Origin of the sequence: Pseudomonas sp. FP198 (genome assembly GCF_030687895.1) — a bacterium.
Classification (GTDB): Bacteria; Pseudomonadota; Gammaproteobacteria; order Pseudomonadales; family Pseudomonadaceae; genus Aquipseudomonas.
The window spans coordinates 2,928,649-3,043,991 of the sequence record NZ_CP117452.1 but is presented as its reverse complement, the minus strand read 5'-3'; the positions used below and the strand labels follow the sequence as shown (position 1 = coordinate 3,043,991).

The following is a 115,343-nucleotide window of genomic DNA, read 5'->3' as shown; positions in this document are numbered from 1 at the left end:
GATCTGCAGCGCGAAGTGGCGATGCCGGTGCGTGAGATCGAAGAGGCGGTGGCCAATCTGCGGCGCAAGGGGCTGGTCACCGATGAGGGCGATCGCGTGCGCCTTACCGTCAAGGGCATCGATGAAACCGAAGGCCTCTGGGCGATTGCCAAGGAGCAGCAGGACAAGGTGTTCGGCCAGTTCAGCGATGAACAACTCGAGAGTTTCAAGACGGTGCTCAAGGGCATCATCCAGGGCGCCTGAGCTGCGCCGGGCCAAAAGCCCGGCACAGTCGCGGCGGCGGTCAGTCTTTCAACGGGATCAGCACCGCTTCGTCCTTGCCCATCACCATGAACACCAGCAGCTTCGCCGGTTGGGTGGCGCTGGCGTTCTTCGACACCAGGTGCTCGGAGCCGGCGGCTTCGTACCAGAACTCACCGGCCTTGTAGGTGATCGCCGGTTCGCCCTTGACCTGGGAGGTGATGGCGCCCTCGAGCACATAGGCCATGGCCGTGCCGTCATGCTTGTGGGCGATGGAAGACTGGCCCGGCGCATAGTCGACGGTCAGCATCATGGCTTTTTTGTCGGGCAGGTTTTTCAGCAGTTTCTCTTGCAGCACCTGGATTTTTTCCGAAGGCGCGGTTTCATGAGCGTAGAGCGGGGCGACGGGAAGCAGGCCAAGGGCAGCGATCAAGTAGAGGGTTTTCATCAGGGAGGGACCTTCGTGGTGTGAGTGGGTTCGCGCTGTGGCGATGGCTCCACCCTAAGCCCCGAGACGTTGCGGACAAACGTCCAATCTTGCGGAAGACAGATAGACCAATGAGTGCCACACGTTGAAGGGCCCCCTGTGAAAGCTTTCAGTGCCACAGGGAGAAGGGATTCACACCAGCGGAAAACTGTTGAAGTCGACGCTGCGAGCCAGGCGGCTTTCGATCAGGCTGATGAAGCCCTGGACTTCGGGGCAATTGAAATGGGCCTGCATGGCCGCCTCCGATTGCCAGCGGGCGCTGACGTTCCAGCGGTCGTTGTGCTCCGGGCAACGATCGACCATGTAAGCATCGCAGCCCGGCAAGGCGCGCAGGGTTTCGACGATTTGCTGCAACTGCCGGCCGAGCTCTTCCGAGCGTCCGGCGGCGGCTTGCACCTGTACGGTGTTGATCACTTGGCGAGACATTGTCCTGGCTCCTGAATCAAGTCGAACGGGAGTGCTTCCGATACGTGATGACACCCAGGCAGAATAGGCCTGCCGGCACCCGGCTAAAACAGCCAATGGGCGGATAAATCCCCAGTCCAATCGATCAGGCGACCTGCTGGAGAATGTCGCGCAAACGGTCGAGGGCGACGTCGATGTCGAGCAGTTCGATGGCGCCAAAGCCTAGCATCAGGCCGGAGCGTACCGGTGCGGCATGAAAAAAACCGTCGAGGCTGTAGAGCCCGACCTCGGCTTTTTTCGCCAGCTCGATCACCAGCGGCAGGTCGATTGGCACCTTGCACAACACCGCCATGTGGAAACCTGCGGTGGTCGGCACGGCCTCGAACCAAGGCGCCAGATCGTCGCCCATGCGGGCCAGGATTCGCTCGCGCCGGCCTGCGTACAGGGAGTGGCAACGGCGGATGTGCTTGAGCAGGCAACCCTCGGCGATAAATTTGGCCAGCGCCCATTGGGGCAGGGTGGAGGTGTGCTGGTCGGTGAGGCGCTTGGCGAGGATCACCGCTTCGAGGATCGCCGGTGGCAGGATTGCATAACCGAGCCGCAGCTCCGGCAACAAGGTCTTGGAGAACGTCCCGACGTAGGCGACGATCCCGCGCTCATCCATGCTTTGCAGCGAGTCGGTGGGCCGGCCTTCATAGCGGAATTCACTGTCGTAGTCGTCTTCGATGATGATCGCCCCCAGTTCATAGGCCCGCGACAGCAAGGCCTCGCGCCGGGGCTGGCTCATGGGCATGCCCAGGGGGAACTGGTGGGAGGGTGTCACGTAGATCAGCCGCGTGCCGTCGGGAATCAAGTCCACGCGCATGCCTTGCTCATCCACCGGCACCCCGGCCACCGTCGCGCCATGGGAACCAAACAGCAGGCGTGCCGGCGGATACCCCGGATCTTCCATCGCCACCAGGCTGCCGGGGCGGGTCAGCACCCGTGAAATCAGGTCCAGCGCCTGCTGCGCGCCGTTGCACACCACCACGTCCTCGTCCTGGCAGTTGACCCCACGAGAGAACGCGATGTGCCGGGCGATGGCATTGCGCAGCGCCGCCAACCCTTCCGGCTGGCTGTAGAAACCCTTGGCGTTGGCGATCTGGCGCAGGGCATGGGCCGTACACCGGCGCCAGTCATCCAGGGGGAACTGGCCTTTGCCGGTAGCGCCGCCGATGAAGTCATAGCGCAACGCACTTTCGGCAAGCGGGTGACGCAGCAGGTCCGGCATGTTGCGCCAGGTCTCGACGACGTCCGCTCCGGCGAGCTCGCGGTGGCTTTGCTTGCGCACGATGTTGGCTGGGCGGGCGTTGACGTAGGTGCCCTTGCCAATGACGCCGGTGAGGAAGTTTTCGTAGGTCAGTTGGGCGTAGGTGTCGGAGACCGTCTTGCGCGAGATGCCCAGTTGCTCGGCCAGCAGCCGGCTGGGCGGCAGCTGCGTGCCGGCCGCCAGGCGACCGCTTTCGATGGCGCTGCGAAGTTGTCGGTACAACTGGCCCGTCAGGTCCTTGCGGCCGTTGATGACGACATGAAGTTCCATACCCGCGGGCTCCTGGGTGATCGTTTGCGGCAGGGGAAAACGCGAGATTACTCGCATTGCGCTGGGGCGGAGAAGTTGCGTGGGCGTTTTTCGGCGGATTGGACCTGTCACGCGCGGCCTCGACGACCTACCGTGGATTCATCGATCACTACGGAGCCCGTCATGAGCCCGCGTCTGGATTACTACAGTGCGTCCCCCGCGGCGATGCGGGCCATGATTGGCCTGGAGGCGCTGACCAGCCGGCTGAGTATAGAACCGGCGTTATTGCACCTGATCAGGATCCGCGCCTCGCAGCTCAACGGCTGCGCGTTCTGTACCGACATGCACTCGGTGGATGCCCGTCGCCAGGGCGAGACCGAGCGGCGCCTCTACGCGGTGGCGGTGTGGCGCGACAGCGGGTTCTTCAACCCGCGCGAACGAGCCGCCCTGGCCTGGACCGAAGCCGTCACGCTGCTGGCCGAAAGCCAAGTGCCAGACGACGTCTACGCCCTGGCCCGCGCCAGTTTCAGCGAAGAAGAACTGGTGGACCTGACCCTGGCGATCAGCACCATCAACAGCTGGAACCGCCTGGCGGTGAGCTTTCGCCAGAGCCCCGGGGGTTAAACGGCTATTGATGTGGCGGCCGTCAGGCCGCTTTCGCGAGCAGGCTCGCTCCCACAGGGGGCTTTGTTGCGTATGTAGATGTAATGAATACCGGAGATCGGGTGGGAGCGAGCTTGCTCGCGAAAGCAATGGTTCAGTTTGCATCGGTACTGAATGTGCCGCCGTCTTCGCGAGCAGGCTCGCTCCTACAGAGGGCTTTGTTGCGAATGTAGGTGCAATGAATACCGGAGACCAAGGTGGGAGCGAGCCTGCTCGCGAAAGCGGTGTGTCAGTTTGCATCAGCATTGAATGTGCCGCCGCCATCGCGAGCAAGCTCGCTCCCACAGGGGGCGCAGTGTTGCGAATGTAGATGCAATGAACACCGGAGACCAAGGTGGGAGCGAGCCTGCTCGCGAAAGCGCTGGGTCAGTTTGCATCGGTAGTGAATGTGCCGACGCCTTCGCGAGCAGGCTCGCTCCCCCCAAAGGCATTGCAGATGCTACAGCCAGCGAGGCGTGGTAAAGAACGAGGCCATTTCCGAGCGGGCCAGGGCTGCGCCGAAATACGGGCCTTGGACATGATCACAAGCCACGCTGCGCAATTGGCTGAACTGCACGGCGTTCTCGATACCTTCGGCTGTCACCATCAACCCGACGCTGCGACTCAACCGAATCATCGCCAGCACGCCTTCCTGATCATGTTCCAGGCCCAGTTGCGCCAGGATATTACGATCGAAGCGGATGCCGTCGAATGGCTGGTCGAGCACTTCCCGGAGGGACGCTATGTTGGTGCCGAACTTGTCGATATTGATCCGCACGCCCAGCGCCTTCAAGGCATGAAGGGTTCTGGCGAGCGTCTTATGGTCAGTCAGCAGGACGCCTTCGGCCACTTCCAGGGTCAGCCGTTGGGCGGGCAGGCCGCTTGTTTCCAGGGCTTTGTGCACTTGGTTGAACAGGAAACTGCTGCTGAACCAGCGAGGCGAAACGGCGATGGAGACATTGAGCGGGGTGGGCCAGCTCATTGCCTCGTCACAGGCGTTGATCAGCATCCAGCTGCCCAGGTCCTCCAGCTGACCGGATGCTTCGGCGACCGGGATGAAGTCGATCCCGCCCAGCTCACCGCGCTCGGGATGGTGCCAGAAGGCCTGGGCTTCAAAACCATACAGCTGCTCGGCGCCCACATCGAAACGGGGCAGGTAACGCAGCTCCAGCTGGTCCTGCTGCATTGCATCGCGCAATTGCTGCTCATAGCGTCGACGGTCGCGGGCCACATTGCCCATGGCCTCTTCGTATACGCGCCAGGTATTGCGCCCCGCGGCCTTGGCCGCGTACAGGGCAATGTCGGCCTGGCGCAACAGCTCTTCGGCACGCTGCTCACCGGGCTGCGACCAGGCAACCCCGATACTTACGCCCAGGTACAGCGTATTACCGTCCAGGTGCATGGGCCGCTGCATGCATTCGATCAGGCGCGAGCACAATTGGTCGAGATCGCTGGCGCCGCCCGGGTTCGGCAGGATGATGACGAATTCATCGCCACCCAGGCGCGCCACCAGGTCGCTGCCGCGCACGTTCTGTTGCAGGATATGGGCAACTTCCTTCAGCACCTTGTCGCCGACGGCATGGCCCAGGGAGTCGTTGACCGGTTTGAACCGGTCCATGTCCAGGTTCAGTATCGCCAGTGGCGTATCTCGCGCCTGGTCGAGGTGTTGGCTGAGGCAATCGAACAAACGGTTGCGGTTGGCCAGCCCGGTCAGCGGATCGTGCAGCGACAGGTGCTTGATCTGCGCCAGCGCACGCAACTCTTCGGTAATGTCGGTGGCGGTGCCACGAAAACCCAGGGCGCCGGCTTCAATGGCCCGTACTGAGAGTTTGCAGGTGCGTATGCGCTGGTTGCGCGCGGTGTATTCGCAAAGCAGCGGCGCAGAGGAGGCGCTGTTGGCACCGGCGAGCAGCCAATGGGAAATCGAGATCGATCCGCTGTGTGGATGCAACAGCCGGTGCAACGGCTTGCCCAGCCACTCGCTGGGGTTGAAACCCGTGACCTGTTCGAAGCGTTCCGACAGATAGGTCAATGTTCCGTTCGAGTCGACCTCCCACAGCCAGTCGGACGAGACCTCGGCGATGTCCCGGAAGCGCTCCTCGCTGCGCTCCAACGCCTTGCGGTGGGCGAGAAGGCTGGCGTATTGCTGCTCCTGGGCGCGGAGCATGATCAGCGCATGCCGCAACACGGCCAGGGCCATGATTGCAAGAAACAGCAATGCCAGTGCGAGCAAGGGCAGCAGCACTTTGCGCAGGTCCTTGCCAGGAGTCGCGGGGCGCCAGGCCAACGCTTCGCGGGTCAGGTCGTTGAGCAAGATCTGGGCGGTGTCCTTGGGCCCTGGCGTGCGGGCAATATGCGCGTCGGGCAGGGCAAAGTCGCGGGACAGGCTTTGCAGCGCGCCACGGTCCAGGACTTTGACAAATAACAGCAGGCTGGGCGGCCCCGGAATTTCGGCCACGCTGTTGTCGGTGCCGGTGGTAATCGCCGAGACGGCGACGAAGGCGGGCGCGTCCTCGTGATGCAGCAGTTCGACGATCACTTCGTCGCGATTTTCCGCCGTACTGGCCTTGCTGGCGAGTGCACGCAGGTCACCGGTCAACCACGTGTCGGCCGCCACTTGGCTCATCTCGCCATCGATGACCGAATACACCGTCTTGCCGGCTGGGGAAATGACGAACACGGCCTGGTAGCCATAGAGTGAAAACACGCTGCTGCCGACATTTTCCTGGTCGTAGGCCCAGTCTTTGTCGACCTCTACGTGCAGATGCCGATAAGCGTCGCTCCATTTGGAGTAGTCGCTCAGATCACGACCGATGCCCGTGCGCATGCCTTCGATGGCCCGCTGGGCAAAAAACACGCTTTGTTCCCGGGCCTGCTCGTCCTGGGTCTGGGTAACGTTGAGCAGCACCGCGATGGCCAAAGCGGACATGATGAACAGCAGCAGCATGATGGCCGGGAAAGTGCGGCGGGTGAAACTTCGGGTTGGCCGCTCGCCGGAAATCACGGAGGAGCCATTGCCAGCATCTTCAATCATAAAAACAAGCCATCAGCTGAACGCGAGAATACCCCGCACTAACTTTGTATCGGCTGACTGCCTGATTAACTTAATAAAAGTGAAAAAATGCTGACCAGTTGCATCATTTTTTCCGGGGGCCGGTCCCTTTCACGTGCTGGCTTTCTTGCGCAGTGCCCATTCCAGGGCAAAGTCCCGTTGCTGGAAATAGTTGACCGCGGCGGCGGCCACCAGCGTCAAGCACGCGGCCAAGCCCGCCAGCGCCATGTCCTTTTGCGAGTCCCACGGGTCCTGTTGCGCGCCGACGAAGGCCTTGGCGGTGTCGCCGCCCATATAGGCGCCGCCGATCCATTCGATCAGTTCATAGATGGCCGATGACGACAGGATCAGGTTCCACGCCAGGAAATAACCCGCGAAACCACGGGCCGGGATCACCCGCAGCAGCGCCTCGCGTACCGGATAGGCCAGCAGCAGGCCATAGCTGAAATGCACCAGGCGATCGAACTGGTTGCGCTGGAAACCCAGGAGCTGGTCCAGCGGCTGGCCACCGGTCAAGGCTTGCCACCACTGGTTGTAGGGAACTTTTGCGTAGGTGTAGTGGGCGCCGACCTCATGGATGCAGAGGAACACGAACACCAGCGTCGCCGACAGACGCGAGAAGCTGAACCGCCGACGGATCGCCACCAGGACGATCAGCAGCGCAAAGACCAGCAGATTCTCCGCCAGCCAGTCGCTACGCTTGACCGGCGCGATGGCCAGCCCCGTCCATAGGGCGATAAAACTTCCCAGCAGGATCAGCTCGTATCGGCTTGCTCGGATCTGCATGCTCACTCTTTGTCCTTGCGCTGGCCGGGCAGCAGGGCGCCCAGCACCTGTTTGGCGGTCTCGACCACGATGCCGCGTTCATTCGGGTCGCCCTGGAGCAGGGTCGAGGCAAATTTCTTCGCCTGTTCCAGCTTGATATGTGGCGGCAGCGGCGGCACGTCGGGATCAGTGCGGAACTCGATCAGGACCGGGCGTTCGGCGGCAAGTGCCTGTTCCCAGGCGCTGGCCACATCGCTTTCCTGATCGACGAGGATGCCCTTGAGGCCAATGGACTCGGCGAACAGGTGGTAGGGCACGTCGGGAATGTTCTGCGAGGCTTCGAATTTCGGATCGCCCTCCATGACCCGCTGTTCCCAGGTCACCTGGTTCAGATCCTGATTATTGAACACCGCGCAGATCCAGGTGGTGTCCGTCCAGCTGCGCCAATACTTGGCGACGGTAATCAGCTCGGCCATGTTGTTCATCTGCATCGCGCCATCGCCCACCAGGGCGATGACCGGTCGATCCGGATGGCAGAACTTGGCCGCGATGGCGTAGGGCACGGCGGCACCCATGGAGGCGAGGCCACCGGACAGCGAACACAGCATGCCCCGGCGGATCTGCAGGTCCCGGGCATACCAGTTGGCGCAGGAGCCGGAATCACAGGTGATGATGGCGCGGTCCGGCAAGCGTGGCGACAGTTCGAACGTGACCCGTTGCGGATTGATCGGCTTGGCCGAGACCAGCGCGCGTTTTTCCAGGGTCTTGTCCCAGTCCGCACGCCAGTGTTCGATTTTCCTGCGCCAGGCGCGGTCGGTCTTTTCTTCGATCAGCGGCAACAAGGCTCGCAGAGTGTCGGCGCTGTCACCCTGCAGATTGACTTCCATGGGGTAGCGCAGGCTGAGCATGTCGGGCTGCAGGTCGATCTGCACGCCACGCGCATGGCCCTCCCGGGGCAGAAACTCGGCATAGGGGAAGCCGGACCCGATCATCAGCAGCGTGTCGCAACCGGCCATGAGGTTGTCACTGGGTTCGGTGCCCAACAGGCCGATTGAGCCGGTGACCCATGGCAACTCGTCCGGCACCACGGCTTTGCCGAGCAAGGCCTTGGCGACGCCGGCACCGAGCTTGTCAGCGATGGCAATCACTTCATCCGTGGCGTGCAGCGCGCCGGCGCCCACCAGGATGGCGACCTTCTTGCCAGCGTTGAGGACTTCGGCGGCCCGCTGCAGGTCTTCCTCGTAAGGCACGACCTTGGGTTTGTTATAACCGACGCCAGAATGCAGTGTGCCGTGTTTGTGGGGAGGCGCGGTGTATTCCATGTCCTGCAAGTCGTTGGGCAGGATCAGCGCGGTGACCCGGCGCTCGCCCACCGCCGTGCGCACGGCGCGGTCGAGCAGATGGCGCACCTGCGCGGGTGCGCTGGCCTGCTGGACAAACGCGCCGGCCACATCCTTGAACAGGCTGACCAGGTCGAGTTCCTGCTGATAATGGCCGCCAAGCGCATTGCGCGCCTGTTGGCCGCAGATGGCCAGGACCGGCATGTGGTCCATGCGTGCGTCATACAGGCCGGTGATCAGGTGTGACGCCCCCGGCCCCGACGTGGCGATACAGACCCCCAGCTCACCAGTGAACTTGGCATGGGCGCAGGCCATGAACGCGGCCATTTCCTCGTGACGCGCCTGAATGAACTGGATCTTGCCCTTGGCCCGGTTCAAGGCGCCAAACACGCCGTTGATGCCATCGCCCGGGTAGCCGTAGATACGGCGAACCCCCCATTCGTAAAGGCGCTCAACCAGAAAATCGCCGACGGTCATGCTCATGTCTGTTCCTCGTCCTGATGGGCTGTCTTGTCGGGCTGCGACCCTAGGCAGCGGTACGCAGCGCCGTGGCTCATACAGGACTGGACCGACGCAAGCCGCTCAAGGTTTCGATTTTTTTATCGATGGCAGCGTCTTCAGCAAGGCATCCACACTCAATTTTCCGGCGCCCTGCAACAGCAACGGCAGCAGCGCCACCAAGTAAATCAATGGCAGCTTGAAGTTGCCAAAGCCTCTGTTGGTGATGGCGTATCCCTGGGCCAGTTCGCTCAGGCTCGACCAATCCGCCGGCCAGTGCACGGCCGCCGTGGCGACCACCGTGACGACCATCAACACCAGCGCCGAAACACGTGTGCCCAGGCCCACCAGCAGGGCGATGGCGCAGATCAGCTCCGCCCACATCGACAGTTCCCAGTTCCAACTGGCCGGCACATGATTGAAAGGGAACGGAAAGGCCGCCTGGATTTCGGCGAACCAGTTCTGGCCGTTCCATTTTTCCAGGCCCGATTCGAAGAACTCCCAGGCCAGGAACAGGCGCAGCCCCAGCGGTGCGAGCCATGAGCCGGCGTGGTCGAGGTTGAGGTGCAGGCCGTTCAAGGCTTTCGAAAAAGACGTGTACATGATTGATCTCCTTTACTCAGGCTGCACGTTGCAGGGCGTGGCGCTTGTTGGCCTGGGCCAGCTTGCCCACCAGGCGGACCGCCGTGGCGGCGCAGATCAGGCCGAAGGGCAGCACGTACCAGGCGCTCATCGGAATGCGCTTGAAGTTGGAGTAGGCAAAGATCGCCGCTAACACCCACATGCCGGTGGTGTGCAGGCGTTTCCAGGCGATGGCGCCGATCAGCCGCGTGGTGCTTTTGAACGAGGTCAGGGCCAGCAGCAGGATGAACACGTAGCCCACGCTGCCGGGCAGATTGCCGACGGCGGTGCGGCCCGGCCAGAACTCTGTGTTGAGCTGGCCGTAGCAATAGATCAACACCGCGTGGACCAGGTGGGAAAAGGCAAAGGCCAAGCCGATGAAGCGCCGTTCGCGCACCAGGGACTTGCTCAAGGGCGAGGGCACCAGCACGGCAAACGCCGAAGCGGTGAAGGCCAGCAGGAACAGGGCAAAGGATGACCGGGCGGTGGCGCGAATGGCGCTGCGCACGCCTTCGGTGAGGTCCGGGTTGACTGCCAGGGTCAGGGCGGTCATCAACAGCACCAGGGCGGCAATCAGGCTGAACAGCGACCAGCCCTGGAAACGGAAAGCAGGTGGCGTTGCGGTGGTGGCAGGCATGGGTAGGCTCCTTGGATTTCATGGCCCGGCCGTCAGGGTGGCCGGGGACACAAGGAGTCTTTCAAACGGGTGTAAGCGGGGTGTGTCTGGAAGGGTGGCGGTGTGCAAGTTTGTGTATGTCATGTGCCCGCTGACACACTGATATACAAACCCAACATCAGGCCGAATGCCGAACCCTGTTGGAGCGAGCCTGCTCGCGAAGACGTCAGGTCAGTCAACAGTGATGTCGACTGGCAAAGCGCTTTCGCGAGCAGGCTCGCTCCCACAGGGTAATACTTTTCACTTAAGGCAACCCCACAGGGGCTTGATCAACTTCCGGATGAGGTATTGCAAGCCAACCGCAACTCGGCACACAATCCGCCGCCATCGCGATTGCTCAAGGTCAGCGAGCCGCCCATGGCACTCGCCAGTTGTTGGGCGATGGCTAGTCCCAGGCCCGTGCCGCCGGTTTCCCGATTTCGCGAGCTCTCGACCCGGTAGAACGGCTTGAGCACTTCGGCCAGTTCCGCCTCGCTGATGCCGGGCCCGCGATCCAGCACCTGGATCGCCAGTTGCCCGTAGGCAGCAGGCTGAATCTGGATCTGCGCCGCGCCGCCGAATTTCAGCGCGTTGTCCACCAGATTGACCAACACCCGCCGCAGCGCATGGGGACGGGTGTCGATCACGGCGGCGTTCTTGCCCGACAACTGCACGTCCTGGCCGGTGTCCTGGTAGTCGAACACCAAACTGTCGAGAAACGCATCCAGGCTGATCCGGCAACTGGCCTCGGTGGCGCCATGGATGCTGCGAGCGTAGGCCACGCCCTCACGCACGAGGTGTTCCATTTCGCTCAGATCGCTGCACAGTTTGTCCTTTTCGATGCCGTCGTCCATAAATTCGGCGCGCAGTTTCATGCGGGTGATGGGCGTCTGCAAGTCATGGGAAATCGCCGCCAGCAGTTGCATGCGTTCCTTGAGGTAGGCGGCGATGCGGTCCTGCATGGCATTGAACGCCTTTGCCGCGTGTACCACTTCGGTCGGGCCTTTTTCATCCAGGCGCACGCCGTGGGCGTTGGGGTCGAGGGTTTCCACGGCCTGGGCCAGCCGGGTCAGCGGGCTGACGGCGATGCGCACGGCCAGCCAGGTGCAACCGATCAACAGCGCCAGTTGCCCGAGCAGCACCGCGGGCAGCCAGGGCGAAAGCGGTGCCATTGCCGGGCGCACATCGATGGTCAGCGGGTTGCCGTCCTTCAGGCGCAGGTGCGCCTGGTAGTGCATCTTCGGGCCTGGGATCTGGTTATACGTCAGCGCATAGGCTTCGCCCAGGGCTTGCTGGATCGAACTGACCGATATCGGGGCGTTGTCGGGCAACATCGGCATGCCAGGTTCGCCTTCGTCGAGCACGTAGCCGTAGTTGCGCCGGGCCAGTTTCGGCAGCCAGGCCTCGCGCTCGGCGGCTGGCAGGCGATCGAGGATGGCGACGGACGTCGAGACGTCGGTCTCGAGGTTGCCGAGCATGGTGTTCTTCGCGCTCTCGTAGCGTTCGTAATACTGGACGCCAAACGACAGGCCTTGGGCCAGGACCAGGCCGATCAGGAAGATCAACGACAAGCGCGAGGCGAGGGTACGTGGCCAGCGCAGCGACAGCTTCATACCGACGCCTCGAGGATCTCCACCGGCAGCGAGAACACGTAGCCTTCGCTGCGTACGGTCTTGATGTAGGCCGGCTCACGGGCATCGTCCAGCAGGCGCTGGCGCAGGCGGCTGACCAGCAGGTCGATGGAGCGATCGAACAGATCGGCGTCACGGCCCTGGGTCAGGTTCAGCAACTGGTCGCGGTTGAGGACGCGCTGCGGATGATCGAGGAACACCCGCAACAGACGGTACTCCGCGCCGCTCAGGGCGACCATGGTGCCGTCGCTGTCCAGCAGGTGGCGGGCGGTGGTGTCCAGCCGCCAACGACCGAACGCCAGCAGGCGCCCGCTTTCGGTGACCACCAGATTGGGCGGCAACATGCGGGTGCGGCGCAGCACGGCGTTGATCCGGGCGAGCAGCTCGCGAGCGGCGAAAGGCTTGACCAGATAGTCGTCGGCGCCCATTTCCAGGCCGATGATGCGATCGGTTTCGTCGTTGCGGGCGGTGAGCATCAGCACCGGCGTGGCCTTGTGCTTGCCGGCGCGCAGTTCCCGACACAACACCAGCCCGTCATCGCCGGGCATCATGATGTCCAGCACGATCAGGTCCACCGGGGTGGTTTCCAGGAAGGCCCGCATCTGCCGGCCATCGGCGACTACGGTGGTGCGCAGGCCGTTCTTTTTCAGGTAGTTGCCCACCAGCTCTCGAATCTCGCGATCGTCATCGACGATCAACACATGATCGACATGATCCATGCTGTTCTGCCCCTTGGCGTTTTGTTGTTGGTCAGTCTACAGGCACCAGCCGGCCTGGCCTGCGACGGTTTGTATTGGAGTGTATCTGGCGCGCGGCGGATACACAGCGATGCAAAAAGCCCCCTGGCCCGATACAGGCGCGATACCTGGGCGGCATTCAATGGCATCCATCGAGGCAACACAACGGGCCTCTGCGATAAACCATTGAATCGAGGACATCGTCATGAACACCAAAGCCATCTACGCCGCCTGCCTGTTTGCCGCGCTGAACATCTGCACCTTGTCGGCCCGGGCCGAAAGCAACGTTCAGCCGCACACCTATAGCTACGGCAGCCACCTGGACGTGGGCAAAGTGCTGTCCCTGACCGAAGACCCGCAACCGGCTTGTGGCGTGGTCAATGCCCGCATGACTTACCTGGATTCCGCGGGGCACGAGCAGGCGCTGGACTATCGCAAGTTTTCCGATCACTGCAGCAACCAGAACTGAAACACGGCAGCCATGCGAGCCAGCCTCTGTGGCGAGGGGATTTATCCCCGCTGGGTCGCGAAGCGGCCCCAAAGCCTTGAAACTCTGTGTATCCGATAGAGCCAGGGGGCTGCTTCGCAGCCCAGCGGGGATAAATCCCCTCGCCACAAAGGTATTGGCTCCTATTCATGCTTTACCCATTTTGAGGTGTGCCATGCTTCTGATCGCTTTTCTCGGCGGGGTCCTGACGATCCTCAGCCCCTGCATCCTGCCCGTGGTGCCGTTCCTGTTCGCCCGGGCCAATCAATCGCGCGGCTCGGTGCTGCTGACTCTGGCCGGCATGGTGCTGACCTTCGCCCTGGTGTCGAGCCTGGCAGTGGTCAGCAGCGAGTGGGTCATCCGCGCCAGCAGCGTCGGCCGGCAAGTCGCCCTGGTGGTGATGGTGCTGTTTGCCTTGTCGCTGATATTCAGCCGGGTCGCCACCTGGCTCGCGCGGCCGCTGGTCAGCCTGGGCAATCGCCTCGACGCCGGCGCCGGACGGATGGCCGCGCCGCTGGCGTCGCTGCTGATCGGCGTCGCCACGGGGCTGCTCTGGGCGCCGTGCGCCGGGCCGATCCTTGGGGTGATCCTGACCGGGGCGATGCTGCAAGGTGCCAGCGCGCAGACCAGCCTGCTGTTGCTTGCCTACGGCCTGGGCAGCGCCTTGTCGCTGGGTACGCTGATCCTGGCCGGGCGTGGCCTGATCGGTCGGCTGAAACCCTCGCTGCCGATCACCGCGTGGCTGCGTCGGGCGACGGGCGTGCTGGTGTTGCTGGCGGCCGTGGCGATCGGCAGCGGGGCAGATGACCGGTTGTTGGCGGCGACGTCCTCGCAACAGTCCGCCAGCCTGGAAAAAAGCCTGCTGGAGAACGTGCCCAAGGCCATCGACTACATGGTCAGCAAGGCTGAGGCCAGCAGCCTGCCGCCCCTGGATGCCCAAGGCGCGATGCCTTCGCTGGCAGGCGCGGTGCAATGGCTCAACTCGCCGCCGCTGAACAGCGAGTCACTGCGGGGCAAAGTGGTGCTGGTGGATTTCTGGACCTACGACTGCATCAACTGCCAGCACACGCTGCCGTACGTGAATGGTTGGGCGAAGAAATACGAGAAGGACGGGCTGGTGGTGATCGGCGTGCATACGCCGGAATACGGCTACGAGAAGATCATCGATAACGTACGCGAACAGGTGCGAAAGCTCGACATCCGTTACCCGGTGGCCATCGACAACCAATATTCGATCTGGCGCGCCTTCAGCAACCAGTACTGGCCGGCCCATTACTTCATCGATGCCAAGGGGCAGGTGCGCTACAGCCACTTTGGCGAAGGACGTTATGCAGAGCAGGAGCAAGTGATCCAACAACTGCTGCAAGAAGCGAAGGCCAGCGAGTGACCCGTGGTGAGGGGGCTTTCTGTGGCGAGGGGATTTATCCCCGCTGGGTCGCGAAGCGGCCCCTTTGTTCTACCTGATAAACCAGGTTGCCAGGTGTTGGGGCTGCTTTGCAGCCCAGCGGGGATAAATCCCCTCGCCACCGTAGAAGGTATTTAAAAATAATGGCTTGAGAAACAGTCCTATAAGTATTTCTAAGTTACGTCGCAACGGCCGTGAGCAAAATGAAAATGCTGGCCCCTTGCTCATTCGCACCAAGTCAAACTTCTTTCATTTCAGAATGTTGGACGACAAACCTATGCGCGTTTCTATATGGATCGCGGCGGCCATGTTGCTGACCGCTGTCTCGCTTGAAGCCCAGGCCAGGGCGCTTACCTCGAACCAGCAGTCGGTGTGTCGCTGGGGTTCGGACATTGCGGCGGGCGCCCAGGCGTCGAAGCTGTCCGGTGTCAGCCTGTATGGGGCGCGCAAGAAGCTGCAGGTGCGCAAGTTTGCGCGGCCATGGATGCGCATGACTGCCCTGGGCATTACCGAGCAGACCTACAACAGCGCATCGCGGCTCAAGCCTGCCGCCGTCAAGCAGACCTATTACGAACAATGCGTGCGTCACGAACTGGCCCGCCGATGAGGGTTCAGCCGGGGCTCCTGCCGGGCATTTCGATGCCATGCTGATGCACCCGGCGATACAGCGTCGCACGGGAAATACCCAGGGCCCGGGCCGCCGGGGTGGGTTTCCAGCGATGACGCACCAGGGCATCGAGCAGCGCCTGGCGTTCCGGGCTGGCGCTGGGTTCTGGCCCCCGGACAGCGGTTTCGCTGCCGTGCAGTGACTCCGGCAAATCACTGAGCTGGACCACGCTCCCTGCGCAGACCGCACAGGCATAACGCAGCACATGTCGCAACTGGCGCAGGTTGCCCGGCCAGTGGTAACCGAGCAGGCATTCCAGCACTGGGCCACTCAGCTGCACCGCGCCCCCGCACAGGGTCGATTCTTCCTCGAGGATGCGGTTGATCAACGCCAGCCGGTCGGTGCGCTCGCGTAACGGCGGCAATTGAAACCGGGCACCGCCGAGGCGGAAATACAGATCCTCGCGAAATTCGCCGGCTGCCACCAGGGTTTCCAAGTCACGGTGAGTGGCGCAGATCACCTGGATGTCCACGGCCTTGCGCCGCGCCGCCCCCAGCGGCGCCACTTCGCCTTCGGCCAACACCCGCAACAGACGGGTCTGCAGGGGCAGGGGCATATCGCCGATTTCGTCGAGAAACAATGTGCCGCCATCGGCTTGTTGCAGCAGGCCCTGCATGCCTTTGGCCGAAGCGCCGGTAAAGGCGCCGGCGACATAACCGAACAATTCGCTTTCGATCAGGCTTTCCGGAATCGCCGCGCAGTTCAGGGTCACGAACGGTCGCTCTCGACGCTGGCTGGCCTGATGCAACTGGCGGGCGAAGACTTCCTTGCCGGATCCGGTCTCGCCCTGGATCAGCACCGGCAGGTTGCGATCCTTGACCCGCACCGCCAGGTTCAGGCTGTCGGCCAGGCGTGGATCGAGCTCGGCCGGGGCCATCGTGGCGCGCTTGCGTGGGGTCGCCCGGCGTCGCGGCGCGCTCAGGCGGCCGTGCAGGGATGGGCCGAGCGGGTAAAGGCTTTCGTCACGGGCGCGGTGCAACAACTGCGGGTCGAAGACCTGGCTGATGTGCCGGGGCGTCTGGCCGTAGCGCTCCAGCAAGTAATGACGCGCCGCCGGGTTCAGGGCTTGCAGGCAACCCTCGTCATCCCAGGCGAACAGAAAATCCGGCTGGCTGTCGACGTAGCCGGCGTTGCGATGGGCGCGCAAGACCCAGTAGCCCTGGGCACTGCTCATGAAAAACGCCTGCTCGATCTCCCGTGCGCTTTGCACCACCATTTGCCGGATCAGGTGCTGGGAACGTCGATCGTCCGGCGAACGCACCGCCGAGACGTCCAGCACCCCGAGCAGTTCTCCCTGCGGATCGAAGACCGGCGCGGCGGAGCAGGTCAGGCCAATGAACGCGGCGCGAAAATGGTCGCGCTTGTGTACCGTCACCGCCGTCCTGGCAGTGAGCACCGCCGCCACGCCGCAAGTGCCTTCTTCACCCTCCGACCAGCAGGTGCCCAGGTACAACCCGGCCTTGCGGCAGTCGTTGCGCAGGGTGGTTTCCACCCGATAGTCGATGGTCTGGCATTGGGCATCGGTCAGCAGCACGCAATAGTCGGCATCGCGCACCCGGCCATGCAGGCGCGCCACTTCATCGCTGGCGATGTTGAGGAACAGTTCCGAGCGCTCGCGACATTGCTTGAGCACTTCGTGGGAAAGGATGCGCGGGCCCTGCAATGAGCCTGGGTCCAGGTGATGTTGCTCCATGGAGCGGCGCCAGGAGTCGAAGATCAGGTCCGGCACCGGCAGTTGCGGCAGCTGCGCGGCGTTCTTCAGCACGCGGCTGACGCAATCCACATGCGCCCGGGAGTGAGCGGAAAGCATAGGGGCCTCCGGTTCAGCTTCTTGTCGTTGTGCGCACATTAAGCGCTGATCACCCGGCGCCGGCAAGCCCGGCGCAGCGCAGGCGCCGGGGTGAGACGCGACGTCTCAGCGTCTCGCCGTCGTCCCGTGCAGGCTGACATGGGGCGTCTCACCAAGCTCCTTCCCGGCGCACCCGAATTTACGTTTAAAGCGCTCTATATCGAGGCTTTCCAGCATTCAACGGGTAATTGGCACCGGCCTTGCTCCAGGCCTTGGACCCACATCAGGTGGGCTTCCAAGAATAAGAAAGAGGTGCCTATGTCTATCTGCCCAGGTCATTTGCCTGTCTACCCCGTGGTGGCGACATGAGTCGCCGTCCGCTCACCGTCGGCATCATCGCCAACCCCGCCTCGGGCCGCGACGTACGCCGCCTGACCGCCAACGCCGGGCTGTTTTCCAGTACCGACAAAGTCTCGGTGATCCAGCGCCTGCTGGCCGCGTTCGGCGCCACCGGCATCGAACGGGTGCTGATGCCGACCGACATGATCGGCATGGCCGCCGCCGTGCTGAAGAACAGCCACAGCCGCCAGGCCCGTAGCAGCCGTTGGCCGGCCCTGGAGTTTCTCGACCTGACCCTGCGCCAGACCGTCGAAGACACCCGCCGGGCCGCGCGCCTGATGGCCGAGCGCGAAGTGTCGCTGATCGCGGTGCTCGGCGGCGACGGTACCCACAAGGCAGTGGCCGCTGAAGTCGGTGATATTCCATTGCTGACCCTTTCCACCGGCACCAACAACGCCTTCCCAGAGCTGCGCGAGGCCACCAGTGCCGGGCTGGCCGGCGGGTTGTACGCCAGCGGGCGGATTCCCGAGCACATCGGTTTGCGTCGCAACAAACGCCTGCTGGTCTGCGACGCCGGGCGTGGCTTGCGCGAAGTTGCCCTGGTGGATGTCGCCGTGTCGCCGCTGCGCTTTGTCGGCGCGCGGGCCATCAGCCGCGCGCAGGACCTGGCCGAAGTCTTCGTGACCTTTGCCGAACCGCAATCCATTGGCCTGTCGGCGCTGTGCGGCTTGTGGTTGCCGGTGTCCCGCCAGGCCCCGGGCGGCGCCTGGATGCGCCTGGACCCGCAATCGCCCGAAGCGCTGCTGGTGCCACTGGCCCCCGGTCTGCTGCAGGGCTGTGGCGTGCTTGCCGCCGGCCCTTTGGAGCCCGGCGTTGCCCACGGCTTGTCGCTGTCCAGCGGCACGCTGGCCCTGGACGGCGAGCGGGAAATCGAATTCAACGTCCATGACCGACCCACGATCACCCTCGATGCCGGCGGCCCGCTGAGCATCGACGTCAACGCGGTGCTCAGCTACGCCGCGCAACAACGCTTGTTGGCCATCGGTCGCGAGCACCCGCAACACCCCTTGAACCTTCAAGAAGACACCCCTGGAGAATAAAAATGTCGACACCGCTCACCCACGATCAATTGCTGCACGCCTATCAAGTGATGCGCACCATCCGCGCCTTCGAAGAGCGCTTGCACGTGGAGTTCGCCACCGGCGAGATCCCCGGTTTTGTTCACCTTTACGCAGGCGAAGAGGCTTCGGCCGCTGGCGTCATGGCCCATCTGGGCGATGACGATTGCATCGCCTCCAACCACCGCGGTCATGGCCATTGCATTGCCAAGGGCGTCGATGTCTACGGGATGATGGCCGAGATCTACGGCAAGAAAACCGGCGTCTGCCAAGGCAAGGGCGGCTCGATGCACATTGCCGATTTCGAGAAAGGCATGCTCGGTGCCAACGGCATCGTCGGCGCCGGTGCGCCGCTGGTCGTCGGCGCCGCCCTGGCGGCCAGGCTCAAGGGCACCGACAGCGTCGCCGTGGTGTTTTTCGGCGACGGCGGCTCCAACGAAGGCGCGGTGTTCGAAGCCATGAACATGGCCTCGGTGTGGAACCTGCCGTGTCTGTTCATCGCGGAAAACAATGGCTACGCCGAAGCCACCGCGTCGAACTGGTCGGTGGCCTGCGATCACATCGCCGACCGCGCCGCCGGCTTCGGCATGCCCGGGGTGACGGTCGACGGCTTTGACTTCTTCGCCGTACATGAAGCGGCCGGTGCAGCCGTCGAGCGCGCCCGTGCCGGGGAAGGGCCGTCGCTGATCGAGGTCAAGCTGACCCGCTACTACGGCCACTTCGAGGGTGACGCCCAGACCTATCGCGCGCCGGATGAGGTCAAGCATTTTCGCGAGAACCAGGACTGCCTGATGCAGTTTCGCGAGCGCACCACGCGGGCCGGCCTGCTCACCATCGAGCAGCTGGACCAGGTCGACAAGGAAGTCGAGCTGCTGATCGAAAACGCCGTGTACAAGGCCAAGTCCGATCCCAAGCCCGCAGCTGCCGACCTGCTGACCGACGTCTACGTCAGCTATCCCTGAATCCCCTTAAAACAAGAACAGAGAATCCCATCATGGCGAGAAAAATCAGCTATCAGCAGGCGATCAACGAAGCCCTGGCCCAGGAAATGCGCCGCGACTCCAGCGTGTTCATCATGGGCGAGGACGTCGCCGGCGGCGCCGGTGCACCCGGTGAAAACGACGCCTGGGGCGGCGTGCTCGGCGTCACCAAGGGGCTTTACGACCAGTTCCCCGGACGCGTGCTGGATACGCCGCTCTCCGAGATCGGCTACGTCGGCGCGGCGGTCGGCGCGGCCACCTGCGGTGTGCGCCCGGTGTGCGAGTTGATGTTCGTCGACTTCGCTGGGTGCTGCCTGGACCAGATCCTCAACCAGGCGGCGAAATTTCGCTACATGTTCGGCGGCAAGGCCTCCACGCCCCTGGTAATCCGCACCATGGTCGGGGCGGGCCTGCGCGCCGCCGCCCAGCACTCGCAGATGCTCACGTCCTTATGGACCCATATTCCCGGGCTGAAAGTGGTGTGCCCGTCATCGCCGTACGACGCCAAGGGCCTGCTGATCCAGGCGATTCGCGACAACGACCCGGTGATCTTCTGCGAGCACAAGTTGCTCTACAGCATGCAAGGCGAGGTGCCGGAGGAGCTCTACACCGTGCCGTTCGGCGAAGCCAACTTCCTGCGCGACGGCAAGGACATCACGCTGGTGTCCTATGGCCGGCTGGTCAACACCGCGCTGGACGCGGCGCGCAACCTCGCCGGGCGCGGCATCGATTGCGAGGTGATCGACCTGCGCACCACCAGCCCGATGGACGAGGACAGCATCCTCGAAAGTGTCGAGAAGACCGGCCGCTTGGTGGTGATCGACGAGGCCAACCCGCGCTGCTCGATGGCCACCGATATCTCGGCGCTGGTCGCGCAAAAAGCCTTCGGTGCGCTCAAGGCGCCGATTGAAATGGTCACCGCGCCGCATACCCCGGTGCCGTTCTCCGATTCCCTGGAAGACCTGTACATCCCCGACGCGGCGAAGATCGAACAAGCCGTGCTCAACGTGATCGAGTGGAGCAAGCGCTGATGAGCCAGATTTTTACCCTGACCATGCCCAAGTGGGGCCTGTCGATGACCGAGGGCCGGGTCGATGCCTGGCTCAAGGAAGAGGGGCAGGCCATCACCAAGGGCGATGAAGTGATGGACGTCGAGACCGACAAGATCTCCAGCAGCGTGGAGGCGCCGTTTTCCGGCATCCTGCGTCGGCAGGTCGCCCGTCAGGACGAAACCCTGCCGGTCGGCGCCTTGCTCGGTGTCGTCGTCGAAGGCGAGGCCAGCGACGCCGAGATCGATGCGGTTATCGAGCAGTTCCAATCCAATTTCGTGCCGGGCGACGCCGCCGATGAGGACAGCGGTCCGAAACCGCAGAAAATCGAGTTGGACGGGCGGGTGATCCGTTACTTCGAGCGCGGTGAAGGCGCTACGCCCCTGGTGCTGATACATGGTTTTGGCGGCGACCTGAACAACTGGCTGTTCAACCATGAAGCCTTGGCCGCCGGACGGCGGGTCATTGCCCTGGACCTGCCGGGCCATGGTGAATCGGCGAAAACCCTGCAACGCGGCGATCTCGATGAATTGAGTGGCGTGGTGCTGGCCTTGCTCGATCACCTGGATATCAACGCGGCTCACCTGGTGGGGCATTCGATGGGCGGGGCGGTGGCGTTGAACGTCGCACGACTGATGCCGCAACGCTTGCGCTCGCTGACCCTGATCGGCAGCGCCGGCCTGGGCGCGGAGATCAATGGCAGCTACCTGCAGGGCTTCGTCGACGCGGCCAACCGCAATGCCCTCAAGCCGCAGCTCGTGCAACTGTTCTCGAATGCCGAGCTGGTCAACCGCCAGATGCTCGACGACATGCTCAAGTACAAGCGCCTCGAAGGCGTGGACGCGGCCCTGCGCCAACTGGCCGGGAGTGTTTCCAAGGACGGCCGCCAACAGGTGGACCTGCGCGAAGTGGTCCAGGCCGGCCACGTGCCAACCCTGGTGATCTGGGGCAGTGACGACGCGATCATCCCGGCGGCTCATGCCGACGGCTTGGCAGCGCGAGTCGAGGTGCTGCCAGGCCAGGGGCATATGGTGCAGATGGAGGCAGCCGAGCAGGTCAATCGATTGATCCTGGATTTCATTCAGCAGCACTGATCGAGCGGGCGGCGACTGATTCGCCGCCCCGCCAGAATAGGAGACAAAGCTATGAACGTTTCAATCAAGCCGACCCGCAGCATGCGCGCCGCCGTCTGGCATGGCCGCAACGACATCCGCGTCGAAGACGTGCCACTACCTGTTCCACCGCCCGCCGGTTGGGTGCAGATTCGCGTGCAATGGTGCGGCATCTGCGGCTCGGACCTGCACGAATACGTGGCCGGGCCAGTGTTCATCCCGGTGGATGCGCCGCACCCGCTGACCGGCATCAAGGGCCAGTGCATCCTCGGTCATGAATTCTGCGGCGAAATCGTCGAATTGGGCGCCGGCGTCGAAGGCTTCAGCGTCGGCGAGCCGGTGGCGGCCGATGCCTGCCAGCATTGCGGCACCTGTTATTACTGCACTCACGGGCTGTACAACATCTGCGAGAACCTGGCGTTCACCGGATTGATGAACAACGGCGCGTTCGCCGAACTGGTCAACGTCCCGGCCAACCTGCTCTACAAGCTACCGGCGGACTTCCCCGCCGAGGCCGGCGCGTTGATCGAGCCGCTGGCGGTGGGCATGCACGCGGTGAAGAAGGCCGGCAGCCTGTTGGGTCAGAACGTGGTGGTGGTCGGCGCCGGCACCATCGGCCTGTGCACCATCATGTGCGCCAAGGCCGCCGGCGCGGCCCAGGTGATTGCCCTGGAAATGTCCGGCGCGCGCAAGGCCAAGGCCCTGGAAGTCGGCGCCAGCCACGTCATCGATCCCAACCAGTGCGATGCCCTGGCCGAAGTACGCCGCCTGACCGGCGGCCTGGGGGCTGACGTCAGTTTCGAATGCATCGGCAACAAGCACACCGCCAAGTTCGCCATCGACCTGATCCGCAAGGCCGGCAAATGCGTGTTGGTGGGCATATTCGAAGAACCGAGCGAGTTCAACTTCTTCGAACTGGTGTCCACCGAGAAGCAGGTGCTCGGCGCGCTGGCCTATAACGGCGAGTTCGCCGACGTGATCGCGTTTATCGCCGACGGGCGCCTGGACATTTCGCCGCTGGTAACCGGGCGCATCCAGCTGGAGCAGATCGTCGGGCAGGGTTTCGAGGAGTTGGTCAATAACAAGGAGCATAACGTCAAGATCATCGTGTCTCCGGCACGGATCTGAGGGCGCCTGAGATGGGCGATTGGCGATGGCCGGCAGCGGCCATCGTCTTGTTTTCAGGTATGGCTCAGGTGTAGGCCAGCAGTCGACCGCAGAGAATCACCGCGATCCATAGCGTGATCGATACCAATGCCTGGACACGTGCCAGCCCGGGGGCCTTGCGGCCGGTATTCCATTGTTCGACCGAACGGTAGGTTCCGGCATGGAACAGCAGGGCGTTGACGCCCGCCGCCGCAATCAGACCGAGCTTGAGGACAAAGACTTTGTTGCCGACGAAATCCTGCGGATGCGCGCTGAACATCATCAGCCCGGCCGGCACGATCAGTAGCAGGGCCGCAACGGCCCAGGTCAACAGGTGCCGGGCGAGGGCGGTCACGGCGATGTCCTTGGTCAGGCCGAGGACGCGCAAGTCGAACATTACCACCGCGCCCACCAGCACCGAAAAGCCGATGATGTGCAGCACCTCCACCAGCGGGTACAGCCACAGCTCGTCGCGCATGGCCACTGCCAGCGACGAATCGGCCAGCCGGTCCATCCAGCCTTGCGCGGCCGGACCTGTCGCCTGCATCAGCGCAACTCGGTGGTCTTGTCCCCAATGGTGATGCGCTCGGCGCGCAGTTCATCGGTTTTGTTGCGGTTGGCATAGCCGACCACGGTGGCTGAGTTACCCGCCTTGAGCATGTCCTTGGTCAGCCCGCGGCTTTCCATGCGTGAGGGCGGCGCGAGCACGACGGTCCACGTCTTGTCGGTGGTTTGCAGGCGCACGGTGCCGTGGGGATGGGAATAACCGGATCGCTTTATCGTGCCTTCCAGCGTCAACGGGTTGCTGGCGTCGTATTCGCTCCAGCCATGGTGGGCAAACGCCGCCGTGGCGACCAGCAGCGGCGATAAACCAATGCAGCGAAGGGTGAGGTTCATTGGCAAGCTCTCCGGTTCAAATGGGGTGGTATTCGCTCCAGACCCGCTGCTCGTCGAGTTGAAGCAGCTGTTCCTCGACCTCGCGGAACCGTCGGTCGCAATCGAGAAAAAACTCATCGAGTTGCGGCGGCTCGACGTGGGTGGCGCTGAGCATGGTGTGGACCTGGCCGCGGTGGTGGATCTGGTGTTCGAACAGGTGCAACAGCAACCGGTCGATCCGCTCGCGTACCCTGCCATCGGCGCGCACCAGGTCGATGGAGCGGGCCAGGTCTGTTTCCCGCAGGACTTCGCAGAAGGCCACCAGCCGGTGGTCGGTCTTGCCCTGGTTTTCCTTGAGATCAGCGAAAGCCAGGGTCTCGGAGAAATCCCGCTGCTGGCCGTCAACATCGCCTTCCAGGGCAGTCAGGTAATAACGGTCTACCTCAAGGATGTGGCACAGCGTGGCTTGGATGGAGGGGAAAAAACTGGTGCGGTAGGCTTCGTATTCGGCCGTGTTCAATTGCGCGCAGGCGCCCAGCAGCCGGTGGTTGGCCCATTGGTTGTTCAGGGCCTGGGCCAGGAAATAGTTCATGGAACGCCTCCCGTTCGCGTCGTTGCGCCGGGCGAAAGCGTAGCAAAGACTGGGGATGGCGACGTGTTGCTGGTCGGTTGGCCTACGAACACAGTGCAACCTTTGTGGGAGCGAGCCTGCTCGCGAAGACGGCGGCGCATCCGGCACCTGGAATCAGGCAGACCGCTTTCGCGAGCAGGCTCGCTCCCACAGGGTTTTCATCGGCTGCGGCTTACAGCCCCACATCCGGCAACGCCGGCCGATTGGCCAGGGCCTTGGCCATGATCTGCTCCACGTACACGCGGTCTTCTTCCGGCAAGGCCAGGCGCGGTGGGCGGGTGAGGGCGCTGCCGCGACCGGCGATGGCTTCGCACAGCTTGATGCATTGGACCAGGTCGGCGCGGGCGTCCAGGTGCAGGATCGGCATCAGCCATTCGTAGATCGGCATGGCTTCGGCGAACCGTCCGGCGCGGGCCAGGCGGAAGATGGTTTCGCCTTCTTTCGGGAACACGTTGGACATGCCCGAGACCCAGCCCTCGGCGCCGACGGCGAGGCTTTCCAGGACCACGTCGTCGAGACCGGCAAACAGCACGAAGCGGTCACCGACTTCGTTGCGCACGTCGATGAAGCGGCGGGTGTCGCCGGAGGAATCCTTGAAGCACACCACGTTGTCGCAGTCGGCGAGGGAAATCAGGATGTCCGGGGTGACATCGTTCTTATAGATCGGCGGATTGTTGTAGACCATCAGCGGCACGTCGGCATGCCGGGCCACGTAGCGGAAATGTTCGGCGGTCTCGAACGGCTTGGAGCCGTAGACCAGCGCCGGCATCAGCATGACTCCGTCGACACCGACCTTGCGCACGGCGTTGGCGACCTTGGCGGCCTGCACGCTGGTGAACTCGGCCACGCCGCAGATCACCGGCACCCGGCCACGGGAGGCGTCCACCGCGACTTCGGTCACGGCGATTTTTTCCTCGGCGCTCAGGGAGGTGTTTTCCCCCACGGAGCCGCAGACCACCAGGCCGGAAACGCCATCGCGGATGACGTTGGAAATGACTTGGTGGGTTTTTTCCAGGTTGATGGAAAAGTCGTCGTTGAATTGGGTGGTGACAGCGGGGAATACGCCGCTCCAGTTGATGCGTTTGCTCATGGGTGTCTCCTTTTGGTGTGTGGCGAGGGGATTTATCCCCGTTGGGGCGCGAAGCGGCCCTGGTACAGGCAATTCGGTGTGTCAGTCAGGGCCAGGGGGCTGCTGCGCAGCCCAGCGGGGATAAATCCCCTCACCACAGATGTTTTGGGTGAAGCTGGAAATCATGCCCCCGGCCAGGTATCCGAAAGCCGATAGCCCTGCGGCCACGGATCGGCCGGGTCGAGCAACAGCTGGTGCGTGCCGGTAATCCACGCCCGCCCGGCAATGCACGGGTAGATCGCCGGGCGTCCGGCCACGTCGGCCAGTGAATCGATCCGGCAATGAAATTCGGAGCCGATGATCGAGCGGCCGATAAACCGCTCGCCCACCTGCATCAGGCCCTTGGCGTGCAGCACCGCCATGCGCGCCGAGCAGCCGGTGCCAGTGGGGGAGCGGTCGATCTTGCCGGGCTGGATGACGACGGCGTTGGCGCCAGTGGCGATGCCGTTTTCCGTCACAAGGGGGGCGGCGATCTGGCAGAACGAAATGTGCGACCAGTCGGCGTTCAACGGGTGCACGAAACCCAATTGCTCGTTCGCCGCGCGGGTAATCTTCAGCCCCACGGCTACCAGCTCGGCGGCCTCGTCAGGCCGGATGGCAAAACCCAGGCGCTGCGCGTCGACGATGACGAAGCTGTCGCCACCGTAGGCCGTGTCCACTTGCAGCGAACCCAGGCCTTCGACTTCGATCCAGGCATCGAGGCGGTCGGCGAACGAGGGCACGTTCTTGATCTCGACCCGCTGCACCTTGCCGTCGCGGCAGTCGGCCACGGCTTCGATCAGGCCGCCCGGGGCTTCCAGCACCAAGTGCGTCTGGGGTTCGCTCATCGGCAGGATGCCGCTGTCCAGCAACACGGTGGCGACGCACAGCGAGTTGGAGCCGGACATCGGCGGCGTGTCGGCCGGCTCCATGATGATCCAGGCCATTTGCGCCCGCGGGTCCTTGGCCGGCACCAGCAGATTGACGTGGCGAAATACCCCGCCCCGGGGTTCGTTGAGGACGAAATTGCGCAGGGTCTGGTCCTGGGCGATCCAGCGTGACTGTTCCCACACGGTGGCGCCGGGTGGCGGCGCGACGCCGCCGACGATCACATCGCCGACTTCGCCTTCGGCGTGGCAGCTGACTACATGGATGATTTTTGATGAGCGCATGGATCAGATCCTTTTGTTGGCCTTTAGGGCCTCATCGCGAGCAAGCTCGCTCCCACACTGGTTTTGTATAGGCCACCCAATCCCTGGAAATGGGCTGCTGATCAGTGTCACCACCGAACCCTGTGGGAGCGAGCTTGCTCGCGATGGGGCCATTCGCTATTTCACCGATTTCAGAAACGCCGCCGTCTCCGGCTGCTGCGGATTGCCGATCACCTGGTCCGGCGGGCCGATCTCGTGGACCCGGCCATTGCAAAAGAACGCCACGCGGTCGGACACGTCGCGGGCGAAGCGGATCTCGTGCGTCACCAGCACCATGGTCATGCCGTCCTCGGCGAGCATGCGCATGGTGTCCAGCACCTCACCCACCAGTTGCGGGTCGAGCGCCGAGGTGGCTTCGTCGAACAGCATGTAGTCGGGTGACATCGCCAGCGCCCGGGCGATGGCCATGCGTTGTTGCTGGCCGCCGGACAGCTTGCCGGGGAAGGCCTTGAGCTTGTCGCCCAGGCCGACGTGCTCAAGCTGCCGCACCGCCAGCGCCTCGGCGTCCTGTTTGCTCTTGCCCAATACCTTGCGCGGCGCGAGCATGACGTTTTCCAGCACGGTGAGGTGGGGAAAGGCGTTCCATTGCTGGAAGACAATGCCGATCTTCTGCCGCAAGCGATTGAGGTCGGTGGCGCTGTCGTGGACCTCCACGCCGTCCACGCGGATGCTGCCTTTCTGGATCGGCTCGAGGCCGTTGATGCACATCAGCAGGGTCGATTTGCCGGAGCCGGAGCCGCCGATGATCGAGACGACTTCGCCCTTGTCCACCGTCAGGCTGACGCCCTTGACCACCTCCAGGTTGCCGAAGGATTTGTGCACGTTTTCGATCTCAATCATTTTCCTGCCACCTTTTTTCCAGGCGCGCGCCGAGGCGGGCGACCACCAGGCTCATGACGTAGTAGATGAGGCCTGCGATGCACAGCACCAGCAGGGGTTCTTGGATCCGCGTGACAATGGTCTGCGAGGCGCGGAGCAATTCGACGATGCCGATCCACATCACCAGGGCGGTGTCTTTCATCACCCCCAGCACCAGGTTCAACCAGCCGGGGAAGGCCACCCGCGTGGCGATCGGCAGGACGATGAAGCGCAAGTCCTGCACGTAGCTCAGGCCCAGGGAACGACTGGCCCGCCGGGTGCTCAGCGGCACCGCCAGCACGCCACCGCGGACGATTTCGGTGAAATACGCGGCGGCGTAGACGCCGAGCACGATACAACCGACGGCGAAGGCACTGAGGTCCAGGCCGACGATGCTCTTGAGGGAGTTGAACAACACGAACTGGATCAGCAACGGCACACTGCGAAACACGTCCAATACCCAGGCCAGCGGCAGGCTGGCGCGGGGCAGCAGCGCCCGCAACAGGCCGAACAGCAAGCCGGCGACGGTGCCCAGCAGGATCGACCAGGCGGTCAGTTGCACCGTGACCCAGGCACCCTCGAGCAGGTACAGCACGTCATTAACGGTAAGGCTTGTAGAAAACATGACCAGCCCTCAATAACGAAACAGCCGCCAGGACAACAGCCGGGCCAGCCCGACGATCAGCTTGGCGATCAGGTAGTACAGCAGCGCCGCGAGGGCGAAGTATTCGAAGGTGCGGAAGGTCTTGACGTTGTATTCCTGGGTCACGCCGGTGAGGTCGTTGTTCAAGCCGACCACCACGCCCAGGGAGGTCATCAGCACCGCCCAGACCATCTGGTTGGTCAGCGGGTAGAAGACGATGCGCAGCAACTGCGGGACGATGATCATCCGATAGGCCTGGAACGCGCTCATGCCCAGGGAACGGGCGGCGCGCATCTGCGTGCCCGGCACCGCCTTGAGGCCGCCGCGAAAATTCTCGGCCAGATAGCCGGCGTTGTTGAAGGTGATGCCGGCCAGCAAGGCGAACCATGAGCTGACGTGCAGGCCGAGGGAGCCAAGACCGAAGTAGAGGATGTAGATCTGGAACAGCGACGGCGTGTTGCGGGCGATCGATACCCAGCCATTGCCAACGCCGCGCAACAACGGATGCCGGGCCTTGCGCATCACGGTCAGGAGCAGGGCGATCAGCACGCCGAAAATCATCGACAACGCGGCCGTTTCGAAGGTCACCCAGGCGCCGGCGAGCATATCGGGCAGCGCGCGCAGGGCCGGGCGCCATTGGAAGCTGTAGTCAAACATGGCTCGGGTTTCCCTTGCGTGCGATAGGTTGCAACCACTGCGGCGGCTGGCCGCTGGCCGTGGCGGTACAGGCGGCCTCGACGCAATCCCCGAGGCTGGCGAAGTGCACGCCGCGCCCCACCAGGCCGGGCGCATAGTGGGCGTACTTGGCGGAATTGGTCATCAGGGTCGTGGCGGCCGGAGGGATCACCGGTTCACCCAACATGCACCAGCAGGTGTCGGTGACCAGCGTCGCGCCGAAAGCCTCGATGGCCTCCAGGTGGCCGGCCTGGCGAGCCTGTTCCAGCACGGCGCGACCGCAGGTGATCGCCACTACCACGTCGGGGTGTCTGGTTCGTCCCGCGCAAAGGTTCGCCAGGGTGGCGAATTCACTCAGGGAGAAGTGCGGATTACCCAGGGAAACCACATCCACATGGCGGTGCCGGGCGCTGTTGAGTTCGCGCCAACTGGCAAGCAGTCCCGTCGCGTCCACGGTTTTCCCCGGTAACACGGTGTCGTGATCCAGGACCTGGGCCGGGTCTATCGCCTCCGGCGTCACCCCGGCGATGTGGAACAACGGCGCCGCGCTGGTGGTGGCGAACGCGGCGCCGAAGGCTTTCAAGTCGTCCAGGGTCGGCGCGGCGTCTTCCAGGCCGCGAATCAGCGGGATGCGCCGCCCCGTGAGGCCGCCAACGTGATAGCCGAGCAGCGGGTAGAAGCTGTCGTCCGCTGATTCGAGCCTGTGCACCTCGACGATCAGGCCGGCCTTGCGCTGGTCGTCGAGATGACAACCTGCCAGCGGCGCGCGGCCACACAAGGCGATGCAGATATCGAGGAAGTCCGGGTATTTCTGCGTCCGCGCACCGAGCACGCTGTTGGCATAGACCACCGCGTTCGACTCGGCCCAGACGATCTGCTCGCCGGCCGCCGGCGCGGTATCGAGCAGGTAGGGCGCACAAGTGAAGCTCAATTGCGCGCCCATCGCCATGTAGGCGTCGCCCAAGGCACTGGCCGGCTCGCCCAGCGCCGGATCGACGCCGAGCTCACGCCAGCGGCGCTGGTCCACGGAAATCGAATTGAGGGTGGTGGGTACGCATACCTTCGCGCCCCACTGCACCAGTTGTTCGGCAAAACGCAGGCTGGCCGGGCCGGTATAGATGCAGCCGTCGATATGGGCCTGGGTAATGTCCAGCAGCTGTCCGGCGCCCTGGATGTCGGCCATGCGCAGGACGATTTTTATTGCCACTTGGGCAGCCTTGCCATGGACCCCGTCCAGCAGCGCCTGGTCCCGTTCGTTCAAGCAAATGCTGGAGGGCCTGAACGGCTGCGCGCAAGTATTTTCTCCACGCCATTGGTCGTTGGGCCGAAGCCCGGACAAAGTCAGGCGGTTGCCCTCGATACGCCCGAAGCCCTGGCCGCGCAGACCGCTGAACGCCTCGCTGCCGATGCACAGCACCGGCAGCGAGCGCTGGAAAACCACCTCGGCGACGAGCACGCCCAGAGTGAGGATTTCATCGGCTTCGGCCAGCACCAGTGCCGCCGGTGCATGACCGTTGCTGATGAGCTCCATCAACACGCTGCTGCCGGTGCAGGAGCCGCGCCCGCTGGGAATCGCCAGCACGCGCCCGGCCAGGCGCTCGCCACTGAGCGGGTGGTGTCGGTCGATGACTTCGCCCGTGGCCGGATCAACCCCGCCCCAGAAGCTCAGGCCGACATCGGCGAACAACAGGCTGCCCTCGGCGGCACCCTCGACCAGGCTGCGGCCCTGCAGGCGGATAGGCGTGCTCGGCATACCGCGATCCTCAGTAATAAACCTGCGGCACGGTCAGGTTGGCCGGCGGGATGTCGCTGCCGACCCACTTCACGAAGAGCTCCTTGTAGCGGCCGGTCCGCACCTGCTGGTTGACGAACAGGTTGAGGTAATTGAGCAGGCCGTATTCGTTGCGCTTGGCGCCGAGGGATACGTAGTCGATGACGTAAGGCGCGTCTCCGGCGATCTTCAGGCCCTTGTACTTGCCCGACTTGATGGTCGCGGCAGCGACGGTGTTGGTTACGACAGTGGCATCGATATGGCCCTGGGCGACGGCCAGCAGTGTGTCGTTCTGCGATTGATAGGCGCGGAAACTGCCGCTGCCCCAGCTCTTCTGGTCTTTCTCCAGGGCGATGGCTTCATAGGTGCTGCTGGTGTTGCCGAGCTTCTTGCCCTTGAGGTCGGCGTAGCCGTTGATGCCGGTGTCGTCGCGGGTCAGCACGACCATCTGGAAAGCGAAGTAGGGCACGGTCAGGCCGACGGTCTTGGCCCGCTCCAGGGTGTCGGAAGTGGAGGCGACGATGACATCGGCGCGGCCCGAGAGCAGCGCGGGGATTCGGTCGGAGAATGGCGTTTCGACGACCTCCGCGTCGACGCCGAGAACCTTCGCCAGGTCATGGCAATAGTCCACGTCGAATCCTGCCGGTTTGTTGCTTTCATCGCGAAAGCCCATCGGTGGGAAATCCAGTGTCACCGCGCAGCGCAGTTTTCCCGAGCCGATGATGTCGTCGAGTTTGTCGGCATGGGCGGGAAGGGCAAGCAGGGGAAACAGGACCACGCCGAGGGCTACGGCCAATGCAGGGTTTTTCATAAATGCCTCGCTGTCGAATAAATGCTGGGAAATATCGTATTGAGGATTTCGTATACGATATTAGATAAGCAATCGACGTGCCTGTTTTTGTTTTTTCGATAACGCATTGGTAAGCGCTTGATATACCGACAGTTGCTGATGCTGCTTGCTGGCGTCGGCGAGCAGGCGCGACAGGTGTGGTGTTACAGATGGGAGCAGTGGCACTCGGGGACGCCCGATAAAGGAACAGCCATCAGCGCTGGTTTTCCCGATATTGGCTGGGAGACAGGCTGGTCAGCGCGCGGAACTGGCGACTGAACGCGCTGTGATCGGTGTAGCCGCAGCGCAGGGCGATCTCGGTGATGGGCAAGGCCTGGTCCAGCAGCAAGCGCGAGGCTTCTTCGAGGCGTGCCTTGTGAATCATCTGCCGGGGCGTGAGCTGGAAGATGCGCTTGCAGTGTCGCTCCAGTTGCGCCACCGACAATCCGGCGATGGCGGTCAGCTCGGCGAGGCTGATGGTGCGGGCGAAGTGGCGCTTGATATGTGCATCCACCGCGGCCAGCTTCTGGAACGCCGGGTGGCTCGATTGTGGCAGTTGCAGGTCACGGGAGATTCCGGCCAGGCCGACGATCCGGCCAGTGGGGTCGTGCAGGGCCAGTTTGTGGGTCAGGCACCACACTGGCTGGTTGCCGTAGTACAGGTGCAGTTCGAGTTGGTCGGCCAGTTCTCTTCCGCTGGCAAGCACTCGGCGGTCCTGTTCGGTGTACAGCGGGCCGAAGCGTTCGGGGAATACCTGTTCGGCGGTGAGGCCGAGCAGGTCGTTGCGCTCCTTGAAACCGCAGCGCCGGGCCAGGGTCTGGTTGACGAAGGCATAGCGGGCCAGGTTGTCCTTGATGAAGAACACTGTGTCGGTGAGGGTGTCGAGCAGCGGCGCGATGGGTTGCAAGCTTTGGAGCAGGGTGTCGAGGTCGCAGGGGGGTAGGGAGGCGAGTGAGGGGTACATGGCGGTGTCGTTTTTTTGGTGAGGCAGGGAGTGTCGGTTGGAAGTGATGGGCTTGTCACGCGCTCCGTCGTCTGGCTTTATCTGTCTCTGGTGTGTATATCCGTTGCTGCGGTCATGGCGGCTTATGGTTCCGCCCTTACGGCGGCTCACTTTTGAGAAGCGCAAAAGTAAGCAAAACGCTCTTGCCCCACCACTCGGTGCCTCGCCTAGGCTCGGCATGCCCTCACTCCGGCATTGCTCCGTGGGCCGCCGCGAAGGGCCATCCATGGCCCAGCGCGGCTAACCCGGCATCCATGCCGGGTTGCCCACTGCGCAATGCCTGCGTTCGGCCAGCGTGGTTAATGGGGCGCTGAGATCAAAGTCAAAAGCAGAGCAAGAGCAAGAGCAAGAGCAAGAGCAAGAGCGGGGCGCTTGGATCCAGGCGCCTCCGGTCGATTGCTTTGAACTCGGCCACGGCGATCATTTCTACATGCACCCCGATCAAGCCGAGGCACTATCCGCGCGATGCCCAGAATCCTGACTCACCCTACGCCTGAAGAAGAACTGACCGAGCACAATGCCAAGCTGTTTGGCTCGCCCAAGGAGCGGCTGGATTTCTATCGGCGGGAAATCCAGTACGAAACTAGTATTCTCGCCAATCGAACCGACGCGTATCTGGCCGCACAGTCTTTCCTGGTGATTGCCTTCGCGTCGTGCATGGCCAACCTGAATCCGGAGTGGGGCAAGCTTTTCACGCTGATTGTGCCGCCATTTCTGGCGCTGCTCGGTTTCCTGAGTTCGCTCAACGCCTGGCCGGGCATTCGGGCGGCCTACGAGATCATTGACCACTGGCATTTCAAACAGAGTGAGTTGCTGCGCAGTGAGCCGTTGATGGGTCTGGCCTATGACGAGTCGCCGCTGTTCAGCGAGCGTGAATCGACCCACAAGGGTTATCGCAAGTCGCTGCTGTTTTCGGTGCGCACACCGTGGATCTTCGCGGTGTTCTGGGTGTTGCTCGGGGTGTATTCGGTGTTCATCCAAGTGACCGACCCGGGTGGCTGACTGTCACTTTTTTCGGCGCTCATACCACGCCAGTGCGGGTTGGGTGCTCAGGCCATGGACCAGGATGCTCAGCGCCACCACTGACAGCGTAAGGTCGATGCACAGTTGTGCCACTTCGGGTTGCAGGTGATGATTCAAGGCGTAGAACAGGTAAAACAGGCTGCCGATGCCGCGTATGCCGAACCAGCCGATCAATAACCGTTGCGGGCCATCCAGCAATCTCCCCCAAGGCATCGCCAGCACGCTCAACGGGCGAATCACCGCGAACAGCAAGGCGCCGATGGCCAGGGCCCGCCAATCCCAGTGATGGGCAAGGACCACGCCGAGCAGTGTGACCAGGAATACTTCCATGGAGCGCTCCACCAGGCTGCCGAACGCCAGCATGTCGCTCATCATCACCCCGGCCGCCACCTGGCCGTCGTCCAGGGCCTGGGTGTCGCCGTGCACGGCCTGCTCCGGTTCAACCGCTTCATGGCCCACCAGCGGTTGCACCAGATGCTCGGCCGGCGGCGCGTTTTCATCGGTGGACTCGACTTCGGCCTGACGCAATCCCAGGCCGGCGGCGAACACCGAAAGAAAGCCATAACCCTGCACCGACTCCGCCGCCACGTAGGCCAGGGCGATCAGGGCCAGGGCCAGGTAATCGTTTGGCGACAGGGTACTGTCGGCGTTCTTGATGCGCATCGACAAGGTCAGCCGGCCGATGCCACGCCCCAGCCAGTAACCGATCAACAGCCCCGCCGGTACAGCCCACAAGACGTTGCGCAAGGCCCACTCGCCGAGGAAGCCGCTGCCGTCTTCCTGCAGCATGAGCAAGCCAAGGATGACAAAGGGAAACGCGGTGCCGTCGTTCAGCCCGGCTTCCCCGGACAAGCCGAACCGCACGCGATCATCGTCGCGGGCATCATTGACCTGCACCAGCGCCGCCAGCACTGGGTCGGTGGGCGCGAGCATCGCGCCGATCAGCATGGACACGCCCCATCCGAGGCCAAACAGGTAATGCAAGATCAGGCACAGGCCGACGATGGTCAGGATCATTACCGGACCGGCCAGCCCGTAGGCCACGCGCCAGCTGCGGTTCTTCAGTGGCAGGCGCAGCTTGAGGCCGCTGACGAACAGCGAGAACACCACCGCGACTTCGGTCAGGTGCTCCATCCAGACGGACGAATCGTCGACCCCCAGCCGCAGCAGTCCCAGCCCCGCCGGGCCAATGGCGACGCCCAGCACCAGGCACACGGCCGAGGTGGTGACCGGCATCCAGCGCAGGTAGGACGACGTCAGGGCCAGGGTCAGCAACACGGCACCGAGCACCGCTACCCACACTGTGAAGATCATGGTTGCTCCTTGGATAATCAGCAGGCACAAAACTGTGGCGAGGGGATTTATCCCCGCTGGGCGCGAACCGCCCCTTGGTACCAATACCTCGCAATGCCTGGCCCAATCCCAAGGGCTGCTTCGCAGCCCAGCGGGGATAAATCCCCTCGCCACACTGCGGTCGCCTCAATGCGCTTGCTACGTTCGAGGGTGTTAGCGAAGCGAGGGTTCCCCGGCATATCGGCAGCCTCCCGTTTATCCGGGCGCTTTTCGATCCAGGGGAATTTTTTCCCGTGCGCGAGGCTCTGCAATGGAAGAGACGTGCTGATCGAGCGTCCCGTCGAGAAACCCAAGAGGCCTTTATGACTGCGCTGACACCCCTCCAATCCAGGCCTGCCACCGCGCAGCCATTCACCACTGCCGGCAACGTTCGTCAATGCTACGAGCGGCTGTTGCAGGGCCCCGACGACAGCGACAAGCAAGCCGATGCCCATGCCTTCCTCCAGCCTTGCCTGGAGCAGGCCGCGGCGTTGCCCCAGGAGATGCCCGACGATCCGGCGGCGCTGCTGGCCTGGGTAGAACAACACAGCGCCGGCGTGGCCCGGCAGTACGCCGACTACTTGGAGCGACGTAAGAGCGGCGGTCGTCGGGAGTTCTTCCACAGCAAGGCCCACGCCTTGTATTTCCTGCAGGCGGTGGGGCCGACCAAACTGGTGGATGGCGCCTGGTTGTACGGCGTGCTCAGTCACTGGCATGACCACCGCTTCGAAGGGCTGCTGTGTACCTATCTGGAGGAGCTCGGCGATGGAGTGCCGGCCCAGAACCATGTCGTGCTCTACCGCAAGCTGCTGGCCGAACACGGCCTGTCGGACATGCCCGACATTCACGATGACCGCTACCTGCAAGGTGCGGTGCAACTGGCCCTGGGCTACGCCGGCGACGAATATCTGCCCGAGGTCATCGGCTACAACCTGGGCTACGAACAATTGCCACTGCATTTGCTGATCAGCGCCTATGAGCTGAGCGAACTCGACATCGACCCGTATTACTTCACCCTCCATGTGACCATCGACAACGCCAGCACCGGCCATGCCCACAAGGCTGTGCAATCGCTGCTGCAACTGATGCCGATGGAGGCGGATCGCGAATCCTTCTGGCGTCGGGTCACCTTGGGCTATCGCCTCAACGACCTGGGGCAGGGCAGCCGGGCGGTCATCGAGTCGTTTGACCTGGAACGCGAAGTCCTCGACATGCTTGAGCGCAAGCGCCCGTTTGGCCAACACATGCATTCCGATTACTGCAAATTCGAAGGCAAGACCGTCAACCAATGGCTGGCGGAGCCGGGGCAGCTGGAAGGTTTCCTCAAGGCCATGCAAGGCAAAGGCTGGATCCGGCGCCACGAAGACCCGCAGAACAGCCGCTTCTGGACCCTCATCGAAGGCGCTGGCGCGGCGATGTTCGGGGTCTTCAGCCCTTACGAAAAGCAGCTGTTGCACGATTGGATCGCCGGTGACTGGTTGGAGGAACGCGGTCGCTCCGGCGCCCGCCGCAGCCTTGGCGCGGCGCAGGATACCCAGGCACCGACGCAGGATCCGGACGTGCAGAACCTGCAGCAATTACTGCGGGGCAAGGCGCCCGATGCGCAGATGCAGATCCTCATGCCCTGGCTTTCGCCGCGCGCCCATAGCCATCCGGCCGGCCTGCTGGCGACCCGCCGGTTCATCGAACTCAAATCCGCCCTTCGTTAGGAGCCCTGCATGAATCAGGAAGATCGCCTGTCCGAACCCGACCTGGCGCTGCTGCAACTGGGACGTCGCCTGCACGCCGACGGCTACCGTTTCATCACCCCGACGCCGTTGACCCATGAACGGGTCAATAAACGGCCCGGCAACGAGCGCTCGAAGACCCTGCGGGACGTTTTCGGCTGGTCGCGGCCGTTTGCGCCAGGGCTGATTTCCGCCGATGAGCAGCGTCAGTTGCAAGAGGCGCAGGTGCTGGAGGAACGTGCCGGCCTGTTGTACAGCCGCGTGCGTTGGTCGAGCCTGGACGGCATGCTGTTCGCCCATTCGCAGTTTCCCACCCAGGCCAATGACGCAGTGTTTTTCGGCCCGGACAGCTACCGGTTCGCCCATCTGATCCATACCCACCTGCAACAGAATTTCACCGCGGTGCATCGGGCCGTGGACATCGGCTGCGGTGCCGGTGTCGGGGCCATGGTGATCGCCCGCGCCCGGCGCGAGGCCGAGGTTCTTGCGGTGGACATCAATCCCCTGGCCCTGCGCCTGTGCGCGGTCAACGCCGCGCTGGCCGAGGTTGCCAACGTCGAAATCGCCCACAGTGATGTTCTCCGGGACGTCGAGGGCAGCTTTGACCTGATCGTTGCCAATCCACCGTACATGGCCGACCCGGCCGAGCGCGCCTATCGCCATGGCGGCGGCGCGCTGGGCGCCGGCCTGTCGTTGCGCATCGTCGAGCAGGCGTTGCCCCGGCTCACGCCCGGTGGCTCGCTGGTGCTCTACACCGGCGTGGCGATGGTCGACGGTCGTGATCCGTTCCTGGAGGCGCTTGGCCCTTGGCGCGACTCGGCGGAGTACGGCTGGACTTACCGGGAACTGGACCCGGATGTCTTCGGCGAGGAATTGCTGACCCCGGGTTATCAGGACGTGGAACGGATCGCCGTGGTGGCGTTGGTTGTCACCCGCACGGGTGCGGGTATCGGAGGGAACATCGATGAACAGGCGTCTGAAGTTCGGCATTGAAGAGGAATATTTCCTCACCGACCTGCAAACCCGGCACATGCCCGACCAGCCGCCCGCGGCGGCGATTGCGGCATGCCGGGAGGAGCTGGGGGAAAATTTCGCCCACGAGATGTTCCTGAGCCAGGTGGAGATGGCTTCGCCGATCTTCCAGAACCTGGCGGAGGCCGCCGATTACCTGGCCCAGGTGCGCAGCGGCCTGACGCGGCGCCTGGCACCCCACGGCCTGGGATTGTTGAGCGCCGGCTCACATCCGATGACCACCGTCGGCTTGCAGCCCACCGACGAGCTGCACTTCCAGCAATTGTTCGACGACTACCAGCGAGTGGCGCGCCGCAGCGTGTTATCGGGCCTGCATGTACATGTGGAAGTCCCGGGCGATCAGGACCGGGTCAAGGTCATGAACGAAGTGTTGCCGTGGCTGCCGATGTTGTTGGCGCTGAGTGCGTCTTCGCCGTTCTGGAACGGCGGCTACAGCGGCTTCAGCAGTTATCGCCAGGTGGCCTGTGATGAATGGCCGCGCATGGGCGTGCCGGAGTTCTTCGCCGACGAAGCCGCATTCAACGGCTACGTCGACATGCTCACGCGCACCGGCTCCATTCGCCAGCCCAGCGATTGCTGGTGGGTGCTCAGGCCCTCGTCGCGTTACCCGACGCTGGAGCTGCGCATCTGCGATGCCTGTCCACGGATCGACGACGTCCTGTGCCTGGTTTCGCTGTTTCGCCTGATGGTCGCCCATGCCTGCGCCCAGCCCAAGCCGGGGGCCGACTACAGCCTGATGTCGCAGTGGATCCTCAAGGAAAACCGCTACCGGGCCAAGCGCCACGGCATCCTGGCGGAGTTCATCATCGAGGGGCAGGAGCAGCCCATGCTCATTGGCGAATGGTTGAACCTGGCCGAGCAGACCTTCGCCGACGTCGCCACAGCGCTGGGTGTACAGGACGTGTTCAAGCAGGCCCGCCGGATCGTTCAGGAGGGCACCAGTGCTGATCGCCAGGTCGTGCTGTATGAACAAGGCTTGTTGCTGGGGGACTCCATCGAACAGGCCTTGAGTCGGGTCGTTGATCAGTTGCTGTCGGAAACCGCTGGCATGCCCGTGGCCGATCCGACCCTTGCGCAAGTTGCAGGTGGCCCATGACCAGCAAAACCCTTGAAGACTACAACCGCATGCGCGACTTCGCCGCCACCCCGGAACCGGCGGCGAAACGCTCGCGCAAAGCGGCGAAAACCGCCCACGCCTTGCAATACTGCATCCAGAAGCACGACGCCACGCGGCTGCATTACGATTTTCGCTTGGAGCTGGACGGCGCGCTCAAGAGCTGGGCAGTGCCCAAGGGACCGTCCCTGGACCCGAAGGTCAAGCGCCTGGCCGTGCATGTCGAAGACCATCCGCTCGATTACGCGACCTTCGAGGGCAGCATTCCCGAAGGGCACTACGGTGCCGGCGAGGTCATTGTCTGGGACCGGGGCGTGTGGATCCCCCAGGGCGATGTACACGAAGCCTACGAGAAGGGCCGGCTCAAGTTCGAGCTGCGCGGAGAGAAACTCGCCGGCCTGTGGAACCTGGTGCGCACCCATATGCCCGGCAAACAGGAGCAATGGTTCCTGATCAAGCACCAGGACGACGCGGCCCGTCCGGAGAGCGAGTACGACGTGGTCCAGGCCGAGCCGGACAGCGTGCTCAGCGACCGCACGATCGTGCCCAAGCGTAGAGGCAAGGCCGCTGCCGCCAAAGCGGTAAAACAACCGGAAAAAGCCGCGCCGCCGAAACCGTCGAAAAAAACTGCGAAGACCACCCTCAGCGGCGCCGTTGCCGGCCCGATTCCCGAAACCCTCAAGCCGGAACTGGCGACCTTGGTGGAGAGCGCGCCCGATGGCGACTGGCTCTACGAGATCAAGTTCGACGGCTATCGGGTCATGGCGCGTATCGACAATGGCGATGTGCGCTTGATCACCCGCAACGGCCATGACTGGACCCATAAACTGCCGAAACAGGCCGAGGCCCTGGCTGCGCTGGGGCTGGAGTCGGCCTGGCTCGACGGCGAGATGGTTGTCGCCAACGAGCAGGGCGTACCGGATTTTCAGGCCCTGCAAAACGCCTTTGATGCCGGCAGCAGCGGCAAGATCGCCTATTACCTGTTCGATTTGCCCTACCTCAACGGCATGGATCTGCGCAAAGTGCCGGTGGAGGAGCGCCGGGCCGCGTTGGCAGCGGTACTTGAATCGAATGAAGATCCGTTGCTGCGTTTTTCCGACGCCTTCGAGGAAACCCCCGAAGCACTGCTCAACAGCGCTTGCCAGATGCGCATGGAAGGATTGATCGGCAAACGCCAGGGCAGCGCCTATGTGTCGCGGCGCAGCAGCGACTGGATCAAGCTCAAATGCAAGAATCGCCAGGAGTTTGTCGTGGTCGGCTTCAGCGAGCCCAAGGGCTCGCGCAGTGCGTTTGGCGCCTTGTTGCTGGGCCTGCATGACGTCGACAGCGGTGAGCTGCGGTATGCCGGCAAGGTCGGCACCGGTTTCAACGAGACGACGCTCAAAAGCATCCACCAGCAACTGTTGCCACTGGAAACGAAAAAAGCCGCCGTGGTCAACCCGCCCACCGGTTACGAGGCCAAGGGCGTGCACTGGCTCAAGCCGGAATTATTGGCTGAGGTAGCGTTTGCTGAAATGACCAAGGAAGGCTCGGTGCGCCACGCAGTGTTCCATGGCTTGCGCAACGACAAGCCGGCCAAGGCGATTACCCAGGAACTGCCGAAACCGGTAGAGAAACCCGCCAGGAAAAAAACCGCCGCCAAGGAAGAGCCGGCGCCGGCCAAGACCAAGACCAAGACCAAAGCCAAGGCCAAGACCACCCAGGCACCGACCCTGGACGGCAAGGTGCGCATTACCCACCCGGACCGGATCATCGACGCCAGCAGTGGCACGACCAAGATGCAACTGGCCGAGTACTACGCCAGCGTTGCCGAGTTCATCCTGCCGGAACTGGCCGACCGCCCGGTGGCCCTGGTGCGCGCGCCGGATGGCATCGCCGGCGAGCTGTTCTTCCAGAAGAACCCCGAACGCCTGGCGATTCCCGGCATCACCAGCCTGGACAAGGACCTGACCGGGCAACCGGTGATGATCATCAACAATGCCGAAGCGCTCATCGGTGCGGTGCAGATGAGTACCGTGGAGCTGCACACCTGGAACGCCACCTCGGTCGATCTGGACAAGCCCGACCGTTTTGTCCTCGACCTTGACCCGGACCCGGCGCTGCCGTGGAAAAGCATGGTGGAAGCCACCCAACTGACCTTGTCGGTGCTGGATGAACTGGGCCTGAAGGCGTTTCTCAAGACCAGCGGCGGCAAGGGTATCCACGTGGTGGTGCCGCTGACCCGCAAGTTGGGCTGGGACGAGGTCAAGGGCTTCAGCCACGCCATTGTCAGCCACATGGCCAAGCTGTTGCCGGATCGCTTCTCGGCGGTATCGGGACCGAAAAACCGGGTAGGGCGGATCTTCATCGATTACCTGCGCAACGGCCTCGGCGCCACGACCATTTGTGCCTATGCCGCCCGCACCCGTGAAGGGCTGCCGGTGTCAGTGCCGATTTATCGCGAAGAAGTGGCCGAGCTCAAGGGCGCCAACCTGTGGAACGTGCACAACGTGCATGAGCGGCTGGCGGAGGTGGGGCATGAGCCGTGGGCGGACCTCAGGAAAACCCGCCAGAGCATCACGGCCGAGATGCGTCGGCGGATTGGGATGAAGGCAGCTACCAAGTAGCCCCTGGAAAGAAGGGGGCGCTCTGTGGCAAGTGTAATTATTGTGGCGAGGGGATTTATCCCCGCTGGGGCGCGAAGCGACCCAAAACTTACTTTCTCGGTATATCGGATGGACACAAGGGCTGCTTCGCAGCCCAGCGGGGATAAATCCCCTCGCCACAGATAACACCTGCCACGAATGAGCGTTTCTGCCAGATATTGCTGGTTCCTAGTAAACCCGCGCCCGCCGCAACTGCTCGATCGCTTCGATCAACTCGTCATAGGACACCGGTTTGCCGATGTGCTGGTCGAACCCCGACTGCTGCGACTTGTTCAGGTCGATAGCGGCACCGTATCCGGTCAGGGCGATGGCCGGGATGTTTTTGATGTGCGGCAACTCGCGCAGCGCCTGCATCAGTTCATGGCCATTCATCACCGGCATGCCGAGGTCCGAGATCACCACGTCGTAACGGCCGTCCCGGGCCGCTTCCAGCGCTTGCAACGGTTGATCGAAGGCAACGACGTTCGCGTCCTCCATTTCCAGCAGCAGCTTGAGGGTATCGAGCACGTCGGGGGAGTCGTCCACCAACAACACCGTCAAGCCGCTCAAACGTCCGGATTGCTCTTCGCAGGCTTGCGGCTTGGGCGCCAGTTCGGCGTTGCTCAAGGGCAGGCGAATGGTGAATGTGCAGCCTTTGCCCAGCCCTTCGGACTTGACCTCGACGCTGCCGCCGTGGGCTTCGGTCAACTGCCGTACCAGCGACAGGCCGATGCCCAGCCCTTCGCGCTGATGGGTCGCATGCTGGGTCTCGGCCTGGCCGAACAGGCCGAACACCTCGTTCAAGTGTTCCGCGGCAATACCGACGCCTGAATCCTTGACGTCCAGGCGAGCCATGCGCCCGTCCTGGCTGGCGATCAACTGCACGCGGCCGCCGTTCGGGGTAAATTTCAGCGCGTTGTTCACCAGGTTCCAGATGATCTGCTCCAGTCGGGTCGGATCGGCGTTGACAATCAGTTCGCTGCCGGGCCCTTCGGGGAGTTCCAGGGTGACCTTGTTCGGGTGGTTGTCGTTGATGACCACGGTGTAGATGTCTTGGAGCACGCGCCCGAGATCGACCGCCAAACGCTTGAGCTTGAGCTTGCCGGTGCGTACCCGGGCCACGTCCAGCAGGTCGTCGATGATGCGCGCCTGGCTGGTGACGGCGTCGCAGATGGTATTCACGGCCCTGGCCGCCGCGGTGACTGTCTTGGTCACCGGCAGGCGGCGCAGCAACTCGGCATTGAGCTGGATCAGGTTCAACGGGTGCTTGAGCTCGTGGGACATGACCGCGAAGAACTCGTCTTTCAGATGGTTGGTGTTCTGGGTTTCCATCAGCCGCTGGGTCTGTTCTTCATGCAGGCGCTTGTGGCCGGTGAGATCACGGGCAATCTTCACGTAGCCCTGCAAGTAGTCGCCACTGAGCAGCGTGACTTCGCCGCTGCAGAAGAAGCGGCTGCCGTCCTTGCGTTGATGCCAGCGCTCGTCTTCGCAGCGGCCTTTGGTGCGAGCGGTGCTCAGCTCGGTTTCCGGAGCACCGATGGCGCGGTCTTCGGGGGTAAACAGGAAATCGTAATAAGCGCCTTCGGCTTCGCCCTTGGTGTGGCCGAAAATCAGCTGCGCCCCGGTGTTCCAGCTGGTGATCACACCGTGTTCGTCGAGCAGGATGATTGCGTAGTCGCGGGTGCTTTCGGCGACCAGGCGCATGCGCTCCTCGCCCAGGCGCAGCTCCTCTTCAGCGGCCCGGCGCTTGGTGATGTCGATGAAGGTCAACACCGTGCCGTCGATGTGGTCTTCGCTGGAGCGGTAGGGCAATAGCCGGGCGATGTACCAGCGATCGTTGCTGCTGCTGACTTCTCGCTCGATCATGTTCAACGACTCGAACACCTGGGTGGCGTCCGCGGCCATGTCCGCATAATCGAGGCGGTGAGTGATATCCAGCAACGACCGGCCCGTGTCCACGGGCAGCATGCTGAAGATCTCCGTGGCCCTGGGGGTGAACCACTTGATGCGCATGCTGCGGTCGACGAACACCGTGGCAATGTCGGTGGAGGCGATCAGGTTGGTGAGGTAGTCGTTGATCTTGTCGGTTTCCTCGACCTTGGTCTTGAGCTCGTAGTTGACCGTCAGCAACTCTTCGTTGATCGATTGCAGCTCTTCCTTGCTGGTTTCCAACTCCTCGGTGGCCGAGCGCAACTCCTCGTTGATGGCCTGCATCTCTTCGTTGGAGGCCTTGAGTTCCTCACTGGAGACTTCAGCCTGCTCGATGGTGTCCTGCAGGTGCGACTTGGTCCGCTGCAGCTCCCGCTCCAGGTTGGCCAGCACCTGGTTTTCGGTCTGGCTGGTGATGGCGGCCACCTGATGGCTGGGATCGACTTCTTCCTCCTCGAATACAACGAGGGCAAATTCGCCGTCGGACAGCTCGTCGCGATAGGGCTGGACCAGCAGATCCACCAGGAAGCGCTGCCCATCACGCTCCAGATTGACCTGGCGAGACTTGACCGGTTGGCCGTTCTGGTTGACCTGGAACAACGCGGTGCGGATTTCCAGGCGCAACTGTGGATTGATCAGCGTCAGCAGGTTGCGGGTCATCTCGCCACCGACATGACGCAGGTAACGGCCGGCGCTTTCGGTCATGTGCAAGATCTCGGCATTGCTGTCGACAATGATGCTCGGTGGCGCGGCCCGCTCGATGGCCCGCAGATGAATATCGGCGAACGATACCTTGCGCGGCGTCATGATCTGCGGTGCGGCCAGGGATGAAGTGCTGCGCACGTAACCGCCGCGGGGCATGGTTGGCGTGCGCCGGCTGCTGGCGGTACCATATTTGGCCCGGAAGATCCGGTTGCGCTTGTCCACCGGACTGAACAGTTCATGGCAGGCGTCGGCTGATTCCGAGGAGCCGAGGAACAGATAGCCTCCCGGTCGCAAGGCAAAGTGGAACATCTGCAGGATTTCACGCTGCACATCGCGGTCGAGGTAGATCAGCAGGTTGCGGCAGACGATCAGGTCGATCTGCGAGAACGGCGGGTCCGACAGCAGGCTGTGCTTGGCAAACAGCACGCGCTCGCGGATTTCCTGGCGCACGCGGTAAGTCGCGCCTTCCTTCAGGAAATATTGGCGCAGGCGAGTGGGCGGTACGTCAGTAATGATCGCTTCCGGATAGGCGCCGCCACGCCCCACGGTAATGGCGCGCTCGTCGATGTCGGTGGCGAATATCTGCAGCATCGCGTTGCTCGAATCGTGCTGTAGCTGATCGCTGAGCAACATGGCCAGGGTATAGGCCTCTTCGCCGGTGGAGCAGCCGGCCGACCAGACCCTGATTTCCTCAGGCGGCGCGCTACCCGGCTCGACCGGCTTCAACAGGTTGGGCAGGACGTCGCGCTCCAGGGCTTCGAAGGCCTCGCGATCGCGAAAGAAATTGGTCACGCCGATCAGCAGGTCGCCCAGCAGCGCCTTGGTTTCCTCGGGATGATTTTGCAGATACGCGTAGTAGGCGCCCAAATCTGGTTGGGTGGTGACCTGCATGCGCCTCTCGATGCGTCGCAACACGGTGGCCCGCTTGTAATGCTTGAAGTCATGCCCGGTGCCGGCGCGCAGTTGCACCAGGATGTCATGCAGCGACTGCTCGGCGGCGGCCGCTTCGCGCTCGGAGGTTGGCGGTTGGGCATTGATCTCCGGATCGTTGGCCGTCGGCAGGCGAATTTCCCGAGAATTTCGCCACAGCTCCAGGAGCTTTTGCGGCATCTCCACCACGGGAAGCACCAAGTCGACCATCTGGGTGTCGATAGCGGCCTGGGGCATGCCGTCGAACTCGGCGTCCTGGGGTGATTGGGCGATGGTCACGCCGCCTTGTTCCTTGATGCGCGACAGGCCCACGGCGCCGTCGGAGCCGGTGCCCGATAGCACCAGGCAGAACGCTTGCTCCTTGTGTACGTCGGCCAGGTCACGGAAAAACAGGTCGATAGCCACATGCCCGCCTAGGCGCGGCTCGGCCGGCTTGACCTTCAGATATCCGTCGTTCATCGACAAGTGATGGGCAGGGGAAATGACATAGACATGGTTTTTCTGGATCGGGACCGTCTCGGACACCTGGAGCACAGGCATCTTGGTGGATTCCTGGATGATCCTGTCGGCGATGCTCTGATGGTCTGGGGCCAGATGCAGGACGATCACGAACGCCATGCCGTTGTCCTTGGGCATGTGCTCGAAGAACTGCTTGATGGCCTGCAAACCGCCCGCCGAGGCGCCAATTCCCACTACGGGAAAATCCAGGCTGCTGGGGCTCAGCTCTCGTCGCTGTGGCACATTGGGAGAGCGTTTGCTTGGTGAAGACATATGACATTGGCCTTAGGAAGGGCGGCGGAGCGGTCCAGCGCTTCCGCCTCGATGTTCAGGGTGCAAAAACTCGCAGGATAGTCGGGTTGGGCGAAGATTGCGAAGCTGATATTCGCCTGACCGCAGCTACCGCCATTGTGAGCCATTCACACAAGGTCAGCCCACCGGCACGCGCAAATACTCCGGTTGCAGATAGTTGAACCATAGCAGGATCATTTCCACCAGGATCGTGACCAGCACCAGCAAACCCACACCCCAGACGCTCGCCGAATACAACAGCCCTTGTTCCTTCTTCAGGCCCATGAACTTCGGCAGGCCGACGAACAGCAGGAATGTCGAGTAGACCGAAGCCAGCAACAGGACCACCACCGCCAGCCAACGGCTGGGGTACACCCCGAAGATCCCGGCGAGGAAGTACGGGGTTGCGGTGTAGGCGGCGAAACCGATGCATTGGTTGACCGTGGGCCGGGCCTCGAAGGTGCGCGACATCCAGCGGATGAACAGCCCCATCAGCGTGACGCCGACAACGATGGTCACGTACAGCAGGGCGCACAGTTGCAAGGCGCTGGCATGACTCAGCCTCACGGTCTCGTTTTCGGCCAGGCTCCAGCCGGTCCATGTGGTACCGATGAACAGGCACACCGCCGGAATCAGTGCAAGCAACAGCAGATGGGCCAGGTAATGGTGGGGATGAGCCTGTTCCTGCTCGCGAATGTCCCCCCAGGCGAATTCCGGATGGGTGAACAGTTTGACGAAAAGTACCGACATGACGACCTCCTGATCAGGACAGCCTCTGCGCGAGGCTCATACCGTTATGAGGTACAGGATCTGCCCGGGGTTTCATTTATTTGGCCGGGCCGGACGGCGGCGCGATAAAGGGAATGATTCGAAACGGCAAGGGTCAACCCATCAGCATCCATTAAGGACTGTATGCCATGACTGTTGCCCAATCCCTGGTTGATTATCTGCAAGAACATGAACTGCGCCTGACCACCGCCGAATCCTGCACCGCCGGGCTGATCGTCACGCTGCTGGCCGAAGTGCCGGGCAGTGGCTCGCTGATCGAAAGCGGCTATGTGGTGTATTCCCCCGAAGCCAAGCAGCGCTTGCTCGGCGTCAAGCCGCGCACCATCGATACCTTCAATCTCACCAGTCGCGAAGTCGCCGAGGAAATGGCCTTGGGCGCACTGCGCGACGCCAACGCCAACGTGGCGGTCGCCACCACCGGGCTGCTGGGGCCGGACGACAAGGACGGCATACCCGCCGGCACGGTCTGTTTTGCCTGGGCGTTTGAAGTGAACGGGCACCGTGCGCTGTTCAGCCGCCAGGAGCGGTTCTTTGGCGACCGGCGCCAGGTGCAGTTGCTCTCCAGCGAGTACGCCTTGCAGCAGTTGCCCGGCTATCACCAGCGCGCTTTGGCCGGTGAACTTCGATAGGAGAGGGCTCATGACCGATCAGTGCGAACAGGACGACCACCGTAGCCGTCAGTTTCCGGTGCGCGAGGACATGGCATTCCAGCACAAAGTCTGGCGTTTCGAGCGGGTGGGTTGGTACGTATTGGTGCTGTTGGTGATCCTGACCCTACTCGGGCTGTTTTCCCGCGGGCCGCTGAGCAGTCGCGAAGCGCAAAGCGCTGATGGCAGCATCGGCGTCGAATACGAGATGTTCCACCGCAACGGCTCGACCAACCCGCTGGTCATCCGTCTGCAGGGCCCTTCCAACGCAGTGCTGGAGGTGGAACTCGACGGCGATTGGCTGGAGGGGTTTGACGTGCAGAGCGTGCAACCGCAGCCCGTGCGTTCAGCGGCCGCGGGGCCGGGCATGAAGGTCTGGGTCCAGGCTGATCAACAGGGGCGGGCCAACTTGCACCTGTCATTGCTTGGAGAAGGCCTCGGTACCTATCAAAGCCACATCAAAACGAACAATGGCGCCGAGGTCACGTTCAATCAACTCATCTTTCCATAGGTGACGTATGGATTCGGTACTGCGAGCCGCCGCGATGTACGTGGTATTGATGGTGCTGTTCAAGATCGCCGGGCGTCGCTCGCTGGCGGAACTCACCACCTTCGATTTCGTCCTGTTGATGATCATTGGCGAGGCCACGCAGCAGGCGTTGTTGGGGGACGACTTCTCGATGACCAACGCGTTTATGGTGATCGTCACGCTGATCGCCATCGACGTTGGCTTCTCGTTGCTCAAGCTGCGCTCCAACTGGGTCTCGCGGCTGATCGACGGCGGGCCGACCGTGATCGTCGAGGACGGGCGCATCCTGCGGGGCCGCATGCGCCACGCGCGGCTGGTGGAGGCCGACATCATGGAAGCGGCGCGATCGAGCCAGGGTATCGAGACGCTGGATCAGATCAAGTTCGCGATCATCGAACGCAACGGGAAGATTTCGGTGATTGCCAAGGAGTAGAGCTGACATCCTTACTGTGGCGAAGGCTTACTGTGGCGAAGGAGCTTTTGTGGCGAGGGGATTTATCCCCGCTGGGCTGCGAAGCAGACCTCTTGATCTTCCCTGATTTACCGAGGTGTCCTGATTTAGGGCCGCTTCGCGCCCCAGCGGGGATAAATCCCCTCGCCACAAAAAGCCCCCTTGCCACATACATTTATAGGATCGGCTTGCCCCCGGTCACCGCATACCGCGAGCCGGAAATATAGCTGGACTCATCCGAGGCCAGCAGCACGAAGATCGGCGCTACCTCCACGGGCTGGCCGGGGCGGCCCAGTGGGGTCTGGGAACCGAAGTTCTGCACTTCTTCCTCGGGCATCGTGGCAACGATCAGCGGTGTCCAGATCGGCCCTGGTGCGACGCTGTTTACCCGGATGCCCTTGGGCCCGAGCATCTGCGCCAGGCCACCGGTGAAATTGGCGATGGCGCCTTTGGTCGTGGCATAGGCCAGCAACGTCGGCTTGGGCATGTCCGAATTGACCGAGGTGGTGTTGATGATCGATCCGCCGGCCTTCATGTGCGGCACCGCGGCCTGACAGATCCTGAACATTGCGGTGATGTTGATATCGAACGTGCGCACCCATTCTTCGTCCGGAATCTCTTCCAGGGTTTCGTGAGTCATCTGGAACGCGGCGTTATTGACGAGGACGTCGATGCGGCCGAAGCGCGCCACGGTTTCATCGACGACCATGCGGCACTGGGCCTTGTCCGCCAGGTCGCCCGGCAGGAGCAAGCATTGCCGACCGGCCTGTTCGACCCAGCGCGCGGTCTCCTTGGCATCCTCGTGCTCGTTCAGGTAGGAGATGACCACGTCAGCCCCTTCGCGGGCGAAGGCAATCGCTACCGCGCGCCCGATCCCGCTGTCGGCGCCGGTGATCAGGGCAATCTTGTTCGCCAGGCGACCGGAACCCTTGTAGCTTTGTTCACCGCAGTCCGGATACGGGTCCATCTTCTGCTGGCTGCCGGGGACGGGTTGGCTTTGTTTGGGGAAGGGTGGGGTTGGGTAATCGGCCATTTTCGTTCTCCATGGCAGGTGGTTGCGATGGAGGGTGGACTGTGGCGTTTCAGGCAGAGTTCGGTCGGATTTTCCCATCGGTCGATGAGCGAGCGTTTTGTCGACCGTGTTCATGTTCGGCTGAACGTGGACACGGTCATGCTCTCCAATGACAACAAGGCTTCATAAGGAGAAGGGCATGTTCAGTCACATTCAGATTGGTGCGCGGGATCTACCGAAAATGGTCGCTTTTTATGATGCCGTGCTGGGGTGCCTGGGGTTGGTGCGCATGGACAGCGAAGACGACTCGGGCCCACCCGGGGAAGGCTGGCATCAGCCCGGCAGGCATTGGCCGCAGGTGTTCGTCCAGGTGCCGATCAATGGCCTGCTCGCGACCTGGGGCAATGGCATGCAAGTAAGCTTCGCCGCCGATTCACAGCAAACCGTCCGCGCAGCCTGGGAAATGGCCATCGCCATGGGCGGCTTCGACGAAGGCGCGCCGGGGCCGAGGCCGCAATATTCAAAAGACTATTTCGGGGCCTACTGCCGGGATCCGGAGGGCAACAAGTTGTGCTTTGTGCATACCCCGGATATGCATGATTGACCCGATCTTGAGGTGATCTGCTCCTGTGGTGAGGGGATTTATCCCCGCTCGGTTGCGCAGCGACCGTAGAAAAAACGGGGCCGCTGCGCGACCCAGCGGGGATAAATCCCCTCGCCACAAGAGCTCATTGTCGGCCCGATCAGCCTCTCGCCTTCAGGCTCCGCTCCATCCGCGCAAGACCTTCCTCCAGCAAGGCCCTCGGGCAACCGAAGTTCAACCGCACGAATTGCCCGGCGTCATCGCCAAAATCCATTCCGGCGCTCAAGCCGACCCTGGCTTCCTTCAGGAAAAACCCTTGCGGATCGTCCAGCCCCAGTCCGGAGCAATCCAGCCACGCCAGGTAGGTCCCCTGGGGCACGGTCATGGTGACGCCCGGCAGGCGGTTCTTCACCGCGTCGACCAGGTAATCCCGGTTGGCTTGCAGGTAGGCCTTTAATGCCTCCAGCCACGGACCTGCTTCGCTGTAGGCGGCACGAGTCGCCTCCAGGCCCAGGGCATTGACGCTGTCGACCATGCCGGCCCTGGCGCCGTTGACCCGCTCGCGCAGCCTGGCGTTCTGGATGATCGCAAAGGAGGTTTTCAGCCCCGCGATGTTGTACGCCTTGCTGGCCGACATCAGCGTGATGGTGCGCTCGGCAATCTCCGCACCGAGGCTGGCGGTGGGGATGTGCACGCGGCCATCGAAGCACAGTTCGGCATGGATCTCGTCGGAAATGATCCAGGCGTCCTGCTCGATACAAATGTCCGCCACGGCCTTGAGTTCGTCGCGCCCGAACACTTTGCCCAGCGGGTTATGTGGATTGCTCAACAGCAGCGCGCCGCCGCCCTGCAAGGCCTCGCGCAATGCGGCCAGGGGCGTGTGGAACTCACCGTCGAGCGGGGTGAAGGGAAGCTCCACCTTGTTCAGGTTCCAATGGCCCGGCGCATGACGCAGCGGCGGGTAGTTGGGCACCTGCACCACAACGTTCTGCTGCGGCTCGACCAACGCATGCAAAGCCATGTTGAAACCTGGCTCGACCCCCGGCAGGAACAGGATCTGCTGGGGCTCGACGCGCCAGCCGTACTTGCTCCAGAGATCGGCGACGATGGCGGCGCGCAGGCTGTCCTGGGCCACGCTGTAGCCCAGCATCGGATGCTCCAGGCGCTTGTGCAGCGCATCGATCACCATCGGCGGGGCGGCGAAGTCCATGTCGGCCACCCACATCGGCAATACCTCGGCCGGGTAACGGCTCCATTTGGTGCTGCCGGTGCCTTGGCGTTCGAACACCTGGTCGAAATCGAAAGTCATGGGGGTTCCATCAGTCAGGGAGTCGGAATCGCGCCATCATAAAGCAAAGAGGCTGGACAAAAAGATTGGTAGCTAATTGCCATTAATTTGTTTCAATGCGCTACAGTTTCGTCCCGAGACGTCGATATGCCGCCGACGGACGCCCCGTTCATGACAAGGACAGCCCGATGAAATCGCCCCTGCGCTTTAACGATCACTACCGCAAAGCCGATCGCATCATGCTCGGGCTGCTCTGGCTCACGCTCTTGTATTCGCTGGGCCTGGCATTTCTTCATTCGACCTTCACCCAGGCGCTGCTGATCGGCGCACCGACGTGCCTGCTGGCTACGCTGCTCTACCGCGGCCTTGGCGGCACCCGTGCGATGCGCTGCATCATCGCCATGGCGCTGATGGTCATGGCCGCGCTGCACATCAACCAGACCCGAGGCGTGATCGAGTTCCACTTCGGCATCTTCGTGCTGCTGGCGGTGTTGACGTTCTATCGCGACTGGCTGCCGATCGTCGTGGCCGCCGGTACCATCGCCGTTCACCACGTCGGGTTTCATTGGCTCCAGCATCAGGGCTACCCGGTGTTCGTGATGGATGCCCACGGCGGCTGGACGATGATTTTTGTGCATGCCTTTTATGTCGTCGTCGAAAGCGTGATTCTGATCTACCTGGCGAACCAGAGCCTGGCCGATGCAACGGACAACCAGGACGTCCTCGACAAGGTGCTGGCCGCCGCCGCGCAGTTGAGTCGTGACACCGACACACAACGCAGCCAGGGCGTGAAAGTCTCATCCGGCGCGCGTTTCGACCATTTCCTTGAGCAAGTGACCCACTTGGTGGACGGCGTGGTGCGCGATACTCGTCAGCTGTCGGACCTCGGCCAGGACCTGTCCCAGGTCGGCCAGACCCTGGAAAACGGCGCCCGGCACCAATTGGACGAAGTGGCACAGATGAGCGGCGCGATCGGCCAGCTGATGCAGGCCATGGAGAGTATTACCGGCCATGTTGGCCAGACCCTGCAGCGCGCCGGGCAGGCCAACGAGCAAGTCAACCAGGGGCGCACCACGGTTGACCAGACCCGGGAAGAAATTCTCGAGCTGGCGGGGCGGATCAACCTGACCAATGAAACCGTGCAACTGCTGGCCGAGCAGGCGCAGCAGATCGGCCAGGTGCTGGATGTGATCAACAGCATCGCCGAACAGACCAACCTGCTGGCCCTTAACGCCGCCATCGAGGCGGCCCGGGCCGGCGAGCAGGGGCGTGGGTTCGCCGTGGTCGCCGACGAGGTCCGGACGCTGTCCCAACGGACCTCGACCTCCACCACGGAAATCCAGCAGATCATCGCCAAGCTGCAACAGGGCAGCCGTCAGGCTGCGATCGCCATGCAAGACAGCCGTGAAGGGGTCGAGCGTTGCGTGTCCGCCAGCCAGCAGGCCTCGCAACTGTTGCATGCTGTCGTCGAAGACATCGCCGTGATCAACCATTTCAACGACCTGATCGCCAGCACCACCCAGCAACAGTCCGCGGCGTCGATGGGCATCCATGAGCGGCTGCAAACCGTACAGGCCGTGGCCGAGCGCAACGCCGACAACATCGGCGTGCTGACCCGCAGCAGCCAATGCCTGCCGCCTTTGGCGGAGCGGCTGGCGGCGCTGGGGCAGGCGTTTCATGGGACCGACCGGCAGCTTCAGCGAAAATAGCCTCGATACAAATGTATCGCTGTGTATCCAGCCCCGCTGTCGATACGAACTGATTCCTTCAAGCCCGTTGCTGACACACCCGAGATACCTCGCCGGCGTCAAATGAGCCCCATCGAGACAGCACACGCCGTCTCAGGACCTCACTCAAACGCCGGAGACATCGCCATGAACCTGAAGAACCTCAGCCTCGCTTCACTGTTTGCCGTCCTCAGCCTCGGCGCCCTGACCGCCAACGCCCAGGACAGCGTCAAGCCACACACCTACATGTACGGCGATCACCTGGACATCGCCAAGGTGCTGTCGGTCAAGCAAGGAGCGGGCTCGGGCTGCGGCGTCGTCGAATCGCGGATGACCTACCTGGACTCCACCGGGACGATCCGGGCGCTGGACTACAGCGCTCTGGCCCAGGGCTGCGACCAGGATAATTGATCGCCGATCACCGCTAACCGTGGCGAGGGAGCTTGCTCCCGCTGGGCCGGTCCGACGCTTCGGGCGTAGCGGCCCCAAGTTTTGCGGTCGCTACGCAACCGAGCGGGAGCAAGCTCCCTCGCCACAACAGCACGGCGGGTTTGTCGCCGGCCCTGAAGGGTCGGCGTTAAACCCGGTTACGCCAGGTTGAACGGCAACTGCCGCAGCGGTTTGCCCGTCAGGCTGGCAATCGCATTGGCAAACGCCGGGGCGAGGGCGGGCAGGCCGGGTTCGCCCATGCCGGTTGGCGGTTCGGCGCTGGGAACGATGTGCACGGCGATCTGTGGCATGTCGGTAATGCGCGGCACGCTGAAGTCGGCGAAGTTGCTCTGCTGCACGACACCGTCTTTCAGCGTGACGGCAGCGCCCGGCAGGCACATCGACAGGCCCATCAGCGCCGCGCCCTGGACCTGGGCTTCGACGCTGCGCGGATTGACCACCAGGTTGCAATGGACCCCGGCGGTCACGTTATGCAGCACCGCACGCCCATCCTGCACCGAGGCCTCCACCACATAAGCCACCACCGAACTGAACGACTCGTGGACCGCCACGCCCCAGGCCTCGCCGGCGGGCAGTTGGCGCTTGCCGTAAGCGCTCTTGTCAACCGCCAATTGCAGCGCGGCGCGATGACGTGGGCTTTGATCGCCGAACAGTTTCATGCGATACGCCACCGGGTCCTGTTTCGTCGCGCGGGCGATTTCGTCGATCAATGTCTCCATCACAAAGGCGGTATGGGTGGAACCCACGCTGCGCCACCACAACACCGGCACGTTGAGCGTGGGATGATGCACGGACAATCGCATCGGCAGCGGGTAGGGATCGCGCATGCCTTCGGTCGCGGTGGGGTCGATGCCGTTTTTCATCTGCCCGCCGAACAGCGTGCCGGTGAGGATGGATTGCCCGACCAGGGCGTGGTCCCAGGCCAGGACCTTGCCGCTGTCGTCAAAACCGATGCGCGCACGGTGCAGATGCATCGGGCGGTAGTAGCCGCCCTTGATGTCATCTTCTCGACTCCACAGCGTGCGCACCGGCGCATCGATGCCGGCAGCGCGGGCGGCCTTGGCCACTTCACAAGCCTGCACGACGAAATCATTGCTCGGCACGCCACGCCGGCCGAAGCCGCCGCCCGCCGTCTGTACATTGACCTGGACTTGCTCGGGCTTGAGATTCAGCACCTTGGCCGCCGCCGCGCCGTCGCCGCCGGGGAATTGTGTGCCGACCCACAACTGGGCGCGACCCTCGGACAACTGGACGGTGCAGTTCAGCGGTTCCATCGGCGCGTGGGCCAGGTAAGGGAAAATGAACTCGGCCTCCAGCTGATGCGGCGCCGTGGCGAGTGGTTTCATGTCGGCATCAAAGTGGACCAGGCCGGGCTTGCCGGCCAGTTCCCGGTACTGAGCGAGCTGTTTTTCCGTGTCGACTTTCTCGACTTTGGCCACGTCCCACTCGACTTTCAGCGCGTCGCGCCCCAGCTTCGCCGGCCAGTAACCATCGGCGACCACCGCAACGCCTTCGGCGCCGCCGTCCAGCGGCACGCGCAATATGGCTTTCACGCCTTTGGTCGCCCGTGCGGCGCTGTCGTCCAGGGACGCGATCCGGGCACCGAACACCGGTGGCCGGGCGACCACGGCGGTCAGTTGCCCCGGCAGGTGCACGTCAATGCCGAAATCCTGCTGGCCGCTGCTCTTGGCCTTGGCATCGAGGCGGGTGGTGGCCTGGCCGATGATGCGAAAATCCTTGGGATTCTTGAGCGTGACCTTCTCCGGAACGGGTAACGCCATGGCTGCTTCGGCGAGCTCGCCGTAACTGGCCTTGCGGCCGCCGGGGCCAAGCACCGTGCCGTTTTGCGTGGTCAGGCTCGCCGCGTCGACGTTCCAGCGCGCGGCGGCAGCGCTGAGCAGCATGGCGCGGGCGCGGGCGCCCAGTTCGCGGTATTGGGTGTAGCTGTTCTTGATCGAATTGGAGCCGCCGGTGAGGTGAATGCCAAACGCCGGGTCCATGTAGGCCGAGTCGTTGCTGCCGTTGCGCGTGCGCACCAGGCTCCAGTCGGCGTCGAGCTCCTCGGCGAGGATCATCGGCAGGCCGGTCTGGACGCCCTGGCCGAACTCCAGGCGATTGATCGTCACCGTGACTTCGCCATTCGGCGCGATCTGCACGAAGGCCGAAGGTTGTTGAGTCGGCTTGAGCGCGCCGTCGCCAGCGCCGTTGGCCTGTTGCCCCAAGGCCAGGTGAGGAAACGCGCCCAAGGCCAGGCCGCCGATACCGACGATCTTGAGAAAGCTGCGCCGGGGCAGGGTGGCGGGGCCGTCGCTGTCGTCGCGTTCAAGCAGGTGCTGCAAGGCGCGCGGAAGCTCGTTGGGAAAAATCTCATTCAGCATGGCGAGCTCCTGTCAGGCGAGGGTCTTGGCGGCATCGGCCACCGCAGCGCGAATGCGGGCGTAGGTGCCACAGCGGCAGATATTGCCGGCCATGGCCGAGTCGATCTCGGCTGGCGTGGGTTGCTTGCCCTTGGGCTGCGCCTTGAGGAACGCCGTGGCACTCATGATCTGGCCGCTCTGGCAGTAACCGCATTGCGCCACGTCATGTTTGACCCAAGCGTCATGCACGGCACTACCGACCGGGTCGCTGCCGTCGGTGGCCGCTTCGATGGTGGTGATCTTTTTGCCAAGCGCTGCGGCCACCGGGGTCACGCAGGAGCGAATGGCCTGGCCATCCAGGTGAACGGTACAGGCGCCACACAGGGCTGCGCCGCAGCCGAACTTGGTACCAGTCATGCCCAGCGTGTCGCGCAGGGCCCAGAGAATCGGGGTGCCGGGATCTACGTCGACCGTGTGTTCACGGCCATTGATATTGAGGGCGCTCATAGTCGGACCAGCTCCAGATGGTTTGGCACCGATTACTATAGAAAGCATCTGTGGGGAAAGCTTGCACGATCCGGTCCGATGATTGCCCAATCTTGCAAATCCACCGTCCTTTCGTTTGAAACGCCCACGCCAAGATGTATGCCGGCCATACCCCCGTATGGTATCGAGCGCGCCGCGCCGCGATGCACACTCGTTCTCCAGGTGATCAGCTGTTTCGTATTGAACAGCGCGATCGCCTCATCGAGAACAGGAGAGCGAAGATGACCACGGTTCTGCAACACACTGCCCAGAAAACCCCGAAAAACCTCAGTCAGTCAGCCACCGAGGAGCTGGTGCCTTCGCGCTATGCGCTCAAGGTTGGCGACATCGATGTGCTGGTGGTCAGCGATGGCGTGCTGCCGCTGCCGACCTCGACCATGTCGACCAATGCCGACCCGGCCGCCCGTGCCGCCTGGTTCAAGGATATGTACCTCGGCCCGGATGCGTTCGATTGGGCGCTGAACGTGCTGGTGGTGCGCAGCGGCGAGCAGACGTTGCTGGTCGACGCCGGACTGGGCGGGCAGTTTCCCGGCTTCCCGCGTGCCGGGCAGTTCCCGCGGCGGCGCTTGGAGGCTGCCGGGATCGAGCTGTCGTCCATCACCGATGTGGTGATCACCCATATGCACATGGACCACATCGGCGGACTGCTTGTCGAGGATGTGAAAAACCGCTTGAGTCCCGACGTGCGGATCCACGTCTGCGCGAGCGAAGTCGCGTTCTGGGCGGCGCCGGACTTCTCGCGCACCGACATGCCCGCGCCGGTCCCGGAGGTGCTGCGGACAACCGCCCGGCAGTTCATGGACGTCTACCGCGACAGACTGCAGACCTTTGAACAGGAGCACGAAGTGGCGCCGGGTGTCGTGGTCAAGCGCACCGGCGGCCATACCCCGGGGCACAGCGTGGTCTATGTGAGATCCGGAAACGAAAAGCTGACGTTCGCCGGTGATGCCTTGTTTCCGGTGGCCTTCGACCATCCCGACTGGCAAAACGGCTTCGAGCACGACCCGGAAGAAGCCGTGCGCGTTCGCGTACGTTTGCTGCAAGAAGCCGCCGCAAGCGGCGAATGGTTCGTCGCGACCCACCTGTCGTTTCCCTCCGTGGGACGCGTGGCGGTGGACGGGGACGCGTTTCGTTGGGTGGCGGGGTCCTGGGATTATTGATCGGCGGCTATCCCGGCATTCGACAGCCGCAGATTTCACGGTTCAGATGGAACCTTGTGGGAGCGAGCCTGCTCGCGAAGGGGCCAGTAAATTCAACATTTTCATCGACTGATATACCGCCATCGCGAGCAAGCTCGCTCCCACACTGGATCCCCGACAGCCGCAGATTCCAGGGCTCACATGGAACCCTGTGGGAGCGAGCCTGCTCGCGAAGGGGCCAGTAGATTCAACATTTTATCGACTGATATTCCGCCATCGCGAGCAGGCTAGCTCCCACACTGGACCCCCGACAGCCGCAGATTTCAGGGCTCACATGAAACCCTGTGGGAGCTTGCTCGCGAAGGGGCCCGTCCATTCAACTCTTCATCGGCAGACACACCGCCATCGCGAGCAAGCTCGCTCCCACACTGGACCTTCGACAGCCGCAGATTTCAGGGCTCACATGGAACCCTGTGGGAGCGAGCTTGCTCGCGAAGGGGCCAGTAAATTCAACATTTTCATCGACTGATATACCGCCATCGCGAGCAGGCTCGCTCCCACACTGGACCTTCGATAGCCGCAGATTTCAGGGCTCACATGGAACCCTGTGGGAGCGAGCTTGCTCGCGAAGGGGCCAGTAAATTCAACATTTTCATCGACTGATATACCGCCATCGCGAGCAGGCTCGCTCCCACACTGGACCTTCGACAGCCGCAGATTTCACGGTTCAGATGGAACCTTGTGGGAGCGAGCCTGCTCGCGAAGGGGCCCGTCCATTCAGCCTCTTCATCGGCAGACACACCGCCTTCGCGAGCAGGCTCGCTCCCACACTGGATCTCCGACAGCCGCAGATTTCACGGTTCACCGAGACAAACAAAACGCCAACCCGGGCTCCGCTCTTCGTGCAATCAAGGTCCACCCGTGCGCCCGGGCAATCTCCTGGCAGATCGTCAGGCCCAGCCCGGCGCCATGATCGCGGCGATGAGCTCCGCGCCAGAAACGGGTGAATATCTGCACCATTTGCTCCTGCGTCACGCCCGGACCCCAGTCGCGCACAGTCAGCGCATCGATGCTGAGCTCCAACAATACTTGCGTACCACGAGGCGCATGCTGGATGGCATTTTCCAGGAGGTTTTTCAGCAGGGTAAACAAGGCGCTGCGGTCGGCCAGCCAAGGCTCTGTCACATCTGTCGGGCCAGCCAGGACGAGGCGCACATCGGCCGCGTCGGCCATGCGTTGCAGATAACCTGCCGCTTGCCGCGCAACCTCCATGACATCCACGGCGGCGAAGCTGTAGTTATGCGCCTCGCTGGTCTCGGCCAGCAGCAGCAGTTGCTGAACCTGGCGCGTCATATGCTCGGCATCGTTGAGCAGCGAGTCGCGGCCTTGGTCTGGCGCCATCAGTTCGAGCTGTGCGCGGATCAGCGCCAGCGGCGTCTTCAGTTCGTGCGCGGCGGTTGCGAGGAAGTCCTGCTGGACGCGGTAGCCTTGCTCCAGACGCTCAAGCGCGCTGTTGAAGCTGGTCACCAGCGGCGCTACCTCGGACGGCACCGTTTTGACATCCAGCCGTGAGTGCAGGGAGCGAGGGGAGATGGCCGCCGCCGACTCCGAGACCTCGCGCAGCGGCTTGAGCGTGTAGCCCAGCGTGAAATAGGCGCAGGTGCCAAAGACGAAGAGCAGCACCAGGCTGAACAGGACGATCCCGGCGCCCATGAAAGGCCAGGCAAAGCCCTTGTGCAGCAGGTCCATCAGGCGTTCGCTGACGGCGAATTGCAGGTACAAGGTTTGGTCGACCTGCTCCACTGGAGCGGTGGCGGCGTACATCGTGATGCCTTTGCGCTCGAACTTGAAGCGTCCCTGGTCCGCGGGGCGAACCGTTGCGGCCGAAGCCCAGAATGCCTGGTCAGTGGAAGCCAGGAGGACGTTTGCCTCTGAATCCAGGACCCGATAGCCGATTTCCTCGCCCAGGCTCTTGAAGGTCCAGACACGATCGCCCTCGCTGCTGTCGAACCCGGTGGGTCGGCCCGCGGCATCGAACAGCAGTTTGCCGGCCAGCTCATGGGTGCGCTCGGCGACATCGGTGGTCAGCAGGATATCGCTCTTGGACGTGATGAGCGCGAACGCGCCCAGTGCAATCAGCAGGATGCTCAAGCCCACGCCCGCGACGTAGGCGACCAGTACCTTGAAGCTGATGCTATTGCGCCAGATCGTCTTGCCGAAGGGCATAACCCAGGCCTCTCAGGTTGACTATCCGTTGATGGGAACCGATCGCCAGCAGCTTGCGGCGAATGCGATGCAGGGCTACGTCCAGGGCGTTCGGCGTCACGGCTTCACTCAGGCCCCAAGCCGCCGCCTCGATGGCGCTGCGACGGACGATTTCGCCAGGTTTGCGCAGCAGCAACAACATGATCTGCATCTCCGCCGGCGCCAGCGGGATGCTGCCTTCGACGCTGCACATGATGCCTGCGTCGGGTTGCACGCTGAGGTCGCCATGGGCAGGCGCCAACGAACGCCGCTCTGCGGGGCGACGCAGCAGGGCTCGCACGCGCGCGACCATCTCGTCCATGGCGAACGGCTTGGGCAGGTAATCATCCGCGCCCGCATCGAGGCCTTCGATCCGGTCATGCAGCGCGTCGCGCGCGGTCAGGACCAGGCACGGCAGGCCCAGCCCGGCGTTACGCAAACGCGCCAGCAACAGCAGCCCATCGCCATCCGGCAGGCCCCGATCCAGCACCAGCGCCTGGTAAGGCACTTGCTGGATTGCCGCCCACGCCGCATCGATACGGCTGATGACATCGACGGCGATACCGGCGCTCGACAGGCCTTTGCACACCAGTTGCGCGAGGCGTTCGTGGTCCTCGACCAGCAGAATGCGGCTCATCAGAAACGGTACAGGTAGCCGAACAGCACGCTGTTCTCGGTGGACTGGTCGACCAGCGGGCTGTCCTTGATTTCATTGGCAAGGCTCGTCGCCTTGAGGTCCAGGAACACGGAGTGATGGTCATCGAACATATAGTTTCCACGTACGCCAAATTCAGTGTTGATGCCGGACTTTCCATCATAGGCCGCCCGATCGATGCGAGCTTCATTTTCCCGAACACCGAAGTAGTAATCGACGTATTTCTCGTCCTGCCAGATGGCCGCCAGCCGTGGCGTCAGCATGATGTGTTCACCGATCCGCCAGGATCGCTCCAGGCCCAGGGTGAAACGCTGGCCCTTGCTGTTGCCCGAAACGTCGCCCAGCCACTCGGCGCTGACATCGGCCAGGTCATTGCGCCATTTGACCTTGGCGCCCGCCCAGAACCCGCCCTTGCGATCGCTCATGCCCTCCAGGATTCGTGCGTCGTCGTCATCGTAGCCACTGAAATCGTATTCGCCGACGAGGCTGAAATCGAGCTGCTGGGTGTCGCTGATCTCCAGGCCCGGCAGCTTGATTTCGGCGGTGGGGCCGAAGACACGAAGGTATTCATTCTCGAAATAGATCAGCGGCAGGACCTCGCTGTCGCGGTCGATACCTTTGTACGGTTGTTGGCTGCTGACCGCGCCCACACCAAGGCCCCATGCGGAGCTTTCAGGCTGGTCAGCGCTGGCCGCCGTCGACGCGCCAAGGCCCAGCACGAGCGCCGTGCTGGCGGTGGTCAACCGGATCGCAATTGCAGTTTTCGAAATGGACAGGGGCATGGAAGTCTCCGGATCAATGGGATGAAAGCGTCCCTATCGTTGAGAACTTCTTCTTACTGAACACTTACGGTTCGGCCCGGGTAAGCGCCTTTTTGCCGGTAAGACTTGCGCAAGGTTTCCTGGCGGATAGTTGCCGTCTCAAGCAATCGCGGCATCTTGCGCAGGAATACGCACCCTATGAAAAGAAAAACACGGCATGTCGTGCTGTTTGTCGTGACCATGGCCTGCGCCATCGCCGCCGGGATGACCGTTGTTTCGCCCGGCCCTCGCCAGGTCAAGGCCGACGTGCCTGCCAGGCCGGCGCTGACGGTGGCCGTCACCCGACTGCAATCGGCCATGCTGCCGATCCGTATCCAGGCGAACGGCAACATCGTCGCCTGGCAGGAAGCCAGTGTTGGCACCGAGGCCGATGGCTTGCGATTGGCCGAGGTCATGGTCAACGTGGGCGATGTGGTCCGGCGTGGCCAGGTACTTGCCACGTTCAGCGCCGAGACGATGGCCGCTGAACTCGCCCAGCGTCGCGCCGCCACCGCCGAAGCGCAAGCGACGCTTGCCGAGGCGCGAGCCAATGCGCAGCGCGCCCGTCAATTGCAGTCGAGCGGGGCGCTGTCGAAGCAGGAGGTTCACCAACAGTTGACGGCCGAACGCACGGCTCAGGCGCGGCTGGAGGCGGGCAGGGCGCTGGAGCGTATCCAGCACCTGCGTCTGGCCCAGACCCAGGTCCTGGCCCCCGATGACGGGGTGATTTCGGCGCGCAGTGCCACGGTGGGCGCGGTACTGCCCGCAGGCCAGGAGCTGTTTCGCTTGATTCGCAACGGACGGCTCGAATGGCGCGCTGAAGTCGCGGCCCCCGACCTTGTCAAATTCAGCCCCGGCCAGACTGCGCAGGTGACTCCGGTCAATGGCGGGGCGATCGAGGGCCGGGTGCGCAGGGTTGCGCCGACGGTCGACCTGCAGACCCGCAACGGCCTGGTCTATGTCGACTTGCCCGCGGGCACGGCGGCGCGTGCCGGGATGTTTGCCCGTGGCGAGTTCGAGGTGGCCGCCGAGCGGATGATGACGCTGCCCCAGAGCGCCGTGCTGCAGCGTGACGGTTTCAATTATGTGCTGCAGGTTGGGCCGCAATTGAAGGTGAGCCAGGTCAAGGTGACGGTCGGCCGCCGCGTCGGCGACCGCATCGAGATAACCGCGGGTATCGACGCTGGCGCCGCGGTGGTCGAAACCGGCGGTGGATTTCTTGCCGAGGGTGACCTCGTCCGGGTTGTCCAGGCGCGCACCGACCCAATGAACAACCACCCAGCACGGGGGAGCGCCCAATGAGCCTCAACTTGTCGTCCTGGTCGATCCGCAATCCGACGCCTTCGGTCCTGTTGTTCATCCTGCTGACCTTCGCCGGCTTGATGGGCTTCTGGAAGATGAAGGTGCAGAACTTCCCTGACGTCGATCTGCCGATGGTCAGCGTGTCGGCCGAGCTGCCCGGGGCTTCGCCCGCGCAACTGGAAAACGACGTGGCCCGCAAGCTTGAGGACTCGCTCGCAACGGTGCAGGGCGTCAAGCATATTCAGAGCATCCTGACCGATGGCAATGCCTCTATCTCGGTCGAGTTCCATCTCGACAAGCCCACCCAGGAAGCGCTTGATGACGTGCGTGATGCGGTCTCCCGGGTTCGGGCCGACCTGCCCGCCGACCTGCGCGACCCGGTAATCCGCAAGATCGAACTCGCCGGTTCGCCGATCCTGACCTACACGGTTTCGGCAACGCGGATGGACGACGAAGCGCTGTCCTGGTTTGTCGATAACAACGTCAGCAAAGCCTTGCTGGCGGTGCCTGGCGTGGGGGCCGTCACGCGGGTCGGCGGGGTGGCCCGGGAAATTCGCATCGACCTCGATCCCGCGCGTCTGCTGGCGCTGAACACCTCGGCCCTGGACGTCTCCCGCCAGTTGCGCCTGATCCAGCAAGAGGCATCGGGCGGACGTGTGGACCTGGGCGGCGCCGAGCAGACGGTGCGCACCCTCGCCACGGTGCAGTCGGCCGGGGAAATCGCCTTGCTTGACGTGACCTTGAGCGACGGCCGGCGTGTCCGGCTCGACCAGCTAGCTACAGTGTCCGATACCGTCGGCGAACGCCGCTCGGCGGCGTTCCTCGACGGTAAGCCAGTGGTCGGTTTTGAAATCACCCGCGCCAAAGGCGCCGGTGAAATCGAGGTGGATGAAGGCGTACGCGCCGCCCTGGAGTTGCTCAAGACCCGTCATCCCGAAATCACCGTCACCCAGGCTTTCAACTTCGTCGACCCAGTGATCGAGAATTACCAGGGCTCCATGCACCTGCTTTATGAAGGCGCGGCGCTCGCGGTGCTGGTGGTGTTCCTGTTCCTGCCGGATTGGCGCGCGACCTTCGTTTCAGCCGTCGCGTTGCCGTTGTCGGCGATACCGACGTTCGCCGTGATGCATTGGATGGGGTTCACCCTCAACACCGTGACGCTACTGTCGCTGTCGCTGGTCGTCGGCGTGCTGGTGGACGACGCCATCGTCGAGGTCGAGAACATCGGGCGGCACTTGCAGATGGGCAAGAAGCCTTATCAAGCGGCCATGGATGCCTCCGATGAAATCGGCCTGGCGGTGGTCGCCACCGCATTCACGCTGATCGCGGTGTTCCTGCCCACGGCTTTCATGAGCGGTACGGTCGGCAAGTTCTTCGTCCAGTTTGGCTGGACGGCGGCAACCGCAGTGTTTTTCTCCCTGGTCGTCGCCCGCTTGCTGACGCCGATGATGGCGGCCTACCTGATGCGCGCGCCGAAAAGGCCGGCGCGCGGGGCCGCCGAGTGGATAAACCGCTACCTGTCCTGGGCGCGCTGGTGCCTGCGCCATCGCGCTGTGACCATCCTCGGCGCCATGGCTTTTTTTACCGGGGGACTGCTGCTCGCCACCGTTTTGCCGAGCACTTTCATTCCACCGGAAGACGACTGGCAGACCCAGGTCACCCTCACGCTTGCGCCCGGCAGCAAGCTGGGCGACACGCTGGCGCTGGCTGAGCAAGCGCGGCAGATCGTCATGCAAAATCAGCAGGTCAAGAAGGTCTACACGGCGGTGGGGGATGGCAGCGCCGGCGCGGACCTGATCGAACCGGCTGGCAGTGATGTCGCGAATGTCCGCACGGCGGTGCTGACGCTTAACCTGACGCACCGCAACGAGCGTCCCGAATTGACCCGGCAACAGCTGGAAAACCAGCTACGCGAAGCGCTCGCCGTGTTGCCTGGCGCGCGTATCAAGGTCGGTATGGGCGAGTCGGAAAACTACGTGTTGGTGCTTGCGGGTGAGGACGCTAGCTTGCTCACTCGGCATGCGCAGCAGGTGGAGCGAGAGCTGCGTAGCGTGCCGGGCGTGGGGGCGGTGATCTCGAGCGCCAGCCTGATGCGCCCTGAACTGGTGGTTCGGCCGGATTTCGCCAGGGCCGCCGACCTGGGCGTGACCGCGAGCGCGATTGCCGACACGCTCCGCGTGGCCACCCTGGGAGATTATGACCAGGAGCTTGCCAAGCTCAATTTCAGCGACCGCCAGGTGCCTATCGTGGTGCGGCTGAGCGACACCGCCCGCACGGATTTCGAGACGCTGAAACGTCTGCCGGTGCCTGGCGCGCGTGGTCCGGTAGCGCTGGAGAACGTGGCGACGCTGGAGATCAGCAGTGGCCCGGCGCAAATCGAACGGTTCGACCGCATGCGCAATGTCAATATCGAGATCGAGACGAACGGCCAGCCGTTGGGCGACATCGAGCAGGCGGTCCTGGCCTTGCCAGGCTTGCAGAATCTACCGCCGGGCCTGGTGCGAACATCGGTAGGCGATGCCGAGGCCATGGGCGAACTGGCTTCCGGATTCGGCGTGGCGATGTTGACCGGAGTGTTATGCATCTACATGGTCCTGGTGCTGCTGCTCAAGGATTTCCTGCAGCCGCTGACGATCCTTGCCGCCCTGGTACTCTCGGTGCCTGGAGCCTTCGTGGCGCTGTTTGTTACGGGCTCGACATTGTCCATGCCTTCGATGATCGGCCTGATCATGCTGATGGGCATCGCGACGAAAAATTCGATCCTGCTGGTCGACTACATCATCCTCGCGCGGCGACGCGACGGCCTGGGCCGCCAGCAAGCGATCCTCGACGCCTGCGGCAAACGCGCCCGGCCGATTGTCATGACGACAATCGCGATGGGCGCAGGCATGATGCCAATCGCCCTGGGGCTGGGGGCCGACCCGAGCTTTCGCGCACCGATGGCCATCGTCCTGATTGGCGGGCTTGTCACGTCCACGCTGCTGAGCCTGCTGGTCATACCCGTGGTGTTTTCCTATGTGGACGATGGGGCACAGTGGTTGTACAAACGCACCGGTAACGTTTCTCGCAGCGAAGCGCTGGAGTGATCAATTGATGGTTTCAGTAAAGATCAGGATTGTGACGTCGCCTTGGCGCCGGCTCATGCTGGGAGTCGTCGCGACCTTGGCATGCCTTGCAATGACGGCAGGTTGCGCGCGGCAACCCAGCGCGGCCGATGCCATGACCGAGCCGGAAACTTTCCAGGCCTATGCCCAGGCGTCCCGCGCCTGGATTGAAGAAAAGCGCCTGTTCCAGACCGAGAATCGCGCCGATGAGCTGGCCTGGAACGCTCCTTATGAGGTGCGCCCCGATGTTCCCTCCACCAAGGCTATTCTCTTGCTTCACGGCCTGGGGGATTCACCCTGGTCCTTCGTCGATATTGCCCGGGATCTGGCCGCGCAAGGCTACGTGGTGCGTGTCGCATTGCTGCCCGGGCATGGCACCAAGCCGGCCGACCTGATCGATGTGCAACTGGAACAGTGGCAACAGTTGGTCGAGCAGCAGGTTGCGTTGCTGCACAAGGAGTTCGCGAACGTCTACCTGGGCGGTTTCTCGACCGGCGCCAATCTGGCGCTGGCCTATGCCGCCAAGGACCCGGACATCAAGGGCCTGGTGCTGTTTTCCCCGGCCTTTCGCTCGAGCGAGTCCTACGACTGGGCCACGCCCTGGCTGGCGCATTTCAAGACCTGGATCCTTGCGCCCGATAATTCCCGGCCGCAGCAGTCGCCCGTGCGCTACCACAACGTCCCCACCAACGGCTTTGCCCAGTTCTACCGCAGCAGCGTAGCGGTTCGCCGGCTTATCGAGCAGCAGGACTTCGACCGGCCGGTGGTGATCGTGCTGACCGAGCAGGATTCAGTCGTCGACGTGCGCTACGTGCGGGAGCTGTTCCAACGGCGCTTCACCCATGCCGCGAGCCGGTTGATCTGGTATGGCCAGGCGGAGCCGGCCGGTGATAGGGATGCCGCGCAGCAACACCGCATCCTGACGCGCAGCGACCGCATCGCCGATGAACGCATCAGCCAGTTTTCCCACATGGGCATCCTCTTCTCGCCAGCCAACCCGCTCTACGGTCGCTCGGGCAGCTTGCGGTTCTGCCGCAACAGCCGCAACGCCGACGAAGTGGCCCGCTGCGAAGCGGGGGAAGAGGTCTGGTATTCGGATTGGGGGTACAGCGAGCCAGGAAAAATCCACGCGCGGCTGACTTACAACCCTTATTTCGAATGGCAGTCCGGGGTGATTCGTGGGGTTTTACAGGTGGCAGAGCAGGGCAGTTGAATTGCCCTAACCCTTCAGCCTGTTCCAGAACTCCTCTGCCGCTGCGCTGATCGGCGCGGTTGGGCGGGTGAGGTGGATTTCCAATGGAATATCCCAGCTTTCATCCAGCGCCCGGACCAGGCGCCCGTCGGCCATTTCCTGTTCTGTCAGGCTTTTGGGCAGCCAGGCGACGCCCTTGCTTTCCAGTGCCATCGACATCAGCACCGCGGCGAGATGGCTGCTGAAAAGCGGCTTGAGGTGCAGGTATTCCTCCTTGCCGTGGAGTCGGTGAGCGACGATACGCCCAAGCCCCGATTCCTGGGTGTAGGCCAGGTAGGGCAACGTCGCCGGTGAGGTACCGAAATTGGCCGAGGCACTCGCCAAGGGTATGAGGACGTCCTCGCCGACTTTTTTTCCGCTGAATTGATCAGGCGCGAGGAGTGGCGGTACGTCGGGGTGCCGATGGCAGAGCAGGAACTGCACCTGGCCGTGAATCAGCATCTGCTCGCACACCGCCATGCTGTCCGAGTGCAGGCGCACGGCATCGATCGGCGCGCCATTCTCGGCGCTTCTCAGCCAGCGCGGAAAAAACGTGAACGACAGCGAATGCGTGGCTGCAAATTGCAGCGTCTTGGCGGCCACTCCGGCGACTTCCTGGGCCTCGGTGCGCAGCCTGTAGAGGCGCCTCGCAGCCTCCTGGGCGCCAGGCAGAATCTGTCTTCCGGCCTCGGTCAGCGTCGCGCCCTGAGGCGTGCGCACAAACAGATCCACGCCCATCCAGTTTTCCAGCGAACGGACCCTGCGACTGAAAGCCGGCTGCGTGACGTGGCGCGCTTCGGCGGCGCGAACGAAGCTGCCGTACTCTGCAAGCGCTGAAAAATCTTCTAGCCAGACGAGTTCCAAGGGCAATGCCTCCTGTGCATAGGGCGCGGCATTAATAGCATTGGGCGGGTTTCGTCGCAAAGCATAACGTGAGGCCAACCACAACAAGAGGAACCCCTCATGCGTATCGTCGACATCCGCGAAAAAACCGTTTCCATCGCCTCTCCGATTGCCAACGCCTATATCGATTTTTCGAAAATGACCTGCTCGGTCGTGGCGGTTGTCACCGATGTGATTCGCGATGGCAAACCGGTGATCGGTTACGGTTTCAACTCCAACGGTCGCTACGGCCAGGGCGCGCTGATGCGTGATCGCTTCCTGGCGCGAGTCACCGAGGCCGACCCGGAAACGCTGATCGACAAGGAACACGCCAACCTGGATCCGTTCGCTATCTGGAAAACCCTGATGACCAACGAGAAACCGGGTGGCCACGGCGAGCGCTCGGTTGCCGTCGGCACCATCGACATGGCCGTGTGGGACGCGGTCGCCAAGATCGAAGGCAAGCCGCTGTACCGCCTGCTGGCCGACCGTTATCGCGGCGGCGTCGCGGATGACAAGGTCTGGGTCTATGCGGCGGGTGGTTATTACTATCCGGGCAAGGACCAGAGCAAGCTCAAGGCAGAAATGCAGGGCTATCTGGATCGTGGTTATGACGTGGTCAAGATGAAGATCGGCGCGGTGCCACTGGATGAAGACATCCGGCGCATCGAAGCGGTACTTGAAGTGGTCGGCGATGGCCGGCGACTGGCAGTCGACGCCAACGGTCGCTTCGATCTGGAGACCGGTATCGCGTACGCCGAAGCCATCAAGCAGTACAACCTCTTCTGGTACGAGGAAGTCGGCGATCCGTTGGACTACGCGCTCCAGGCCGAGCTCGCCAATCACTATGAACTGCCGATGGCGACCGGTGAGAACCTGTTCTCCCACCAGGACGCGCGCAACCTGCTGCGGCACGGCGGCATGCGCCCGGATCGCGATTACCTGCAGTTCGATTGCGCCCTGTCCTACGGGCTCGTGGAGTACATGCGTACCTTGAAAGTCATGGAAGAGATGGGTTGGTCTTCGCGCCGCGTGGTGCCCCACGGGGGCCATCAGATGTCCCTGAACATCGCCGCCGGTTTGCACCTGGGCGGCAACGAGTCATACCCCGATGTGTTCCAGCCGTTCGGTGGTTTTGCCGACGGCATCCGCGTGGAAAACAGCTACGTCGGCCTGCCGGATATTCCTGGTGTCGGTTTCGAAGCCAAGTCGGCCCTGTACGCAGTCATGCGCGAGCTGGGCGAGGGCTGATCGTCGTCATGCCGCAGTCTCCAACGAGGCTGCGGCATCGGGCGTCGCACATGACGCCCGCCACATGCCCATCACAACAATAAAATGAGGTGCTCTCGTGGAAATCTCCAAGTCTCGCTGGTACAGCCAGCTGTATGTGCAGGTACTGATAGGTATCGTGATCGGCGCAGCGATCGGTTACTTCATCCCGAATGTCGGGGCCAAGCTCCAGCCCTTCGCCGATGGCTTTATCAAACTCATCAAGATGCTGTTGGCGCCGATCATCTTCGGCACGGTGGTCGTGGGTATCGCCAAGATGGGCAGCATCAAGGAGGTCGGACGGATTGGTGTGAAGGCGCTGATCTACTTCGAGATCCTTTCGACCATTGCGCTGGTCGTCGGCCTGGTGGTGGTCAACGTCGTCAAGCCTGGCGTCGGAATGAACATCAATGCCAGCTCCCTTGATGGCAGCTCCATCAGCAAGTACAGCCAGGCGGCGAGTGAGCAGGGCGGCACCATCGAGTTCTTTCTCAATATCATCCCGCAGACGTTCGTCGGCGCATTCTCCAATGGCGTCATGCTCCAGGTGATTCTGCTGTCGGTATTGATGGGCGTCGCCCTGGTGCAAATGGGCGAAACCAGCAAGCCGCTGATCAACACCATCGATCTGTTCCTGCAGGGGCTGTTCAGGATAGTCGCGATGGTCATGCGCCTGGCGCCAATCGGCGCGGGTGCCGGCATGGCATTCACCATCGGCAAATATGGCATCGGCACGTTGCTGTCCCTGGGCCAGTTGCTGGTGGCGCTCTATGTCACGACGCTGATTTTCATCGTCGTCGTATTGGGCGCGGTCGCCCGATGGTCAGGGATGCCGCTGATGCAGTTCCTTCGTTATTTCAAGGACGAGATCCTCATCACGCTGGGGACCTGCTCGACCGAAGCGGTGCTTCCGCGAATGATGGTCAAGCTTGAAAAACTCGGCTGCAAGAAGTCAGTCGTGGGCATGGTCTTGCCCACCGGGTACACCTTCAATGCCGATGGCACCTGCATCTACCTGACGATGGCGGCGATCTTCATCGCCCAGGCCACCAATACGCCGCTGACGTTCATGGACCAGATGATCCTGCTGGGGGTGTTCCTGCTCACATCAAAAGGCTCGGCGGGCGTTGCCGGCGCCGGTTTCGTGACCCTCGCCGCGACACTCACCACGATTCATTCCATTCCCTTGGTCGGGTTGGTGTTGCTGCTGGGTATCGACCGATTCCTCAATGAAGCTCGGGCCGTGACCAACCTGATCGGCAATGGAATCGGCACCATCGCCATTGCCAAGTGGGATAACTCCTTCGATGTGCAAGCCTGCGAGCGCGAGATCGCGGCGATGAAGCAAGAGAAGGCCGATCGAAAGTCGCTGTTGGCGCATAAATGACGACGGCGACCGGTCATGCGATTTGTCAGTCGAATGACCGGTCCGGCGCCTTGTTCTCGACCAGGCAGTTGCCGCCGTCCACCACCATCACTTCCCCGGTGATGTAGCTCGCCTCACCAGAGGCGAGGAAGGCGACCAGCGCGGCGACTTCCTCCGGGCGCCCGGCCCGGCGCATCGGGGTGTAGCGCGCGGCATTGGCTTCCTCGGCGGTGGTCGAGCCGGTGGCGATCCAGCCGGGTGCGACGCAGTTCACCGTGATTCCCTGCCGGGCCACTTCCAGCGCCAGGCCCATGCTCATGCCCACCATGGCGGCCTTCGCGGCGCTGTAGGCCGCCTCGCCAGGATTGCTGCACCGCGTGCCGGTGGTGGAACTGATATTGACGATGCGTCCGTAATTGCGCGACTGCATACCGGGCAACACGGCACGGGTCAGCAGGAACGCCGTGGTTACATTCCGCGTCAGCGACAGGTTCCACAGCGCCAGGTCCATGGTCGCCACCTCGGAGAAAGCCTCCGGGCTGCCTTGCATGACCATGCCCGCGTTGTTCACCAGGATGTCGATCCGGCCCCAGACGGACTCTGCCCACGACCCAAACTCGCGCACCTGGTTTTCATCGGTGAGGTCGAGGGGCTGCCCCGCGACTTCAAACCCTTCGGCGCGCAGCGCTTCGATGCGTTCTTCGATGCGCGCGCTGCTGGCGGTAACGATCAGCCTGGCGCCGGCGGCACCGAGCCTGCGGGCAATCGCCATGCCGATGCCCGCATCGCTGCCAGCGCCGCTGATGAGCGCTACAGGGTGGTGTCCGATTGCGTTTGGCATGGCAGTCTTCCAAGAGTGGTGGTCGGTCAGTATGGCATCTGTTTACGGGTACAAAGAGCGCTCTACTGTGGCCACTGCTCCAGCAGGATCGAGACGAATTTCTATACGGGAGGGGCAGCCTCGCCTTGAACACCACGGCCAGCGCGGTATTGAGCGGGCCATCGAGCCTGGACGCCGCGCTGCTTTGCAGCAGGCGGGTGCAGAAGGTGTTGGTCAGCAGCACCGCGCCGCTGAGTCGGAGGGTGGGGTTACTGAAACTCCAGTAATCAGCTGAATCGGATTTCATGGGATCAGCGGCCTGCATCCTCAATGGAACGAGGAAACCTTGGCTCGTAACACAGCAGCAGGGACACCCAATGGCCACAGGCATGCACGAGGATCAACGGCAGTAACAGGCCATAGATCGGCAGGAAGATCCATAGCTGAGGGATTTTCACGAACCGGCTGTCCAGTTGCCACACGGCCATGAAAGAGCGCCACGGCCAGGGAAATTTGCCGATGAGTTTTTTGGGTTTTGGCGCCGCTTCCGGACCATCTTCCATGTAGCGCCGAATGTATTCCCAGAACGCCAAGAGTTCGGAGGCGTTACGGGTTGGCTTGCCCACGAAGGTGATTTCGAAGTCGTCCTTGAGATGGCCGTCGGCGTCACGGACGGAGTGGCTTTCCTTGTCCCATCCCAGCATGACGAAACCACCGGTGCCGTCCAGTTCGGACATCTTCGGGTTGATACAGACTTCGGCGGTGTCCCAATCCAAGGCGACGATGCCTCCCAGGTGTTTGGGGCGAAGCAGGTAGATCTTGCGGGTGACGCGGTTGAAGCGGACGATCAGGCGTCGGGCGGTGAAAATTTCAAGTCGCAGGTAGCGGAAGACGTACTTTGCGTATAAGTAGAGAGCAGTTAAGGGTATGAATGGAATTGTCCCCAACAATATGCAGTCTATTACATCCAGTGGGATATGATCGCCTTTGTATCCTGCCGAGTAATCTCTAACTGCATAATATAGTGTCATGCCTAGCATCCACAGCAAGGCAGCGCCACAGCCACCGACCAAAAAAGTGATAAGTCCACGCTTCTCATCGTTTGGAGTACGCACGTCGATATATTCTGAGTTGTAGGTATAGAGTGACTCATTATCCGTGATCGATGTCGAAATCTTCTGCGTTACACGAATAGGAGGCAGTTTTATTTCCTCTTTGATTTGTCTGTCAGCCTCCTTTGCCAGAGCTTCGTAGTCAGTTGTTGCACGGCCATCGTACATAAGCCATTCCAAAAAATACATTAGAGGGTCGCCTCGATAGCTTTGTGAAGATTTTTTAGCTCTTGCTTTAAGGATTCTGGGGTCCCATTACCTCGATCTTTTCGGAAAGTACTATGGTTCAAGTAATTCTGAAGCTCATTGGGGAGCAGCATTTCTAACGCGACGGAAGTTGCGAAAATCACCAGGTTGATTCGTATGCACCAACGCAGCATAAAAGCCATTTTTAATGCGAGTTGTGTGGATGTTTGATAGGCATATACCAATAAACGATTTCGTCCATGTATCTGCATTAGCCGTTCTAAATACGGGCCTGCTGCTGCCAGGCCTATGGCTGTTGAAAAGAGCGCGGCTCCGGCTTGAGCTGTGGCGCGTAGCACGTATGCAGCTCCTAGCGAATAATTTCCTCGGTCATGTGCATCGTTAGCATCATTCAGATCAAAAAGCGTACCCGCAAATGCCGCTCCCCCCGCCAACACCCCCGCCATCAACTTCAACTGACTCCCCATCACCCGGCCGGCCTGGCGAATCGCCGTGTTATGACTTCGCTCGGCCAACCCCACCGCCACCGCCCCCAACTCCAGCCCGACCGCCGACACCGCGAGCATGGCAGCCGTCAGCTCGATGTACTCGCGCGTGCCTTTGTCCGCCTTTTCTGCCTTCAGCTTCAGGTTCCAGACCTCCAGCAAGGCCAGGGTGCTGCCCAGGCGCACTTCCAGCATGGGCCCGGCGGCGCCCGCGGCCAGCGAGTCGCCGAAGCTCTTGTGGGCGGCCAGGCCTATTTTCGCCTTGCCCCCCTGGCTGAGCGGCATGGTCGTGCTTTCGAAATGCAGTTGCTCTCCCAAATGGCCCAGCCTCGCCTTGAACACCAGGGCCAGCGCGGTGTTGAGCGGGCCGTCCAGCCTGGACGCCGCGCTGCTTTGCAGCAGGCGGGTACCGAAGGTGTTGGTCAGCAGCACCGCGCCGCTGAGTCGGATGGCAGAGGGCGGCGTATTGAGGCTGACCTCGCCGACCAGCGCGTGGGCTTTGGCGTAGATATCGACAAGTGACTTGCTCAAGGCTTGTAGCTGAGCTCCGTCCAGGGTCGGCAGTTGCGAGCGTTGGGCGAGCAACTGATTGATCTGTTCGATGGCCTGGGTCTGATTCTGGGCAAGCCCGCGCCAAAACCAGTTGTTCGCGGTCGTGCCGTCGAGGGCGCTCCAGCTGTCGATTTGCGCCTCGCCCAAGGCGGTACTGTTCATGCCGGCAACGGCCACGCCCAGTTGTGCTTCGAACGCCAGGCCGTTGCCGCTGTCTTTGGCATCGTAATAGGCAAAAGCCTCGAGCAACGCGGTGCTGTCGAGCCACTGCAAATGATCGGCGGCGCGCTGATCCTTGATCGCATCGGCTTGGGCGACGGCCGCATCAAACTCTGCCATGAAGGCCTGCAGCCGCGCTTCGTCGACCGATGGCGCGTAGCGTTTCGCCCAGCTGTCCTGGCGCGCGAGCTCGATATCGTGCCGCTCCTGGCGCTGTTGGTCGGCGGGGTTGCGGAAGCTGCGGTAGCTGCCCATCGACGCCGTGACCATGTGGACGTTGCTGCTGGCGTACTCGCGGTCGGTGTACCTCACGCCAAGCGAGTTGGCGTGGTTGACGTAGCGCTGCTCGGCTTGTTCGGCGAGGGTGAGCTTGAGGTTTTCGAGGCCGAAGGCGACGGTGTGTTTGCGCTGGTTGTCGATGCCTTCGCCGTCGGTTTTACGCATGAAGGTTTCGAGCGTCTCCACGCTCTGATTGCGCCAGGCGTTGAGCTCCTGGGTGATGCCGATCGGGTCGTCCAGCACCACGGCAAAACCCTGCGCCTGGGTCGCCGTTGCGCCAAGCCGGGTGGTCACACCCGCCAGGGTCGAGTAGCCGGCCGGGGGCGCAAACAGTTGCTCGCCAAGGTGCGCCATCAAGGGCGGGGAGGTCGGCCCGAGCAGGTCGGCGACGCTACTGTCCAGCGCCTGCGCCTCGATGATGTGTGCGGTGTGGCTGCAGCTTTGGATCAGTTGGCGGATATCGACCTTGCGCAGGGTGTTGCGCAGCCGCGGTTGCGTGCGGATCTCGGCGAGCAGGCGCGGCGTCAGCAGGTCCGGGGTGAACAGCAGCCGGGCTTCGTTGACGTCTTCAGGATCGCTGACCTGGATGACCCGATCGCCGAAGTCCGGCAGGCCGCCCAGCCCCAGGTCGTCCGGGGTGGCAGGCCATATGGCCTTGCACAAGCCGCTGCTGTAGGTTTGATAGGCGCCCTCGCATACCCAGCCCGTTTCGGTACGGTCAATGAACACGTAGAGATAGCCATCGCGCAGAGCGCGTACGACGTAGCGTGCGGTAGTAAGCGAAGGGAGAAACGCGACTTTGAAAGAGCTCGCAGGTATGGAGGCAGACGTCTGGGCCGCTTCTGCCTGGCTGTCCCCCACCACCGCATAGCGCAGGGGCAGTATGGATACGGTTCTTTTACAACTGACGCAAGGGCTGTTGCCCTCAGTGCTGTGGGTCTGTCGGGAAATGAAGCTTAATAGGTCGGTTGTGTCCGTCATGGTCGTTTTTCTCCTTGGAGGTACAGCTGACTCAGGCGTCCTTTGCCTTTGGCGCTAAGCTGCACTGCTACATGCCAGTTAGCACTGTTTTCCAGTTGTTCAGAGGTGTTTTGAAGGTTGAGGAATACGAAGTCGATCAGGTTGTGATGGTCAATCAATCCCAAGCTTTTCCCTTTGTTCAGCAGCGACTCAATGAGCGCTAGGCGTACTCCATGGCATGGGGTACTGAAGACGCCTGGTGATGTTTTTTCAAGAGTGTCTAGTAGGCGATGAGGAAGAGGGTCGCTTGCCAGCGCATGCCATAACTCTGTGGTTATCACTAACTCCGGAGAGGGCTGCGCAGGGCTTGGCTGGGCTTGTCCGCGAACGCGGTGCCATTGCTCGTATTGTGGGGTAGCTCCCCGATACCACCAGGAGACAATAGGGGCGAGCAACCAGTCTCTCCACGGTTTTGGTGCATGACGCACCAGTTTGGGCGTGACCAAGCTGTCGTAGTAACAGAGCAAGTGACGCTCACCGGTTTCTGTGTCGACAAATGTGGCCTGACTCAAATGTTGAACCAGGGCATCAGGGCTCAAAGTGCTAGTAATCCATGCAACGATTTCATTGCTGCCATAAGGCGAAAGCCTGTCTAGTAAGGCGCTGTTTCCCTTGTGTGTGGCCTCGTATGAGACCGCCAGATGAGGTCCCAAAGGCCTGAGTTTCTCCAGACCAGGGGCGAGGAAAAGTGGGGCCAGCAGATCTCCCAAGTTCTCTATTAGTTTTTGCTGTGTCTCCTCAGGCAATGTCGCCATATCAATTAAGGCGACAAGGTATCGGGGGCTTGAGGCGCCATGCCCGTAGAGTTCATTTGTCAAAGCCGTAAGAAGCTCGTAAGGGATCATGCGTCCACCTTCACGAGAGCTTTGTGCTCACGAGCAGCTTTAAGCCAGCAACCTATACAGATCGGTTCACCACTCGCAGGAACACCACTGAGGGCTAAAGAATGTCCTGTGCCATTAGCGATTTGTCGTACCGGGCCCTTCAGATAGATGGCAATTCCGCTGAAGGTGATGCCGTTGGCATCCAGAGTAATGCTCCCACCCGGGCCTTGTAGAACGAGGCTGTCGCTTGCTTGTAATTGATAGATTGTAGTTTTGGTTCCTATACCTTTTCCTACAGAAACTTGCTGAAAACCCTGTACGAGCTGTTCGGCGTTCCCACCGATATCCATACGATGATTGACTGCTATCGTGTCATGGCGATCATTGCCTATGGTTTCGATCCGGTCTTTGCCAATGGTGATCTGGTGGTCACGTCCGAAGCTCTGCATTTGATCTCGACCCACACTGTGATATTGGTCCTGGCGGATGCTTATCCGTTCGTCATTGCCTACCTGTTCCTCGCGGTTGTGGCCCACCTCTATCCGCTCGTCATGCCCGACTTTCTCACTGCGGTCATTACCCACAAATATCGTGTTGTCATGCTTGACATGAACATTCTTGTCCCTCTCCGCATGAATAAATACCTCCTGCTGCCCCAACTCATCCTCAAAGCGCAGCTCGTTGAAACCTGCCCCTTTGTGCGTGCGGCTTTTGATTGTCATGCGGGTTTTGTGTTTCGGCAGTTCATACGGCGGCAGGTTGGTCTCGCGGTAGGCACGGCCGGTGGCAATTGGCTGATCCGGGTCGCCGTCGAGATAGCTGATGATCAGTTCCTGACCGACTCGGGGAATCGCCATGGCGCCCCAGGTCGCTCCGGCCCAGCCCTGGGTGACGCGGATCCAGCAGGAGCTGTGGTCGTTATTTTTGTCCGAGCGATCCCATGGGAACTGCACTTTCACCCGTCCCCATTCATCGCAATAAATCTCTTCCCCTGGCGGGCCAACCACCGTGGCGATCTGCGGGCCGTCGATGCAGGGTTTATCACGCAACGGCGCTTTCCAATCCGAGGTCCAGCGGATGGCTGTGGCCTTCATGGTGTAAGAGGTACCGAGGCCGCTACCAAACGATTCGTCCTGCAAGCTGGTGTGCTGTTTGCCTTCATGCTTGATGGCAATGGTGCGCCAGCGATCATTGAAGTCCTCACGGGGATGATCGTTGAGGTCGAAGGCCAATCCCGGTTGCAGGCGTTCATCGTCACCTTCCACATGGGCCAGCTTGGCGTCGTTGCGCAGGGCGGCGAGGCGGGTTTTGGTGAAGGGCTTGCCGGCGATGTCGCGTTTGTAGCGGCCGGGATAGTCGTAGCGTTCGTAGTCCTTGTGTTGGTTGTTCAGGTCCAGGTCGCCGGTGGCGGTGTGCTGCTGGTTGTAGCGCGGGTGGGTGAAGGTGTAGTCGCGCTGCACTTGCACGGCAGTGCGTACCTGTTCGGTGTAGTGGAAGCGGTTCAGTGCCGGTTCCATGAAATCGCCGCCGGCCATCGGCTGGTAGATCACCGGGCAATCGGTGTGGGTGCCGATGGTGCCGAGGCCGCCGACGCGGTCGGTAAGGATGAGGGTGTGGCCGTCGGCGCCGTGTTCGAAGGTATAGAGCAGGCCTTCTTCGGCGGCGAGGCGGGCGATGAAATCGAGGTCGGTTTCGCCGGCCTGGACGCAGTATTCGCGGGGTTGGTGCTCGAAGCAGATTTCAGTGCGGATGTCGGTCAGCTTTTGCTCGGCGAGCACGCCGGTGATGATGTCGGGCACGGTCTGGCCCTGGAAGATACGCCAGTTGGAGCGCAGCCCAAACCGCGAAAAGGTCGGTTCGACCACGGCGGTGTAGCGGGTGCGACGAAAGCCGGTGTCGCCCTGGGTGAACGAGCTGACCAGGCCGTGGACGTAACGCACCGGAGTTTCGCCGCGCCAGATCGTGAACAGCCCCGCCAGATCGAGCACCCGATTGAAGTCGATGGCTGCGTTGTGGCTGGCCAGTTCCAGACCGAGTTTGAAGGGCTGGGAGAGGCCTTCTTCGAGGGTGAACGAGACCACTTCGAACAGGTCGCCCTTCAAGGGCATAAAGGTGAAACGCAGGTCGCTTTGGCGGGGCATGGTGCCTCCATGTCGAGTGTGTGAGGGTCAGTCGATCAACCAGCTGCTATCACCGTTTTCCAGTTCGCCGTCGTGGTCGGTGGTGTCGCCGACGCGGGCCACGGCTTTTCCGTTGATGTTCATTGAAGGCGAGCCGCTGGTGATTACTGCACCGCAGCCGAGGGTGTTGCCGACAAGTGCGGCGGCGCGACCGTTGACGGTCACGTTGCGAGTACCACTGTCGACGGTTGTGGGTCCGCACAATGGGCAATCATGGTCGTGACCGACCAGAACGACGGCAGGCATAGGGCCTCCTCATAATTGATTCAGTGAACACTCCGCCGCCTGTGCGGCGGAACGTGCCGGTTGGCGCTTAAGCCGGCTTGCGCCAGTCATCCGAAGCTTCAGTACCAGCCACCACATGGCTCCAACTGACCTTGCGATAAGCCAGGCTGGTCTTGATCAACTGGGTGTAGTTGGCGTTGTCGCTGTCCTGCGCATGGGGCAGCACGGTGTGGATTTCGACGACAGTGGCGTCTTCGAGCTTGGTGGTGAAGAAGTGTTCCTGCTTGCCGTCGCCCGAGGTGCGGAACCACTTGACCTCGACGGTTGGCAGCATTTCGCCGGTGGCCAGTGCCTGGTAGAGCATGGGCGAGGCTTTGCTCAGGGCGCTGGTAAAAATCAGCGGTTTATGCACGCGCTGGCCGGCAGGCTGACCGCTTTGCGGGTCGGTAGGCGTGGTGATCTGATGGTCGATTTCCTGGGCTAGGATTTCGTCTTCGTGGCCTTCCACATAGACGTTGCCCACCGAGTCGGCGGTGAACGCACCCTTGGTGATGTGGCCCTGACTCTGGCCGTGGATGCTGATGTACGCAGGTGTTGGCATGACAAACTCCTTGTCGCGATCAATGAACGACCCCATGAGGTCGCGGGTTATGGCCAACCGGCCATGGCTTTGCAGGTGCTCTGATGAGCGCACTGAAAATCGGTTACAGGTTGAGAATCCGTTCCAGGGAGGCGAGCACTTCCTGGGTGATGCTGTTCAGGCGCATGGAATAGATCGTGTAGGCGCAAGTCAGCACGACAGCGGCCAATGCCCATGGCGTCCACAACGGCCAGGCGCGTTTGATCCGGTAGTTGCGCGGCGCGACGTTTTTCAGCGGGTCGGTCAGGCGCTTGGGTGTTTCGCCGCGCAAGGGGCGCAACAGGCCGTGCAGTTGGGTGATGATCTTCTGTATTTCGTCATCGCCCTTGGTATGGGCGCCGTATTTGCCCTTGAGACCGGAGACCAGGCACTGGTACATGAACTCCAGCACATGCTGATACCGGGGCGCTTCGAGGATCATGTTGTTCATGACGGTGAAGAATTTTTCGCCACCCTGGGTTTCGCCGTGGAATTGGCTGAGCAACGAGCGTGCGCTCCAGCTGGAGAGCCTGCCCCAGGTGGTGCGCATGACCACCTCGTCAATCAACAGGCACAGGCTGTAGGAGTAGGCCTTGAGCATGCCGGCGTCGTAGTCGAGCTGGCTGACTTCTTCCATGATCGTGGTGATCTGGTTGCTGACGCTTTTGTACAGCGCGGGCACGTCGTCGTGCTGGTCCAGACGCCGCAAGCGGATGACCAGGCCGATCAGCGGCGTGGCGGCATCGCACAACGGGTTCCAGGCCAGACCACGCATGTCGAACTCCGGGTCAGCCAAATAGGTTTGGTTGCTGACAATGATCGTTTCGCCATCAAAGTTGATGGCGCCAGAAACTTCCTCGTGATGCCATGAGTCCGGTGTGGGCTTAGTCATCTTTCTCACTCCTGATCGCCCAGAACTGCAACTCCAGCTCCGGGAATTCGCCGGCGATATGAAAACCAAACCCGCTGCCGCTGCTCAGGCTTTGCCAGGCGGAATGGTGGCGGTCGAGTTCGAAATAGCTGAAGCCGGCATGGAACGGCAGGTGCCGCGGCGCCACCGGCAGCGGCCGCAGTGGAATACCCGGTAGTTGCAGGCTGACCAGTTGCTCCAGCCCTTCGGTGGAGGTGATCTTGATCTGCTTGGGCAGTTGCTGACACAGGGTCTCGGCGGGCAGTTCGGCGCGCACGGCGAGGATGAATTCGGCGTTGCCCAGCAGGCGCTTGTCGTTCAACGCAGCGGTGCGTACGCCGTACTGTTGAACAACAATCGGCAGCGAAACCGCGCGCGGTTGCAGCACGGTGCCCAGGGCACGGCGCAGGGTGTGTTCCAGAAGCTGGAAGGATTCGCGCAGGTTGTCGTGCTGGTAGGCCGGGTATTCCCGGGGCAGGTGGCCTTCATCGGTGAAGGTCACCAGTTCGCCGCAGGCCTGGGCCAGTGCGATGTAAAGCCGTTCCGGGTGAACCTGACGTTGGCGGGCCAGGTGCTGGAACAGCGGGAACAAGCGGTTGAGGGTTTGCAGCAGGTTGAAGTCGGTGACGTCAGCCACCCCCGACTGACCCGGTGAACCAATACGCTGGGCTAGATTTTTAGCCCGCTCGCGCATCAACCCGGCCACCTCACCGAGGTAGCGGTGCAGCGCCGGCACCGCTTGCAGGGACAGGCTGGTGGGGTAGAAATGCTCGTCCATCACCAGGCTGCCGTCCGGACGTTTGTCTTTGATCTTGCCCAGGGCGATGCCGGTGAAGGTACTGCGGTCGCTGCGTTCGAGCATCAATTGCAGGTTGGGCACGGCCAGGTCCATGCCGACCTGATCGCCGTCATCGCTGTGGGTGTCACGAACTTCTTCCCGGCGGGCGATGTAGCGGCTGTTGCCGTACTGGTCGGGCCAGCGCACTTCGAGTGCGCCGCTGGAGCGCAGCGGCAGGGCCAGGTAGACGGTTTGGCCGACGGCGCTGCTGTCGGCGATTTCCAGCGGGGAGGGCGGTGCCAGGTCGTGGGGAATGTCGAAGACACTGCCATCAGGCATGATCCCGCGTGCCCGGGTAATGGCGATTTTGCCGAAGCTCAGGTATTCGTCGTTCAACGCCAGCTCGCTGAAGCCATGGAGCGCGTCGTTCAGGCTGTGCAGGCGTTGGTGCACGGCGGCTTCGGCGGCACGGGCCTGTTGCTGGAAGTGCTGGGGCTTGACGAACAAACCTTCATGCCAGATGACGGGGTTGCGTGAACTCATCGGTAATTACTCGGGCCAAAAGCGACTGAAAAGGGCGTCATCGGGTTTCTCCTTTGAGGCTGACCTGGGCGGCATCCAACTGCACCAGCACGGCGTACTGGCGGCCCTTGGGCTCGACGCGCAGACGCTGTTTCCACTGGCCGACCTCGCTGCTGTGGTAGTTGGCGATCACCGCGATAAAGCGGGTGTCTTCATCCAGGGCGCGCAGGTCGACGAACTTGAATTGGCCGGGCTGGAGCAGGTAGTCGTCGGCGCGGATGTAGGTGCTGCCCAAGGTCTTTTTCAGGTCCTCGGCCATGGCTTGGGGACTGGCGTTGACCAGCAGCGAGTCGTCGGTCAACTGTAAAACCTTGAAGGCGATCGGCGTGGCGACGTGCTGCATGGCCGGGTTGCCCCAGGGGGTGGTCAGGCGCACGTCCTGGGCGTCGTAGTCGCCCAGCAGCGTGTCTTCTACGGGCGACATCGGCACGAGGGGCGTTGGTTCTTCGCTCAGTGGCGACTGGGCCGGCACGTTTTCGTAGAGGTGATTGAGCAGGGTTTGCACCTTGTCCGTCAGCGCCTGCGGGCTGGTGGCTTGCACGTGGAGGGTGTAGGGCGAACGGCTCGCGCCTTCATCCGGTGCAGTGCCGGTGCTGGTCAGGCGTGGGTTGACGTCGTCGCTGGCGTGCAGGCTCAGGGAGTAGCGACTGGGCTGATCGTCGGGGCCGCCGACCGGGATGGAGGGGGTCCAGATGACCTGACCGACTTTGCCGAGCATGGTGCAGCCGCCCAGGGTCAGGCAGGCGAGCAACAGGGTGCCCAGGCGCAGGGTGCTGAACAGGCTGACGGTGCGCTTGGGTGCAGGCGCGCAACGGTCAGCCAGCAGTTCGGGTGGCGGCGCTTCATGCATCGCTCGCAGCGGGTCGCCTTGCTCGGCTAAATCCACGGTTTGGCAAAGGCGCTCGAATTCTGCGCAAGTGGCTGGTCGTCTATCCGTCGGCGGCCGACTCGGCAGGTCTTCCTGGCGCCACACGTACATGCCCTCGGGGTGGTCGCCGAGAAGCTCATCGAGCGAATGCTGTCCTGAGGCGTGCTCACCCAGCTGAACCGCGACCTTATACGCACCGATCTGCAACCGATCACCGTCGTTGAGGCTTATTGCAACATGACGCTCAAGCGGCAGGTCGTGACCGTTGACGTAGGTTCTGCCGCTGCGGTCGATCACGCAGAACCGTCCTTCGATGACGCGGATGTCGCAGTGGTTGGGCCGCACGCTGTTGTGGCGATCTTCCAGGCGCCAATCCACCGCGGCACTGCCGATGCTGCCGCCCTGTGGGCCAAATTGATGAGCGGGCAGATAGCCGTGCAACAGCTGTGCAGGATTGCTGATAACCAGGCTCAGCTTCATGCGCGCCCCCGAATCCGCACCACGGCGGGAAGACGTTGTTCCTGGTGTTGGATGAAGCTGGTCCAGCCCAAGTGACTGCCGCTGTCGCGGAGCAGGTTGAAGGGCGGTACATCTTCGTCGCGCAACCCCAGTTCCAGGTCGTAGGCGGTGGCATCGCGCAGCAGAAAATCTATCAACTGGCGCAACCGCCCGAACTGCTCGCCGCTGGGCAAAAACTGCCGAAAGCGCGCCTGAGTCAAGTTCGGAATCACCAGGGTGAACTTGCTGGCGCGGGTCTTGCTGCGGTCACCCACCACAAAGTCGTTGCCCAAGGTGCCGCTGGCCTTGCCCAACGCCATGCGCTGACGCTGCGGCAAGCTCACCGAACGCGCCTCGAATTCACGGATGTACACACCATGCAGGTCGAAGCAATGTTCAACAATGCCGGACACCACCGAGGGCGAGCGGCTGCGGCTGGCGATCAGGCCGGCAAAGCTCAACAGGCGGCCCCAGGGCAGTGGCGTGGCGCCACGCAGGTCGCTGTCGTTCAACCCGATCAGGGAAAATACATAACGCGAAAACCGGTCGCTGCCCTCGGCCTGAAAGCGAATGTAGTAGCGGTACTTGCGCCAGCTACTGTGCAGGAGGGTCAGCAAACGGTGATTGAAGAAATCCATAAACGCCGGGCGAATCCCGCGCTCCTGGGCCTGTTCATAGGCCAGGCGATCCAGGTAATAACCGGGCAGCGGCGAGTCGGTGCCGTGCAGGCCGAAGAAACTGGTCTGCAAGCGGTAGCGCACCTCTTCGCCATCCTCTTCCCCCCGCGCGGCCAATACCACGTCGGAGGCCGGAAAGCCTAGCCCCGCATGGCTTTGCAGGCGTACCCGACGGCGCGCCGCAGCGCTCAAGGGCTGCGCCTCCAAGTCATCGCCATGCAAAGCGTGCAAATGCTCCAGCAGACGGTGAAACGAGTAGTTCCGCGCGTCGGCCAGCAGCACATCGGCTAGATCACGGGTTGTCTGCCGGTCAACAGTGGCCATTCATAGCGCTCGTTGTTAGTGGTGTTGATCACTTCCAGGCGGTGGAAGGAGTTGATGCTTGCGTACAGGGCGAAGAAGTGCGAAAGCACGCTGGCGAACAGGTACAGCTCGCCCTCGCAGAGAAACGCGTTCTGGTCCAGTTGCAAGCGGGTCTGCACACCGCGTACCGGCTGACCTTTCATCAGCCAGTCGATGGGGGTGGTCACGGCATCCTGGATGCCATTGAGGCGCTTGCGGGTGGCACGGGCCTGTTGCAGATCGTGCAGGGCGGCAAAGTCATAGGCGCGGATCACTGCCTTGAGCGGCTCTGCCGACAGCAGCGACAGGTAGTTCAGCGACAGATTGGAAATCAGCGTCCAGTGCAGGCTGCTGTCCAGCACTGGACGGTAGCTTCGGGTCGGTGCGATCAGGTTGGTGTAGGTGGCAAACGATGGCGTGACTTCGGTGGACAGTGATACATCCCCCACGCCCAAAAGTTGAGGCAGATCGCGATTGGTGCAGGTCAGTTCGATGGACGCTGTTTCATGTTCGCCGATGTACAAGCTTTCATCACCGCGCACGAAAGCGATGCGATGACGCAAGCCCTCGCGGCCATGGGATTCTTCGATATGCGTGCGAAAGTACAGCGCGGTGCGGCCTCGCGCATGTTCGATCTCATGCTGGAACGACTCGAACGGCGTAAAGCGTCGCAACGGATCGCCCTTGCGCTCCTTGTTGGCGGCGTCCCAACCGGCGACCTGATCGACACTGAAAATTTCGTAAGCCTCTGGGCGGTCGCCGCTGGGGCTGATACGTCGCTCCAGGCTGCGCCCGTCCAGCGCAATCGGGTTGGCATCATGACGGAACAGGTTGACCGCCGGCGCGCAGTACAGGTGCAGGTCGCTGGTACGCAGGCGGATATCCGGCGGCATGGGCCGGCTGAACTGAAACTCGAGACGCAGGGTGGTGGCGCTAACATCCGGCCAAACGTGAGCCAGGCGGTTCAGACTGAAAAAGTGGTACCGCTGCGGAAACACAAAGTACTCCTGCAGGATGCGGTAGCCATCGAACACGTTGCGCGGGTAGGGCAGCAGTGCCTCGTCGACGGTGAAACCGGGGAAGCCGATATCCTTGGCCGACAGGCGATAGCTTTGCTTATTGATATGCAGCGTAACGCTGTCCAGATAGTGGGCAAGCCACAGGTACAAGGTCAGCGCGGTGGCGTTATCGCCGCCCAGATGAAAATCCAACTGAGCGCAGGCCATGCTGGTCAGCGGCTGCTCGGTCAACACCTTGAGGTCGATGCGCATCACCGAGGCCTCACGGCTGTGCGCGTCGCTGACTTCTTGCAAGGCCAACGGGTACAGGTTGGCGTCGGTGCAGGTGCGGAACTGGCAGGAGATGCCATCCACCGGTTTGGCAAACAACGGCGTGCCTTTGGGAATTACCTGGCGCTGGCTGATCGCATTAGGCAGCGGTGTAAAGCGAATGATGGTCGCGCTGGGCAAGGGCCGCAGGTAGTTGGGCCAGAGCATCTGCAACAGCGGATGGGTCAGCTCCGGCAAGTCGTCGTCGATCTTCATCCCCAGCTTGGCGGTGAGGAAGGCAAAGCCCTCCAATAGCCGTTCCACGTCCGGGTCTCCGGCCTGATCGCCGAGAAACTGCGCCAGCTGCGGGTTGTCTTCGGCGAACTCGCGGCCGAGTTCGCGCAGGTAGCGCAACTCCTCGGCAAAGCGTTGTTTCAAGTCCATCGCATCCTCATCTCACGCGGGTGTAGCCGTCGCGGCCATGCATGGCCACCTCGATCTGCACCCGTTCTTCCTTGTGGTTGACCCGCACCTGGCAATCGAGGCGAAAGTTCAGCTCCAGCGGCAGGTCCGGTTCGGGCTGATAGCGCACGCCCGTGACCTTGATGCGCGGTTCAAACGCCTCCACCGAGCGCCGGATATCGGCGCTGATGGCCACCACCAGATCACTGCTGGCCTGGGTGACGCCGTTGAAATCGCGCATGCCCAGTTCAGGGCTGCTTTGCGAGCAGCCCTGACGTGAGTTGAGCACCTGTTCCAAGTGGCGTTTGATCGCCTCGACGCGCTGGCGCGCCTGCTCATCCGCGCGGCCTGGGCGGTAGCGCGGTGCGTCGGGTTCCAGGCGTTCGAACAGGCTGCTGCCCACTTATTGAGTGTCCAGCCGACCGACCAGCGAGATCTCGAAGTTGGCGCCCATGTACTTGAAGTGCGGGCGCACCGCCAACGACACCTGGTACCAGCCCGGATCGCCGGCCACGTCCTGTACGATAATTTGCGCGGCGCGCAAGGGGCGACGGCTGCGTACATCGGAGGAAGGATTTTCCTGGTCGGCGATGTACTGCTTGAGCCAGGTGTTCAGTTCGCGCTCCAGGTCCTGGCGCTCCTTCCAACTGCCGATCTGTTCGCGCTGCAGCACCTTGATGTAGTGGGCCAGGCGATTGACGATAAACAGGTACGGCAACTGGGTGCCGAGCTTGTAGTTGGTCTGGGCTTCCTGGCCTTCGCGGGTCTTGGGGAAGTTCTTCGGTTTTTGCACCGAGTTGGCGGAGAAGAACGCCGCGTTGTCGCTGTCCTTGCGCATGGTCAGCGGGATGAAGCCGGCTTCGGCCAGCTCGAATTCCTTGCGGTCGGAAATCAGCACTTCGGTGGGGATCTTGGCCTGCAGCTGGCCGAGGGATTCGTACAGGTGCACCGGCAAGTCGTCCACCGCGCCGCCGGATTGTGGGCCGATGATGTTTGGACACCAGCGGTAGCGGGCGAAACTGTCGGTGATGCGTGAGGCCATCAGGAACGCGGTGTTGCCCCATAGGTAGTTATTGTGGTTACCATCGACGGCTTCGTTGTAGCCGAAGCTGCGAATCGGGTTCTCCAGCCCGTCGTACGGCGAGCGCAGCAAAAAGCGCGGCAGCGTTGCGGCAATGTATTTGGAGTCTTCCATCTCGCGCAGGCTGCGCCATTTGGTGTGGCCGGGGCCTTCAAAGATATCGCTGACTTCCTTGAGCGATGGTAGATCCTGATAGCTCTTGAGGTTGAAGAACTCAGGGCCGGCAGCCATTACGAACGGGGCATGGGCCATGGCACCTACTGAGGCGACGTAGCTCAACAGCTTCATGTCCGGGGACGACGGGCCGAAGGTGTAATTGCCAATCATCGCCGCGATCGGCTCACCACCGAACTGGCCGTAGCCGGCGGTGTAGGCATGCTTGTACAGGCCGCTGCGGGTGATATCGCCGGCGTTGTCGAAGTCGTCAAGCAGCTCTTCTTTGGTGACGTGCAGCATCTCCAGCTTGATGTTTTCGCGAAAATCGGTGCGATCCACCAGCAGCTTCAGCCCACGCCACGCCGACTCCAGTTGCTGGAACTGCGGCTGGTGCAGGATTACGTCCATCTGCTTGCTCAAGGCGCGGTCGATTTCGGCAATCATCTGGTCAACCCGGTGCTTGTTCACCGGTCGCTGGTGATCACCGCTTTGCAGAATCTCGCTGATGAACGCGGCCACGCCTTGGCGGGCGACCGCGTAGCCTTCCTGCGAGGGGCGGATAGTGGTGTTGGCCAGCAGTTGGTCGAGCAACGACGGCGCTTCGTCAGCCACCAATACTTGGGCGGCGGCGCTTTCCATGGGCATGGGGAATACTCCGTTGAGAAGGGCGTTCAAATCAGTTGTGGGGCGCGTCGAGCACCAGGTTAAGCTCGCTGGCCAGACGCTGACGGGCGGTTTCATCGGTCAGTAGACTTTGCAGGTGCTTACGGAAGGCCGGGACATTGCCCATGGGGCCTTTGAGTGCAATCAGGGCTTCGCGTAATTCCAACAACTTATTCAATTCCGGTACTTGGCGGGCGATGGCGTCAGGGCCGAAGTCGTTGATGTTTTTGAAATGCAGCTGCACATTCAAATCGGTGTCATGGTCGTTGTTCAAAACAGACGGAACTGTCATGTCTACGGAAACTTCTGCTTTGACCAGCACGTCATTGAAAGTGTCTTTGTCGATCCGAGTGGATTGTCGATCCTCAAGGGCGGTCAGTTCGCCATGACCTTTGAAGTCGCCGGTAATCAATAACTTCAGCGGTAGTTCCACTTCCGCTGTCTGGTCGCCTGTGGCCGGGACATATTTGATGTTGATGCGCTCTTTGGGCGCGACAGAACCCTGAGTTTTCGACATGGGAAAGTCCTTTTCGCGAAGTTCGCTTATTAAAAGCACCTATTTCAAGGTTTGTCATGTAGGAAAAAGTCTATACGCCGTGGATGTAGGAAAAGTCATAGTTTTTACGTAGGTTTATTTCCCGGCATACTATTTGGCTTGCGTCTGACGGACGGCTCTTTAAATTGTAATTTGGAAGGAAAGTCACTCGCCTTTACTTGCCTATCAATTAGAACTTGGGTAACGCTTGTAAGGTTGGCGGAGGCAACTTTCGGATATCAGGGGATATGGATGCGCAACAAGCGGTTGGGATGGAAGTCAGGGTTCTGCTTGACGATTGTTGTGTTCATGGACGTGCAGGCAGCGACTCAAGATTGCCCCTCCATCGTCTCGCCCTTGAAGCGGCTGGAGTGTTTTGATTTGGCCGCTGGTACGCCCATTCATCACGCACCAGCGGCACCACGTGCCCTGGGCCGGGTACTGCCGATTGTCGATCTGGTCCAACGCAATGAAGTCAAGCGTCCACCCGAGGACCAGCGTTTCTTGCTGTCGTCATTCCCGGAGCCGGACAACGACCGGCTACAGCGGCTGGTGATTTCTGCCCCGGCCCTGGGGGCGTTGCCGCCTCGGCCGTACCTGGCCATCAGCTGCGAATCGCAAATTTCCCGCCTGCAATTGGTGTTGGATGAACCGGCCAAGCCCAACAAGATTCGCGTTCAGCTGTTCAAGGACGAGCGCCCGGTTTCCGAGGCCTATCAGTGGCAAGTGCTGGACGATGCCGGCCTGGTGGTGGATGCCGGACGTGGGTTACAGGCCATTGCCTTGTTGCGCAACATGGGCGGCGGCCAACGCCTGAGACTTGAAAGCGACTACCCCAGGCTGCACGGCTTGGTATTCGACGCTCAAGGGCTGGGCGAACTGATCGAGCAGGAGCGCCAAGTATGTCGCTGGTGATCGACGTGCCGGCGGACACCGTCAAGCTGCTGTTGACGCCCATCGATCCCGAGCAAGCCGCCGGCCATTTTGATGTCGAGGATGAAACCTACCAGGCCATCGACCAGGAAATGGTCAAGCTCGGTGGCCTGCGCGAGGGCGATATCGACTGGGCGTATATCGACGAAGCCTCCCGCGAGTATCTCTGCACCCAGTGCAAGCACTGGCGGATCGTCGCCCACCTGCAAGTGGTATGGCTGCGTACCCGGCAGTGGGCGCGCTGGGCCGATGCCCTGAGCTTGATAGCCGGCATGGTCGAACTGTATTGGGACAGTGCCTACCCCAAACCCGGCCCGATGGGATATTTGAACAAGCGCAAGCTGGTGCAGCGTTTATTGGCTGACCTTGGGCAGGTGTTGCCGACCCTGGAGCGCAGCAGTTTTGCGCCTGCCTATCAAGCCGCGGCAGGATTGGCCCTGGCCAAGCTGCAACGCTGTGTCGAAAGCGCCAGGCTCGATCCGGCGCAGCTGGATACGTTGCAACGTCAGCTGGACAAATACAGCGAGCCGGTTGTTGCCACCGCGCCCGCTCGTACGGCCACCTCCGGCAGCGTGCTGGAGTCAGCTTTTTTCCCCAGCCCCAAACCGCAAGCGCCCAGCAACGAGCGTGAACAACGCCGCGCCGTATTGAACATGGCCGAGCAGATCAATCAGCAGGACCTCTACGACCCTACCGGCTACCAATTACGACGCTACGGCCTGTGGTCGCATTTGCGCACTGCACCTCCCATCACTCGCGACCGTCGTACCGAATTGACGGCCGTGCCCAAGGATATCGTTGATGGTTACCAAGATGCGCTGAACCATAACGCTCTGGATCTGAACCTGCTGCTGCGCCTCGAAAAAAGTATCTGCGCTTCACCGTATTGGCTGCGCGGCAGCTACCTGGCCGCCCACGTCGCCTCGCGCCTTGCGATGGAGCAAGTGGCAGGCGCCATCCGCCAGACCTGCGAGCGGTTTGTCTGCCGCCTGCCGGCCCTACTGGAGTTGTGCTTCAGCGACGGCACGCCGTTTGTGGATGCGCAGACCCAGGCCTGGATCAGCGGCGCCGATCAGGCGCAAACCACCGGTAGCCCGGTGCAGGAGTACGCCGGTCTGCGCGACGAACTGGCCAGTCAGCTCAACACCGAAGGCGTGGAAGTGGTGCTGCTGCGCCTGCAGGAACTGCATGCCACCCATGACGCCCCACGTCAGCGCTGCTACGCCACGGTGATTGCCGCCGACCTGCTGGCATCGCGAGGGTTGTCATGGCTGGCGGACGACCTGTACGCCAACGTAGCGCGGCTGATGCGCGATACCACGGTGCAGGGCTGGGAGCCGGAGTTGTACCGGAAAGTGGCGCAACCCATCGACGACAGTCATTTGATCAAAGCGGTTAAGGAGTAGGAGCGATTTATGGGGATGGTCTGGGGTTACCTCAAACGCTGGGGCCTGCCGGTGCTGCGCCAGTTCAACCAGGCGGTGCCAGTTTTGGTGCTGCTGGGCATGGTGTTCTTGTTGATCGCCATCTGGTGGCTGGGCCCGCAGTGGACCTGGCGTGAGCATCAACCGCTGAGTGAACTGACGATGCGCATCTCGGCCAGCGTCGTGGTGCTGGTGGTGCCGTTGCTGATCTGGGCATGGCGGGTGCGTAATCGTTATCAGCGTTTGCAGCTTGAACGCCAACATGAGACCGACGTACAGGCCGACCCCTGCCTGCCTTACATCGAGGCGCAGGAGCGGGCGCTGGACCGCAGTCTGGGCAATCTGTTGAACAACATGGAGCGCCGCCGTTCGCTCTATCAACTGCCGTGGTACCTGGTGCTGGGCGAGGAAAATGCCGGTAAGACCAGCCTGATCACCCGCTCCAACCAGAGCTTTTCTCTGTCTCATGTGACCAAGGTCGGTGTCAGGGCGCATCAGGAAGAGCAGTTGGCTTATCCGGTGGACTGGTGGATCGGTGATGAGGCGGTGTTGATCGACCCTCCGGGCGAGTTTCTCAGCCATCCGGAGCCAACCGGTGACGATGCTGCGCAGTGGAGGGCAGTGCAGGGCAAGGTCAAACCGGTATTGCCCGCTGGCATCCACCCGCGCCTTTGGTCGCACCTTCTCGACTGGCTGACGCGCAACCGCAGCCGTCGAGCGTTGAACGGCGTGGTCCTGGTGATCGATGTGCAGGTCTTGTTGGCGCAACGTCCCGAGCAGCGCAAGGCTCACGCCAACCTGCTGCGCACCCGGCTGTTTGAGCTGACCAGGCAGTTGGGCACGCGCTTGCCGGTGTACTTGACGCTGAGCAAGTTCGACCTGCTGGAAGGCTTTGAAGAGTTCTTCGCCCGCTTGTCACGCAGCGGGCGTGAAGACCTGCTGGGTTTCACCTTCAGCTTGGACGCGGTGGATGATTTCGATGCCTGGCTGGCGGAACTGACGCGCCATTACCAAACCTTTGTCGTCTGCCTGAGCGAACAGGTTTTCAATAGCACCAGGGAGTCGCGCACATTGGATGAGCGTGATCGCTTGCAGGCGCTGATGCATCAGATGGCGGGCTTGCGCCCGGCCCTGTTTGGCTTCCTCAGTGAGATGCTCGGCAGCGATCGTTTCACTACACCGGCGCTGGTGCGCGGGCTGTATTTCTCTTCCGTGTTGCAGCAGGGCACCCTGAGCAATGCCTTCGTCAAAGAAGCAGGGCAAGCCTATCAACTGCCGCCACCGCCACCCGAAGTCAAACCAGCCGGTGGCACAGCCATCTACTTTGCCCAGCAACTGTTCCAGCGGGTGATCTACCCCGAAGCGGGTCTGGCGGGTGACAACATCAAGGTGGCCCGCAGCAAGCGGCGGTTGCTGATCGCCGGATTCATTGTCGCCTTCTTGGGCTGTTTGGTCGTCATCGGCACCTGGCAGTTGTACTTCAACATCAACCGCGACAAGGCTGCCAGCGTCTTGGCCAAGAGCCAGGACTTCAGTGGACGAGACATTGACGCCAGGGTCGACCCCACCGGTCGCAATCTGTTGGTCCCGCTGGATCTGATCCGCGATGCGGTGCAGGTGTATGGCGACTACCGTGAGGCGTGGCCGTTGCTGTCGGATATGGGGCTGTATCAGGGGAGGGCGATTGGCCCGACGGTGGATGAGGCCTATCTGAATCTGCTGTCCAAACGCTTCCTGCCGGCGATTGCCAGCGGTGTGCTGGATACCATCAACGCCGCGCCCTCCGGCAGCAATCAGCAACTGGCGGCCTTGCGCGTCTATCGCATGCTCGAAGAGCGGCAAAACCGCCGTCCGGCCATCGTAGAAGAATGGGTCGCCAAGCAGTGGCAGCGCGCCTATCCGGGCCAGGGTCAGTTGCAGGCCGACTTGATGGGGCACCTGGGATACGCGCTGAAATATGCCGATGCCGATCTGCCGCACTACCGTGAGCGCATTGCCCAGGTGCAGCAGCAATTGCGCCAGTTGCCCATGGCCGAACGGGTCTACGTGAGCCTGAAACAGGACGCCCTGGAGCGGTTGCATCACCCGTTGGACCTGCGCAATGAGGTCGGCCCCGCGTTCGATATCGTCTACCGTCCACTGAACACCGATCAAGAGGGCAGCGGCCTGCAATTGCCGCCGCTGCTCACCGCCAGGGGCTTCAAGGACTACTTCGAGCCCGGCAGCGAGGGCATCATCGAGCTGGCCATGATCGACCAATGGGTGCTCGGCGAACGCCAACGTCTGGACTACTCCGATGAAGATCGCAAAGTGCTGACCCAACGTATCCGGGCTCTCTACAGCGCCGACTATGTGGACAGCTGGCGACGGGCGCTGAATCAATTTGCGGTGACTGACTTCGATGACCTCAGCCACGGCGTGGCCGTTTTGGAACAGGTCACCGGCCCGGCCGCACCGCTGCGACGCTTGCTGGAAACCCTGCGCGACAACAGCGTGATCTACCCTGCCGTGAACTTGATCGAAGGGCAGGCGCCGCTTGCGCTGGAAAAGGTATCGGACGGTCAGCAGCAAGCGGCAGGTATTCGGCGCGCGTTCTCCAGCCTGGCGGAGCTGATCACTGCGCGAGGTGAGCAGCCGTCCTATTACGAAGGAACCCTGCGCTCGGTCAGCGCCGTTTATGACTACGCCAAGGCCGTGCACGACAATCCGGATCCCGGTAAAGCGGCGTTGAAAACCGTACTCAACCGCTTCTCCCTGGACGGTGCTGACCCGATTGCCAACCTGCAACGCGTCGCCGTGGGTCTGCCCGAACCGCTGAACCAGCACGTCAAGAAACTCGCCGACCAGACCTCCCAGGTACTGGTTATTGCCGCCTTACGCGAACTGGAAAAACGCTGGGACAGTGAAATCTACAGCTTCTACCGTGAGCGCTTGGCGGGTCGGTACCCATTCAAGGTCAGCGGCGAGGACGCCTCGCTGGAGGACTTCGAAGCTTTCTTCGGCCCACAAGGGCGTCTGCAGCAGTTCCACGATCAATACCTGAACGTATTTCTCAAGGACAACCTAGACGCCCTGTATTCAGACAGCCTCGGCGGCTACCTGGTACGCAGCGACGTACTGGCACAGCTCAAGAAGGCGGAGCGCATCCGTGACACCTTCTTCAACCATCGCGGCCATCTGGCCGTACAGCTCACCATCGAACCTCTAGCCCTGAGCGCGACCCGCCTGAGCAGCATGCTCAGCGTCGACGGCCAACTGATCCCCTATCAGCACGGCGCGCCGCAACGCACGGGACTGGTGTGGCCCAACAGTCTGGGCAACACCAACGGTAGCCAGTTGACCCTGGTGCACAGCACCGGCAACACCGCCAGCATGAGCTTTCGCGGACCGTGGTCACTGTTTCGACTGCTCAGCCGCGGGCACCTCAATGGAAGAACCGATACCAGCGTGGACCTGACTTTTGCTGTCGCCGATGGGTTGATGCGTTATCGGATTGGAGCGGAGAAGGCCAACAACCCGATTACCCAGCGCAGTTTTGAAGGGTTTGTATTGCCGCGGACGTTGCTGGAGGAGCATCGATCAAAGAAAGCCGTAAGCGAAGTTGAAGATGTCGCCGCAACAGCGCTCAACGATGAGCGCCTATAAATCAGCTGCCAATTAAATTTGCCGGTGCAAAGAGCGCTCTACTGTGGCCACTGCTCCAGCAGGATCGAGACGAACTTCTCCGCGGCAGGCGACAGCGAAGCCCCTCGTCGATAGACCAGGCCCAATGACCGGTTCACCACCGGCTCGATCAGCGGCACGCTGACCAGTGTTGGATGGTCCCCGGCAGGCATTGCCAGGCTGGGCATCGCCGACACCCCGAGGCCGGCCTCGACCAGGCCGAGGGAGGTGGACAAATGCTGCACTTCGTAGAACCACTGCGGACGCCAGCTCAGGCCAGACAGCGCGTGATCGAGCAGCATGCGGTTGCCGCTCAGGCGCCCGACCCCGATCAATCGATAATCGCTGAGTTCCGACCAGGTTACGGCGCTGCGTCCAGCCAGCTCGTGGTCGCGCCGGCAGGCCAATACAAAGGGTTCGTTGACCAGCGGCACGAATTCGATGTCCGGGTGCTGGCCGCTCATCATGTTGATGCCGAAATCGGCTTCGCCGCGCAGTACTGCCTCCAATCCTTCGTTGGCGCTGAGGTCGAGCAGGCGGATGCGGATCTTAGGGTAGCGCTCGTTGTAGAGCCGGATCACCGAAGGCAGGAAATAGAACGCCGCCGTCGGGATGCAGGCCAGGGTCACCCGGCCGATCTGTCGTTCCGCCAGCTCGCGGATGTTGAGAATCGAGTCGTCGAAATCATCCAGCAAGCGCCGCGCCTTGGGCAGGAAATCCCGCCCGACGCTGGTCAGGCTGACCTTGCGCGTGGTGCGATCAAGCAGGGCCGTGCCCAAGCCTTCCTCAAGCTTTTTCATGCGCCGGCTCAGGGCCGGCTGGGACAGGTGCAGCGCATCGGCGGCTTCATGAAAACTCCCCAGTTCGGCGATTTTCACGAAAGATCGGATGTCCTGCAGTTCATATTCCATTTTTTATCTCGCTGAGCGGGGCTGTGAACACGCCCCGAATCGTAGATTAATTCTTTTGTGAAACGCAATAATAACTCCGATCTTTGCATTGGAATCACTTTTTAAACCCTGCCACTCTTGTGTCCAGAACATCAATTATCCAGATTGATCAACAAGAGTTAGTGTTCATGCAACGAATTCCTTGTGTACTCATGCGCGGCGGCACGTCCAAAGGTCCGGTATTTCTCGCCTGGGATTTGCCTGCGGTGATCGCCGAACGAGACGAGTTGCTGCTTAACCTGATGGGCTCCGGTCATGAGCTGGAAATCGACGGCATCGGCGGTGGCAGCCCGCAAACCAGCAAAGTGGCGATCGTCAGTCCTTCGCTGCATCCGGAGGCCGATGTGGATTACCTGTTTGTGCAGGTCATGGTGTCCCAGCGGCGGGTCGATACCGCGCCCAACTGCGGCAACATGCTCTGCGCCGTCGGCCCGTTCGCCATCGAGCAGGGCCTGGTCAAGGCGACAGGCGAGCTGACCCGGGTGCGTATCCGCAACCTCAACACCGGCACATTCGTCAACGCCGAGGTGCAGACTCCGGAAGGCAAGGTCAGCTACGAGGGCGACACCGCCATTGATGGCGTGCCCGGCACGGCGGCGCCAGTGCAACTGACCTTCCTCGACGCCGCGGGCAGCAAGACCGGCAAACTCTTCCCGACCGGGCAACCCCTTGACCTGATCGACGGCGTCCCGGTGACCTGTATCGACATGGCCATGCCGATGCTGATCATCGAGGCCAGCCAATTGGGCAAGCGTGGCGACGAAAGCCCGGCCGAACTGGACGCCGACAAGGCCTTCCTGCAACGCCTGGAGTCGTTGCGACTGAAAGCCGGGCTCGCGATGGGCCTGGGCGACGTCAGCGACAAGGTGATTCCCAAGCCGGTGCTGGTGTCCGCGGCCAAGAGCGGCGGGACGATTCAAGTGCGCTACTTCATGCCGCACAACTGCCATCGCGCCCTGGCGATTACCGGCTCGATCGGCCTGGCGACGGCGTGCGTGACCGACGGCAGCGTTGCCGCCAACCTGCTTGGCGGCGCCAGCGAACCGCGCTTGCAGCGGGTGCGCATCGAGCACCCGAGCGGCGGCATTGACGTGGTGTTGTCCTACACCGGCGAAAAGGGTGAGACCATCCGTGCGTCGGTGGTCCGCACCGCCCGCCGGCTCTTCTCGGGCTTCGTCTACGCCACGGTTTCCCGGCGCCTGGCCGGATAGTCCAGGCCGTTTTTGTCATTGCATCAGCGACTCCATAACAACAAGAGATCTGACATATGCTCGCTTTACTTGGCTTGGCCATGGTGGTGGTCTTTACCTTCCTGATAATGACCAAACGGCTGTCGCCGATCGTCGCCCTGACAATCGTGCCGATCGTCTTCGCAATACTGGGCGGGTTTGGCGGAACCACCGGCAAGATGATGCTGGACGGCCTGAAGATGGTCGCGCCGTCGGCGGCGCTGCTGCTGTTCGCGATCCTGTTTTTTGGCCTGATGATCGACGCCGGCCTGTTCGACCCGCTGATCCGCAAGATTCTCAAGCGCGTCAATGGCGACCCGATGAAGATCGCCGTGGGCACCGCACTGTTGTCATTGCTAGTGGCCCTGGACGGTGACGGCACGACGACCTACATGATCACCTGCGCCGCGATGCTGCCGCTGTACAAGCGCATCGGCATGAATCCGATGATCCTGGCGACCGTCTCGATGCTGTCGCTGAGCATCATGAGCGGCATGACGCCCTGGGGTGGCCCGGCGACCCGCGCCATCGCAGCGTTGGGCCTGGATGCCGGCGAGTATTTCGTGCCGCTGCTGCCAACCATGATCGGCGGCGCCGCCTGGGTGGTGTTCACCGCGTACCTGCTGGGCCGCGCCGAGCGCAAGCGCATTGGCAACATCCAACTGCAAAGCGGTGGCGGTGATTGCTACATCAAGGCGATTCTTGAAGACACGCCGCACAAGCGTCCGAAGCTGGCCTACGTCAATCTGCTGCTGGTGATCGCGGTGATGGTCGCGCTGGTGATGGGCCTCATGCATTCGGCGATCCTGTTCCTGATCGGTTTTGTCCTGGCGCTGGTGATCAACTATCCGCAGCTGGATATCCAGAAGGAGCGCATCCTCGCTCATTCGGGCAACGCCATGACCGTGGTCTTGCTGGTGTTCGCGGCGGGCATTTTTGCCGGGATCTTTTCCGGGACCAAAATGGTCGATGCCCTGGCGCAGACCCTGGTCGACTGGATCCCGCCATCCTGGGGCCATCTGTTCCCGCTGGTGGTGGCGATTACCAGCATGCCGCTGACGTTCGTGCTGTCCAATGATGCCTACTACTTCGGTGTGGTGCCGATCCTGGCGAACGCCGCCGCTGCCTACGGCATTCATCCGGTGGAAATTGCCCGGGCATCGATTCTCGGTCAGCCGGTGCACCTGATGAGTCCGTTGGTGGCCTCGACCCTGTTGCTGGTGGGCATGGTCGACCGCGACCTCGGCGACTTCCAGAAAGCCACCCTCAAATGGGCGGTGCTCACCTCCCTGGTGATTACCGCGCTGGCCCTGCTGACCGGGGCGCTGACGCTGTTCTCCTGAGTCACCCGACAACCTTGCTGCTTGCCTGACGCTCCCCACAGGGGGAGTGCGCTGGCCTGCGCGCCAAATAACAACAATGAGAAATCCGACACATGAGCAATTACCTGACCCGCGCGGCCTGGTTTCCGATCCTCGGCCTGTTGCCGCTGTCCACGGCCAGCGCCGAAGGTTTCATCGACGACAGCAAGTTGAAGCTGCAACTGCGCAACGTCTACTTCAATGAGAACTTTCGCGACGAACATGGCATGAGCGCGCGGGCCGCCAGGACCGCCAAGAGCGAACGCACCGAATGGGCCCAGGGTTTCCTGTTGGATTATCAGTCAGGTTATACCCCGGGCACCGTCGGTTTCGGCGTCGATGCCCTGGGCCTGCTTGGGGTCAAGCTTGATTCCGGGCGCGGGCGCAGCGGCACCGGCCTGCTGCCGGTGCATGACGACGGGCGCGCCGCCGACGAGTTTGCCAGGGCCGGCATGACCGCCAAGGCCCGGGTGGCCAAGACCACCCTCAAGCACGGCACCTTGTTGCCGAAGAATCCGCTGTTGATCTACAACGATGCGCGCCTGTTGCCGCAGACCTACCAGGGAACGCAGATCAACAGCAGCGACATCGACAACCTCAGCCTGACTGGCGGGCATCTGCAGCGTTTCAAACTGCGCGATTCAAGCGACAGCATGCCGATCGTGCCCGACGGTTATGGTGGCGATCAGTCAGGCGACTTCAGCTACGCCGGCGCCGACTACAAGTTGGGCAAGACCCTGCGCCTGAGCTACTTCTATGGCGAGCTGGAGAACTTCTACCGACAGAACTTCGCTGGCATCCAGCACGACCTGCCGCTTGGCCACGGGGTTCTCACCAGCGATCTGCGCTACTTCAACAGCGCCGATGCCGGCTCGGCCTACGGCGGGAACCTCGATAACGACATGCTCAGCGGGCTGCTGTCGTATGCCGTCATCGGCCACACCTTCAGCGCCGGCTACCAGAAGCTCAGCGGGGAAGGAGGCTTGCCTTATATCAGCGGCGCGACGGTCTACTCCTTCAGCAACGCCGGCATCGGCAAGTTCATCGAGGAAGACGAGAGAACCTGGATGCTCGGTTACGGCTACGACTTCGCGCGCCTCGGCATTCCCGGCCTGACGTTTTCCAGTCGTTACCTCAGCGGCGATGATGGCAAATCCGACAGCGCCGTGAAGGAATGGGAGCGGGATGCAGAAGTGGCCTATGTCGTGCAGCAGGGCACCTTCAAAGGGCTGGGTGTGAAACTGCGCAACTATGTCTATCGCGCGGATTTTGCCAGGGGCCGTGACAGTAACCGTCTCTACCTGACCTACGATATTGCGCTTTGGTAACGGCCTGGCCGGCGCCGAGGGCGGAAATGGGGCATGACGAAATCATGGCGTTCCCTTACACCCACTTGAACGTCTCCCCCAACGCAGCCTCTGACACTAGTACAGGGCGCACGCACGTCGCCCATTCACCGCGCGGAGGCTAGGTTCACATGAAGATTCTAATGGTCCTTACATCTCACGATCAGTTGGGCGACACCGGCAAGAAAACCGGCTTCTGGCTGGAAGAATTCGCCGCTCCCTATTACGTGTTCGTCGATGCCAAGGCCACGGTCACGCTTGCGTCGCCGAAGGGCGGGCAACCACCGCTGGACCCCAAGAGCGATGAAGAGGACGCCCAGACTGATGCAACCCGTCGCTTCGGCGCCGACAGCCAGGCCCAAGCGGCGTTGGCCAACACCGTGCCGCTGGGCGAGGTCGACCCCTATGACTTCGATGCGGTGTTTTATCCCGGCGGTCATGGCCCCCTGTGGGATCTCGCCGAGGACACCGACTCCAAGACCCTCATCGAAGCGTTTTACGCGGCCAATAAACCCATCGCAGCCGTCTGCCACGCGCCCGGGGTATTCAAGAACGTCAATGCCCCGGACGGCCAACCCGTGGTCAAGGGTAAAAAAGTCACCGGTTTCACCAACTCCGAAGAAGAGGCGGTGGGGTTGACCCAAGTGGTCCCGTTCCTGGTGGAGGACATGCTCAAGGCCAAGGGCGGCGAGTATTCCAAAGGGGCGGACTGGGGCAGCCACGTGGTCGAGGATGGGCATCTGATCACCGGGCAGAATCCTGCCTCGTCCGAAGCGGCCGCCAAGGCGCTGCTCAAGCGGTTGGAGGCGGAACAGGCGGGTTGAGTCAGGTTTATTGAGCGGCTTATTCGGCGCCTGATACTCAAGGGTGCGGGTACGAAGGGCTTTGATTGGTAATGCTGTGAGTGAAGGATGTCGAATCCTTGTGGCGAGGGGATTTATCCCCGCTGGGCTGCACAGCAGCCCTAAAACCCGCCACCACGGAGTGTTAGGTTGCACGCCTTTAACCTTTTGGGTCTGCTTCGCAGCCCAGCGGGGATAAATCCCCTCGCCACAGATTCATATGCTTCATTAAATACACCGCATCAGGGCTTTCATAGGGCGATCAGCCGAACCCGACGATCGCCTTGGTTTCCAGATATTCCTCAAGCCCGAAGACGCCGTACTCACGGCCATTGCCCGATCGCTTGTAACCACCGAACGGCGCCATGGGATTCCACGCGGGGTAATTCAGGAGCACTTGCCCGGCGCGGATCCGAGAAGCCACCGCGCGCGCCAGGTCAAGGTCTTGTGACTGGACGTGGGCGCCCAGCCCGTAGACCGTATCGTTCGCAATAGCCACCGCCTCGTCGATCGTTTCATAGGCAATGATGCATAGCACCGGCCCGAAGATTTCCTCTTGGGCGATGCGCATGGCGTTATCCACTTCGGAGAACACTGTCGGGCGGGTGTAGTAACCCTTTTCAAAACCGGGCACGCGTCCGAGACCGCCGCAAAGCAGTTTTGCGCCTTCGTGGAGGCCGGTCTCGATCATCGCTTGCACGCGATTGAACTGGGCTTGATTGGCAATCGGGCCGAGTACCGTCTCCGGCGATTGCGGATCGCCAACGATGATGGCGTTGGCGGTTGCGGCCGCCAGCGCTTCGACTTCAGCCAGTCGGTCCTTGGGAACGATCATTCGGGTTGGGGCGCTGCATGATTGTCCAACGTTGCGCAGCGCCGCCAGCACGCCGGCCGGGACGGCTTTGGCAAAGTCCGCGTCGGGAAGCAGTATGTTCGGCGATTTACCACCCAATTCCTGGCCGACCCGTTTTGCCGTCGGGGCGGCCGCCTGCGCCACCAGCGTGCCCGCGCGGTTTGAGCCGGTGATCGAAATCATGTCGATATCAGCGTGTTCCGCCATCGCCGCGCCGACCACATGGCCGCTGCCGTTCACCAGGTTGAAGACCCCCGGTGGCACGCCCGCGTCATGCACCACCTGTGCAAACAACAGGGCGCTCAGCGGTGAAAGCTCACTGGGCTTGAGCACCACCGTGCATCCGGCCGCCAGCGCCGGGGCGACCTTTGCGGTGATCTGGTAAAGCGGCCAGTTCCAGGGCGTGATCAGAGCGCAGACGCCTATGGGTTCGCGTCGGATTGCGGTCGTGCCCTCGAGCGTCTGGAAACGATAGGTGGACAGCAGATCCCGCGCGACCCGAACGTGTTCGGCCGCCAGGGGTACCTGCATTGCCCGTGCGGCAGCGATGGCCGAGCCCATTTCCAGGGAGATCGCCTGGGCAAACGCTTCTTTTCGCTCAAGGATAAGCTCATGGATCTTGCCCAGCAGCAGCGCGCGCGACGCCGTCGAGGTGGCAGACCAACCGGCAAACGCGGCGCGCGCCGCTGCCACCGCCCGATCAATATCCTCGGCAGAGCCGCTGGCGACCTGGGCGACCACTTCTTCGGTCGCCGGGTTGACCACCGCCAGGCTGGCCGGGTTGGCCGGCGCAGTCCAACCGCCATTGATATAAAACCGCTGAGCCGATTGCGGATCAACACTGTAGCGATTCGAAGATTGAGTAGTCATCCAAGGCGTTCCTTTAGAGCGGCATGTCGAGTCTGCTCAATAAGCTAACAAAGCGGCCCGGACAAAATATGCCGTTGTTCAAGTGCCCAAAGGAGAATCTGCCGTATCTGCCAGGCTAACTTCCCATTAACCATGGCCTGCCAGGCTCTGACGCCTCCGACCGCAACGCCCGGGTTCGGAGCGTCCCGCAAAGTCTGCTGAACAGGTCGGGCAAAACGGTGCTTTGTACCAGGCGGCCTATACTTTTAGCCGTTCATGCACGGTTTCATGGTGTTGTAATAACGCCACCGCTCACCGCCCTTCAATGGACATCCCAAAATGCCTGCACCGTTAACTTCCGTAGAGACGAATTCTGAACTGCCGACGCACGCTGACGTTGTCGTGATCGGCGGCGGCATTATCGGAACCTTCACGGCCTACTACCTGGCCAAGCGCGGCATGAAAGTCGCGCTGGTGGAGAAGGGGCGCGTGGGTGCGGAGCAGTCGAGTCGAAACTGGGGTTGGTGCCGTCAGCAGAATCGGGACGCTCGCGAACTGCCGCTGTCGACCAAGAGCCTGGAACTGTGGGAACAGTTCGCCGCAGAGACCGGCGAGGACACCGGATTCAGAAGGTGCGGTTTGCTCTATCTGAGCAACAACGAGACAGAGCTGGCGGGTTGGGCAAAGTGGGGTGAGTTTGCCCGTACCGTCAATGTCACAACACACATGCTGACGGCGGAGCAGGCCGCTGAACGGGGCCGGGTGACCGGCAAGTCCTGGAAAGGCGGGGTCTTTTCGCCGAGCGACGGTACGGCAGACCCGTCCCGTGCCGCTCCGGCGGTTGCGCGGGCGATCATCAAGCTGGGCGGCACGGTGCATCAGGGCTGCGCTGCCCGTGGCGTCGAGACCGAAGGCGGCCGGCTATCCGCGGTCGTTACCGAAAAGGGCACCATTCGCACCAAGCTCGCGGTGCTGGCCGGTGGCGCATGGGCGTCCTCGTTCTGCCGCCAGTACGGCATCCGGTTTCCCCAGGCGTCCATTCGCCAGACGATACTGTCGGTCTCCAAGGGCGCCGAAGAGATACCGGACGCACTCCACACGGATGAGGTCTCCATGACCCGTCGCTCTGATGGCGGTTTCACGCTGGCTATCAGTGGCAGGGGGCGCGTTGACCCGACCCCGCAACTGTTGCGGTTCGCTCCGCAGTTCCTGCCGATGTTCCAGCGCCGCTGGCGCAAGCTGGCGCCCGGCGGCCTGCAAGGCTTCCAGTCGGGGCATGAAGGCCTGGGCCGCTGGCGGTTGGACCAGCCAACCCCGATGGAGCGGATGCGCATCCTCGATCCTGAAGCCGATGCATCGGTTGTCGAGCTGACTTACAAGCGCGCGGTTGACCTGATCCCGATGCTGAAAACCTCGTCAGTCACCGCCGCCTGGGCAGGTTATGTGGATAGCACGCCTGATGGCGTCCCGGGTATCGGCGAGATAGCGAGCCTGCCTGGCCTGGTGCTGGCGGCGGGGTTCAGTGGCCATGGCTTCGGCATCGGCCCTGGCGCGGGGCATCTGATTGCGGACATTGTCAGCGCCATGACCCCCTTGGTTGACCCGCGTCCCTATCACCCGGATCGATTCCGGTCTTCAGCCTGGGGCAAAGTCGCGGAGTTCTGAGGCCAGTACAAATCTCACCGGCAACACAAGCAACGGGCGCATCCTCAGGGAATGCGCCCGTTCTCGTTGGCGGGGTGGATTCTGCCGCTGGCGGCGGTTCGACGGGTTTTTTGCGCACCATAAATGGCCGCGAACACCTTGGAAAAGGTGCAGGTGCCCGGGCTTGGCGCATCCCGCACAGTCTGCTGAGCGGGCCCTGAAAAACGGTGGTTTGTGCCAAGCGGCCTATACTTTTAACCGTTTATGCGCGGTCTCATGATGCTGTAATAAAACCGTGATGCAGCGTTGCAGCCAGGCTTCAAGAACGAGCAACCGCTTGCCCCTCATGACCTCAACCATCACTCAGGACCGCACTCATGAGCTTCCTTCGTCCCAAGTTCATTACCTTTGACTGCTATGGCACGTTGACCAACTTTCAGATGGGGACCATGACGCGCGAGCTGTTCGCCGATCGGGTCCCAGCCGAGCAGATGGATCAGTTCGTCAAGGATTTCTCGGCCTACCGGCTGGACCAGGTGATGGGCGACTGGCGGCCCTATGATGAAATTCTCAAGACGGCCCTGGCCCGGGTCTGCAAGCGTTGGGGCGTCGAATACAAAGGCGAAGGCCAGCTCTATTACGATGCCGTACCGACCTGGGGCCCGCATGCCGACGTACCGGCAGGCCTGTCGAAAATCGCCGACAAGATTCCCCTGGTGATTTTCTCCAACGCGATGGACGAGCAGATCATGTCCAACGTCGACAAGCTCGGCGCACCTTTTCATAAAGTCTTCACGGCTCAACAGGCGCAAGCCTACAAGCCGCGCCTGGCGGCCTTCGAGTACATGCTCGATAACCTCGGCTGCGGGCCGGAGGATGTCCTGCACGTGTCTTCGAGCTTCCGCTACGACCTGATGTCGGCCCACGACATGAAGATCAAGCACAAAGCCTTCGTGGCCCGGGGTCATGAGCAACCGGCGAACGCGGCCTTTGGTTACCACCAGATCCCGGACATCGGCGGGTTGGCCGGCCTGGTCGGTCTCTGAGTCTCATTGCACGCTTCAAGGCATAAGGGGTTAGACATGGGCAGTGAGTCTTATTGGCTCGATACCGCACCGGCCTTTACCGGTGCCCAGCTCGGTGCGTTGCCCGGGCAGGTCGATGTGGCCATCGTCGGTGGCGGTTTCACTGGCCTGGCCGCCGCCCGGTCCCTGGCCTTGAAGGGCGCCAATGTGGTGGTGCTGGAAGGCGGGCGGGTCATTGGCGAGGCTTCGGGGCGCAACGGCGGCCAGTGCAACACCGGCGTCGCCCAGGACTACGCGTCATTGAGTGCGAGCCTCGGCGCCGACAAGGCGCGCGCCTATTACCAGGCCTATGAAAGCGCCGTGCAGAGTGTCGTCTCGCTGGTGGAGCAAGAGCAGATTGCCTGCGACTTCAAGCGCAATGGCAAGCTCAAGCTGGCGGCCAAGCCCCTGCACTACGAAGGGTTGGCCCGTACTTCCGAGTTGATCCGGCGCGAGGTCGATGCCGAGGTCGAGTTGCTGTCTGCGCAAGAAACCCGGGCTGAAGTGAACTCGGCCCAGTTCCATGGCGGCTTGCTGCAGCGTAACGGCGTGCAGATGCATGTCGGACGCTTCGGCGTAGGGTTGGCCGAAGCCGCGGCCCGTCACGGCGCGCTGATTTTTCAGGGCGTATCCGTAACCGACTGGAAAGCCAGCGCCGGTGGTTATCGGGTCAACACCTCCAAGGGGTCGCTCCAGGCCACGCAGATCCTGCTGGCCACCGGCACTTGCCAGCAAGGTGGGTTGGGCTGGTATCGGCGGCGGATCGTGCCGGTGGGCAGTTTTGTGATCGCCACCGAGGTGCTACCGCAGGCGCTGATCGACAGTTTGCTGCCGGCACACCGCTCCTATGTCACCAGCCGGATGATCGGCAACTACTTTCGGATCACGCCGGATAATCGCCTGCTGTTTGGCGGGCGGGCGCGGTTCGCCATGTCCGACAGTGTGTCCGATGCCAAGAGCGGCAAAGTCCTGCACGCGGCGATGGTGCAGATGTTCCCCCAGCTGGCCCACGTCAAGGTCGAGTATTGCTGGGGCGGATTGGTCGACATGACCTCTGATCGGCTGCCCCGGGCCGGCCAGCACGCCGGCGTTTACCACTCCATGGGCTACAGCGGCCATGGCGTGCAGATGTCGGTGCACATGGGCCAGGTCATGGCTGACGTCATGGCTGGCAAGGTCGAGGCCAACCCTTGGCGCGAACTCGACTGGCCGGCCATCCCCGGACATTTTGGCAAGCCCTGGTTCCTGCCGCTGGTAGGTGCGTATTACCGCCTTCAAGACTATTTGCACTGAGTGACGGGTGCGCTGCTTCAGGTTTCAACACATTGCGTATAGCGCGAGCCATCGAGCCTTATCATTTGCGAAAGGTAGAACCGACATGACTGACAAAAAAAACAGTATCGACACCCAGCTGATAACAGGTACGGAAAGTCTGCGCGTTTTCGAAGGGCTCAATCGCGGCATGTCACGCCGCAATGCATTGCAGATGCTGGGGTTGGCCGGGGTGGCCGTGGCGGGCGCCGGCAGCCTGTTCGGCACCGCCGGCAAGCTGTTCGCCGATGAGGAAGCCGCCAGCCCAGGCAAAGGCAAGCCTGGCGGACGCATCCGCGTCGCCGGCTCGACCAGTTCCACCGCCGACACCCTGGACCCGGCCAAAGGTTCGTCGTCCACCGACTACGTACGCCATTACATGTTCTACAACGGGCTGACGCGTTTTGACAGCCACATGGTGCCGCAACTGGAACTGGCCGAGCGTATCGAGACCACGGACGCCACGCTCTGGGTGATCAGCCTACGCAAGGAAGTGACCTTCCACAACGGCAAGGCATTGACCGCCGCCGACGTGGTGTTCTCGCTGTTGCGTCACAAGGACCCGATCACCGGCTCCAAGGTCCTGCCGCTGGCCTCGCAGTTCGCCGACGTCAAGGCCGTCGGCACCCATGAAGTGCAGATCCAGTTGAGCGGCCCCAACGCTGAACTGCCCTCGGTCCTTGCCGTCTCGCACATGTTGATCGTGCCCGAGGGCACCAGCGATTTCAGCCAGGGCGTCGGTACCGGCCCGTTCAAGGTCAAGGAGTTCAAGCCCGGGGTGCGTTCGGTTGGCGTGCGCAACAGCAATTACTGGAAACCCGGCCTGCCGTACCTGGACGAGATCGAATTCATCGGCATTGCCGACGAATCCTCCCGGATCAACGCCTTGTTGTCGGGGGACGTGCACATCGTCAACGAGGTCAATCCACGCTCGACGACTCGCATCAAGGCCAGCGCCAGGCATCGGGTCATCGACTCACCGTCGGGCAATTACACTGACCTGATCATCCGTCAGGACCAGATGCCCGGCAAAAGTCCGGAGTTCACCCAGGCGATGAAGTTGTTGCTGGACCGGGAGCAGATCAAATCGGCGATCTTCCGCGGTTATGCGCGGATCGGCAACGACCATCCGATTGCGCCCGGGGCACGCTTCTTCAACGCCGATTTGCCGCAACGGGCCTACGATCCCGAACAGGCCAGATCCTTGTTGAAGAAGGCCGGCATGGAGAGCATCAGCATGCCGCTGATGTGCTCGCCCGCGGCGACCGGTTCGGTGGACATCGCGGTGCTGCTGCAGCAGTCCGCCAAGGAGGCCGGGCTCAAGCTCAACGTCAATCGCCTGCCAAGCGATGGCTATTGGTCCAACCACTGGGCCAAGCACCCTTTGAGCTTTGGCAACATCAATCCGCGACCGAATGCCGACATGCTGTTCTCGCAGTTCTTCCAGTCGAGCGCGCCCTGGAACGAATCAGGCTGGAAAAACGAGCAGTTCGACCAGTTGTTGATACAGGCCCGCGGTGAAACCGACGAGGCCAAGCGCGGCAAGATGTACGCCGACATGCAGGTGCTGGTGCATGAGCACGGAGGCATCGGCGTACCGGTGTTCATCAGCAACATCGACGGTGCCGACCAGCGCGTAAAAGGCTACGGCGCCAACCCCCTGGGCGGTTTCATGGGCTACATGTTTTCCGAGCAGATCTGGCTGGATGCCTGATGAAGGTCGGTTTGGGCCACATTGCACGAGGGTCGGATGATGAATAGCAACACACTGTGGTTGATCGGCCGCCGCCTGGGGGCGGCGGTCGTGACCTTGTTGATTGTCTCCATGGTGGTGTTCGCCATCACGGCGGTGCTGCCGGGGGATGCGGCGCAACAGGCGCTGGGACAGTTCGCCACGCCGGAACAGGTGGCGGCCCTGCGGACGAAAATGGGCCTGGACCAGCCCGGTGTGTTGCGTTACCTGCATTGGCTGACGAGCCTGCTCAGCGGTGACCTGGGAATGTCGATGTCCAACGCCACGCCGGTGATCGAGCTGATGGCCGGCCGGGTTCCCAACACCTTGATGCTCGCCGCTGCCACGGCCCTGGTGTCGGTGCCCGTGGCGTTGACCCTGGGGATCGGCTCGGCCATGGGCCGAGGCGGGCGCCTCGACAGCTTCCTGAGTTTTTTCACCTTGACCATGGTGGCCGTGCCGGAGTTTCTGGTCGCCACCTTGGCGGTGCTGATATTCGCGGTGAACCTGGGTTGGTTATCGGCGCTGTCCTACGCCAGTGAAATCACGTCCCCCTGGCAATTCATGCGCACCTACGCATTGCCGGTGATGACGCTGTGCTGCGTGATTGTCGCGCAAATGTCACGCATGACCCGCGCAGCCGTGATCGATCAGCTCGACAGCCCTTACGTGGAAATGGCCCGGCTCAAGGGCGTGAGCAATATCCGCATCGTGCTCCGGCACGCCTTGCCCAATGCCATCGGCCCCATTGCCAATGCCATTGCCCTGAGCTTGTCCTACCTGTTGGGCGGGGTGGTGATCGTTGAAACGATCTTCAACTATCCCGGCATTGCCAGCCTGATGGTCGATGCCGTGACCAACCGCGACATGGCCTTGGTTCAAGCCTGCACCATGTTGTTTTGTACGGCGTACCTGGTGTTGGTGTTGATTGCCGACCTGTGCGCGATTCTTTCCAATCCGAGGCTGAGAAACCAATGAACAACCTCATTGTGAAATCGCCGACGGCGGCCGCTGCGCTGGGGTTGGGCAAAGACGCCCACGCAAAGTCCTGGCTTGGCCTGGCCGGCGCCGCGATGTGTGTGATCTGGTTGCTGGTGGCGATTTTCGGCCCGTGGCTGGCGCCGCATCCGGTGGGCGAAGTGGTCTCCGACAATGTCTTCGACAGCCTCAGCGCGACGTACCCGTTCGGCACCGATTACCTGGGCCGCGACATGCTCAGCCGGGTTCTTGTCGGCGCGCGTTTCACCGTCGGCCTGGCGTTGGTGGCCGCGGTGCTGTCGAGCACCCTGGGAACCAGTCTGGCGCTGTTGTCGGTGGTGTCGCCAAAGTGGCTGGATGAATTGATCAGCCGCCTGATGGACGCGTTCATTTCGATCCCGAGCAAGATGCTGGCGCTGATCATGGTCTCGGCTTTCGGCTCCTCGGTCACCTTGCTGATCTGCACGGCGGTGTTGAGCTATACCCCCGGTGCCTTCCGCATCGCCCGCAGCATGGCGGTGAATATCGAAGCGCTGGAGTACGTGCAAGTGGCCCGTACCCGGGGCGAACGCCGGCTGTACATCGCCTGCGTGGAAATCCTGCCGAACATCCTCAATCCGGTGCTGGCGGACCTGGGCCTGCGTTTTGGTTTCATCGTGCTGCTGCTCAGTGGCATGAGTTTCCTCGGGCTGGGCGTACAACCGCCGGATGCCGACCTTGGCTCGCTGGTACGCGAGAACATCGGCGGCCTCAATCAGGGGGCGCCCGCGATCGTGATTCCTGCCCTGGCCATCGGCACCCTGACCATCGGCGTGAATCTGTTCATCGACCGGTTGTCGTCGCGACATAGCCGACGTACGGGAGGTCATTGAAATGAGTGAGTTGATTCGGGTACAGGACTTGCGCGTGGTCGCCTGCGGCGAGCGCGATGAGGTGGACATCGTCAAGGGGGTTAGCTTCTCCCTGCAAAAAGGCCAGGTATTGGCCTTGATCGGTGAGTCCGGTTCCGGCAAGACCACCATAGCCCTGGCGCTGCTCGGTTATGCCCGACGCGGTTGCCGGCTGGCGGGCGGCGTGGTGCAAATCGGCGACGACGACATGCTGGCGGTGAGCGAAAGCCAGTTGCAGAAGTTGCGCGGCAACCGGGTGTCCTATATCGCCCAGAGCGCCGCAGCGGCGTTCAACCCGGCGAAAAAACTCATCGACCAGGTAGTGGAAGGCGCGCTGATTCATGGCCTGGGCAGCCGGGCGGTACTTGAGGCCAAAGCCATCGAGCTGTTTCGCGACCTGGCCCTGCCAGACCCTGAGCGCATCGGCCAGCGCTATCCTCACCAGGTGTCGGGCGGGCAACTGCAACGGGTGATGGCGGCCATGGCGCTGATCAGCGATCCATTGCTGGTGGTGCTCGACGAGCCGACCACCGCCCTCGATGTAACGACCCAGATCGATGTGCTGCGGGCCTTCAAACGGGTGGTCCGCGAGCGTGGCGCCACGGCCGTCTATGTGTCCCACGACCTGGCGGTCGTGGCGCAGATGGCTGATCAGATCGTCGTGCTCAATGGCGGCGAGATCTTCGAACATAGCGCCACGGCACCTTTGCTCAAGGGCCCGGCCCACGAATACACCCGCAGCCTGTTGGCGGCGGCGCGGCCGGACACGACGATCCGTCCGCCCGGCGACATCGCGCAGGACACGCCATTGCTGACCATCCAGGGGCTGACCGCCGGCTACGGCAACAAGGACGCCCAGGGCATGCCAGCGATTCGCGTGCTGGAAGGCATCGACCTGACGATTCGCCGAGGCCAGGCCATCGGTGTCATCGGTGAGTCGGGCTCGGGCAAATCGACCCTTGCACGGGTGGTGGCCGGGTTGTTGCCGCCAGCCCTTGGCGGCTTGTCCTTCGATGGTCAACCCCTGGGCGGCAGCCTGTCGTCGCGTACCCAGGAGCAGTTCCGACGCATACAGATGGTCTTCCAGAATGCCGACACCGCACTCAATCCGATGCACAGCGTCAGCACAATTCTGAGCCGTCCGCTGAAGATGTATTTCGGTCTCAAGGGCGCGCCGTTGCGCGAGCGTATCGGCGAGCTGCTGGACCTGGTGCGTCTGCCCCGGACGATGGCGGACCGGCGTCCGAACGAACTGTCCGGCGGACAGAAACAACGGATCAACCTGGCCCGGGCCTTGGCGGCCAAGCCCGACCTGATTCTCTGTGACGAGGTGACCTCGGCGCTGGATACCGTGGTCGGTGCGGCAATTCTCGAATTGCTGCGCGATTTGCGCCAGGAGCTGGGCGTGTCCTATCTGTTCATCAGCCACGACATCTCCACCGTGCGCGCCTTGTGTGACGACATCGTGGTGATGTACAGCGGGCACAAGGTCCAGGCCGGTACGCGTCAATCCTACGCCGAGGCTCCGTTCCATCCGTATACCGATCTGTTGATCCATTCCGTACCGGAACTGCGCCAGGGCTGGCTGGAAAACTGCGGGGCAACGACCTGCCAGACGCTGCCGTCGATTGGCCCGAAAGCCGCTGTGCCAGGGCTGTGCACCTTCCTCAATCGCTGCCCGGTGAGGGTCGACGGGCTGTGCAATCGCGTCTCGCCGGACCGGCGGATGTTAGTCGGTGGCAGCGAAATCCTTTGCCACCACGACAGCGCCGAACTGATGAAAACCCAGCAATCGAACAATCCGACCGTGGCGGCGTACGCATGAAACCCCGTGTATTGGAAATTCTCAAACGGCTGATGGCCTTCGATACCGTCTCTTCGGAATCGAATATGGCCTTGATCGAATACGTGCGCGATCTGCTGCTGACCAAGGGCATCGAGTCATTGATTGTGCGGGACGACAGCGGCAACAAAGCCAACCTGTTTGCCAGCACGGGGCCAGAGGATGTGCCGGGGATCCTGCTGTCGGGGCATACCGACGTGGTGCCGGCGGCGGGGCAGGCCTGGACCTTCCCGGCGTTTGCGGCGACGGTGCGGGACGGACGGATCTATGGCCGCGGCAGTTGCGATATGAAGGGCTTTATCGCCCTGGCAATCGACGCCATGCTCGATGCCGCCGAGCAGCCATTGAGCAGGCCGCTGCAGCTGGCGCTGTCCCATGACGAGGAGATCGGCTGCGTGGGGGTACGGCGTTTGCTTGACGTGCTGCACCTGGCACCGGTCCGGCCGTTTCTATGCGTCATCGGCGAGCCGACCAATATGCAGTTCGTCCTCGGGCACAAGGGCAAGGGTTCCTACCGTACGTACTGTCGTGGCCTGGAGGCGCACTCATCATTGGCGCCACGCTCGGTCAATGCGATTCATGTGGCCTGCGATTTCATCGCCGCGCTGCGCCTGAGCCAACAGCAATTGCAAGAGCAGGGTGCCCGGGATGCCGATTACGATGTGCCCTACAGCACCGTGCATGTCGGTCAGATTGTCGGCGGCAAGGCGCTGAACATCGTGCCCAACCTGTGCACCCTCGATTTCGAAGTGCGTAACTTGCCGGCGGACGACCTCGACGGCTTCTTGGAGCAGATGCGCGAACGGGCCGAACTGATCGTGCGCGAGGCGCAAAAGCTTTCCAGCGTGGCGGCGATTGAAATCGAGACCCTGAACGTCTACCCGGGCCTTGACACCCACCCGAGCGTCGAAGCGGTACGGTTCCTGAAAAACTTTGCCGCCCCGGACACGGGTACCGCGAAAGTATCGTTCGGTACCGAGGGCGGTTTGTTCAAGCAACGCCTGGATGTACCGGTGGTGGTCTGCGGCCCGGGTTCGATCGAACAGGCGCACAAGCCTGACGAGTTCATCGAGATCAGCCAGATGGAGGCGGGCAAGTGCTTTCTGCAAGGGTTGCTGGGCTCGATGCGCATTTGATCCTGCAACGGTAAAGCCTGCCATCGGGGGTAATGCTGTTCACTTAACAAAATGACGTACCCGTGGCGAGGGAGCTTGCTCCCACTCGGCTGCGAAGCAGGCGTAAACCGGCGGATGCGGTGTGTCTGATACTAAGTGTTTGGCAGGTTTTGGGGCCGCTTCGCGGCCCAGCGGGAGCAAGCTCCCTCGCCACGGGTTCCCCGATTGCCTTAAGTGAACAGCATTATGCCGTCGAACGCGGATTTTCAGCATTCAAGGCTGTAGGGCCGGCGTTTTCAGCATCCTCGTCCAGGGCGACTCAATAGACTGAAGGCTGTCTCAGAACAGGACCCGACGTCATGCTCAAGAATCGCCTGAAAGACCCCAGCCTGCTGGTAGAACTCGCTTACATCGACGGCCAGTGGGTCGGCGCCGACAACGCCGCCACCCTGGACGTGATCAACCCGGCCACCGGCGAGGTGCTTGCCCGGGTACCGGCAATACACGGCAGTGAAACCCGACGCGCCATCGAAGCCGCCGACCGTGCCTGGCCGGCCTGGCGCGCGCGCCCGGCGGCGGAACGGGCGGCGCTGCTCGATCGCTGGTACCAGGCGATGATCGATAACCTCGACGACCTGGCGTTGATCCTTACCCTTGAGCAGGGCAAGCCGCTGGCGGAAGCCAAGGGCGAGATCCGCTACGGTGCCAGCTTCGTCAAATGGTTTGCCGAAGAAGCTCGACGGATCTATGGCGAAACCATCCCGGCCCCCAGCGGTGATCGGCGCTTGATGACCCTCAAGCAACCGGTGGGCGTTTGCGCCGCGATCACGCCGTGGAATTTCCCCAATGCGATGATCACCCGCAAGTGCGCACCGGCCTTGGCCGCGGGGTGCACGATCGTGGTCAAGCCGTCGGACCTGACCCCGCTGTCGGCCCTGGCCCTGGCGGTTCTGGCTGAGCGGGTCGGGATTCCGGCGGGAGTATTCAACGTCGTGACCGGCATGCCCGCCGGCATTGGTGAAGAGCTGACCGGCAACCCGACGGTGCGCAAGCTTTCCTTTACCGGCTCCACCGCTGTCGGACGCCTGCTGATGCGCCAGAGTTCGGAACACATCAAGCGCCTGAGCCTGGAGCTGGGCGGTAACGCTCCGTTCATCGTGTTTGACGACGCGGACCTGGAGCAGGCCGTGACCGGCATCATGCTCAGCAAATTCCGCAACGCCGGGCAGACCTGCGTCTGCGCCAACCGGATCCTGGTGCAGGACGGGATCTACGAGCGCTTCGCCCAGCGCCTGGTGGAGGAGGTGGGCAAGCTCAAGGTGGGCGACGGCCTCGAGGCCGAGGTGAACATCGGTCCGCTGATCAACGCGGCGGCGGTCAGCAAGGTCGCTCGACACATCGACGAGGCGTTGAGCCAGGGCGCTCGCCTGCTCTGTGGGGAAATTCCCACCGGCGACAGCCAGTTCGTCCAGCCGACGGTGCTCGGGGAAACGCACGCCGGAATGCTGCTGGCCAACGAAGAAACCTTCGGTCCGGTTGCTCCGCTGATGCGCTTCAGCACGGAAGAACAGGCGCTCGCCTTGGCCAACGCTACGCCCTATGGCTTGGCGGCATATTTTTTCACTCAGGATCTGCGCCGCTCATGGCGGTTCGGCGAGGCCCTGGAGTTCGGCATGGTTGGCCTCAATACCGGGCTCATTTCCATGGACGTCGCGCCCTTCGGCGGTATCAAGCAATCGGGCCTTGGGCGTGAGGGCAGCAAGTATGGCCTGGATGAATTCCTTGAAGTCAAAGCCTTCCACGTCGGCGGGTTGTGATGCGGTCAGCGATTTGAAGAGGAGGCACGGTTGATGAGCAAACCATTCAGAATCGCCGCGATTGCTGGCGACGGTATTGGTAAGGAAGTCTTGCCGGAGGGGCTGCGGGTATTGGAGCAGGCGGCGAAGAAATGGCAATTGGACCTGAGCATCGAAGTGCTCGACTGGGCCCACTGCGATTACTACCTGGAACACGGGCAGATGATGCCCGCCGACTGGTTTGAACAGCTCAAGGGCTTCGATGCGATCTATTTTGGCGCCGTGGGCTGGCCGGACAAGGTACCGGATCACATTTCCCTGTGGGGTTCGCTGCTGAAGTTTCGCCGGGACTTCGATCAGTACGTGAACATCCGTCCGGTGCGGCTGTTTCCCGGCGTGCCGTGTCCGTTGGCCGGACGTGAAGCCGGGGACATCGACTTCGTGGTGATCCGCGAAAACACCGAGGGCGAGTACTCCTCGGTCGGCGGCAAGATGTTCGAAGGCACCGAGCACGAGTTCGTGCTGCAGGAGTCGGTATTCACCCGACGCGGTGTGGACCGGATTCTCAAGTTCGCCTTCGACCTGGCCCAGACCCGGCCGCGCAAACGCCTGACGGCGGCGACCAAGTCCAACGGCATTTCCATCAGCATGCCGTACTGGGACGAACGCACGGCGCTCATGGCGCAGCAGTACCCGGACGTCACCTGGGACAAGCAACACATCGATATCCTGTGTGCGCGCTTTGTGCTGCAGCCAGACCGTTTCGATGTGGTCGTGGCCTCGAATCTGTTCGGTGACATCCTGTCCGACCTCGGGCCTGCCTGCGCCGGTACCATCGGCATCGCCCCTTCGGCCAACCTCGATCCGCAGCGTCGATTTCCCTCGTTGTTCGAACCGGTCCATGGCTCGGCGCCAGATATCTATGGACGGAACATCGCCAACCCGATTGCGATGATCTGGTCCGGTGCCTTGATGCTCGACTTCCTGGGCAATGGTGACGAGCGCTATCGCGCGGCCCATGACGGGATTCTCAGGGCCATCGAGCGGGTTATTGCAGAGGGCCCGATTACGCTTGATCTTGGCGGGCAGGCGTCGACTCAGGAGGTTGGCCTGGCTATTGCGGGGGCGCTTTGAACTGGGAGTTGTGCTCCGGTCCTGCTCCCACAGGGTTCTATGTGAGCCGTGAGATCTGCGTCTGCCGCGGTCCAGTGTGGGAGCGAGCCTGCTCGCGAAGGCGGAGTGTCAGTCAATGAAAATTTTGAATGGGCCGGCCCTTTCGCGAGCAGGCTTGCTCCCAAAGGAGAAGCGCGGTTCACCAAAAAACAGGTCGGCTCGAAGGCCGCCTCGTGGAGGGCGTTGATCTCGGCGCCCCGTTAACCACGCTGGCCGAACGTAGGCATTGCGCAGTGGGCACTTCGGCATGGATGCCGAGGTAGCCGCGCTGGGCCAGGGACGGCCCTTCGCGGCGGCCCACGGAGCAATGCCGGAGTGAGGGCATGCCGAGCCTTAGCGAGGCACCGAGTGGTGGGGCTAAAGCGCTTTGGTTACTTTCACGCTTTTTGAAAGTGACCCGCCGTAAGGGCGGAACCCTAAGCCGCCGTGACCGCAACAACGGATATTCACACCAAAGAAGCGCCGTCAGTCATCACTTGCAAACATAAAACTTGCGCACATAGACGCTGCTCTTCCAGGCGCAAGGAGCCCCCTTGGGCACAAACACCGTATCGCCAGTATTCACCTCCAGCCCCGTCCCATCGCCGAGCTGGAGAATGATGCTGCCCTCGATCAGGTGCATCAGTTCGTGCATCGTGTGCGGCCTTGCCCTGCGGGTATAGGGCGTCGAATCCCAGACGCCGATGCGCAGGTTGGTCGTGTCCTCGACGAACACATTGTTCGAGCGACATTGCGGTGTCGGGCTCAGCAGGAATTCTTCACTCGGTGGCGTCGAGGGTGCGAGCAGGGTGTGCCGGGGGAGAGCGATAATCCCGACGTTGCCCGCTGCAACAGGCTGGGTATCGGCGCAGAATGCCCAGAGCGAGCCAGGTTGCGCCTCGATCCGAATCGATGTGCCGCGGGCAATTACCGCGCTATCACCCGGATCGAGTTGCAGCGAGTGTTCGTCGCTTTGCAGAGTGACTTGTCCGGCGTGGACCACGATCGTTTCACTGTAGGGATATGCATCGACGCTGAACTGTCCGCTCGCCTGGACGATACCGGCAGCAATGTCCTGGGTCCCGAGATAGGCAATCTGCCT

General features: G+C 62.2%; 95 protein-coding genes (2 of these 95 only partly in view). 44 read left to right on the top strand and 51 right to left on the bottom strand.

Going from position 1 to position 115,343, the window contains the following annotated elements; all coding sequences use genetic code 11:
* Positions 1-243, top strand: partial view of a p-hydroxyphenylacetate 3-hydroxylase reductase component gene (locus tag PSH78_RS13885; protein WP_305494772.1) — the end only. It extends 699 nt beyond the left edge of the window; 243 of the gene's 942 nt are visible here — the last part of the coding sequence; the start codon falls outside the window, past its left edge; it ends in the stop codon at positions 241-243.
* Positions 244-283: 40 nt separating this feature from the next.
* Here PSH78_RS13885 and PSH78_RS13880 read toward each other — a convergent pair whose 3' ends face one another.
* The 3 genes from PSH78_RS13880 to PSH78_RS13870 form a co-directional block, all read right to left on the bottom strand.
* Positions 284-688, bottom strand: a complete 405-nt coding sequence (locus tag PSH78_RS13880) for a cupin domain-containing protein (RefSeq protein ID WP_305494770.1) — start codon at positions 686-688, stop codon at positions 284-286.
* Between the two features lie 171 nt (positions 689-859).
* Complete coding sequence (locus PSH78_RS13875; protein ID WP_305494768.1) at positions 860-1,153, bottom strand: putative quinol monooxygenase; 294 nt, start codon at positions 1,151-1,153, stop codon at positions 860-862.
* A gap of 124 nt (positions 1,154-1,277) precedes the next feature.
* The gene (locus tag PSH78_RS13870; RefSeq protein ID WP_305494766.1) at positions 1,278-2,711 is read right to left on the bottom strand and encodes a PLP-dependent aminotransferase family protein; all 1,434 of its coding nucleotides are present in this window, start codon (positions 2,709-2,711) and stop codon (positions 1,278-1,280) included.
* Positions 2,712-2,873: 162 nt separating this feature from the next.
* On the opposite strand from PSH78_RS13870, the gene PSH78_RS13865 reads away from it, so the two are divergent.
* Entirely contained in the window at positions 2,874-3,314 is a 441-nt protein-coding gene (locus PSH78_RS13865; protein ID WP_305494764.1) for a carboxymuconolactone decarboxylase family protein, read from the top strand.
* 478 nt (positions 3,315-3,792) lie between these two features.
* Here PSH78_RS13865 and PSH78_RS13860 read toward each other — a convergent pair whose 3' ends face one another.
* The 7 genes from PSH78_RS13860 to PSH78_RS13830 all read right to left on the bottom strand — a co-directional run bounded on the left by PSH78_RS13860 (position 3,793) and on the right by PSH78_RS13830 (position 12,613).
* Positions 3,793-6,366: an EAL domain-containing protein gene (locus tag PSH78_RS13860; RefSeq protein ID WP_305494762.1), complete on the bottom strand. Its 2,574-nt coding sequence runs from the start codon at positions 6,364-6,366 to the stop codon at positions 3,793-3,795.
* A gap of 129 nt (positions 6,367-6,495) precedes the next feature.
* Positions 6,496-7,170, bottom strand: coding sequence for a DUF2238 domain-containing protein (locus PSH78_RS13855; protein ID WP_305494761.1), 675 nt, complete (start codon positions 7,168-7,170; stop codon positions 6,496-6,498).
* 2 nt (positions 7,171-7,172) lie between these two features.
* Positions 7,173-8,972 (bottom strand): thiamine pyrophosphate-requiring protein, encoded by a 1,800-nt coding sequence (locus tag PSH78_RS13850; protein ID WP_305494760.1) that lies wholly within the window; start codon positions 8,970-8,972, stop codon positions 7,173-7,175.
* Positions 8,973-9,071: 99 nt separating this feature from the next.
* Entirely contained in the window at positions 9,072-9,590 is a 519-nt protein-coding gene (locus PSH78_RS13845) for a DoxX family protein (RefSeq protein WP_305494759.1), read from the bottom strand.
* A gap of 16 nt (positions 9,591-9,606) precedes the next feature.
* The gene (locus tag PSH78_RS13840; RefSeq protein WP_305494758.1) at positions 9,607-10,245 is read right to left on the bottom strand and encodes a hypothetical protein; all 639 of its coding nucleotides are present in this window, start codon (positions 10,243-10,245) and stop codon (positions 9,607-9,609) included.
* Between the two features lie 308 nt (positions 10,246-10,553).
* Positions 10,554-11,876, bottom strand: coding sequence for an ATP-binding protein (locus PSH78_RS13835; protein WP_305494757.1), 1,323 nt, complete (start codon positions 11,874-11,876; stop codon positions 10,554-10,556).
* Complete coding sequence (locus tag PSH78_RS13830) at positions 11,873-12,613, bottom strand: response regulator (RefSeq protein ID WP_123344949.1); 741 nt, start codon at positions 12,611-12,613, stop codon at positions 11,873-11,875. Before PSH78_RS13830 ends, PSH78_RS13835 begins: the two co-directional genes overlap by 4 nt.
* 223 nt (positions 12,614-12,836) lie before the next feature.
* On the opposite strand from PSH78_RS13830, the gene PSH78_RS13825 reads away from it, so the two are divergent.
* The 3 genes from PSH78_RS13825 to PSH78_RS13815 all read left to right on the top strand — a co-directional run bounded on the left by PSH78_RS13825 (position 12,837) and on the right by PSH78_RS13815 (position 15,130).
* Entirely contained in the window at positions 12,837-13,100 is a 264-nt protein-coding gene (locus PSH78_RS13825) for a DUF2790 domain-containing protein (RefSeq protein WP_305494755.1), read from the top strand.
* A gap of 193 nt (positions 13,101-13,293) precedes the next feature.
* Complete coding sequence (locus PSH78_RS13820; RefSeq protein ID WP_305494754.1) at positions 13,294-14,505, top strand: cytochrome c biogenesis protein DipZ; 1,212 nt, start codon at positions 13,294-13,296, stop codon at positions 14,503-14,505.
* 295 nt (positions 14,506-14,800) lie between these two features.
* Entirely contained in the window at positions 14,801-15,130 is a 330-nt protein-coding gene (locus PSH78_RS13815; RefSeq protein WP_305494753.1) for a hypothetical protein, read from the top strand.
* Between the two features lie 4 nt (positions 15,131-15,134).
* On the opposite strand, the gene PSH78_RS13810 is transcribed toward PSH78_RS13815, so the two are convergent.
* Positions 15,135-17,000, bottom strand: a complete 1,866-nt coding sequence (locus PSH78_RS13810) for a sigma-54-dependent Fis family transcriptional regulator (protein ID WP_305494751.1) — start codon at positions 16,998-17,000, stop codon at positions 15,135-15,137.
* A 344-nt stretch (positions 17,001-17,344) separates the two neighbouring features.
* Between PSH78_RS13810 and PSH78_RS13805 the strand changes: the two genes are divergently transcribed.
* From PSH78_RS13805 to PSH78_RS13785, 5 genes are all read left to right on the top strand, one after another.
* The gene (locus tag PSH78_RS13805) at positions 17,345-18,418 is read left to right on the top strand and encodes an ATP-NAD kinase family protein (RefSeq protein ID WP_305494749.1); all 1,074 of its coding nucleotides are present in this window, start codon (positions 17,345-17,347) and stop codon (positions 18,416-18,418) included.
* A gap of 2 nt (positions 18,419-18,420) precedes the next feature.
* Positions 18,421-19,398 carry a thiamine pyrophosphate-dependent dehydrogenase E1 component subunit alpha gene (locus PSH78_RS13800; RefSeq protein WP_305494747.1) on the top strand — a complete coding sequence of 326 codons (978 nt, stop codon included), beginning with the start codon at positions 18,421-18,423 and terminating at the stop codon, positions 19,396-19,398.
* A gap of 32 nt (positions 19,399-19,430) precedes the next feature.
* Entirely contained in the window at positions 19,431-20,447 is a 1,017-nt protein-coding gene (locus tag PSH78_RS13795; RefSeq protein ID WP_305494746.1) for an alpha-ketoacid dehydrogenase subunit beta, read from the top strand.
* A complete protein-coding gene (locus tag PSH78_RS13790; protein ID WP_305494745.1) occupies positions 20,447-21,559 on the top strand; it encodes an acetoin dehydrogenase dihydrolipoyllysine-residue acetyltransferase subunit in 1,113 nt (370 codons plus the stop codon). Before PSH78_RS13795 ends, PSH78_RS13790 begins: the two co-directional genes overlap by 1 nt.
* Positions 21,560-21,640: 81 nt before the next feature.
* Positions 21,641-22,705, top strand: a complete 1,065-nt coding sequence (locus PSH78_RS13785; protein WP_305501259.1) for a 2,3-butanediol dehydrogenase — start codon at positions 21,641-21,643, stop codon at positions 22,703-22,705.
* 64 nt (positions 22,706-22,769) lie between these two features.
* Here the strand turns inward: PSH78_RS13785 and PSH78_RS13780 are convergent, their stop codons facing one another.
* The 11 genes from PSH78_RS13780 to PSH78_RS13730 all read right to left on the bottom strand — a co-directional run bounded on the left by PSH78_RS13780 (position 22,770) and on the right by PSH78_RS13730 (position 32,289).
* Positions 22,770-23,270 (bottom strand): DUF6644 family protein, encoded by a 501-nt coding sequence (locus tag PSH78_RS13780; protein ID WP_305494744.1) that lies wholly within the window; start codon positions 23,268-23,270, stop codon positions 22,770-22,772.
* On the bottom strand, positions 23,270-23,620 hold the full coding sequence (locus PSH78_RS13775; protein ID WP_305494743.1) for a DUF6152 family protein: 351 nt from the start codon (positions 23,618-23,620) through the stop codon (positions 23,270-23,272). Before PSH78_RS13775 ends, PSH78_RS13780 begins: the two co-directional genes overlap by 1 nt.
* A gap of 16 nt (positions 23,621-23,636) precedes the next feature.
* Positions 23,637-24,191, bottom strand: a complete 555-nt coding sequence (locus PSH78_RS13770) for a DinB family protein (RefSeq protein WP_305494741.1) — start codon at positions 24,189-24,191, stop codon at positions 23,637-23,639.
* A 211-nt stretch (positions 24,192-24,402) separates the two neighbouring features.
* Entirely contained in the window at positions 24,403-25,320 is a 918-nt protein-coding gene (locus PSH78_RS13765) for a dihydrodipicolinate synthase family protein (protein WP_186632069.1), read from the bottom strand.
* Between the two features lie 161 nt (positions 25,321-25,481).
* Positions 25,482-26,510 carry a proline racemase family protein gene (locus PSH78_RS13760; protein WP_305494739.1) on the bottom strand — a complete coding sequence of 343 codons (1,029 nt, stop codon included), beginning with the start codon at positions 26,508-26,510 and terminating at the stop codon, positions 25,482-25,484.
* Between the two features lie 156 nt (positions 26,511-26,666).
* A complete protein-coding gene (locus tag PSH78_RS13755; RefSeq protein WP_305494738.1) occupies positions 26,667-27,389 on the bottom strand; it encodes an amino acid ABC transporter ATP-binding protein in 723 nt (240 codons plus the stop codon).
* Positions 27,382-28,032 carry an amino acid ABC transporter permease gene (locus tag PSH78_RS13750; RefSeq protein WP_305494736.1) on the bottom strand — a complete coding sequence of 217 codons (651 nt, stop codon included), beginning with the start codon at positions 28,030-28,032 and terminating at the stop codon, positions 27,382-27,384. The genes PSH78_RS13755 and PSH78_RS13750 overlap by 8 nt, the downstream gene beginning before the upstream one ends.
* A gap of 9 nt (positions 28,033-28,041) precedes the next feature.
* Entirely contained in the window at positions 28,042-28,707 is a 666-nt protein-coding gene (locus PSH78_RS13745) for an amino acid ABC transporter permease (protein WP_305494733.1), read from the bottom strand.
* The gene (locus PSH78_RS13740) at positions 28,700-30,478 is read right to left on the bottom strand and encodes an aconitase X (protein WP_305494732.1); all 1,779 of its coding nucleotides are present in this window, start codon (positions 30,476-30,478) and stop codon (positions 28,700-28,702) included. Before PSH78_RS13740 ends, PSH78_RS13745 begins: the two co-directional genes overlap by 8 nt.
* Positions 30,479-30,488: 10 nt before the next feature.
* The gene (locus tag PSH78_RS13735) at positions 30,489-31,307 is read right to left on the bottom strand and encodes a transporter substrate-binding domain-containing protein (protein WP_305494731.1); all 819 of its coding nucleotides are present in this window, start codon (positions 31,305-31,307) and stop codon (positions 30,489-30,491) included.
* Positions 31,308-31,539: 232 nt separating this feature from the next.
* A complete protein-coding gene (locus PSH78_RS13730) occupies positions 31,540-32,289 on the bottom strand; it encodes an AraC family transcriptional regulator (protein ID WP_305494730.1) in 750 nt (249 codons plus the stop codon).
* Between the two features lie 504 nt (positions 32,290-32,793).
* Here PSH78_RS13730 and PSH78_RS13725 point away from each other — a divergent pair.
* Positions 32,794-33,330, top strand: coding sequence for a hypothetical protein (locus tag PSH78_RS13725; protein ID WP_305494729.1), 537 nt, complete (start codon positions 32,794-32,796; stop codon positions 33,328-33,330).
* Between the two features lie 3 nt (positions 33,331-33,333).
* Here PSH78_RS13725 and PSH78_RS13720 read toward each other — a convergent pair whose 3' ends face one another.
* Positions 33,334-34,665, bottom strand: coding sequence for a sodium:proton antiporter (locus PSH78_RS13720; RefSeq protein ID WP_305494728.1), 1,332 nt, complete (start codon positions 34,663-34,665; stop codon positions 33,334-33,336).
* 341 nt (positions 34,666-35,006) lie between these two features.
* Between PSH78_RS13720 and PSH78_RS13715 the strand changes: the two genes are divergently transcribed.
* Genes PSH78_RS13715 through ligD form a run of 4 tightly spaced genes read left to right on the top strand, consistent with a single transcriptional unit; the run spans position 35,007 to position 41,162 of the window.
* Positions 35,007-36,392, top strand: coding sequence for an iron-containing redox enzyme family protein (locus PSH78_RS13715; protein ID WP_305494727.1), 1,386 nt, complete (start codon positions 35,007-35,009; stop codon positions 36,390-36,392).
* A 9-nt stretch (positions 36,393-36,401) separates the two neighbouring features.
* On the top strand, positions 36,402-37,403 hold the full coding sequence (locus PSH78_RS13710) for a class I SAM-dependent methyltransferase (protein ID WP_305494726.1): 1,002 nt from the start codon (positions 36,402-36,404) through the stop codon (positions 37,401-37,403).
* Positions 37,375-38,538, top strand: coding sequence for a carboxylate-amine ligase (locus PSH78_RS13705; protein WP_305494725.1), 1,164 nt, complete (start codon positions 37,375-37,377; stop codon positions 38,536-38,538). The genes PSH78_RS13710 and PSH78_RS13705 overlap by 29 nt, the downstream gene beginning before the upstream one ends.
* Entirely contained in the window at positions 38,535-41,162 is a 2,628-nt protein-coding gene (gene ligD, locus PSH78_RS13700) for a DNA ligase D (RefSeq protein ID WP_305494724.1), read from the top strand. The genes PSH78_RS13705 and ligD overlap by 4 nt, the downstream gene beginning before the upstream one ends.
* Positions 41,163-41,369: 207 nt before the next feature.
* Here the strand turns inward: ligD and PSH78_RS13695 are convergent, their stop codons facing one another.
* Positions 41,370-45,515 carry a CheR family methyltransferase gene (locus PSH78_RS13695; protein ID WP_305494723.1) on the bottom strand — a complete coding sequence of 1,382 codons (4,146 nt, stop codon included), beginning with the start codon at positions 45,513-45,515 and terminating at the stop codon, positions 41,370-41,372.
* 156 nt (positions 45,516-45,671) lie between these two features.
* The gene (locus PSH78_RS13690) at positions 45,672-46,283 is read right to left on the bottom strand and encodes a Yip1 family protein (protein WP_305494722.1); all 612 of its coding nucleotides are present in this window, start codon (positions 46,281-46,283) and stop codon (positions 45,672-45,674) included.
* 167 nt (positions 46,284-46,450) lie between these two features.
* Between PSH78_RS13690 and PSH78_RS13685 the strand changes: the two genes are divergently transcribed.
* From PSH78_RS13685 to PSH78_RS13675, 3 genes are read left to right on the top strand one after another with little or no spacing between them, the layout of a single operon-like run.
* Positions 46,451-46,951 carry a CinA family protein gene (locus tag PSH78_RS13685; RefSeq protein WP_305494721.1) on the top strand — a complete coding sequence of 167 codons (501 nt, stop codon included), beginning with the start codon at positions 46,451-46,453 and terminating at the stop codon, positions 46,949-46,951.
* Positions 46,952-46,961: 10 nt separating this feature from the next.
* Entirely contained in the window at positions 46,962-47,480 is a 519-nt protein-coding gene (locus PSH78_RS13680; RefSeq protein WP_305494720.1) for a hypothetical protein, read from the top strand.
* A gap of 7 nt (positions 47,481-47,487) precedes the next feature.
* Positions 47,488-47,931: a DUF421 domain-containing protein gene (locus PSH78_RS13675; protein ID WP_305494719.1), complete on the top strand. Its 444-nt coding sequence runs from the start codon at positions 47,488-47,490 to the stop codon at positions 47,929-47,931.
* A 193-nt stretch (positions 47,932-48,124) separates the two neighbouring features.
* Here PSH78_RS13675 and PSH78_RS13670 read toward each other — a convergent pair whose 3' ends face one another.
* Positions 48,125-48,982 carry an SDR family oxidoreductase gene (locus PSH78_RS13670; protein WP_305494718.1) on the bottom strand — a complete coding sequence of 286 codons (858 nt, stop codon included), beginning with the start codon at positions 48,980-48,982 and terminating at the stop codon, positions 48,125-48,127.
* 178 nt (positions 48,983-49,160) lie between these two features.
* On the opposite strand from PSH78_RS13670, the gene PSH78_RS13665 reads away from it, so the two are divergent.
* Complete coding sequence (locus tag PSH78_RS13665) at positions 49,161-49,565, top strand: VOC family protein (protein WP_305494717.1); 405 nt, start codon at positions 49,161-49,163, stop codon at positions 49,563-49,565.
* Between the two features lie 139 nt (positions 49,566-49,704).
* Here the strand turns inward: PSH78_RS13665 and PSH78_RS13660 are convergent, their stop codons facing one another.
* Positions 49,705-50,853 (bottom strand): MalY/PatB family protein, encoded by a 1,149-nt coding sequence (locus tag PSH78_RS13660; protein ID WP_305494715.1) that lies wholly within the window; start codon positions 50,851-50,853, stop codon positions 49,705-49,707.
* A gap of 167 nt (positions 50,854-51,020) precedes the next feature.
* Between PSH78_RS13660 and PSH78_RS13655 the strand changes: the two genes are divergently transcribed.
* The gene (locus PSH78_RS13655; RefSeq protein ID WP_305494714.1) at positions 51,021-52,541 is read left to right on the top strand and encodes a methyl-accepting chemotaxis protein; all 1,521 of its coding nucleotides are present in this window, start codon (positions 51,021-51,023) and stop codon (positions 52,539-52,541) included.
* Between the two features lie 165 nt (positions 52,542-52,706).
* Positions 52,707-52,970 carry a DUF2790 domain-containing protein gene (locus PSH78_RS13650; RefSeq protein WP_305494713.1) on the top strand — a complete coding sequence of 88 codons (264 nt, stop codon included), beginning with the start codon at positions 52,707-52,709 and terminating at the stop codon, positions 52,968-52,970.
* A gap of 176 nt (positions 52,971-53,146) precedes the next feature.
* On the opposite strand, the gene PSH78_RS13645 is transcribed toward PSH78_RS13650, so the two are convergent.
* Together PSH78_RS13645 and PSH78_RS13640 are read right to left on the bottom strand one after the other, a co-directional pair.
* Entirely contained in the window at positions 53,147-55,387 is a 2,241-nt protein-coding gene (locus tag PSH78_RS13645) for a xanthine dehydrogenase family protein molybdopterin-binding subunit (protein WP_305494712.1), read from the bottom strand.
* 12 nt (positions 55,388-55,399) lie between these two features.
* The gene (locus PSH78_RS13640) at positions 55,400-55,873 is read right to left on the bottom strand and encodes a (2Fe-2S)-binding protein (RefSeq protein ID WP_305494711.1); all 474 of its coding nucleotides are present in this window, start codon (positions 55,871-55,873) and stop codon (positions 55,400-55,402) included.
* A gap of 260 nt (positions 55,874-56,133) precedes the next feature.
* Between PSH78_RS13640 and PSH78_RS13635 the strand changes: the two genes are divergently transcribed.
* Positions 56,134-57,072 carry an MBL fold metallo-hydrolase gene (locus tag PSH78_RS13635; protein WP_305494709.1) on the top strand — a complete coding sequence of 313 codons (939 nt, stop codon included), beginning with the start codon at positions 56,134-56,136 and terminating at the stop codon, positions 57,070-57,072.
* An 840-nt stretch (positions 57,073-57,912) separates the two neighbouring features.
* Here the strand turns inward: PSH78_RS13635 and PSH78_RS13630 are convergent.
* Genes PSH78_RS13630 through PSH78_RS13620 form a run of 3 tightly spaced genes read right to left on the bottom strand, consistent with a single transcriptional unit; the run spans position 57,913 to position 60,732 of the window.
* Positions 57,913-59,277 (bottom strand): HAMP domain-containing sensor histidine kinase, encoded by a 1,365-nt coding sequence (locus PSH78_RS13630; RefSeq protein ID WP_305494708.1) that lies wholly within the window; start codon positions 59,275-59,277, stop codon positions 57,913-57,915.
* Positions 59,246-59,932 carry a response regulator transcription factor gene (locus tag PSH78_RS13625; protein ID WP_305494707.1) on the bottom strand — a complete coding sequence of 229 codons (687 nt, stop codon included), beginning with the start codon at positions 59,930-59,932 and terminating at the stop codon, positions 59,246-59,248. The genes PSH78_RS13630 and PSH78_RS13625 overlap by 32 nt, the downstream gene beginning before the upstream one ends.
* Positions 59,932-60,732 carry a MipA/OmpV family protein gene (locus tag PSH78_RS13620; RefSeq protein WP_305494706.1) on the bottom strand — a complete coding sequence of 267 codons (801 nt, stop codon included), beginning with the start codon at positions 60,730-60,732 and terminating at the stop codon, positions 59,932-59,934. The genes PSH78_RS13625 and PSH78_RS13620 overlap by 1 nt, the downstream gene beginning before the upstream one ends.
* A gap of 177 nt (positions 60,733-60,909) precedes the next feature.
* Here PSH78_RS13620 and PSH78_RS13615 point away from each other — a divergent pair, with 177 nt between their 5' ends.
* The 3 genes from PSH78_RS13615 (at position 60,910) to PSH78_RS13605 (ending at position 66,369) form a co-directional block, all read left to right on the top strand.
* Positions 60,910-62,052 carry an efflux RND transporter periplasmic adaptor subunit gene (locus tag PSH78_RS13615; protein WP_305494705.1) on the top strand — a complete coding sequence of 381 codons (1,143 nt, stop codon included), beginning with the start codon at positions 60,910-60,912 and terminating at the stop codon, positions 62,050-62,052.
* On the top strand, positions 62,049-65,138 hold the full coding sequence (locus PSH78_RS13610; RefSeq protein ID WP_305494704.1) for an efflux RND transporter permease subunit: 3,090 nt from the start codon (positions 62,049-62,051) through the stop codon (positions 65,136-65,138). Before PSH78_RS13615 ends, PSH78_RS13610 begins: the two co-directional genes overlap by 4 nt.
* Before the next feature lie 91 nt (positions 65,139-65,229).
* Positions 65,230-66,369, top strand: coding sequence for a carboxylesterase (locus tag PSH78_RS13605; RefSeq protein ID WP_305501257.1), 1,140 nt, complete (start codon positions 65,230-65,232; stop codon positions 66,367-66,369).
* Positions 66,370-66,375: 6 nt separating this feature from the next.
* Here PSH78_RS13605 and PSH78_RS13600 read toward each other — a convergent pair whose 3' ends face one another.
* Positions 66,376-67,251 (bottom strand): LysR family transcriptional regulator, encoded by an 876-nt coding sequence (locus tag PSH78_RS13600; RefSeq protein WP_305494703.1) that lies wholly within the window; start codon positions 67,249-67,251, stop codon positions 66,376-66,378.
* 99 nt (positions 67,252-67,350) lie between these two features.
* On the opposite strand from PSH78_RS13600, the gene PSH78_RS13595 reads away from it, so the two are divergent.
* On the top strand, positions 67,351-68,520 hold the full coding sequence (locus tag PSH78_RS13595) for a mandelate racemase/muconate lactonizing enzyme family protein (protein ID WP_305494702.1): 1,170 nt from the start codon (positions 67,351-67,353) through the stop codon (positions 68,518-68,520).
* Positions 68,521-68,617: 97 nt separating this feature from the next.
* Positions 68,618-69,925: a C4-dicarboxylate transporter DctA gene (gene dctA / locus PSH78_RS13590; protein ID WP_305494701.1), complete on the top strand. Its 1,308-nt coding sequence runs from the start codon at positions 68,618-68,620 to the stop codon at positions 69,923-69,925.
* Positions 69,926-69,950: 25 nt separating this feature from the next.
* Here dctA and PSH78_RS13585 read toward each other — a convergent pair whose 3' ends face one another.
* From PSH78_RS13585 to tssB, 15 genes are all read right to left on the bottom strand, one after another.
* Positions 69,951-70,745: an SDR family NAD(P)-dependent oxidoreductase gene (locus PSH78_RS13585; RefSeq protein WP_305494700.1), complete on the bottom strand. Its 795-nt coding sequence runs from the start codon at positions 70,743-70,745 to the stop codon at positions 69,951-69,953.
* 290 nt (positions 70,746-71,035) lie between these two features.
* Entirely contained in the window at positions 71,036-72,004 is a 969-nt protein-coding gene (locus PSH78_RS13580) for a DUF6708 domain-containing protein (RefSeq protein WP_305494699.1), read from the bottom strand.
* A 20-nt stretch (positions 72,005-72,024) separates the two neighbouring features.
* Positions 72,025-74,559 carry a T6SS effector BTH_I2691 family protein gene (locus PSH78_RS13575; protein WP_305494698.1) on the bottom strand — a complete coding sequence of 845 codons (2,535 nt, stop codon included), beginning with the start codon at positions 74,557-74,559 and terminating at the stop codon, positions 72,025-72,027.
* Complete coding sequence (locus PSH78_RS13570) at positions 74,556-75,443, bottom strand: DUF4123 domain-containing protein (RefSeq protein WP_305494697.1); 888 nt, start codon at positions 75,441-75,443, stop codon at positions 74,556-74,558. The genes PSH78_RS13575 and PSH78_RS13570 overlap by 4 nt, the downstream gene beginning before the upstream one ends.
* On the bottom strand, positions 75,440-77,563 hold the full coding sequence (locus PSH78_RS13565) for a type VI secretion system Vgr family protein (protein ID WP_305494696.1): 2,124 nt from the start codon (positions 77,561-77,563) through the stop codon (positions 75,440-75,442). The genes PSH78_RS13570 and PSH78_RS13565 overlap by 4 nt, the downstream gene beginning before the upstream one ends.
* A gap of 27 nt (positions 77,564-77,590) precedes the next feature.
* The gene (locus tag PSH78_RS13560; RefSeq protein ID WP_305494695.1) at positions 77,591-77,848 is read right to left on the bottom strand and encodes a PAAR domain-containing protein; all 258 of its coding nucleotides are present in this window, start codon (positions 77,846-77,848) and stop codon (positions 77,591-77,593) included.
* A gap of 67 nt (positions 77,849-77,915) precedes the next feature.
* Positions 77,916-78,428: an Hcp family type VI secretion system effector gene (locus PSH78_RS13555; RefSeq protein WP_305494694.1), complete on the bottom strand. Its 513-nt coding sequence runs from the start codon at positions 78,426-78,428 to the stop codon at positions 77,916-77,918.
* Between the two features lie 103 nt (positions 78,429-78,531).
* Positions 78,532-79,338 (bottom strand): type IVB secretion system protein IcmH/DotU, encoded by an 807-nt coding sequence (gene icmH / locus PSH78_RS13550; RefSeq protein ID WP_305494693.1) that lies wholly within the window; start codon positions 79,336-79,338, stop codon positions 78,532-78,534.
* Positions 79,331-80,677, bottom strand: a complete 1,347-nt coding sequence (gene tssK, locus PSH78_RS13545; protein WP_305494692.1) for a type VI secretion system baseplate subunit TssK — start codon at positions 80,675-80,677, stop codon at positions 79,331-79,333. Before tssK ends, icmH begins: the two co-directional genes overlap by 8 nt.
* Before the next feature lie 37 nt (positions 80,678-80,714).
* Positions 80,715-82,064: a type VI secretion system lipoprotein TssJ gene (gene tssJ, locus PSH78_RS13540; protein ID WP_305494691.1), complete on the bottom strand. Its 1,350-nt coding sequence runs from the start codon at positions 82,062-82,064 to the stop codon at positions 80,715-80,717.
* The gene (gene tssG / locus PSH78_RS13535) at positions 82,061-83,083 is read right to left on the bottom strand and encodes a type VI secretion system baseplate subunit TssG (protein ID WP_305494690.1); all 1,023 of its coding nucleotides are present in this window, start codon (positions 83,081-83,083) and stop codon (positions 82,061-82,063) included. The genes tssJ and tssG overlap by 4 nt, the downstream gene beginning before the upstream one ends.
* On the bottom strand, positions 83,047-84,813 hold the full coding sequence (gene tssF / locus PSH78_RS13530) for a type VI secretion system baseplate subunit TssF (RefSeq protein ID WP_305494689.1): 1,767 nt from the start codon (positions 84,811-84,813) through the stop codon (positions 83,047-83,049). Before tssF ends, tssG begins: the two co-directional genes overlap by 37 nt.
* Positions 84,814-84,820: 7 nt before the next feature.
* On the bottom strand, positions 84,821-85,234 hold the full coding sequence (gene tssE / locus PSH78_RS13525; protein WP_305494688.1) for a type VI secretion system baseplate subunit TssE: 414 nt from the start codon (positions 85,232-85,234) through the stop codon (positions 84,821-84,823).
* Positions 85,235-86,707: a type VI secretion system contractile sheath large subunit gene (gene tssC / locus PSH78_RS13520; RefSeq protein WP_305501255.1), complete on the bottom strand. Its 1,473-nt coding sequence runs from the start codon at positions 86,705-86,707 to the stop codon at positions 85,235-85,237.
* A 37-nt stretch (positions 86,708-86,744) separates the two neighbouring features.
* Positions 86,745-87,248: a type VI secretion system contractile sheath small subunit gene (tssB, locus tag PSH78_RS13515; protein ID WP_305494687.1), complete on the bottom strand. Its 504-nt coding sequence runs from the start codon at positions 87,246-87,248 to the stop codon at positions 86,745-86,747.
* A gap of 399 nt (positions 87,249-87,647) precedes the next feature.
* Between tssB and PSH78_RS13510 the strand changes: the two genes are divergently transcribed.
* Genes PSH78_RS13510 through tssM form a run of 3 tightly spaced genes read left to right on the top strand, consistent with a single transcriptional unit; the run spans position 87,648 to position 93,268 of the window.
* On the top strand, positions 87,648-88,181 hold the full coding sequence (locus PSH78_RS13510; RefSeq protein WP_305494685.1) for a type VI secretion system-associated protein TagO: 534 nt from the start codon (positions 87,648-87,650) through the stop codon (positions 88,179-88,181).
* Positions 88,169-89,605, top strand: coding sequence for a type VI secretion system protein TssA (gene tssA / locus PSH78_RS13505; protein ID WP_305494683.1), 1,437 nt, complete (start codon positions 88,169-88,171; stop codon positions 89,603-89,605). Before PSH78_RS13510 ends, tssA begins: the two co-directional genes overlap by 13 nt.
* Positions 89,606-89,614: 9 nt before the next feature.
* On the top strand, positions 89,615-93,268 hold the full coding sequence (gene tssM / locus PSH78_RS13500) for a type VI secretion system membrane subunit TssM (protein WP_305494681.1): 3,654 nt from the start codon (positions 89,615-89,617) through the stop codon (positions 93,266-93,268).
* 38 nt (positions 93,269-93,306) lie between these two features.
* Here the strand turns inward: tssM and PSH78_RS13495 are convergent, their stop codons facing one another.
* Entirely contained in the window at positions 93,307-94,197 is an 891-nt protein-coding gene (locus PSH78_RS13495; protein ID WP_024777250.1) for a LysR family transcriptional regulator, read from the bottom strand.
* Between the two features lie 167 nt (positions 94,198-94,364).
* Here PSH78_RS13495 and PSH78_RS13490 point away from each other — a divergent pair, with 167 nt between their 5' ends.
* The 4 genes from PSH78_RS13490 to PSH78_RS13475 all read left to right on the top strand — a co-directional run bounded on the left by PSH78_RS13490 (position 94,365) and on the right by PSH78_RS13475 (position 98,996).
* Positions 94,365-95,447, top strand: coding sequence for a 4-oxalomesaconate tautomerase (locus tag PSH78_RS13490; protein ID WP_305494674.1), 1,083 nt, complete (start codon positions 94,365-94,367; stop codon positions 95,445-95,447).
* A 56-nt stretch (positions 95,448-95,503) separates the two neighbouring features.
* A complete protein-coding gene (locus tag PSH78_RS13485; RefSeq protein WP_305494673.1) occupies positions 95,504-96,808 on the top strand; it encodes a CitMHS family transporter in 1,305 nt (434 codons plus the stop codon).
* Positions 96,809-96,900: 92 nt separating this feature from the next.
* Positions 96,901-98,154 carry an OprD family porin gene (locus tag PSH78_RS13480; RefSeq protein WP_305494672.1) on the top strand — a complete coding sequence of 418 codons (1,254 nt, stop codon included), beginning with the start codon at positions 96,901-96,903 and terminating at the stop codon, positions 98,152-98,154.
* A gap of 149 nt (positions 98,155-98,303) precedes the next feature.
* Positions 98,304-98,996, top strand: coding sequence for a type 1 glutamine amidotransferase domain-containing protein (locus PSH78_RS13475; protein ID WP_305494671.1), 693 nt, complete (start codon positions 98,304-98,306; stop codon positions 98,994-98,996).
* A 280-nt stretch (positions 98,997-99,276) separates the two neighbouring features.
* Here the strand turns inward: PSH78_RS13475 and PSH78_RS13470 are convergent, their stop codons facing one another.
* Positions 99,277-100,737, bottom strand: coding sequence for an aldehyde dehydrogenase family protein (locus PSH78_RS13470; protein WP_305494670.1), 1,461 nt, complete (start codon positions 100,735-100,737; stop codon positions 99,277-99,279).
* Between the two features lie 318 nt (positions 100,738-101,055).
* Here PSH78_RS13470 and PSH78_RS13465 point away from each other — a divergent pair, with 318 nt between their 5' ends.
* The 10 genes from PSH78_RS13465 to PSH78_RS13420 all read left to right on the top strand — a co-directional run bounded on the left by PSH78_RS13465 (position 101,056) and on the right by PSH78_RS13420 (position 114,223).
* Positions 101,056-102,381 (top strand): FAD-binding oxidoreductase, encoded by a 1,326-nt coding sequence (locus PSH78_RS13465; RefSeq protein WP_305494669.1) that lies wholly within the window; start codon positions 101,056-101,058, stop codon positions 102,379-102,381.
* A 356-nt stretch (positions 102,382-102,737) separates the two neighbouring features.
* On the top strand, positions 102,738-103,406 hold the full coding sequence (locus PSH78_RS13460; RefSeq protein ID WP_305494668.1) for a haloacid dehalogenase type II: 669 nt from the start codon (positions 102,738-102,740) through the stop codon (positions 103,404-103,406).
* A gap of 36 nt (positions 103,407-103,442) precedes the next feature.
* Positions 103,443-104,717, top strand: coding sequence for an FAD-binding oxidoreductase (locus tag PSH78_RS13455; RefSeq protein ID WP_305494667.1), 1,275 nt, complete (start codon positions 103,443-103,445; stop codon positions 104,715-104,717).
* 85 nt (positions 104,718-104,802) lie between these two features.
* Positions 104,803-106,449 carry an ABC transporter substrate-binding protein gene (locus PSH78_RS13450; RefSeq protein ID WP_305494665.1) on the top strand — a complete coding sequence of 549 codons (1,647 nt, stop codon included), beginning with the start codon at positions 104,803-104,805 and terminating at the stop codon, positions 106,447-106,449.
* A 39-nt stretch (positions 106,450-106,488) separates the two neighbouring features.
* Positions 106,489-107,445: an ABC transporter permease gene (locus PSH78_RS13445; RefSeq protein ID WP_305501254.1), complete on the top strand. Its 957-nt coding sequence runs from the start codon at positions 106,489-106,491 to the stop codon at positions 107,443-107,445.
* Entirely contained in the window at positions 107,442-108,317 is an 876-nt protein-coding gene (locus PSH78_RS13440; protein WP_305494663.1) for an ABC transporter permease, read from the top strand. Before PSH78_RS13445 ends, PSH78_RS13440 begins: the two co-directional genes overlap by 4 nt.
* 1 nt (position 108,318) lies before the next feature.
* Positions 108,319-110,160: an ABC transporter ATP-binding protein gene (locus PSH78_RS13435; RefSeq protein ID WP_305494662.1), complete on the top strand. Its 1,842-nt coding sequence runs from the start codon at positions 108,319-108,321 to the stop codon at positions 110,158-110,160.
* Positions 110,157-111,314 (top strand): acetylornithine deacetylase, encoded by a 1,158-nt coding sequence (gene argE / locus PSH78_RS13430; protein WP_305494660.1) that lies wholly within the window; start codon positions 110,157-110,159, stop codon positions 111,312-111,314. The genes PSH78_RS13435 and argE overlap by 4 nt, the downstream gene beginning before the upstream one ends.
* A 338-nt stretch (positions 111,315-111,652) precedes the next feature.
* On the top strand, positions 111,653-113,110 hold the full coding sequence (locus PSH78_RS13425; protein ID WP_305494658.1) for an NAD-dependent succinate-semialdehyde dehydrogenase: 1,458 nt from the start codon (positions 111,653-111,655) through the stop codon (positions 113,108-113,110).
* A gap of 33 nt (positions 113,111-113,143) precedes the next feature.
* Positions 113,144-114,223 (top strand): tartrate dehydrogenase, encoded by a 1,080-nt coding sequence (locus tag PSH78_RS13420; protein WP_305494656.1) that lies wholly within the window; start codon positions 113,144-113,146, stop codon positions 114,221-114,223.
* A gap of 511 nt (positions 114,224-114,734) precedes the next feature.
* On the opposite strand, the gene PSH78_RS13415 is transcribed toward PSH78_RS13420, so the two are convergent.
* Positions 114,735-115,343 carry the 3' portion of a cupin domain-containing protein gene (locus tag PSH78_RS13415; RefSeq protein ID WP_305501154.1) on the bottom strand. The gene runs 99 nt beyond the window's last position, so the window shows 609 of its 708 coding nt (coding positions 100-708); the start codon falls outside the window, past its right edge; the stop codon is at positions 114,735-114,737.

Excerpts from the sequence above, each read along its gene's own strand:
- PSH78_RS13720 (WP_305494728.1), bottom strand. The coding sequence starts at position 34,665 with ATGATCTTCACAGTGTGGGTAGCGGTGCTCGGTGCCGTGTTGCTGACC.
- PSH78_RS13470 (WP_305494670.1), bottom strand. The coding sequence starts at position 100,737 with ATGACTACTCAATCTTCGAATCGCTACAGTGTTGATCCGCAATCGGCT.
- PSH78_RS13425 (WP_305494658.1), top strand. The coding sequence starts at position 111,653 with ATGCTCAAGAATCGCCTGAAAGACCCCAGCCTGCTGGTAGAACTCGCT.
- PSH78_RS13620 (WP_305494706.1), bottom strand. The coding sequence starts at position 60,732 with ATGCCCCTGTCCATTTCGAAAACTGCAATTGCGATCCGGTTGACCACC.
- tssB (WP_305494687.1), bottom strand. The coding sequence starts at position 87,248 with ATGTCGAAAACTCAGGGTTCTGTCGCGCCCAAAGAGCGCATCAACATC.
- PSH78_RS13630 (WP_305494708.1), bottom strand. The coding sequence starts at position 59,277 with ATGCCCTTCGGCAAGACGATCTGGCGCAATAGCATCAGCTTCAAGGTA.
- PSH78_RS13730 (WP_305494730.1), bottom strand. The coding sequence starts at position 32,289 with ATGTACCCCTCACTCGCCTCCCTACCCCCCTGCGACCTCGACACCCTG.
- PSH78_RS13825 (WP_305494755.1), top strand. The coding sequence starts at position 12,837 with ATGAACACCAAAGCCATCTACGCCGCCTGCCTGTTTGCCGCGCTGAAC.
- PSH78_RS13830 (WP_123344949.1), bottom strand. The coding sequence starts at position 12,613 with ATGGATCATGTCGATCATGTGTTGATCGTCGATGACGATCGCGAGATT.
- PSH78_RS13845 (WP_305494759.1), bottom strand. The coding sequence starts at position 9,590 with ATGTACACGTCTTTTTCGAAAGCCTTGAACGGCCTGCACCTCAACCTC.
- PSH78_RS13755 (WP_305494738.1), bottom strand. The coding sequence starts at position 27,389 with ATGATTGAGATCGAAAACGTGCACAAATCCTTCGGCAACCTGGAGGTG.
- PSH78_RS13750 (WP_305494736.1), bottom strand. The coding sequence starts at position 28,032 with ATGTTTTCTACAAGCCTTACCGTTAATGACGTGCTGTACCTGCTCGAG.
- PSH78_RS13615 (WP_305494705.1), top strand. The coding sequence starts at position 60,910 with ATGAAAAGAAAAACACGGCATGTCGTGCTGTTTGTCGTGACCATGGCC.
- PSH78_RS13760 (WP_305494739.1), bottom strand. The coding sequence starts at position 26,510 with ATGCGCTCATCAAAAATCATCCATGTAGTCAGCTGCCACGCCGAAGGC.
- PSH78_RS13650 (WP_305494713.1), top strand. The coding sequence starts at position 52,707 with ATGAACCTGAAGAACCTCAGCCTCGCTTCACTGTTTGCCGTCCTCAGC.
- PSH78_RS13680 (WP_305494720.1), top strand. The coding sequence starts at position 46,962 with ATGACCGATCAGTGCGAACAGGACGACCACCGTAGCCGTCAGTTTCCG.
- tssJ (WP_305494691.1), bottom strand. The coding sequence starts at position 82,064 with ATGAAGCTGAGCCTGGTTATCAGCAATCCTGCACAGCTGTTGCACGGC.
- PSH78_RS13835 (WP_305494757.1), bottom strand. The coding sequence starts at position 11,876 with ATGAAGCTGTCGCTGCGCTGGCCACGTACCCTCGCCTCGCGCTTGTCG.
- PSH78_RS13775 (WP_305494743.1), bottom strand. The coding sequence starts at position 23,620 with ATGAACCTCACCCTTCGCTGCATTGGTTTATCGCCGCTGCTGGTCGCC.
- PSH78_RS13840 (WP_305494758.1), bottom strand. The coding sequence starts at position 10,245 with ATGCCTGCCACCACCGCAACGCCACCTGCTTTCCGTTTCCAGGGCTGG.
- PSH78_RS13865 (WP_305494764.1), top strand. The coding sequence starts at position 2,874 with ATGAGCCCGCGTCTGGATTACTACAGTGCGTCCCCCGCGGCGATGCGG.
- PSH78_RS13645 (WP_305494712.1), bottom strand. The coding sequence starts at position 55,387 with ATGCTGAATGAGATTTTTCCCAACGAGCTTCCGCGCGCCTTGCAGCAC.
- PSH78_RS13570 (WP_305494697.1), bottom strand. The coding sequence starts at position 75,443 with ATGATCCCTTACGAGCTTCTTACGGCTTTGACAAATGAACTCTACGGG.
- PSH78_RS13560 (WP_305494695.1), bottom strand. The coding sequence starts at position 77,848 with ATGCCTGCCGTCGTTCTGGTCGGTCACGACCATGATTGCCCATTGTGC.
- PSH78_RS13870 (WP_305494766.1), bottom strand. The coding sequence starts at position 2,711 with ATGGAACTTCATGTCGTCATCAACGGCCGCAAGGACCTGACGGGCCAG.
- PSH78_RS13695 (WP_305494723.1), bottom strand. The coding sequence starts at position 45,515 with ATGTCTTCACCAAGCAAACGCTCTCCCAATGTGCCACAGCGACGAGAG.
- PSH78_RS13785 (WP_305501259.1), top strand. The coding sequence starts at position 21,641 with ATGCGCGCCGCCGTCTGGCATGGCCGCAACGACATCCGCGTCGAAGAC.
- PSH78_RS13555 (WP_305494694.1), bottom strand. The coding sequence starts at position 78,428 with ATGCCAACACCTGCGTACATCAGCATCCACGGCCAGAGTCAGGGCCAC.
- PSH78_RS13435 (WP_305494662.1), top strand. The coding sequence starts at position 108,319 with ATGAGTGAGTTGATTCGGGTACAGGACTTGCGCGTGGTCGCCTGCGGC.
- PSH78_RS13595 (WP_305494702.1), top strand. The coding sequence starts at position 67,351 with ATGCGTATCGTCGACATCCGCGAAAAAACCGTTTCCATCGCCTCTCCG.
- PSH78_RS13815 (WP_305494753.1), top strand. The coding sequence starts at position 14,801 with ATGCGCGTTTCTATATGGATCGCGGCGGCCATGTTGCTGACCGCTGTC.
- tssG (WP_305494690.1), bottom strand. The coding sequence starts at position 83,083 with ATGGCCACTGTTGACCGGCAGACAACCCGTGATCTAGCCGATGTGCTG.
- PSH78_RS13740 (WP_305494732.1), bottom strand. The coding sequence starts at position 30,478 with ATGCCGAGCACGCCTATCCGCCTGCAGGGCCGCAGCCTGGTCGAGGGT.
- PSH78_RS13855 (WP_305494761.1), bottom strand. The coding sequence starts at position 7,170 with ATGCAGATCCGAGCAAGCCGATACGAGCTGATCCTGCTGGGAAGTTTT.
- tssM (WP_305494681.1), top strand. The coding sequence starts at position 89,615 with ATGGGGATGGTCTGGGGTTACCTCAAACGCTGGGGCCTGCCGGTGCTG.
- PSH78_RS13880 (WP_305494770.1), bottom strand. The coding sequence starts at position 688 with ATGAAAACCCTCTACTTGATCGCTGCCCTTGGCCTGCTTCCCGTCGCC.
- PSH78_RS13795 (WP_305494746.1), top strand. The coding sequence starts at position 19,431 with ATGGCGAGAAAAATCAGCTATCAGCAGGCGATCAACGAAGCCCTGGCC.
- PSH78_RS13670 (WP_305494718.1), bottom strand. The coding sequence starts at position 48,982 with ATGGCCGATTACCCAACCCCACCCTTCCCCAAACAAAGCCAACCCGTC.
- ligD (WP_305494724.1), top strand. The coding sequence starts at position 38,535 with ATGACCAGCAAAACCCTTGAAGACTACAACCGCATGCGCGACTTCGCC.
- PSH78_RS13445 (WP_305501254.1), top strand. The coding sequence starts at position 106,489 with ATGAATAGCAACACACTGTGGTTGATCGGCCGCCGCCTGGGGGCGGCG.
- PSH78_RS13860 (WP_305494762.1), bottom strand. The coding sequence starts at position 6,366 with ATGATTGAAGATGCTGGCAATGGCTCCTCCGTGATTTCCGGCGAGCGG.
- PSH78_RS13705 (WP_305494725.1), top strand. The coding sequence starts at position 37,375 with ATGAACAGGCGTCTGAAGTTCGGCATTGAAGAGGAATATTTCCTCACC.
- PSH78_RS13420 (WP_305494656.1), top strand. The coding sequence starts at position 113,144 with ATGAGCAAACCATTCAGAATCGCCGCGATTGCTGGCGACGGTATTGGT.
- tssK (WP_305494692.1), bottom strand. The coding sequence starts at position 80,677 with ATGAGTTCACGCAACCCCGTCATCTGGCATGAAGGTTTGTTCGTCAAG.
- PSH78_RS13440 (WP_305494663.1), top strand. The coding sequence starts at position 107,442 with ATGAACAACCTCATTGTGAAATCGCCGACGGCGGCCGCTGCGCTGGGG.
- PSH78_RS13580 (WP_305494699.1), bottom strand. The coding sequence starts at position 72,004 with ATGTACGATGGCCGTGCAACAACTGACTACGAAGCTCTGGCAAAGGAG.
- PSH78_RS13685 (WP_305494721.1), top strand. The coding sequence starts at position 46,451 with ATGACTGTTGCCCAATCCCTGGTTGATTATCTGCAAGAACATGAACTG.
- icmH (WP_305494693.1), bottom strand. The coding sequence starts at position 79,338 with ATGACTAAGCCCACACCGGACTCATGGCATCACGAGGAAGTTTCTGGC.
- PSH78_RS13690 (WP_305494722.1), bottom strand. The coding sequence starts at position 46,283 with ATGTCGGTACTTTTCGTCAAACTGTTCACCCATCCGGAATTCGCCTGG.
- PSH78_RS13480 (WP_305494672.1), top strand. The coding sequence starts at position 96,901 with ATGAGCAATTACCTGACCCGCGCGGCCTGGTTTCCGATCCTCGGCCTG.
- PSH78_RS13475 (WP_305494671.1), top strand. The coding sequence starts at position 98,304 with ATGAAGATTCTAATGGTCCTTACATCTCACGATCAGTTGGGCGACACC.
- PSH78_RS13665 (WP_305494717.1), top strand. The coding sequence starts at position 49,161 with ATGTTCAGTCACATTCAGATTGGTGCGCGGGATCTACCGAAAATGGTC.
- PSH78_RS13780 (WP_305494744.1), bottom strand. The coding sequence starts at position 23,270 with ATGCAGGCGACAGGTCCGGCCGCGCAAGGCTGGATGGACCGGCTGGCC.
- PSH78_RS13850 (WP_305494760.1), bottom strand. The coding sequence starts at position 8,972 with ATGAGCATGACCGTCGGCGATTTTCTGGTTGAGCGCCTTTACGAATGG.
- PSH78_RS13745 (WP_305494733.1), bottom strand. The coding sequence starts at position 28,707 with ATGTTTGACTACAGCTTCCAATGGCGCCCGGCCCTGCGCGCGCTGCCC.
- PSH78_RS13765 (WP_186632069.1), bottom strand. The coding sequence starts at position 25,320 with ATGAGCAAACGCATCAACTGGAGCGGCGTATTCCCCGCTGTCACCACC.
- PSH78_RS13605 (WP_305501257.1), top strand. The coding sequence starts at position 65,230 with ATGACGGCAGGTTGCGCGCGGCAACCCAGCGCGGCCGATGCCATGACC.
- argE (WP_305494660.1), top strand. The coding sequence starts at position 110,157 with ATGAAACCCCGTGTATTGGAAATTCTCAAACGGCTGATGGCCTTCGAT.
- PSH78_RS13805 (WP_305494749.1), top strand. The coding sequence starts at position 17,345 with ATGAGTCGCCGTCCGCTCACCGTCGGCATCATCGCCAACCCCGCCTCG.
- PSH78_RS13725 (WP_305494729.1), top strand. The coding sequence starts at position 32,794 with ATGCCCAGAATCCTGACTCACCCTACGCCTGAAGAAGAACTGACCGAG.
- PSH78_RS13490 (WP_305494674.1), top strand. The coding sequence starts at position 94,365 with ATGCAACGAATTCCTTGTGTACTCATGCGCGGCGGCACGTCCAAAGGT.
- PSH78_RS13485 (WP_305494673.1), top strand. The coding sequence starts at position 95,504 with ATGCTCGCTTTACTTGGCTTGGCCATGGTGGTGGTCTTTACCTTCCTG.
- PSH78_RS13710 (WP_305494726.1), top strand. The coding sequence starts at position 36,402 with ATGAATCAGGAAGATCGCCTGTCCGAACCCGACCTGGCGCTGCTGCAA.
- PSH78_RS13770 (WP_305494741.1), bottom strand. The coding sequence starts at position 24,191 with ATGAACTATTTCCTGGCCCAGGCCCTGAACAACCAATGGGCCAACCAC.
- PSH78_RS13625 (WP_305494707.1), bottom strand. The coding sequence starts at position 59,932 with ATGAGCCGCATTCTGCTGGTCGAGGACCACGAACGCCTCGCGCAACTG.
- PSH78_RS13820 (WP_305494754.1), top strand. The coding sequence starts at position 13,294 with ATGCTTCTGATCGCTTTTCTCGGCGGGGTCCTGACGATCCTCAGCCCC.
- PSH78_RS13735 (WP_305494731.1), bottom strand. The coding sequence starts at position 31,307 with ATGAAAAACCCTGCATTGGCCGTAGCCCTCGGCGTGGTCCTGTTTCCC.
- PSH78_RS13575 (WP_305494698.1), bottom strand. The coding sequence starts at position 74,559 with ATGACGGACACAACCGACCTATTAAGCTTCATTTCCCGACAGACCCAC.
- PSH78_RS13875 (WP_305494768.1), bottom strand. The coding sequence starts at position 1,153 with ATGTCTCGCCAAGTGATCAACACCGTACAGGTGCAAGCCGCCGCCGGA.
- PSH78_RS13455 (WP_305494667.1), top strand. The coding sequence starts at position 103,443 with ATGGGCAGTGAGTCTTATTGGCTCGATACCGCACCGGCCTTTACCGGT.
- tssF (WP_305494689.1), bottom strand. The coding sequence starts at position 84,813 with ATGGACTTGAAACAACGCTTTGCCGAGGAGTTGCGCTACCTGCGCGAA.
- PSH78_RS13660 (WP_305494715.1), bottom strand. The coding sequence starts at position 50,853 with ATGACTTTCGATTTCGACCAGGTGTTCGAACGCCAAGGCACCGGCAGC.
- PSH78_RS13450 (WP_305494665.1), top strand. The coding sequence starts at position 104,803 with ATGACTGACAAAAAAAACAGTATCGACACCCAGCTGATAACAGGTACG.
- PSH78_RS13790 (WP_305494745.1), top strand. The coding sequence starts at position 20,447 with ATGAGCCAGATTTTTACCCTGACCATGCCCAAGTGGGGCCTGTCGATG.
- tssA (WP_305494683.1), top strand. The coding sequence starts at position 88,169 with ATGTCGCTGGTGATCGACGTGCCGGCGGACACCGTCAAGCTGCTGTTG.
- PSH78_RS13675 (WP_305494719.1), top strand. The coding sequence starts at position 47,488 with ATGGATTCGGTACTGCGAGCCGCCGCGATGTACGTGGTATTGATGGTG.
- tssC (WP_305501255.1), bottom strand. The coding sequence starts at position 86,707 with ATGGAAAGCGCCGCCGCCCAAGTATTGGTGGCTGACGAAGCGCCGTCG.
- PSH78_RS13655 (WP_305494714.1), top strand. The coding sequence starts at position 51,021 with ATGAAATCGCCCCTGCGCTTTAACGATCACTACCGCAAAGCCGATCGC.
- PSH78_RS13715 (WP_305494727.1), top strand. The coding sequence starts at position 35,007 with ATGACTGCGCTGACACCCCTCCAATCCAGGCCTGCCACCGCGCAGCCA.
- PSH78_RS13585 (WP_305494700.1), bottom strand. The coding sequence starts at position 70,745 with ATGCCAAACGCAATCGGACACCACCCTGTAGCGCTCATCAGCGGCGCT.
- PSH78_RS13640 (WP_305494711.1), bottom strand. The coding sequence starts at position 55,873 with ATGAGCGCCCTCAATATCAATGGCCGTGAACACACGGTCGACGTAGAT.
- PSH78_RS13810 (WP_305494751.1), bottom strand. The coding sequence starts at position 17,000 with ATGCTTTCCGCTCACTCCCGGGCGCATGTGGATTGCGTCAGCCGCGTG.
- PSH78_RS13565 (WP_305494696.1), bottom strand. The coding sequence starts at position 77,563 with ATGCCCCGCCAAAGCGACCTGCGTTTCACCTTTATGCCCTTGAAGGGC.
- PSH78_RS13800 (WP_305494747.1), top strand. The coding sequence starts at position 18,421 with ATGTCGACACCGCTCACCCACGATCAATTGCTGCACGCCTATCAAGTG.
- PSH78_RS13460 (WP_305494668.1), top strand. The coding sequence starts at position 102,738 with ATGAGCTTCCTTCGTCCCAAGTTCATTACCTTTGACTGCTATGGCACG.
- PSH78_RS13495 (WP_024777250.1), bottom strand. The coding sequence starts at position 94,197 with ATGGAATATGAACTGCAGGACATCCGATCTTTCGTGAAAATCGCCGAA.
- PSH78_RS13610 (WP_305494704.1), top strand. The coding sequence starts at position 62,049 with ATGAGCCTCAACTTGTCGTCCTGGTCGATCCGCAATCCGACGCCTTCG.
- PSH78_RS13635 (WP_305494709.1), top strand. The coding sequence starts at position 56,134 with ATGACCACGGTTCTGCAACACACTGCCCAGAAAACCCCGAAAAACCTC.
- PSH78_RS13465 (WP_305494669.1), top strand. The coding sequence starts at position 101,056 with ATGCCTGCACCGTTAACTTCCGTAGAGACGAATTCTGAACTGCCGACG.